The organism is Ramlibacter monticola (genome assembly GCF_016722785.1).
Classification (GTDB): domain Bacteria; phylum Pseudomonadota; class Gammaproteobacteria; order Burkholderiales; family Burkholderiaceae_C; genus Ramlibacter; species Ramlibacter monticola.
Genome location: NZ_JAEQNE010000003.1, coordinates 1 through 108,390, shown reverse-complemented (window position 1 = coordinate 108,390; position 108,390 = coordinate 1). Strand labels below are relative to the sequence as shown.

At 69.5% G+C, this 108,390-nt stretch carries 116 protein-coding genes and 1 riboswitch (1 of these 117 only partly in view); of the genes, 53 read left to right on the top strand and 63 right to left on the bottom strand.

Going from position 1 to position 108,390, the window contains the following annotated elements; translation table 11 throughout:
* Window positions 1–286, bottom strand: partial view of a TorF family putative porin gene (locus JJ685_RS13925; RefSeq protein WP_201674872.1) — the beginning only. It extends 458 nt beyond the left edge of the window; only the first 286 of its 744 coding nucleotides appear in the window; its start codon is at window positions 284–286; its stop codon lies beyond the left edge, outside the window.
* A 220-nt stretch (window positions 287–506) separates the two neighbouring features.
* Here JJ685_RS13925 and JJ685_RS13920 point away from each other — a divergent pair, with 220 nt between their 5' ends.
* Window positions 507–2,039, top strand: coding sequence for a YifB family Mg chelatase-like AAA ATPase (locus tag JJ685_RS13920; protein ID WP_201674871.1), 1,533 nt, complete (start codon window positions 507–509; stop codon window positions 2,037–2,039).
* On the opposite strand, the gene JJ685_RS13915 is transcribed toward JJ685_RS13920, so the two are convergent.
* The 3 genes from JJ685_RS13915 to JJ685_RS30100 form a co-directional block, all read right to left on the bottom strand.
* On the bottom strand, window positions 2,040–2,204 hold the full coding sequence (locus JJ685_RS13915) for a hypothetical protein (RefSeq protein ID WP_201674870.1): 165 nt from the start codon (window positions 2,202–2,204) through the stop codon (window positions 2,040–2,042). It lies immediately after the preceding gene.
* Between the two features lie 87 nt (window positions 2,205–2,291).
* Window positions 2,292–4,025: a methyl-accepting chemotaxis protein gene (locus JJ685_RS13910; RefSeq protein ID WP_201674869.1), complete on the bottom strand. Its 1,734-nt coding sequence runs from the start codon at window positions 4,023–4,025 to the stop codon at window positions 2,292–2,294.
* 126 nt (window positions 4,026–4,151) lie between these two features.
* A complete protein-coding gene (locus JJ685_RS30100) occupies window positions 4,152–5,840 on the bottom strand; it encodes a methyl-accepting chemotaxis protein (protein ID WP_201674868.1) in 1,689 nt (562 codons plus the stop codon).
* Between the two features lie 192 nt (window positions 5,841–6,032).
* Here JJ685_RS30100 and JJ685_RS13900 point away from each other — a divergent pair, with 192 nt between their 5' ends.
* Window positions 6,033–7,220 (top strand): MFS transporter, encoded by a 1,188-nt coding sequence (locus JJ685_RS13900; RefSeq protein ID WP_201674867.1) that lies wholly within the window; start codon window positions 6,033–6,035, stop codon window positions 7,218–7,220.
* 33 nt (window positions 7,221–7,253) lie between these two features.
* On the opposite strand, the gene JJ685_RS13895 is transcribed toward JJ685_RS13900, so the two are convergent.
* The 5 genes from JJ685_RS13895 to JJ685_RS13875 form a co-directional block, all read right to left on the bottom strand.
* Entirely contained in the window at window positions 7,254–7,724 is a 471-nt protein-coding gene (locus JJ685_RS13895) for a glycine zipper 2TM domain-containing protein (RefSeq protein WP_201674866.1), read from the bottom strand.
* 19 nt (window positions 7,725–7,743) lie between these two features.
* Window positions 7,744–8,229 (bottom strand): glycine zipper 2TM domain-containing protein, encoded by a 486-nt coding sequence (locus tag JJ685_RS13890; protein WP_201674865.1) that lies wholly within the window; start codon window positions 8,227–8,229, stop codon window positions 7,744–7,746.
* Window positions 8,230–8,324: 95 nt separating this feature from the next.
* Window positions 8,325–11,021, bottom strand: coding sequence for a methionine synthase (metH, locus tag JJ685_RS13885; RefSeq protein WP_201674864.1), 2,697 nt, complete (start codon window positions 11,019–11,021; stop codon window positions 8,325–8,327).
* A 40-nt stretch (window positions 11,022–11,061) separates the two neighbouring features.
* A riboswitch (S-adenosyl-L-homocysteine riboswitch) is annotated at window positions 11,062–11,130 on the bottom strand.
* A gap of 9 nt (window positions 11,131–11,139) precedes the next feature.
* On the bottom strand, window positions 11,140–11,589 hold the full coding sequence (locus JJ685_RS13880) for an Lrp/AsnC family transcriptional regulator (RefSeq protein ID WP_201674863.1): 450 nt from the start codon (window positions 11,587–11,589) through the stop codon (window positions 11,140–11,142).
* A gap of 229 nt (window positions 11,590–11,818) precedes the next feature.
* Window positions 11,819–12,865, bottom strand: a complete 1,047-nt coding sequence (locus JJ685_RS13875) for a homocysteine S-methyltransferase family protein (RefSeq protein WP_201674862.1) — start codon at window positions 12,863–12,865, stop codon at window positions 11,819–11,821.
* Between the two features lie 58 nt (window positions 12,866–12,923).
* Here JJ685_RS13875 and recQ point away from each other — a divergent pair, with 58 nt between their 5' ends.
* On the top strand, window positions 12,924–14,783 hold the full coding sequence (gene recQ, locus JJ685_RS13870; RefSeq protein WP_330901765.1) for a DNA helicase RecQ: 1,860 nt from the start codon (window positions 12,924–12,926) through the stop codon (window positions 14,781–14,783).
* Window positions 14,784–14,834: 51 nt separating this feature from the next.
* Here the strand turns inward: recQ and JJ685_RS13865 are convergent, their stop codons facing one another.
* Window positions 14,835–17,135 (bottom strand): ATP-binding protein, encoded by a 2,301-nt coding sequence (locus JJ685_RS13865; protein ID WP_201674860.1) that lies wholly within the window; start codon window positions 17,133–17,135, stop codon window positions 14,835–14,837.
* Window positions 17,136–17,255: 120 nt separating this feature from the next.
* On the opposite strand from JJ685_RS13865, the gene JJ685_RS13860 reads away from it, so the two are divergent.
* The 4 genes from JJ685_RS13860 to JJ685_RS13845 all read left to right on the top strand — a co-directional run bounded on the left by JJ685_RS13860 (window position 17,256) and on the right by JJ685_RS13845 (window position 21,264).
* A complete protein-coding gene (locus tag JJ685_RS13860; RefSeq protein ID WP_201674859.1) occupies window positions 17,256–18,455 on the top strand; it encodes a threonine ammonia-lyase in 1,200 nt (399 codons plus the stop codon).
* Window positions 18,455–18,859, top strand: coding sequence for a PaaI family thioesterase (locus JJ685_RS13855; protein ID WP_201674858.1), 405 nt, complete (start codon window positions 18,455–18,457; stop codon window positions 18,857–18,859). The genes JJ685_RS13860 and JJ685_RS13855 overlap by 1 nt, the downstream gene beginning before the upstream one ends.
* Window positions 18,860–18,959: 100 nt before the next feature.
* Entirely contained in the window at window positions 18,960–19,112 is a 153-nt protein-coding gene (locus JJ685_RS13850; protein ID WP_201674857.1) for a hypothetical protein, read from the top strand.
* A 298-nt stretch (window positions 19,113–19,410) separates the two neighbouring features.
* Entirely contained in the window at window positions 19,411–21,264 is a 1,854-nt protein-coding gene (locus tag JJ685_RS13845) for a phosphoenolpyruvate carboxykinase (GTP) (RefSeq protein WP_201674856.1), read from the top strand.
* A gap of 51 nt (window positions 21,265–21,315) precedes the next feature.
* Here the strand turns inward: JJ685_RS13845 and JJ685_RS13840 are convergent, their stop codons facing one another.
* The gene (locus tag JJ685_RS13840) at window positions 21,316–21,783 is read right to left on the bottom strand and encodes a hypothetical protein (RefSeq protein ID WP_201674855.1); all 468 of its coding nucleotides are present in this window, start codon (window positions 21,781–21,783) and stop codon (window positions 21,316–21,318) included.
* A 171-nt stretch (window positions 21,784–21,954) separates the two neighbouring features.
* Between JJ685_RS13840 and JJ685_RS13835 the strand changes: the two genes are divergently transcribed.
* Window positions 21,955–22,299 carry a hypothetical protein gene (locus JJ685_RS13835; protein ID WP_201674854.1) on the top strand — a complete coding sequence of 115 codons (345 nt, stop codon included), beginning with the start codon at window positions 21,955–21,957 and terminating at the stop codon, window positions 22,297–22,299.
* A 147-nt stretch (window positions 22,300–22,446) separates the two neighbouring features.
* On the opposite strand, the gene JJ685_RS13830 is transcribed toward JJ685_RS13835, so the two are convergent.
* The 3 genes from JJ685_RS13830 to JJ685_RS13825 are packed head-to-tail and all read right to left on the bottom strand — an operon-like array spanning window position 22,447 to window position 23,123.
* Complete coding sequence (locus JJ685_RS13830) at window positions 22,447–22,656, bottom strand: hypothetical protein (protein WP_201674853.1); 210 nt, start codon at window positions 22,654–22,656, stop codon at window positions 22,447–22,449.
* Window positions 22,657–22,669: 13 nt separating this feature from the next.
* Window positions 22,670–22,798 carry a hypothetical protein gene (locus JJ685_RS30095; protein ID WP_269117400.1) on the bottom strand — a complete coding sequence of 43 codons (129 nt, stop codon included), beginning with the start codon at window positions 22,796–22,798 and terminating at the stop codon, window positions 22,670–22,672.
* 10 nt (window positions 22,799–22,808) lie between these two features.
* Window positions 22,809–23,123: a hypothetical protein gene (locus JJ685_RS13825; protein WP_201674852.1), complete on the bottom strand. Its 315-nt coding sequence runs from the start codon at window positions 23,121–23,123 to the stop codon at window positions 22,809–22,811.
* 118 nt (window positions 23,124–23,241) lie between these two features.
* Here JJ685_RS13825 and JJ685_RS13820 point away from each other — a divergent pair, with 118 nt between their 5' ends.
* The 4 genes from JJ685_RS13820 (at window position 23,242) to JJ685_RS13805 (ending at window position 26,433) form a co-directional block, all read left to right on the top strand.
* Complete coding sequence (locus tag JJ685_RS13820; protein WP_201674851.1) at window positions 23,242–24,195, top strand: LysR family transcriptional regulator; 954 nt, start codon at window positions 23,242–23,244, stop codon at window positions 24,193–24,195.
* A gap of 79 nt (window positions 24,196–24,274) precedes the next feature.
* On the top strand, window positions 24,275–25,255 hold the full coding sequence (locus JJ685_RS13815) for a Bug family tripartite tricarboxylate transporter substrate binding protein (RefSeq protein ID WP_201674850.1): 981 nt from the start codon (window positions 24,275–24,277) through the stop codon (window positions 25,253–25,255).
* A 68-nt stretch (window positions 25,256–25,323) separates the two neighbouring features.
* Window positions 25,324–26,172, top strand: coding sequence for a metallophosphoesterase (locus tag JJ685_RS13810; RefSeq protein ID WP_201674849.1), 849 nt, complete (start codon window positions 25,324–25,326; stop codon window positions 26,170–26,172).
* 123 nt (window positions 26,173–26,295) lie between these two features.
* Window positions 26,296–26,433, top strand: a complete 138-nt coding sequence (locus JJ685_RS13805) for a hypothetical protein (protein WP_201674848.1) — start codon at window positions 26,296–26,298, stop codon at window positions 26,431–26,433.
* 9 nt (window positions 26,434–26,442) lie between these two features.
* On the opposite strand, the gene JJ685_RS13800 is transcribed toward JJ685_RS13805, so the two are convergent.
* Window positions 26,443–27,357, bottom strand: coding sequence for a LysR family transcriptional regulator ArgP (locus JJ685_RS13800; protein WP_201674847.1), 915 nt, complete (start codon window positions 27,355–27,357; stop codon window positions 26,443–26,445).
* 78 nt (window positions 27,358–27,435) lie between these two features.
* Here JJ685_RS13800 and JJ685_RS13795 point away from each other — a divergent pair, with 78 nt between their 5' ends.
* Window positions 27,436–28,764 (top strand): D-amino acid dehydrogenase, encoded by a 1,329-nt coding sequence (locus tag JJ685_RS13795; protein ID WP_201674846.1) that lies wholly within the window; start codon window positions 27,436–27,438, stop codon window positions 28,762–28,764.
* Window positions 28,765–28,821: 57 nt separating this feature from the next.
* On the opposite strand, the gene JJ685_RS13790 is transcribed toward JJ685_RS13795, so the two are convergent.
* Genes JJ685_RS13790 through JJ685_RS13780 form a run of 3 tightly spaced genes read right to left on the bottom strand, consistent with a single transcriptional unit; the run spans window position 28,822 to window position 32,558 of the window.
* Window positions 28,822–31,152: a xanthine dehydrogenase family protein molybdopterin-binding subunit gene (locus tag JJ685_RS13790; RefSeq protein WP_201674845.1), complete on the bottom strand. Its 2,331-nt coding sequence runs from the start codon at window positions 31,150–31,152 to the stop codon at window positions 28,822–28,824.
* A 40-nt stretch (window positions 31,153–31,192) separates the two neighbouring features.
* Window positions 31,193–31,753: a M14 family zinc carboxypeptidase gene (locus tag JJ685_RS13785; RefSeq protein WP_330901764.1), complete on the bottom strand. Its 561-nt coding sequence runs from the start codon at window positions 31,751–31,753 to the stop codon at window positions 31,193–31,195.
* Window positions 31,754–31,775: 22 nt separating this feature from the next.
* Window positions 31,776–32,558 (bottom strand): alpha/beta fold hydrolase, encoded by a 783-nt coding sequence (locus JJ685_RS13780; protein ID WP_201674844.1) that lies wholly within the window; start codon window positions 32,556–32,558, stop codon window positions 31,776–31,778.
* A 78-nt stretch (window positions 32,559–32,636) separates the two neighbouring features.
* Between JJ685_RS13780 and JJ685_RS13775 the strand changes: the two genes are divergently transcribed.
* Complete coding sequence (locus JJ685_RS13775; protein WP_201675378.1) at window positions 32,637–33,146, top strand: flavin reductase family protein; 510 nt, start codon at window positions 32,637–32,639, stop codon at window positions 33,144–33,146.
* Window positions 33,147–33,173: 27 nt separating this feature from the next.
* Complete coding sequence (locus JJ685_RS13770; RefSeq protein WP_201674843.1) at window positions 33,174–34,073, top strand: DMT family transporter; 900 nt, start codon at window positions 33,174–33,176, stop codon at window positions 34,071–34,073.
* A gap of 15 nt (window positions 34,074–34,088) precedes the next feature.
* Here the strand turns inward: JJ685_RS13770 and JJ685_RS13765 are convergent, their stop codons facing one another.
* Together JJ685_RS13765 and JJ685_RS13760 are read right to left on the bottom strand one after the other, a co-directional pair.
* Entirely contained in the window at window positions 34,089–35,192 is a 1,104-nt protein-coding gene (locus JJ685_RS13765) for an aromatic ring-hydroxylating dioxygenase subunit alpha (RefSeq protein WP_201674842.1), read from the bottom strand.
* Window positions 35,193–35,205: 13 nt separating this feature from the next.
* On the bottom strand, window positions 35,206–37,209 hold the full coding sequence (locus JJ685_RS13760; RefSeq protein WP_201674841.1) for an acetoacetate--CoA ligase: 2,004 nt from the start codon (window positions 37,207–37,209) through the stop codon (window positions 35,206–35,208).
* Between the two features lie 125 nt (window positions 37,210–37,334).
* Between JJ685_RS13760 and JJ685_RS13755 the strand changes: the two genes are divergently transcribed.
* The 3 genes from JJ685_RS13755 to JJ685_RS13745 all read left to right on the top strand — a co-directional run bounded on the left by JJ685_RS13755 (window position 37,335) and on the right by JJ685_RS13745 (window position 40,470).
* Window positions 37,335–37,937 carry a TetR/AcrR family transcriptional regulator gene (locus JJ685_RS13755; RefSeq protein WP_201674840.1) on the top strand — a complete coding sequence of 201 codons (603 nt, stop codon included), beginning with the start codon at window positions 37,335–37,337 and terminating at the stop codon, window positions 37,935–37,937.
* A 202-nt stretch (window positions 37,938–38,139) separates the two neighbouring features.
* Window positions 38,140–39,033, top strand: a complete 894-nt coding sequence (locus JJ685_RS13750; RefSeq protein ID WP_201674839.1) for an alpha/beta hydrolase — start codon at window positions 38,140–38,142, stop codon at window positions 39,031–39,033.
* 81 nt (window positions 39,034–39,114) lie between these two features.
* Entirely contained in the window at window positions 39,115–40,470 is a 1,356-nt protein-coding gene (locus JJ685_RS13745; protein WP_201674838.1) for a solute carrier family 23 protein, read from the top strand.
* A gap of 44 nt (window positions 40,471–40,514) precedes the next feature.
* Here the strand turns inward: JJ685_RS13745 and JJ685_RS13740 are convergent, their stop codons facing one another.
* Window positions 40,515–41,081 carry a cob(I)yrinic acid a,c-diamide adenosyltransferase gene (locus JJ685_RS13740; protein ID WP_201674837.1) on the bottom strand — a complete coding sequence of 189 codons (567 nt, stop codon included), beginning with the start codon at window positions 41,079–41,081 and terminating at the stop codon, window positions 40,515–40,517.
* Window positions 41,082–41,207: 126 nt separating this feature from the next.
* On the opposite strand from JJ685_RS13740, the gene JJ685_RS13735 reads away from it, so the two are divergent.
* The 4 genes from JJ685_RS13735 (at window position 41,208) to JJ685_RS13720 (ending at window position 45,754) form a co-directional block, all read left to right on the top strand.
* Window positions 41,208–41,843 carry an EF-hand domain-containing protein gene (locus JJ685_RS13735; protein ID WP_201674836.1) on the top strand — a complete coding sequence of 212 codons (636 nt, stop codon included), beginning with the start codon at window positions 41,208–41,210 and terminating at the stop codon, window positions 41,841–41,843.
* Window positions 41,844–41,911: 68 nt separating this feature from the next.
* Entirely contained in the window at window positions 41,912–43,336 is a 1,425-nt protein-coding gene (locus JJ685_RS13730) for an FAD-binding oxidoreductase (RefSeq protein ID WP_201674835.1), read from the top strand.
* 73 nt (window positions 43,337–43,409) lie between these two features.
* Window positions 43,410–44,057 carry a DUF6781 family protein gene (locus tag JJ685_RS13725; RefSeq protein WP_201674834.1) on the top strand — a complete coding sequence of 216 codons (648 nt, stop codon included), beginning with the start codon at window positions 43,410–43,412 and terminating at the stop codon, window positions 44,055–44,057.
* Window positions 44,058–44,065: 8 nt separating this feature from the next.
* Complete coding sequence (locus JJ685_RS13720; protein WP_201674833.1) at window positions 44,066–45,754, top strand: ABC1 kinase family protein; 1,689 nt, start codon at window positions 44,066–44,068, stop codon at window positions 45,752–45,754.
* A 23-nt stretch (window positions 45,755–45,777) separates the two neighbouring features.
* Here JJ685_RS13720 and JJ685_RS13715 read toward each other — a convergent pair whose 3' ends face one another.
* Entirely contained in the window at window positions 45,778–46,611 is an 834-nt protein-coding gene (locus JJ685_RS13715) for a hypothetical protein (protein ID WP_201674832.1), read from the bottom strand.
* 92 nt (window positions 46,612–46,703) lie between these two features.
* On the opposite strand from JJ685_RS13715, the gene JJ685_RS13710 reads away from it, so the two are divergent.
* From JJ685_RS13710 to JJ685_RS13700, 3 genes are read left to right on the top strand one after another with little or no spacing between them, the layout of a single operon-like run.
* Window positions 46,704–47,417, top strand: coding sequence for an FCD domain-containing protein (locus tag JJ685_RS13710; protein WP_201674831.1), 714 nt, complete (start codon window positions 46,704–46,706; stop codon window positions 47,415–47,417).
* 4 nt (window positions 47,418–47,421) lie between these two features.
* On the top strand, window positions 47,422–48,393 hold the full coding sequence (locus JJ685_RS13705; RefSeq protein WP_201674830.1) for a Bug family tripartite tricarboxylate transporter substrate binding protein: 972 nt from the start codon (window positions 47,422–47,424) through the stop codon (window positions 48,391–48,393).
* An 8-nt stretch (window positions 48,394–48,401) separates the two neighbouring features.
* Entirely contained in the window at window positions 48,402–49,772 is a 1,371-nt protein-coding gene (locus JJ685_RS13700; protein WP_201674829.1) for an MmgE/PrpD family protein, read from the top strand.
* A 63-nt stretch (window positions 49,773–49,835) separates the two neighbouring features.
* On the opposite strand, the gene JJ685_RS13695 is transcribed toward JJ685_RS13700, so the two are convergent.
* The 7 genes from JJ685_RS13695 to mnmG form a co-directional block, all read right to left on the bottom strand.
* The gene (locus JJ685_RS13695) at window positions 49,836–50,579 is read right to left on the bottom strand and encodes a c-type cytochrome (protein WP_201674828.1); all 744 of its coding nucleotides are present in this window, start codon (window positions 50,577–50,579) and stop codon (window positions 49,836–49,838) included.
* Between the two features lie 135 nt (window positions 50,580–50,714).
* On the bottom strand, window positions 50,715–51,647 hold the full coding sequence (locus tag JJ685_RS13690; protein WP_201674827.1) for a ParB/RepB/Spo0J family partition protein: 933 nt from the start codon (window positions 51,645–51,647) through the stop codon (window positions 50,715–50,717).
* A gap of 2 nt (window positions 51,648–51,649) precedes the next feature.
* Window positions 51,650–52,189 carry an RBBP9/YdeN family alpha/beta hydrolase gene (locus JJ685_RS13685; RefSeq protein ID WP_201674826.1) on the bottom strand — a complete coding sequence of 180 codons (540 nt, stop codon included), beginning with the start codon at window positions 52,187–52,189 and terminating at the stop codon, window positions 51,650–51,652.
* 26 nt (window positions 52,190–52,215) lie between these two features.
* Window positions 52,216–53,025, bottom strand: a complete 810-nt coding sequence (locus JJ685_RS13680; protein WP_201674825.1) for a ParA family protein — start codon at window positions 53,023–53,025, stop codon at window positions 52,216–52,218.
* Window positions 53,026–53,036: 11 nt separating this feature from the next.
* Window positions 53,037–53,651 (bottom strand): LysE family translocator, encoded by a 615-nt coding sequence (locus JJ685_RS13675; protein ID WP_201674824.1) that lies wholly within the window; start codon window positions 53,649–53,651, stop codon window positions 53,037–53,039.
* Window positions 53,652–53,681: 30 nt separating this feature from the next.
* Window positions 53,682–54,362, bottom strand: coding sequence for a 16S rRNA (guanine(527)-N(7))-methyltransferase RsmG (gene rsmG / locus JJ685_RS13670; protein ID WP_201674823.1), 681 nt, complete (start codon window positions 54,360–54,362; stop codon window positions 53,682–53,684).
* Window positions 54,363–54,486: 124 nt separating this feature from the next.
* Window positions 54,487–56,439 (bottom strand): tRNA uridine-5-carboxymethylaminomethyl(34) synthesis enzyme MnmG, encoded by a 1,953-nt coding sequence (mnmG, locus tag JJ685_RS13665; protein ID WP_201674822.1) that lies wholly within the window; start codon window positions 56,437–56,439, stop codon window positions 54,487–54,489.
* A 269-nt stretch (window positions 56,440–56,708) separates the two neighbouring features.
* On the opposite strand from mnmG, the gene JJ685_RS13660 reads away from it, so the two are divergent.
* Window positions 56,709–57,248 (top strand): hypothetical protein, encoded by a 540-nt coding sequence (locus JJ685_RS13660; RefSeq protein WP_201674821.1) that lies wholly within the window; start codon window positions 56,709–56,711, stop codon window positions 57,246–57,248.
* A 145-nt stretch (window positions 57,249–57,393) separates the two neighbouring features.
* Here JJ685_RS13660 and JJ685_RS13655 read toward each other — a convergent pair whose 3' ends face one another.
* Complete coding sequence (locus JJ685_RS13655; protein ID WP_201674820.1) at window positions 57,394–58,803, bottom strand: amino acid permease; 1,410 nt, start codon at window positions 58,801–58,803, stop codon at window positions 57,394–57,396.
* A 360-nt stretch (window positions 58,804–59,163) separates the two neighbouring features.
* Between JJ685_RS13655 and JJ685_RS13650 the strand changes: the two genes are divergently transcribed.
* Window positions 59,164–59,418 carry a YkgJ family cysteine cluster protein gene (locus tag JJ685_RS13650; protein WP_201674819.1) on the top strand — a complete coding sequence of 85 codons (255 nt, stop codon included), beginning with the start codon at window positions 59,164–59,166 and terminating at the stop codon, window positions 59,416–59,418.
* 6 nt (window positions 59,419–59,424) lie between these two features.
* Here the strand turns inward: JJ685_RS13650 and JJ685_RS13645 are convergent, their stop codons facing one another.
* Both JJ685_RS13645 and JJ685_RS13640 read right to left on the bottom strand, forming a co-directional pair.
* Window positions 59,425–60,285, bottom strand: a complete 861-nt coding sequence (locus tag JJ685_RS13645) for a transglutaminase-like domain-containing protein (protein WP_201674818.1) — start codon at window positions 60,283–60,285, stop codon at window positions 59,425–59,427.
* 130 nt (window positions 60,286–60,415) lie between these two features.
* A complete protein-coding gene (locus JJ685_RS13640; protein ID WP_201674817.1) occupies window positions 60,416–61,687 on the bottom strand; it encodes an AsmA family protein in 1,272 nt (423 codons plus the stop codon).
* 116 nt (window positions 61,688–61,803) lie between these two features.
* Here JJ685_RS13640 and gstA point away from each other — a divergent pair, with 116 nt between their 5' ends.
* Entirely contained in the window at window positions 61,804–62,409 is a 606-nt protein-coding gene (gene gstA / locus JJ685_RS13635; RefSeq protein ID WP_201674816.1) for a glutathione transferase GstA, read from the top strand.
* 6 nt (window positions 62,410–62,415) lie between these two features.
* On the opposite strand, the gene JJ685_RS13630 is transcribed toward gstA, so the two are convergent.
* The gene (locus tag JJ685_RS13630) at window positions 62,416–63,000 is read right to left on the bottom strand and encodes a hemerythrin domain-containing protein (protein WP_201674815.1); all 585 of its coding nucleotides are present in this window, start codon (window positions 62,998–63,000) and stop codon (window positions 62,416–62,418) included.
* Between the two features lie 60 nt (window positions 63,001–63,060).
* On the bottom strand, window positions 63,061–65,250 hold the full coding sequence (locus JJ685_RS13625; protein WP_236598998.1) for a heavy metal translocating P-type ATPase: 2,190 nt from the start codon (window positions 65,248–65,250) through the stop codon (window positions 63,061–63,063).
* Window positions 65,251–65,375: 125 nt separating this feature from the next.
* Between JJ685_RS13625 and JJ685_RS13620 the strand changes: the two genes are divergently transcribed.
* Window positions 65,376–65,573 (top strand): heavy-metal-associated domain-containing protein, encoded by a 198-nt coding sequence (locus JJ685_RS13620; RefSeq protein ID WP_201674814.1) that lies wholly within the window; start codon window positions 65,376–65,378, stop codon window positions 65,571–65,573.
* The gene (gene cueR / locus JJ685_RS13615; protein WP_330901763.1) at window positions 65,570–65,971 is read left to right on the top strand and encodes a Cu(I)-responsive transcriptional regulator; all 402 of its coding nucleotides are present in this window, start codon (window positions 65,570–65,572) and stop codon (window positions 65,969–65,971) included. The genes JJ685_RS13620 and cueR overlap by 4 nt, the downstream gene beginning before the upstream one ends.
* A gap of 6 nt (window positions 65,972–65,977) precedes the next feature.
* Here cueR and JJ685_RS13610 read toward each other — a convergent pair whose 3' ends face one another.
* Window positions 65,978–66,328, bottom strand: a complete 351-nt coding sequence (locus JJ685_RS13610; RefSeq protein ID WP_201674813.1) for a hypothetical protein — start codon at window positions 66,326–66,328, stop codon at window positions 65,978–65,980.
* A gap of 248 nt (window positions 66,329–66,576) precedes the next feature.
* On the opposite strand from JJ685_RS13610, the gene JJ685_RS13605 reads away from it, so the two are divergent.
* Window positions 66,577–67,095: a Spy/CpxP family protein refolding chaperone gene (locus JJ685_RS13605; protein ID WP_201674812.1), complete on the top strand. Its 519-nt coding sequence runs from the start codon at window positions 66,577–66,579 to the stop codon at window positions 67,093–67,095.
* 66 nt (window positions 67,096–67,161) lie between these two features.
* Here the strand turns inward: JJ685_RS13605 and JJ685_RS13600 are convergent, their stop codons facing one another.
* Entirely contained in the window at window positions 67,162–67,746 is a 585-nt protein-coding gene (locus JJ685_RS13600) for a hypothetical protein (RefSeq protein WP_201674811.1), read from the bottom strand.
* A 154-nt stretch (window positions 67,747–67,900) separates the two neighbouring features.
* Window positions 67,901–68,455: an acyloxyacyl hydrolase gene (locus JJ685_RS13595; RefSeq protein ID WP_201674810.1), complete on the bottom strand. Its 555-nt coding sequence runs from the start codon at window positions 68,453–68,455 to the stop codon at window positions 67,901–67,903.
* Window positions 68,456–68,748: 293 nt separating this feature from the next.
* On the opposite strand from JJ685_RS13595, the gene JJ685_RS13590 reads away from it, so the two are divergent.
* From JJ685_RS13590 to JJ685_RS13565, 6 genes are read left to right on the top strand one after another with little or no spacing between them, the layout of a single operon-like run.
* Window positions 68,749–69,522, top strand: coding sequence for an endonuclease/exonuclease/phosphatase family protein (locus JJ685_RS13590; protein ID WP_201675375.1), 774 nt, complete (start codon window positions 68,749–68,751; stop codon window positions 69,520–69,522).
* Between the two features lie 8 nt (window positions 69,523–69,530).
* Window positions 69,531–70,784 (top strand): cardiolipin synthase ClsB, encoded by a 1,254-nt coding sequence (gene clsB, locus JJ685_RS13585; RefSeq protein WP_201674809.1) that lies wholly within the window; start codon window positions 69,531–69,533, stop codon window positions 70,782–70,784.
* Window positions 70,784–71,722: a lysylphosphatidylglycerol synthase domain-containing protein gene (locus JJ685_RS13580; protein WP_201674808.1), complete on the top strand. Its 939-nt coding sequence runs from the start codon at window positions 70,784–70,786 to the stop codon at window positions 71,720–71,722. Before clsB ends, JJ685_RS13580 begins: the two co-directional genes overlap by 1 nt.
* 55 nt (window positions 71,723–71,777) lie before the next feature.
* A complete protein-coding gene (locus tag JJ685_RS13575; RefSeq protein ID WP_201674807.1) occupies window positions 71,778–72,152 on the top strand; it encodes a hypothetical protein in 375 nt (124 codons plus the stop codon).
* 21 nt (window positions 72,153–72,173) lie between these two features.
* Window positions 72,174–72,854, top strand: coding sequence for a DUF4130 domain-containing protein (locus tag JJ685_RS13570; RefSeq protein ID WP_201674806.1), 681 nt, complete (start codon window positions 72,174–72,176; stop codon window positions 72,852–72,854).
* Complete coding sequence (locus JJ685_RS13565) at window positions 72,847–73,458, top strand: UdgX family uracil-DNA binding protein (RefSeq protein ID WP_201674805.1); 612 nt, start codon at window positions 72,847–72,849, stop codon at window positions 73,456–73,458. The genes JJ685_RS13570 and JJ685_RS13565 overlap by 8 nt, the downstream gene beginning before the upstream one ends.
* Here JJ685_RS13565 and JJ685_RS13560 read toward each other — a convergent pair.
* Window positions 73,354–73,761 (bottom strand): hypothetical protein, encoded by a 408-nt coding sequence (locus tag JJ685_RS13560; protein ID WP_201674804.1) that lies wholly within the window; start codon window positions 73,759–73,761, stop codon window positions 73,354–73,356. The two genes, JJ685_RS13565 and JJ685_RS13560, sit on opposite strands and share 105 nt — an antisense overlap.
* Window positions 73,762–73,928: 167 nt before the next feature.
* Here JJ685_RS13560 and minC point away from each other — a divergent pair, with 167 nt between their 5' ends.
* The 5 genes from minC to JJ685_RS13535 all read left to right on the top strand — a co-directional run bounded on the left by minC (window position 73,929) and on the right by JJ685_RS13535 (window position 76,690).
* On the top strand, window positions 73,929–74,663 hold the full coding sequence (gene minC / locus JJ685_RS13555) for a septum site-determining protein MinC (protein ID WP_201674803.1): 735 nt from the start codon (window positions 73,929–73,931) through the stop codon (window positions 74,661–74,663).
* An 11-nt stretch (window positions 74,664–74,674) separates the two neighbouring features.
* Window positions 74,675–75,496: a septum site-determining protein MinD gene (gene minD, locus JJ685_RS13550; RefSeq protein ID WP_201674802.1), complete on the top strand. Its 822-nt coding sequence runs from the start codon at window positions 74,675–74,677 to the stop codon at window positions 75,494–75,496.
* The gene (minE, locus tag JJ685_RS13545) at window positions 75,493–75,759 is read left to right on the top strand and encodes a cell division topological specificity factor MinE (RefSeq protein WP_201674801.1); all 267 of its coding nucleotides are present in this window, start codon (window positions 75,493–75,495) and stop codon (window positions 75,757–75,759) included. Before minD ends, minE begins: the two co-directional genes overlap by 4 nt.
* A gap of 59 nt (window positions 75,760–75,818) precedes the next feature.
* Complete coding sequence (locus JJ685_RS13540; RefSeq protein WP_201674800.1) at window positions 75,819–76,304, top strand: SRPBCC family protein; 486 nt, start codon at window positions 75,819–75,821, stop codon at window positions 76,302–76,304.
* A gap of 137 nt (window positions 76,305–76,441) precedes the next feature.
* Window positions 76,442–76,690 carry a hypothetical protein gene (locus JJ685_RS13535; RefSeq protein WP_201674799.1) on the top strand — a complete coding sequence of 83 codons (249 nt, stop codon included), beginning with the start codon at window positions 76,442–76,444 and terminating at the stop codon, window positions 76,688–76,690.
* 5 nt (window positions 76,691–76,695) lie between these two features.
* On the opposite strand, the gene JJ685_RS13530 is transcribed toward JJ685_RS13535, so the two are convergent.
* The 5 genes from JJ685_RS13530 to JJ685_RS13515 all read right to left on the bottom strand — a co-directional run bounded on the left by JJ685_RS13530 (window position 76,696) and on the right by JJ685_RS13515 (window position 78,999).
* Window positions 76,696–76,935, bottom strand: coding sequence for a hypothetical protein (locus tag JJ685_RS13530; RefSeq protein WP_236598996.1), 240 nt, complete (start codon window positions 76,933–76,935; stop codon window positions 76,696–76,698).
* A gap of 32 nt (window positions 76,936–76,967) precedes the next feature.
* Window positions 76,968–77,567 (bottom strand): SDR family NAD(P)-dependent oxidoreductase, encoded by a 600-nt coding sequence (locus JJ685_RS13525; RefSeq protein WP_330901788.1) that lies wholly within the window; start codon window positions 77,565–77,567, stop codon window positions 76,968–76,970.
* A 6-nt stretch (window positions 77,568–77,573) separates the two neighbouring features.
* Window positions 77,574–77,756: an SDR family oxidoreductase gene (locus tag JJ685_RS30280; RefSeq protein WP_330901762.1), complete on the bottom strand. Its 183-nt coding sequence runs from the start codon at window positions 77,754–77,756 to the stop codon at window positions 77,574–77,576.
* Window positions 77,757–77,970: 214 nt separating this feature from the next.
* Window positions 77,971–78,366 (bottom strand): VOC family protein, encoded by a 396-nt coding sequence (locus JJ685_RS13520; protein WP_201674798.1) that lies wholly within the window; start codon window positions 78,364–78,366, stop codon window positions 77,971–77,973.
* Window positions 78,367–78,414: 48 nt separating this feature from the next.
* Window positions 78,415–78,999 carry an NnrU family protein gene (locus JJ685_RS13515; protein ID WP_201674797.1) on the bottom strand — a complete coding sequence of 195 codons (585 nt, stop codon included), beginning with the start codon at window positions 78,997–78,999 and terminating at the stop codon, window positions 78,415–78,417.
* Window positions 79,000–79,445: 446 nt separating this feature from the next.
* Between JJ685_RS13515 and JJ685_RS13510 the strand changes: the two genes are divergently transcribed.
* Window positions 79,446–79,640 (top strand): hypothetical protein, encoded by a 195-nt coding sequence (locus JJ685_RS13510; protein ID WP_201674796.1) that lies wholly within the window; start codon window positions 79,446–79,448, stop codon window positions 79,638–79,640.
* Window positions 79,641–79,712: 72 nt separating this feature from the next.
* Here the strand turns inward: JJ685_RS13510 and JJ685_RS13505 are convergent, their stop codons facing one another.
* Entirely contained in the window at window positions 79,713–80,912 is a 1,200-nt protein-coding gene (locus JJ685_RS13505) for an MFS transporter (RefSeq protein WP_236598995.1), read from the bottom strand.
* 97 nt (window positions 80,913–81,009) lie between these two features.
* Here JJ685_RS13505 and JJ685_RS13500 point away from each other — a divergent pair, with 97 nt between their 5' ends.
* Entirely contained in the window at window positions 81,010–81,918 is a 909-nt protein-coding gene (locus tag JJ685_RS13500; RefSeq protein ID WP_201674795.1) for a LysR substrate-binding domain-containing protein, read from the top strand.
* Window positions 81,919–81,921: 3 nt separating this feature from the next.
* On the opposite strand, the gene JJ685_RS13495 is transcribed toward JJ685_RS13500, so the two are convergent.
* Together JJ685_RS13495 and JJ685_RS13490 are read right to left on the bottom strand one after the other, a co-directional pair.
* Window positions 81,922–82,950 carry a TerC family protein gene (locus tag JJ685_RS13495; RefSeq protein WP_201674794.1) on the bottom strand — a complete coding sequence of 343 codons (1,029 nt, stop codon included), beginning with the start codon at window positions 82,948–82,950 and terminating at the stop codon, window positions 81,922–81,924.
* 47 nt (window positions 82,951–82,997) lie between these two features.
* Window positions 82,998–83,957 carry a Tim44 domain-containing protein gene (locus tag JJ685_RS13490; protein WP_201674793.1) on the bottom strand — a complete coding sequence of 320 codons (960 nt, stop codon included), beginning with the start codon at window positions 83,955–83,957 and terminating at the stop codon, window positions 82,998–83,000.
* A gap of 177 nt (window positions 83,958–84,134) precedes the next feature.
* On the opposite strand from JJ685_RS13490, the gene JJ685_RS13485 reads away from it, so the two are divergent.
* On the top strand, window positions 84,135–84,698 hold the full coding sequence (locus JJ685_RS13485) for an HD domain-containing protein (RefSeq protein WP_201674792.1): 564 nt from the start codon (window positions 84,135–84,137) through the stop codon (window positions 84,696–84,698).
* Here JJ685_RS13485 and JJ685_RS13480 read toward each other — a convergent pair.
* Entirely contained in the window at window positions 84,695–86,161 is a 1,467-nt protein-coding gene (locus JJ685_RS13480; RefSeq protein ID WP_201674791.1) for a CYTH and CHAD domain-containing protein, read from the bottom strand. The genes JJ685_RS13485 and JJ685_RS13480 overlap by 4 nt on opposite strands.
* A gap of 152 nt (window positions 86,162–86,313) precedes the next feature.
* Between JJ685_RS13480 and ppk1 the strand changes: the two genes are divergently transcribed.
* Window positions 86,314–88,407 (top strand): polyphosphate kinase 1, encoded by a 2,094-nt coding sequence (ppk1, locus tag JJ685_RS13475; protein WP_201674790.1) that lies wholly within the window; start codon window positions 86,314–86,316, stop codon window positions 88,405–88,407.
* Entirely contained in the window at window positions 88,398–88,862 is a 465-nt protein-coding gene (locus JJ685_RS13470) for a SixA phosphatase family protein (RefSeq protein ID WP_201674789.1), read from the top strand. Before ppk1 ends, JJ685_RS13470 begins: the two co-directional genes overlap by 10 nt.
* A 12-nt stretch (window positions 88,863–88,874) precedes the next feature.
* Here the strand turns inward: JJ685_RS13470 and JJ685_RS13465 are convergent, their stop codons facing one another.
* The 6 genes from JJ685_RS13465 to JJ685_RS13440 form a co-directional block, all read right to left on the bottom strand.
* Window positions 88,875–89,237, bottom strand: a complete 363-nt coding sequence (locus tag JJ685_RS13465; RefSeq protein ID WP_330901761.1) for a hypothetical protein — start codon at window positions 89,235–89,237, stop codon at window positions 88,875–88,877.
* Between the two features lie 104 nt (window positions 89,238–89,341).
* The gene (locus JJ685_RS13460) at window positions 89,342–90,826 is read right to left on the bottom strand and encodes a Ppx/GppA phosphatase family protein (RefSeq protein ID WP_201675372.1); all 1,485 of its coding nucleotides are present in this window, start codon (window positions 90,824–90,826) and stop codon (window positions 89,342–89,344) included.
* A 69-nt stretch (window positions 90,827–90,895) separates the two neighbouring features.
* Window positions 90,896–91,441: a phosphatase PAP2 family protein gene (locus tag JJ685_RS30090; protein WP_201674787.1), complete on the bottom strand. Its 546-nt coding sequence runs from the start codon at window positions 91,439–91,441 to the stop codon at window positions 90,896–90,898.
* A 104-nt stretch (window positions 91,442–91,545) separates the two neighbouring features.
* Window positions 91,546–92,406 (bottom strand): PPK2 family polyphosphate kinase, encoded by an 861-nt coding sequence (locus JJ685_RS13450; RefSeq protein ID WP_201674786.1) that lies wholly within the window; start codon window positions 92,404–92,406, stop codon window positions 91,546–91,548.
* 227 nt (window positions 92,407–92,633) lie between these two features.
* Window positions 92,634–92,876: a hypothetical protein gene (locus tag JJ685_RS13445; protein WP_201674785.1), complete on the bottom strand. Its 243-nt coding sequence runs from the start codon at window positions 92,874–92,876 to the stop codon at window positions 92,634–92,636.
* Window positions 92,877–93,029: 153 nt separating this feature from the next.
* A complete protein-coding gene (locus JJ685_RS13440) occupies window positions 93,030–93,863 on the bottom strand; it encodes an IclR family transcriptional regulator (RefSeq protein WP_201674784.1) in 834 nt (277 codons plus the stop codon).
* Window positions 93,864–93,947: 84 nt separating this feature from the next.
* Here JJ685_RS13440 and JJ685_RS13435 point away from each other — a divergent pair, with 84 nt between their 5' ends.
* Both JJ685_RS13435 and JJ685_RS13430 read left to right on the top strand, forming a co-directional pair.
* Window positions 93,948–94,955 (top strand): TRAP transporter substrate-binding protein, encoded by a 1,008-nt coding sequence (locus tag JJ685_RS13435; RefSeq protein ID WP_408015470.1) that lies wholly within the window; start codon window positions 93,948–93,950, stop codon window positions 94,953–94,955.
* A gap of 8 nt (window positions 94,956–94,963) precedes the next feature.
* Window positions 94,964–95,401 carry a type II 3-dehydroquinate dehydratase gene (locus tag JJ685_RS13430; RefSeq protein ID WP_201675371.1) on the top strand — a complete coding sequence of 146 codons (438 nt, stop codon included), beginning with the start codon at window positions 94,964–94,966 and terminating at the stop codon, window positions 95,399–95,401.
* Here JJ685_RS13430 and JJ685_RS13425 read toward each other — a convergent pair.
* A complete protein-coding gene (locus JJ685_RS13425) occupies window positions 95,398–96,519 on the bottom strand; it encodes a PAS domain-containing sensor histidine kinase (RefSeq protein ID WP_201674782.1) in 1,122 nt (373 codons plus the stop codon). The two genes, JJ685_RS13430 and JJ685_RS13425, sit on opposite strands and share 4 nt — an antisense overlap.
* 152 nt (window positions 96,520–96,671) lie before the next feature.
* Here JJ685_RS13425 and JJ685_RS13420 point away from each other — a divergent pair, with 152 nt between their 5' ends.
* Window positions 96,672–97,163, top strand: a complete 492-nt coding sequence (locus JJ685_RS13420; protein WP_201674781.1) for a nuclear transport factor 2 family protein — start codon at window positions 96,672–96,674, stop codon at window positions 97,161–97,163.
* 1 nt (window position 97,164) lies between these two features.
* On the opposite strand, the gene JJ685_RS13415 is transcribed toward JJ685_RS13420, so the two are convergent.
* The gene (locus JJ685_RS13415; RefSeq protein WP_201674780.1) at window positions 97,165–97,851 is read right to left on the bottom strand and encodes a hypothetical protein; all 687 of its coding nucleotides are present in this window, start codon (window positions 97,849–97,851) and stop codon (window positions 97,165–97,167) included.
* 192 nt (window positions 97,852–98,043) lie between these two features.
* Between JJ685_RS13415 and JJ685_RS13410 the strand changes: the two genes are divergently transcribed.
* Together JJ685_RS13410 and JJ685_RS13405 are read left to right on the top strand one after the other, a co-directional pair.
* A complete protein-coding gene (locus tag JJ685_RS13410) occupies window positions 98,044–98,415 on the top strand; it encodes a response regulator (RefSeq protein WP_201674779.1) in 372 nt (123 codons plus the stop codon).
* A 181-nt stretch (window positions 98,416–98,596) separates the two neighbouring features.
* Window positions 98,597–98,896 (top strand): hypothetical protein, encoded by a 300-nt coding sequence (locus tag JJ685_RS13405; protein WP_201674778.1) that lies wholly within the window; start codon window positions 98,597–98,599, stop codon window positions 98,894–98,896.
* A gap of 24 nt (window positions 98,897–98,920) precedes the next feature.
* On the opposite strand, the gene JJ685_RS13400 is transcribed toward JJ685_RS13405, so the two are convergent.
* The 7 genes from JJ685_RS13400 to JJ685_RS13370 form a co-directional block, all read right to left on the bottom strand.
* Entirely contained in the window at window positions 98,921–99,535 is a 615-nt protein-coding gene (locus JJ685_RS13400; RefSeq protein ID WP_201674777.1) for a hemerythrin domain-containing protein, read from the bottom strand.
* A 111-nt stretch (window positions 99,536–99,646) separates the two neighbouring features.
* Window positions 99,647–101,083, bottom strand: coding sequence for an aspartate aminotransferase family protein (locus JJ685_RS13395; protein WP_201674776.1), 1,437 nt, complete (start codon window positions 101,081–101,083; stop codon window positions 99,647–99,649).
* A gap of 13 nt (window positions 101,084–101,096) precedes the next feature.
* On the bottom strand, window positions 101,097–102,464 hold the full coding sequence (locus JJ685_RS13390; protein WP_201674775.1) for a glutamine synthetase family protein: 1,368 nt from the start codon (window positions 102,462–102,464) through the stop codon (window positions 101,097–101,099).
* Window positions 102,465–102,968: 504 nt separating this feature from the next.
* Window positions 102,969–104,033, bottom strand: a complete 1,065-nt coding sequence (locus JJ685_RS13385) for a DoxX family membrane protein (RefSeq protein ID WP_201674774.1) — start codon at window positions 104,031–104,033, stop codon at window positions 102,969–102,971.
* Between the two features lie 446 nt (window positions 104,034–104,479).
* Complete coding sequence (locus JJ685_RS13380; RefSeq protein ID WP_201674773.1) at window positions 104,480–105,094, bottom strand: hemerythrin domain-containing protein; 615 nt, start codon at window positions 105,092–105,094, stop codon at window positions 104,480–104,482.
* Window positions 105,095–105,223: 129 nt separating this feature from the next.
* Window positions 105,224–105,931, bottom strand: coding sequence for a 7-cyano-7-deazaguanine synthase QueC (gene queC, locus JJ685_RS13375; protein ID WP_201674772.1), 708 nt, complete (start codon window positions 105,929–105,931; stop codon window positions 105,224–105,226).
* A gap of 244 nt (window positions 105,932–106,175) precedes the next feature.
* Entirely contained in the window at window positions 106,176–107,360 is a 1,185-nt protein-coding gene (locus tag JJ685_RS13370; protein WP_201674771.1) for an ATP-binding protein, read from the bottom strand.
* Between the two features lie 39 nt (window positions 107,361–107,399).
* On the opposite strand from JJ685_RS13370, the gene JJ685_RS13365 reads away from it, so the two are divergent.
* Window positions 107,400–107,915 (top strand): hypothetical protein, encoded by a 516-nt coding sequence (locus JJ685_RS13365; RefSeq protein WP_201674770.1) that lies wholly within the window; start codon window positions 107,400–107,402, stop codon window positions 107,913–107,915.
* A 19-nt stretch (window positions 107,916–107,934) separates the two neighbouring features.
* On the opposite strand, the gene JJ685_RS29820 is transcribed toward JJ685_RS13365, so the two are convergent.
* The gene (locus tag JJ685_RS29820; protein WP_236598994.1) at window positions 107,935–108,150 is read right to left on the bottom strand and encodes a 7-cyano-7-deazaguanine synthase; all 216 of its coding nucleotides are present in this window, start codon (window positions 108,148–108,150) and stop codon (window positions 107,935–107,937) included.
* Window positions 108,151–108,390: the final 240 nt, after the last annotated feature.

Below are 108,390 nucleotides of genomic sequence, written 5' to 3'. Positions count from 1 at the left end.
CGCCGTAGAGGTCGACCTCGGCGTTGGCGTCGCCGCCCGCATCCTTGATCCACTTGATCGAAGAGGCCCAGGTGCCGATGTAGAAGCCGCTCTTGTGCGCGAAATCCGCGCCGCCCTGGATCGCGGGCTTCAGCCGGCTCTGGGAGATGCCGCGATAACGGTAGTCGGTGACCGCGCCGATGTTGGCCGACAGCGTGTAGTCGGGCTCGGGCGGCTTGGTCGTCTGCGCCATCAGGGCGCCGGAAGCGAACAGCAGGGACAGGAGCGCAGCGAGTTTTGCTTTCATGGAATCGTTCTCCGTTCGTTGTTGGAAGGTTCTCCGAAGGGATTAGCGAAAGGCATGCCATCCCCAACAGGGATGAAATGGGGCGTCGGCGGCTCGTAGGCGCAGTTCGTTACCCTTTGCAGGGCGCCATCGCCGTTCGCGCCGCACCAGAGCGGTGCGATTGGCCACGCGGGCGCGCACCAGACCCTGACATGCACCTGAATCGGGAGGAGCCGTCACCGTGAGCCTTTGTCTGGTGCAGAGCCGCGCCCTCCTGGGGCTCGAGGCCGCCGCCGTCACGGTCGAGGTCCACCTCGCCAATGGCCTGCCCAACTTCATGCTGGTGGGGCTGGCCGATACGGAAGTGAAGGAGGCGCGCGAGCGGGTGCGTTCGGCGCTGCTGAACTCCGGCCTCGAGTTCCCTCATAACAAGAGGATCACCGTCAACCTCGCGCCGGCCGACCTGCCCAAGGACAGCGGCCGCTTCGACCTGCCGATCGCCATCGGCGTGCTCGCCGCCAGCGGCCAGATCGACGGCGCCCGCCTGGCCGGTCACGAGTTCGCGGGCGAACTGTCGCTGTCCGGCGAGCTGCGCCCCGTGCGCGGCGCGCTCGCCACCAGCCTGGCGCTGCAAGCAGCCGGAGTGGCCGCGCGGCTGGTGCTGCCGCCCGGCAGCGCGGAGGAGGCCGCGCTCGTGCCCGGGGCCCACGTCATCCGGGCGCGGCACCTGCTGGACGTGGTGCGGCAGTTCGCGCCCGCCGCCGAGGGACTGCCGGAGCACGACCCGGATGGCTGGACGCGCCTGCGCGAAGGCGCGCCCGCGGCGCCGGCCAGCTACCCCGACCTGGCGGACGTCAAGGGGCAGGCCGGCGCCCGCCGCGCGCTGGAGATCGCCGCGGCCGGCGGCCACAGCCTCTTGTTAGTGGGGCCGCCGGGCGCGGGCAAGTCGATGCTGGCGCAGCGCTTCGCCGGCCTGCTGCCGACCATGAGCGTGGCCGAGGCGCTGGAAAGCGCGGCGGTCGCGAGCCTGGCCGGCCGCTTCGCCCTGGGCCACTGGGCGCAGCGGCCGACCGGGTCGCCGCATCACTCCTGCAGCGCGGTGGCGCTGGTGGGTGGCGGCTCGCCGCCGCGGCCCGGCGAGATTTCGCTGGCGCACCATGGCGTCCTCTTCCTGGACGAGTTGCCCGAGTTCCCGCGCGCCGCCTTGGAGGCCTTGCGCGAGCCGCTGGAGACCGGCCGCATCACCATCGCCCGCGCCGCCCGCCGCAGCGAGTTCCCGGCGCGCTTCCAGCTGGTGGCCGCGATGAATCCCTGTCCCTGCGGCTGGCTCGGCTCGGCCCGGGCCTGCCGCTGCAGCCCGGAGCAGGTCGGGCGCTACCAGGGGCGCCTGAGCGGCCCGCTGCTCGATCGCATCGACCTCCATGTGGAAGTGCCGGCGCTGGCCGCCCCGGAGCTGCTGCAATCGCCGCCCGGCGAAGCGAGCGCCCCGGTCCAGGCGCGCTGCGCCGCCGCGCGCGAGCGGGCGATCCGCCGCCAGGGCAAGGCCAACCACGCGCTGCAGGGCGCCGAGATCGACCTCCATGCGGGGCTCGCGCGCGAGGCTTCGGAGTTCCTGCGCCTTGCGTCCAGCCGCCTCGCCTGGAGCGCGCGCTCCACGCACCGCGTGCTGAAGGTGGCCCGCACCATCGCGGACCTGGCCGCGGCGCCGCACGTGGACGTGGCGCACGTGGCGGAGGCCGTGCAGTACCGGCGGGTGCTGCCGGCGGGGCTCTGATCAGTAGCGGTGCAGGCCGGCCTCGCAGGGGTATGACACCTCACCCCAGTGGCAGATCGAGGGCGCGGAGGAGGCTGCGGACCCCGGTGGCGGCGGCTGCGTGGCCGGCATCCCGGAGCAGCCGGCCAGCAGCAGGAGCACGGCGACGATGCAGGCCTTGTCCATGGCAGCTCCTCCACGGGCGCCGGTGGCGCCACGGCTGGATGCAATGTACGGCAAGGCGGGCGGCGCGCCTTAGGGAGTTCCGCCGGCTCAGAACTCCTTCCAGTCGCCGTGGGCGGGCGTGCCCGGCGCCGCGGCGACGCGCGGCCTTTCCCTGGCGGGCGCGCTGCCGGCGGGCTGGAAGCGGATCGGCGCCACGGCGGCTTTGGGGGCCGGCCGTGCAGGTTCCGCCGGCGCCGGCATCTGCACCGGCATCGCCACAGGCGCCGCGGCGGCCTCGCCGATCCGGAAGCGGCTGACGGCGCGCAGCAGCGCGGCAGCCTGCTCCTTCATCGATTCGGTGGCGGCGGTCCCCTCCTCCACCAGGGCCGCGTTCTGCTGCACGACCGAGTCCATCTGCGTGATGGCGGTCGTGACCTGGGCGATGCCCTGGCTCTGCTCCTGGCTGGCCGACGCGATCTCGGCGATCAGCGTGCTCACCTTCTTCACCGCGGCGACGATCTCCTGCATCGTGGCGCCGGCGTCGTCGACGAGGTGGCTGCCGGCATCGACCTGGCCGACCGAGTCGCCGATCAGGGCCTTGATCTCCTTGGCCGCTTCCGCGCTGCGCTGCGCGAGGCTGCGCACTTCGGCGGCGACGACGGCGAAGCCGCGCCCCTGCTCGCCGGCCCGCGCCGCCTCCACCGCGGCGTTGAGCGCCAGGATGTTGGTCTGGAACGCGATGCCGTCGATCACGCCGATGATGTCGGCGATCCGGCGCGAGGCCTCGGTGATGCCCGTCATCGTGCGCACCACCGCGCCCACCATTTCGCCCCCCTTCACGGCCACGTCGGACGCCCCGGCGGCCAGCTCGTTGGCATGCCGCGCGTGCTCCGCGTTCTGGTTGACCGTGGCGGTCAGCTCCTCCATCGAGCCCGCGGTCTCCTCCAGCGTGCTCGCCTGTTCCTCGGTGCGCTGCGACAGGTCGACGTTGCCCTGGGCAATCTGCCCGCTGGAGTCGGCCACGGCGCGGGCGGTGCCCGCGACTTCGCCGACCAGGTCCTTCAGGCTGGCCTGCATGGTGGCCAGCGCCGCGAGCAGCTGGCCGACCTCGTCGTTCGACGCCGCCGCGATCGGGCGGGTGAGGTCGCCGCGGGCGACCGCCTGCACCGCGTCCAGGGCCTGGCGCAGGGGCACGGTGATGGAGCGCGCCAGCATCCAGGCCACGGCGAGGGCGGCGGCGAGCGCCAGCGCGCCGAGGGTGTGCAGGGCCACGGCTTCGCCCTTCTGGTCCTGCAGGAAGGCGGCCTCGGCCTCGTCCACCAGCTTGTCCTGCAGGGCGATCAGCTTGGCGAGCGCCGCATTCGTCGCTCCGCCGGCGGGGGTGAGCACCTCGGCGCGGAACTTCACCGCCTCCTCGCCCTTGCCGCCGTTCACCAGCTCGAACCAGCGCAGGCGCGCCTCCGAGTACTGCACGAAGGCCGCCACCAGCTCCTTGCGCAGGGCATCCTCCTCGCGCGTCAGCTCGCCGAACTTGACCTTGTCGTAGACCGCCATCGCCTCCTCGAACTGCGTGCGGGTGGCGGCGGCGCGGCCGACGATCTGCTGGCGGGCGGCGGCATCCGTGAGGGCAACGAACTGCGCCACGTCCCAGCGCAGCGACCAGACCGCGGAGTTCGCCCGTGCCAGCGCTGCCGTGCGCTCGTGGCGCTCGCCGCCCACGCGCATCTGCTCCGAGGTGTGCTCGACGTTCAGCGCCGACAGCGTCCAGATCGCGACGAGCGCGAGCAGGACCAGGGCAAAGCCCACGCCCAGGCGCGGACCGATCTTGAGTTTCTTGAGCATGGTTTCGTTCTTCCCTTCCTTGCCTGCAGGATGAACGAGGTAACCATTTGCTTCTTGCCTTGGGTCAAGCACGAAGCGCCGTCCCGCTCCGCTCATCGCCGACGGGCGCGGTGTGTGCGGAGCGGCTCAGAACTCCTGCCACTCGCCGTTGGCGCGCCGTGGCGCCGGCGCAGCGGCGGCGACGGCGAGCGGCGCCTGGACCTGCGCCTGGACGACGGCGGCCGGCGCGGCGCGCACCGGCGATTGCACCGCGGCCTGCGGCCGCGGAGCTTCCTCCCCGATGCGGAAGCGCCGCACGGCGCGCAGCAGCGCCGCCGCCTCGTCCTTCATCGATTCGGTGGCCGCCGTGGCTTCCTCCACCAGCGTGGCGTTCTGCTGCACCACCTGGTCCATCTGCGTCACGGCCGCCGTGACCTGCGCGATGCCCTGGCTCTGCTCCTGGCTGGCGGACGCGATCTCCGCCACCAGCGCGGTCACCTTCTGCACCGAGCTGACGATGTCCTGCATGGTCTCGCCGGCGTCGTGCACGAGCCTGGTGCCCGCTTCCACCTGGCCGACCGAGTCGCCGATCAGGGTCTTGATCTCCTTGGCGGCGGTGGCGCTGCGCTGCGCCAGGCTGCGCACTTCCGCGGCCACCACGGCGAAGCCGCGTCCCTGTTCGCCCGCGCGCGCCGCTTCCACGGCCGCATTGAGCGCCAGGATGTTGGTCTGGAACGCGATGCCGTCGATCACGCCGATGATGTCGGCGATCCGGCGGGAAGACTCCGAGATGCCGGTCATCGTGCGCACGACGTTGCCGACCACGGTGCCGCCGCGCGCCGCGACGCCCGAGGCGTCCGCCGTGAGCTGATTGGCCTCGCGGGCGTGCTCGGCATTCTGGTTCACGGTGGCCGTGAGTTCCTCCATCGAGCTCGCGGTTTCCTCCAGCGTGCTGGCCTGTTCCTCGGTGCGCTGCGACAGGTCGAGGTTGCCCTGCGCGATCTGCGCGCTGGACTCCGCCACCAGGTTCGCCCCGTGGACCACCTCGCCGATGAGGCGCTTCAGGCTGTCCTGCATGGTCTGCAGCGCCCCGAGCAGCTGCCCCGTCTCGTCGCCCGAAGTGGCGGCGATCGAGCGCGTGAGATCGCCGCGCGCCACCGCCTCCACCGAGGCCACGGCGGCACGCAGCGGCACCGTGATCGAGCGGGTGAGCAGCACGATGATCACCGCGGCGACGGCGAGCGCCGCGACGCCGACGATGTGGACGAACCACTCCGAGCGCCGCAGCTCCAGCCCGTAGTGGTCGTCGGCCTGCTGGACTTCCTTGTCCTTCAGGACCTCCAGCTTCTCCAGGGCGGCCAGCGCCTGCGCGGTGGCGGGCTGCAGGGTTTCGGCACCGAGCTTCGCCGCCTCCTCGTTGCTGCCGGAGGCCAGCAGCTCGAACATCCGTCCCCGCGCCTCGTCCAGGCGCCCGAAGGCGCCCGCGAGCTCGCGGACCAGCGCGTCTTCCGCCGGGGCGAGGTCGGCCGCCTGCTTGTAGTTGAACAGCGACGCATCGAACTTCTTGCGCGTGGCCGCCGCCTGTTCCGCGAGCTGCTGCCGCGCGGCAGGGTCGGGCGTCGCGAGCGCCTGCGCGAGGTGGGCCCGCAGGGCCCACACGGCGCCGTGCACCTGCGCGAGCGCGCCGGTCTGGTCGTGCCGCATCGTGACTTCGTGGCTGAGATCCCGCGCGTGCTGGATGTTGACGCCCGCCAGCAGCCAGAGCGCGACGAAGGCGGCGAGCACGGCCGAGAACCCCAGCCCGAGCCGGGGACCGATCTTCAGTGTGGAAAGCATGGTGGGCCTTTCGCCGGAGGGGATGAGCATTCCGGTCCGGATGAAGGGAGGATGGCACTCGTAACCAATTGTTGGCGTGCGCTGGATCAAGCCGACGCGCCGGCGGCGAATTGGCGGTGGCCCGAGGGCGACGGGCGGTCGGCGGGTCCCTGCGCCACAATGCCGCTCCATGCTGTCGCCGCGCCGCCCTGCATGAGCCCGGCCCCCGGCCACGACCGCCGCCTCGTGGTGTGGCTCTCGCTCGCCCAGCTGGTGACCTGGGGGAGCGTCTTCTACACCTTCGCGCTGCTGCTGGAGCCGGTGGAACGCGAACTGGGGCTCACCCGGGCGCAGTCCTCCCTGGCCTTCAGCCTGGCACTGCTGGCCGAGGGCGTGTGCTCCTATCCCGTGGGCCGCTGGATCGACCGCGGCCACGAGCGCGCGGTGATGACCGGCGGCTCGGTGCTCGTGATCGCGGGCCTGTTGCTGCACTCCCAGGTCCGCTCCGCCACGGGTTTCTACCTTGCGTGGCTGCTGCTCGGCGCGGCGCTCGCGGGGACCCTGTACACGCCGGTCTTCGCAGTGGTCACGCGCCGCTTCCCGCAGGATTTCCGCCGCGCGATCATCACCCTGACCTTCCTGGGCGGGCTGGCCAGCAGCGTGTTCATCCCGCTGTCGGCGGGGCTCATCGCGGGCCTGGGCTGGCGCCCTGCCCTGCTCGCGCTGGCCGCGATCCACCTCCTGGTGTGCGTGCCGGTGCACTTCCTCTGCCTGCGCGGCGCCCCGCCGCCGGCGAGCGCGCACGCGGCCGGCGGCCACTCGCCCGCCACGCTGCTGCGCAGCGCGCCCTTCCTGCTGATCGGCGTGTTCGTGGTCGGCATGATGGGGATCACGGCGGCCATCCCGCCGCATCTCATCACGCTGCTGCGCGAAAGCCGGCTGCCCGAGGCCTGGGTGATCGCGATCCCGGCCACCATCGGCGTGGTGCAGGTGCTGGGGCGCCTGCTGCTGTTCTTCTTCGAGCACCGGTTCGACCTGCACCTGGCCAACCGGCTCATCCCGCTGCTGATCCCGCTCGCGCTGGCGGCGCTGATCGCAGGCGCGGGCTCGCCGCTGGGCGGGCTGCTGTTCGTGCTGCTCTATGGGCTGGGCAACGGCATGCTCACCATCGTGAAGGGCACGGCCATCGCGCAGTACGTGAACCGCCAGCACGTGGCGGCGCTCAATGGCGCGCTGGGGCTGCCGCAGGCCGTGGCGCGCGCGATCGCACCGCTGGCGCTGGGCCTGCTGTGGAACCCGCAGGCGGGCTACCGCTGGGGGCTCGGGCTGCTGCTGGCGATGGGGATGGTGGCGGCGCTGGCGCTCGTGCTGGCGCAGCGCCGCTCCCTCCTGCCCCGCTGAGGGGCGGCCCCGCGCGGGCGGGGCCGGGGGGCGTCAGTTGTGGACGACGAGGACGATGCTGTTGTTCGCGCCGAGGCGCACCTGCTGGCCCGACTTCCACGCCGGCTGCTTCTCGTGCTCGAAGTTGCGGACGCTGCCGTCCTTCATCTTCACCTGCGTGACCCAGACCTCCCGGGCGCTCACGCGCTTCTGGACCTCGTTGCCCACGAAGCCGCCGCCGACGGCACCGGCCACGGTCATCGCGGTCTTGCCGTCGCCCTTGCCGAACTGGTTGCCGATCAGGCCGCCCGCGGCCGCGCCGGCGACGATGCCGACCGCGCCGCCCTCGCCCTTGCGCTTCTCGAAGCGCACGTTGACGACGGTGCCGCAGTCGTGGCACTGGTCGGCCTCGTGGTGGCCGTGATGGTGCTTCTTGGCCTGGCCCGGGGGCATGCCGTGCGGGTTGTCGGCGATCGCGGCCACGGCCGCCAGCGCCAGCATCGAGGTGATGGCAAGTTTCTTCATTCGGTTCCTCCGTCGGATCTCAGTGGTTGTTGACGAGCGCGACGCTGTTGTTCGCGCCGACGCGCACCTGCTGGCCCGACTTCCAGGCCGGCTGCTTCTCGTGCTCGAAGTTGCGGACGCTGCCGTCGCCCATCTTCACCTGGGTGATCCACACCTCCTTGGCGGTCACGTGCTTCTGCACCTCGTTGCCCGCGAAGCCGCCGCCGATGGCGCCGGCCACCGTCATCGCCTTCTTGCCGTCGCCCTTGCCGAACTGGTTGCCGATCAGGCCGCCCGCGGCCGCGCCGGCGATGATGCCGACCGCGCCGCCCTCGCCCTTGCGTTGTTCGGCGCGCACCGCCACAACCGTGCCGCAGTCGCGGCAGCTCTCGGCGCGCGGCTGTTCCTTGCGCTGGGGGTGCTCCTGCTTCTTCGCGATGGGCGCGGGCGGCGGCTGCTCGGGTTGATCGCTGTTGCAACCGGCGACGGCCAGCGCCATCAGCGTGATGACAGCAAGTTTCTTCATTGCGTGGGGACTCCTTCCTTGCCGGAATTCAACGCGAAGCCGGCAGGGCTCGCGCACGCACGGCTCATCCATTCGTGCAATGCTTCACGCGGGCTTCAGAGATTTGGTGCAAGCAAACGTTGCAACTCGGCCATCGTGGCGCCGCGACGACGCGCCTGGTCCTGCACCTGGTCGTCGCCGATGCGTCCCACGCTGAAGTACTTGCTTTCCGGGTGGGCCAGGTAGAAGCCGCTCACGCTCGCCGCCGGCGCCATCGCCATGCTGTCGGTCAGCTCCATCCCGATCTCCTGCGGCTGCAGCAGCGCGAACATGTCGCGCTTGACGCTGTGGTCCGGGCACGCCGGGTAGCCGGGCGCCGGGCGGATGCCGCGGTACTTCTCGGCGATCAGTTCCTCGTTGGCGAGCGTCTCGTCTGGCGCGTAGCCCCACAGGTCGCGGCGCACGCGGGCGTGCAGAGCCTCCGCCAGCGCCTCGGCGAGGCGGTCGGCCAGCGCCTTCAGCGTGATGGCGGAGTAGTCGTCGTGGTCGTCGAGGAAGTACTGCACCTTCTTGTCGACGCCGATGCCCGCCGTGACCGCGAAGGCGCCGACGTAGTCCGGCGCCACGCCCTTCGGAGCGACGAAGTCGGCCAGGCAGCGGCTCGGGCGCATCACGCCGTCGATCTCCTGCTTCTCCGCCTGCTGGCGCAGGCCGTACCAGGTGAGGACCGGCTGCGTGCGGCTCTCGTCGGCATAGAGCTGGATGTCGTCGTCGTTGACCGTGTTGGCGGGCCAGAGGCCCAGCACCGCGTTGGCGGTGAGCCAGCGGCCCTCGATCAGGCGCTTGAGCATGCGCTGGCCGTCGGAGTAGACGCGCACGGCCTCGGCGCCCACGACCTCGTCCTTGAGGATGTCGGGGAAGCGGCCGGCCAGGTCCCAGGTCTGGAAGAAGGGACCCCAGTCGATGTAGCCCGCGAGCTCCGCCAGGTCGTAGTTCCGGAACACGCGGCGGCCGATGAACTTGGGCCGGGTCGGCCTGTAGTTCGACCAGTCCACCGGCGTCTTGTTGGCGCGCGCCTTCGCCAGCGGCCACAGCGGCGCCTGCTTCTTGCTGGCGTGCAGCTGGCGGACCTTGTCGTAGTCGGCGTTGATCTCCGCGATGTACCTCGCCGCCTGGTCGGACAGCAGCGACTGCGCCACGCCCACGCTGCGCGAGGCGTCGGGCACGTAGACGACCGGGCCTTCGTAGTGCGGCGCGATCTTCACCGCGGTGTGCACGCGGCTGCAGGTGGCGCCGCCGATCAGCAGCGGGATCTTCTTCACGCGGAAGTGCTCGTCCTTCTGCATCTCGCTGGCGACGTACTGCATCTCCTCCAGCGAGGGGGTGATCAGGCCCGAGAGGCCGACGATGTCCGCGCCCTCGACCCTGGCCCGGGCCAGGATCTCGTGGCACGGGACCATCACGCCCATGTTCACGACCTCGAAGTTGTTGCACTGGAGCACGACGGTGACGATGTTCTTGCCGATGTCGTGCACGTCGCCCTTCACGGTGGCGATGACGATCTTGCCCTTGGCGCGCACGTCCTCGCCGGCGGCTTCCTGCTGCTTCTTCTCTTCCTCGATGTAGGGGATCAGGTGCGCCACCGCCTGCTTCATCACGCGGGCCGACTTCACCACCTGCGGCAGGAACATCTTGCCGGCGCCGAACAGGTCGCCGACGACGTTCATGCCGTCCATCAGAGGACCTTCGATCACGTGCAGCGGGCGGCCGCCCCTGGCCAGCACGTTGCGGTAGGCCTGTTCCGTGTCCTCGACGATGTGGTCGGTGATGCCGTGCACCAGCGCGTGGGCCAGCCGCTGCTCCACCGGCAGCGCGCGCCACTCGTTCTTCTTCCCCTCGTCCTTCGCCGCGCCCTTCGCCTGTTCGGCGATCTCCACCAGGCGCTCGCCGGCATCGGGGCGCCGATTGAGCACCACGTCCTCCACGCGCTCGCGCAGCATGGGCTCGACCTCGTCGTACACGCCCACCATGCCGGCGTTGACGATGCCCATGTCCATGCCCGCCTGGATGGCGTGGTACAGGAACACGGTGTGGATCGCCTCGCGCACCGGGTCGTTGCCGCGGAAGGAGAAGCTCACGTTGGAGACGCCGCCGCTCACCTTCGCGCCCGGCAGGTTCTGCTTGATCCAGCGCGTGGCCTCGATGAAGTCGACCGCGTAGTTGTTGTGCTCCTCGATGCCGGTGGCGATCGCGAAGATGTTGGGGTCGAAGATGATGTCCTCGGGCGGGAAGCCGACCTCGTCGACCAGGACGCGGTAGGCGCGCTGGCAGATCCCGATCTTGCGCTGGAAGGTATCGGCCTGGCCCTGCTCGTCGAAGGCCATCACCACGGCGGCGGCGCCGTAGCGGCGGACCAGCGTGGCCTGGCGCTTGAACTCGGCCTCGCCTTCCTTCAGCGAGATCGAGTTCACGATGCCCTTGCCCTGGATGCAGCGCAGGCCCGCCTCGATCACTTCCCACTTGGAGGAGTCGACCATGATCGGCACGCGGGCGATGTCGGGCTCGCTGGCGATCAGGTTGAGGAAGCGCACCATGGCGGCCTTGCTGTCCAGCATGGCTTCGTCCATGTTGATGTCGATGACCTGGGCGCCGTTCTCGACCTGCTGGCGCGCGACCGCGAGCGCCTGTTCGAACTGGCCGGCCAGGATCATGCGCGCGAACGCCTTGGAGCCGGTGACGTTGGTGCGTTCGCCGATGTTGACGAACAGGGTACCGCGGCCGATGGAGACGGGCTCCAGGCCGGACAACTTCATGGGGGGGACTTCGGGCTGCATTCCTTCTCACCTCGCAGGGGCCGGGTGAGCGCGGTTGGAATCCATCTCAAGCCTGACGGCGAAAGCCGCTGCAGCGCTCCTTGAGCAGGGAACGATTTTACAGCGGCAGGTCCGCTTTCTTCAGCGTGCGCAGCACGAAGGACGACTTGCTGTGCCGGATCCCCTTGATCTTGTACAGCTTCTCCCGCAGCAGCCGCTCGTAGTCGCGCGTGTCCTTCACCGCCACGCGCAGCAGGTAGTCGTATTCTCCGGACACCAAGTAGGCCTCCACCACCTCCGGGATCGCCGCCAGCGTCTCGCCGAACTTCTCCAGCGTGTTGTCGGTGTGGCTGTCGAGCGTGACCTGCACCAGCACCGTGTCGTTCAGGCCCAGGCCCTGCGCATTGAGCCGCACCGTGTAGCCCTCGATCACGCCGGCCTGCTCCATCTTCCTGATCCGCTCCCAGCACGGAGAACTGCTCAGCCCCACGGCCTGCCCGATCTGCTGCAGGCTGGTCCGCGCGTCCTGCTGCAGGACCTTGAGGATCTTCCGGTCGATGGCGTCCATGCCGAAATGCTATCTCCCGGAAACCGCATGCGCCAGAGATTTTCCCGATCCGGCGGAAAATTCCAGCAAGTGCGGCAAGACTTTCTCCGCCTGCGCCGGGACAATTCCTGCAACGGGCCCCGGCTTACCGGCCGGTCGTCCGGAGCGAGGCGCCAGCGGATCACCGCCCGCTGGCCGTCCCGGCAGGTGTCCTCACGAGGGACCGCGTTGGAAAGGGAAGGGGCCGCGCCTACGCGGCTTCCTTGTAGAAGAACGCGCGCTGCTTGGCGCGCGCCGGCAGCGGCCGCACCGCGTCGCCGATGGCCGCGATGTGCTCCGGCGTGGTGCCGCAGCAGCCGCCCACGATGTTCACCAGGCCCTCGGCCGCGAATTCGCGCAGCAGGCGCGAGGTGACTTCCGGCGTCTCGTCGAAGCCCGTCTCGCTCATCGGGTTGGGCAGGCCCGCGTTGGGATAGCAGCTGATGAAGGTATCGGGGGCGACCCGGTTCAGCTCCTGGATGTAGGGCCGCATCAGCGCCGCGCCGAGCGCGCAGTTGAGGCCGATGGCCAGCGGCTGCGCATGCCGCACGCTGTGCCAGAAGGCCGGCACGGTCTGGCCGCTCAGGATGCGGCCGGAGGCGTCCGTCACGGTGCCGCTGACGATCACCGGCAGCCGCCGGCCGGTGTCGGCGAAGTATTCGTCGATCGCGAACAGCGCCGCCTTGGCGTTGAGGGTGTCGAAGATGGTCTCGACCAGCAGCAGGTCGACGCCGCCTTCGACGAGGCCTTCCACCTGCTCGTAGTACGACGCGCGCAGCTGCTCGAAATCCACGTTGCGCGCGCCGGGGTCGTTCACGTCCGGGCTGATGCTGGCCGTGCGCGGCGTGGGGCCGAGCGCGCCCGCAACGAAGCGCGGCTTGTCCGGGGTGGAGAACTTGTCGGCGGCTTCGCGCGCCAGCTTCGCCGCGGCGACGTTCATCTCGCGCGCCACGTGCGCCAGGCCGTAGTCGTCCTGCGCCAACGCGTTGGCGCCGAAGGTGTTGGTCTCGATGATGTCGGCGCCGGCCGCGAGGTAGCCCTCGTGGATGTCGCGGATCACGTCGGGGCGCGTCAGCACCAGCAGGTCGCTGTCGTTCTTCAGGTCCCTGGGGTGCTCGCGGAAGCGCTCGCCCCGGAAGTCCGCCTCCGTCAGCCGGAAGCGCTGGATCATGGTGCCCATGGCGCCGTCCAGCACGAGGATGCGCTGGTCCAGCAGGTCCGGCAGGGCCTGGCCACGGGTATAGATCACAGGTTTCATGGTCGGCCAATTCTACGGAACCGGCGTTGAACAGCGGCGCTCAGGGACAATCCACCGCTTGGCCAACGCACTCGCTTTCCTCAAGAACGTCTTCGGCTACGCTGCCTTCCGCGGGCAGCAGGCCGAGGTCGTCGACCACGTCATCGCCGGCGGCGATGCGCTGGTCCTCATGCCCACCGGCGGCGGCAAATCGCTGTGCTACCAGGTCCCGGCACTGGCGCGCCAGCAGGCGGGGCACGGCACCGCCATCGTGGTGTCGCCCCTCATCGCGCTGATGCACGACCAGGTCGGCGCCCTGCTCGAGGCCGGCGTGCAGGCCGCGTTCCTGAACTCCTCGCTCTCGATGGAAGAGGCGAACGCGGTCGAGCGCAGGCTGGCGCGCGGCGAGCTGACCCTGCTCTACGCGGCGCCGGAGCGCGTCACCACGCCCCGCTTCCTGTCCCTGCTGGACAACCTGCACCGTGAGGGCCGGCTGTCGCTGTTCGCCATCGACGAAGCGCATTGCGTGAGCCAGTGGGGCCACGACTTCCGGCCGGAGTACCGGGCGCTCGCCCTCCTGCACACGCGCTACGCGGGCGTGCCGCGCATCGCGCTCACGGCCACGGCCGACGGGGTGACGCGGGAAGACATCGTCGCCCACCTGCAGCTCGAACGCGCCCGCCAGTTCGTCAGCAGCTTCGACCGCCCCAACATCCGCTACACCATCGCGGAGAAGAAGGATCCCACGCTGCAGCTGCTGCGCTTCATCGAAGGCGAGCACCAGGGCGAGTCGGGCATCGTCTACTGCCAGTCGCGCAAGCGCGTGGAGGAGATCGCGGCGATCCTCTGCCGCGAAGGGCTGGACGCCCTGCCCTATCACGCCGGCCTCGATGCCGAGGTGCGCCAGCGCCACCAGGACCGCTTCCTGCGCGAAGACGGCGTGGTGATGACGGCCACCATCGCCTTCGGCATGGGCATCGACAAGCCCGACGTGCGCTTCGTCGCCCACCTCGACCTGCCGAAGAACATCGAGGGCTACTACCAGGAGACCGGCCGCGCCGGTCGCGACGGCCTGCCCTCCGACGCCTGGATGGCCTACGGCCTGCAGGACGTGGTGAACCAGCGCCGCATGATCGACGAAAGCCCGGCAGCGGAGGAATTCAAGCAGGTCCAGCGCGGCAAGCTCGATGCCCTGTTGGCGCTGGCGGAGGCGACGGACTGCCGCCGCGTGCGCCTGCTGGCGTACTTCGGCGAGGCCTCCGGGCCCTGCGGCAACTGCGACAACTGCCTGCACCCGCCAGCGGTATGGGATGGCACCGAGGCCGCTCGCATGCTGCTGTCCACGATCTACCGGGTGAAGCAGGCCAGCGACCTGAACTTCGGCGCCGGCCACGTGATGGACATCCTGCGCGGCAAGGAAACGGAGAAGGTCCTGCAGTTCGCGCACCAGAGGCTCTCCACCTTCGGCATCGGAGCGCAGTTTTCGGAGCAGCAGCTGCGCGGCGTGCTGCGCCAGCTGATCGCCACCGGCGCACTGGCCGTGGACGCCTCGGCCTTCAACACGCTGCACCTCACGACCGGCTCGCGGGCGGTGCTGAAGGGCGAGCAGCAGGTGCTGCTGCGCGAGTCCGTGGGGCAGCCGGCCGGGCGCACGAAGACGCGCCAGCGCGGCGCGGGCAAGTCCACGCCGCCGGCCGCGGCGGCCGCCCTCACGGAAGGCGGGCAACAGCGCTTCGCCGCGCTGAAGGACTGGCGCAGCCGCGTCGCCCGCGAGCACAACCTGCCGGCGTACGTGATCTTCCACGACGCGACACTGGCGGCGATCGCGGCACTGGATCCGCGCTCGCTGGGCGACCTGGAGGGCGTCAGCGGAATCGGCGCGAAGAAGCTGCAGACGTACGGGCCGGGGGTGCTGGACGTGCTGCAGGCCCTGGGTTAGTCGTCATCCTCGCGCACGCGCGCCGGCGCGCAAGCGCGGATGACGCGCGGCTCAGTGCACGAACCCGATGTTCCGCGCTTCCCGCACTTCCGGCTTGATCCGGTGCTCCGCCTCCAGCTGCTCGAGGAACTCCTCCGCCGTCAGCTGCGCGGCCAGGATCTCCACCTGCCGCTTCACCGCCGCGAAGTCGCCGGGGCACAGCTGCTCCAGCTTCGCCAGCCGCGCCACGGCGTCGGGCGTGAGCTGGGCCGCGTCGCTGCCCAGCGCCTCGGTCACGAACATCCTCTCGCGCTGGGGCGCCGTGAGCGGCTTGAAGCGGATCTTGAAGGCGAAGCGCCGCAGCGCCGCCTGGTCGATCCGCTCCATCAGGTTGGTGGTGCAGACGAAGATGCCGGGGAAGCGCTCCATGCCCTGCAGCATCTCGTTGACCTCGGTGACCTCGTAGGTGCGCTGCGCGCCACGGCGGTCCTGCAGGAAGCTGTCGGCCTCGTCCAGCAGCAGGATCGCCTTTTCGCTCTCCGCCTCGCGGAACATGCCCGCCATGTTCTGCTCGGTCTCGCCGACGAACTTGCTCATGAGGTCGCTGGCCTGCTTGATCAGCAGCGGCTTGTCGAGGCTGCGCGCGATGTGTTCCGCCAGCGCCGTCTTGCCGGTGCCGGGCGCGCCGTAGAAGCACAGCGTGCCGTGGCCGCGCGCGCGCAGCGCCTCGACGATGCGCGGCACGCCGAAGCGCGACTCCACGTTCAGCATCTCGAGGTCGTAGGTGGTGACGCTGCGGCGCATGCCGCCCTCGGCGCTGCGCGTGCCCAGGGCGCGGTCCGCATTGCGCAGTTGCCGCTCGATCAGTTCCTCCATGCCCACGGATTCGGCCGAGGCCAGCCCGGCAAAGCGCACCGCGGTGCGGATCTGCGCCGGCGTCAGCCCCTTGCGCTCGGTCAGCTTGGCGACGAAGGCCTCCGACACCTCGACGCCTTCCAGCGTCTTGCGCACCAGCCCTTCGCGGGCGCCGGGCGGCGGTGACTTCAGCTCCAGGTGGTAGGCGAAGCGGCGCCGGAAGGCCGGGTCGATCTGCTCGATGCGGTTGGTGACCCAGATGGTGGGCACCGGGTTGGACTCGAGGATCTGGTTGACCCAGGCCTTGCCGCTCACGCTGCCCGAAGGCGGCGCCACCACCTGTTCGGCCCGCGCCATCATCTGCGCGGCCTCGCTGGAGATCGGCGGGAACACGTCCTCCACCTCGTCGAACAGCAGCGCCGCCTGGGCGCTGCCCTTGAGGAACACCTGGGCGATCTGCAGCGAACGGTAGCGGTCGCGCCCGGACAGCGAGTTGCCGTCGCGGTCGGCGTACTCCACCTCGAACAGCTCCAGCCCGGCGGCCTGCGCCACGACCTTGGCCAGCTCGGTCTTGCCGGTACCGGGCGGCCCATAGAGCAGCACGTTGATGCCCGGCTCCTTGCATTCCACCGCGCGGCGCAGCAGGTTGCGCAGCACCGACGCGTCCTCCGCGACGAAGGAGAAGTCGTCCGGCGTCAGCGTGCTCTTGGCCGAGGGGCGCGTGAACACGGCCATCAGTTCGCTCTGGTCGCGGTACTCGCGCATCAGCACCGGCGGCAGCTTCTCGCTGACCTTCATCAGGTCCGCCAGGTCGGTGATGTTGTGCTCGGAGATCAGGTTCTCCACCAGGCCGATGCGCTCCAGTCGCGAGCCGGCGCGCAGCGCCTCGCCCACGTCGGCGGCGCTGACGCCGGCGACCTCCGCGATCGCTGCATACGCTTCGGGCGCGTTGTTCACCTTGAATTCGACCAGCAGGCTGCGCAGGTCGCGCTGGTAGCGCGCCAGCGTTCCGTACAGCAGCAGGGCCCGTTCGGCCTTGTTCAACTGCAGCAGGCTGGCCAGCGCGTCGATGTTCTTCTCCACCAGCGTGGAGTGCTTCTTCAGCGCGTTCGTCAGCCACTCGCCCGTGACCGTGAGCACCGACAGCAGGTCCTTGGGCTGGTCCTTGGCGTATTCGTCGAGGTAGAAGAACAGCGTGCCTTCCTCGTAGGGGCCGCGCCAGACGCCGTGCCGGTCCAGGAACTCGCGCGTGGAGAGCTGCTCGAGGCCGCGCCAGAACTCGTTGTCCTTGCAGCGGCGGGCCAGGAACTCGCGCAGGCGCTCCAGCGACGAGGGCGGCCACACCAGGTGGCGCCCGGCCAGCGACAGCAGGCCGTTGAGGTCGCGCCGGACGTTGAACTTGGCTCCCTGCTTGGCCGCGAGCGTCAGCACGAAGTGCGAACACATCAGGTCCAGCACCGGGGCCTCCTTGAGGCCGGGCGAGGGCAGCACTTGCAGATCCAGCGAACGCTTGGCCAAACGACCTCCGTCAGAAGGCAGGGGGAGAGCGCGCCAACGATAGCGCGACTTGATGCTACATGGAAGGAATAGCCCCGGCTCCGGACGCCCGGCGGCCGGGCGGCAGTCCACAATGCGCCCATGACCGGCCTCCCTGAGATCCGTGCCGCCGCCGCCCGCCTGCAGGGCCAGGTGCTCACCACGCCCTGCGTGGAATCGCGCACCCTGTCGCAGATGGCCGGCTGCCAGGTGTTCCTGAAGTTCGAGAACCTGCAGTTCACCGCCTCCTTCAAGGAAAGGGGGGCCTGCAACAAGCTGGTGCAACTCAGCAACGAAGAGCGCCAGCGCGGCGTGATCGCGATGAGCGCCGGCAACCACGCCCAGGGCGTGGCCTACCACGCACAGCGGCTGGGCTTGCGGGCGGTGATCGTCATGCCCCGCTTCACGCCCATGGTGAAGGTGGAACGCACGCGCCTGTTCGGCGCCGAGGTGGTGCTGCATGGCGACACCCTGGAGGAATCCCGCGTCCACGCCGTGGAACTGGCGCAGCGCGAGCAACTGACGCTGGTCCACCCCTACGACGACCCTGCCATCATCGCCGGCCAGGGCACCGTGGCCCTGGAGATGCTGGAGGCGGTGCCGCAGCTCGATACCCTGATCGTGGCGGTGGGCGGGGGCGGCCTGATCGGCGGCATGGCGGCCGCGGCCAAGGGCCTCAAGCCCGGCATCCGGGTGATCGGGGTGCAGACGCTGCGCTTTCCCCACATGTACAACGCGATCAAGCACGCGCACGTGCCGCCGGGCGGCCCCACCATCGCCGAGGGCATCGCGGTCGGCGCGCCCGGGCAGCTGACGCAGAAGCTGGTGCAGCGTTACGTCGACGACCTGGTGCTGGTGGACGAAGGCGACATCGAGCAGGCCATCGTGACGCTGCTGGATTTCGAGAAGACGCTGGTCGAAGGCGCCGGCGCCGCGCCGCTGGCCGCCCTGATGAAGGACGCCGCCGCCCATGCGGGCCGCAAGGTCGGACTGGTGCTGGGCGGGGGCAACCTCGATCCGATGCTGCTGGCGGCCATCGTGCAGCGCGGCATGGTGCGCGCCGGGCGGCTGGCGCGGCTGAAGGTCTGCGCGCGGGACGTCCCCGGGTCGCTGGCCCGGATCACCAAGGTCGTGAGCGAAGCCGGCGCCAACATCGACGAAGTGCACCACCAGCGCGCCTTCACGCTGCTGGCGGCGCAGAACGTGGAGATCGAACTGGTGGTCCAGACCCGCGGCCGCGAGCACGTGCAGTCCCTGCTGGGGGCGTTGCGGGCGGCCGGTTTCCAGGCCGAGGAGGAGTGATGGAGAGGGAGACCCTGCAGAGCGCCCTGCCCGAGTACTTCGCGCCCTGGGTGCAGGCGCTGGCGTTGCGGGTGGAGGCGTTCGATGCCGACAGCGTCACCCTGCGCCTGCCGCAGGACCCGCAACTGTCCCGGGTGGGCGGCATGCTGTGCGGCCAGGCCATGATGGCCGCGGCCGACACCGCCATGGTGCTGGCGCTGATCAACCAGTTCGGCGCCTTTCGCCCTTGCACCACGGTGCAGATGAACACCAGCTTCCTCAAGCCCCTGGCGGGCCAGGACGCCCTGGTGCAGGCGCGGGTGCTGCGGGCCGGCAAGACGCTGGCCTTCGGCGAGATCGACATCCGGGGGGCGGAGGACGGCCGGAGCGCCTGCAGGGCCACGACGACCTATGCCCTCCTGTAAGCGACGGTAGAATGGGCTGATCGAGCGCTGCCCCCGGCGGCGCGTAGTCTCAAGCGGAGGCCTGGCCGAGCTTGAGGAACCCAGAAAACGAGGAAGACAAATGAGCAGCCCGAACGAGCCCCGTCACCACGGCCACGATTTCGAGCCCCAGGACGCCGTCGAGTCCGTCGTCCCGGCCATGCCGATCGTCCTGCCGATGGTCGGCGCGGCACTGATGTTCCTGCTGGCTTTCATCGCCGTCTATCTGGCCTGAGTCCCAGCTCTTCCTCCCGAAGGCCCCGTGCAGCGATGCCGGGGCCTTTTTGTTCGCCGCGCCCGACGAGCGGTCGCATAAACCTATGCATCTTTTGCATGGAATCGCGACTGAACGACAGGAACCGGTGAGTTCCGCTTCCTAAAATAGGCACCCCTCTCGCCGACCCAGCGGTGGCCCGGCCCCCCGCTTGCCGCCGACGGAGTCAAAGCCTGTTTTGAAAGGGCGCGCACGTGGCTGCCGAGACACAGCCTTCGAGCTCCTTTTGAAAACACGCTTTAACTTAGGAGCCTCGAGGATGAACTCTCCCGTCATGCAGGGTCTGAATCTCCAGACCCCCGCGTATGTGAAGAACGCGCGCCTGATCGCCTGGGTGGCCGACATGGTCGCCCTGTGCAAGCCGGACCAGGTCTACTGGTGCGACGGCAGCCAGGAAGAATACGAACGCCTCTGCCAGCAGCTGGTCGACAAGGGCACGTTCAAGAAGCTCGATCCCGCCAAGCGTCCCGGCTCCTACCTGGCCTGGTCCGATCCGAGCGACGTCGCCCGCGTCGAAGACCGCACCTTCATCTGCTCGCAGCGCAAGGAAGACGCCGGCCCCACCAACAACTGGGTCGCCCCGGCCGAAATGCGCTCCACCCTGCAGCCCCTGTTCGACGGCTGCATGCGCGGGCGCACGATGTACGTGGTGCCCTTCTCCATGGGGCCGCTCGGCTCGCCCATCGCCCACATCGGCATCGAGCTGTCCGACAGCCCGTACGTGGCCGTCAACATGCGGATCATGACCCGCATGGGCAAGGCGGTCTACGAGGTCCTCGGCGTCAACGGCGAGTTCGTGCCCTGCCTGCATACCGTGGGCGCGCCGCTCGAGGCCGGCCAGCAGGACGTCGCCTGGCCCTGCAACAAGACCAAGTACATCGTGCACTACCCCGAGACGCGCGAAATCTGGTCCTACGGCTCCGGCTACGGCGGCAACGCGCTGCTGGGCAAGAAGTGCTTCGCGCTGCGCATCGCGTCGAACATGGCCCGCGACCAGGGCTGGCTGGCCGAGCACATGCTCATCCTGGGCGTGACCAACCCGGAAGGCAAGAAGTACCACGTGGCCGCCGCCTTCCCGTCGGCCTGCGGCAAGACCAACTTCGCCATGTTGATCCCGCCCCAGGGCCTGTCGGGCTGGAAGGTGACCACCATCGGCGACGACATCGCCTGGATCAAGCCGGGCGCCGACGGCCGCCTGTACGCGATCAACCCGGAAGCCGGCTACTTCGGCGTGGCCCCCGGAACCAACACGCTGACCAATCCGAACTGCATGGCCAGCCTGGACAAGGACGTGATCTTCACCAACGTCGCGCTGACCGACGACGGCGACGTGTGGTGGGAAGGCATGACCGAGCAGGCGCCCGCGCACCTGGTCGACTGGCAGGGCAAGAACTGGACGCCGCAGATCGCCAAGGAGACGGGCGCCAAGGCCTCGCACCCGAACGCGCGCTTCACCGTCGCCGCCACCAACAACCCGGCCCTGGACGCCGCCTGGGACGATCCGGCCGGCGTGCCGATCGACGCCTTCATCTTCGGCGGCCGCCGCTCCACCACCGTGCCGCTGGTGACCGAAGCCCAGAGCTGGGGCGAGGGCGTCTACATGGCCGCGACCATGGGCTCCGAGACCACCGCCGCCATCGTCGGCCAGGTCGGCGTGGTGCGCCGCGACCCGTTCGCGATGCTGCCCTTCACCGGCTACAACATGAGCGACTACTTCCAGCACTGGCTCGACCTGGGCAAGAAGCTGGAAGCCAAGGGCGCGAAGCTGCCGCGCATCTTCACCACCAACTGGTTCCGCAAGGGCGAGGACGGCAAGTTCGTCTGGCCCGGCTACGGCGAGAACATGCGCGTGCTGAAGTGGATGATCGACCGCATCGAGGGCAAGGCGCAGGGGGCGAAGAACGCCTTCGGCATCAGCCCGAAGTACGAGGAACTGAACTGGCAGGGCCTGGCCTTCACGCCGGAGCAGTTCGCCAAGGTGATCGGCATCGACCGCGACGCCTGGGTGAAGGAGCTGCAACTGCACGAGGAGCTGTTCCAGCAGCTGGCCTACCACCTGCCGGCTGAACTGAAGGCGACCAAGGCGCAGATCGAGCAGCGGCTGGCCGCCTGAGCGTTTCTCCCGCCATGAAGAAGGCCACCTCGCGGTGGCCTTTTTTCTGGCTCAGCCCAGGGTGGAGGGCCGGGTCAGCGGGGAGCTGCTCGGCCAGCGGGAGGGCTTGCTGCTGTGGCCGAAGCGGATCTCGACGCAGCGGTCCGCCGCGGCCCGGCGCGCCACGGCGCGGTCCACCTCCGAGCGCAGGTCGACCATCCGCCGGTGGTCGTCGTGCAGCAGCAACAGGGTCGTGAGCAGCGCTTCGGCCTCCTGCTGCCCCAGCGCCTTGCCTTGCTCGAGGGCTTGGTCGGCGCGCTCGCGGTTCTCGCGGCAGCGTTGCCGGAACACCATGAAGGCAGGTGCTTCGGGGTCCGTCTCCAGGTCGGATTCGATCGTGCCGCCCACCGCCACGATCCCCGCGGCCAGGCGCGCGATGTGGCGGAGGGTATCTTCGCCCCTGCGGCGGTGCCAGACGAAGGCCACGACGCCGCCGAGACAGGCGGCACCGGCTGCGATCCCGATCGTCAGAGAAAGCATGGCGAACCTTCGCCGCTCCAGGCGGCCAAGTTGTACACGGCCTGATGCTAGGAGGCGCCTCCGCCACCAACCTTACGGCCACCGGCCGTGATGACGGGCGGTACCTCCCGGAAGACCCGACGGTGACGGCCGGGCTGTAATCTGCATCGCAACATCGATACACTTTGCGACATGTTCCGCGTCACGTCCTGGAGTTGGTGGCCCGAGCTGCGCGACGACCGCGAGCTGGTTCGTCTCGACGTCGTGGGACTGGCTGCCGAGGTGGCGACCGTCACCCGTCACATCGAGGAAGCCCTTCCTCCGTCAGGCAACTATCGCGCGGCCGACCAGATCCGCGCGAAGTGCCATTCCTACCTGCACATGGCGCAGCTGGTGCTCTCGGGCGACACCTCCTTCGACAAGGTCGGCGGGGCCGACCTGCTGGAGGCGCTGGACGTGTTCCGCGACCTGCAGCGCAAGGTGGTGCGGCTGCGGGAAGAGGCCGAGCGCCTCGGCGACAGCCTGATGCCGGTCTAGCGGCGCGCTCGCTTCGCGAGGGAGGCGCCGAACCGCGGCGCCGGAAATGGAATCGCCCGGGGGACGCCTCAGGGGCGCCGCTCCGGGCGAGGACGGGGCTTTTGGGGGGCCCCGAGTGCGCGGCGAGAAGGCCGCGTAAGCTGCGCCTCAATCCCTCCAGGGCTTGAGGTGATACACCGTGTTCGCCGGCGCCGCGGCGGCGGCCTTGCGCTTCTGCCACCGTTGCTGGCGCTTCAGGGCGCGGCGGCGGGCGACCCGCTGCGACCAGGCGTCCAGCGCGCCGAGCACCGGCGCCGGCAGGCTGCGGATCACCTGGTGGGCCAGGAGGATCAACGAGTTGTGCAAGCTGGCGGTCATGTCTTGTTCTTTCCTACAGGTACCGGCTGCCGTCCCTCAGGGCGTCGCTGCTCATGGAGCGGGTCAGTTCGGCCACGCTGGGCAGCTTGTTCCATGCCCGCGTGATCATGTCGAAGAGGGCGGAGCCCAGGACGGCGGCCATTGCGGGATCCTCAGAAGTACGGGCGGGCGTCGTTGCGCAGGGCTTCCTGGCTCATCGCCCGGCTGAGGTCGGCCATGACGCGGGCATCGGTCAGCGCCAGGTTCCAGAGCTTGCGGTCTTCTTCGCGCTGCTTGCGCTCCACGCGCCAGGCGGCCATGCCGGCGCGGGCACGGGCGGCGAGGCGGGTGGCCGGCGAGCCCAGGAAGGCGAGGCCGTGGAGGACGGCGCGGGTGGCGCTGAATCCACCGATGAACTTGATCGCCTCTTCGACGCGGGCGACGCCGGCGTGCTGGCTGGGGTAGTGAACGCGGATGAAGCTGGCCATTTTGTGATCCCCTTGGTTCGGCGCTTGTGGCGGTATTGCCAAGTGCTTGAGTGAATCCTAGGGTTCTCCCTGATATTTGGCTACTTTTGATTAGTGATTTATATCATTCACGATTCATATGAAAGCCCCGAACTTCCGGACACTGGACCTGAACCTGCTGAGGGTCTTCGACCAGATCATGGCCGAGCGCAACCTGACGCGCGCGGCCCGAAACCTGGCCATGACCCAGCCGGCCGTGAGCAACGCCCTGAACCGGCTGCGCGAGGCGCTGGACGACCGGCTGGTGGTGCGCAGCGGCTACGGCGTGGAGCCGACCCCCCGCGCGCTGGCGCTGTGGCCGTCGGTCAGCGACGCGCTGCGCCGGCTGGAGCTGACCCTGGTGCCGGGCCAGTTCGTCGCGTCGCAGGCCAGCAACACCTTCACCCTCGCCATGGCCGACGCCACGGCGGCCGAGGTGATGCCGGGGCTGGTGGAGATCATGGAACGCGAGGCCCCCGGCATCACGGTGCGCACCCTGCCCCTGACGACCCGCGACCCGCGGCGGATGCTCGAGGAGGGCGTGATCGACCTGGCGGTCGGCTTTTTCCCGGCCGTGCTGGCGGACCTGACGGCGCAGGAGCAGTCCAGCGGCATGGGTGCCTATGAGTACGAGCGCATCTACGACGGCCAGTACGTCTGCGTGATGCGCAGCGGCCATCCGCTGGCGGCCGAGCCCCTGACGCTGGAGCGCTTCTGCGGGGCGCGCCACATGCTGGTGAGCTTCTCGGGCCGGCCTTTCGGCTTCATCGACGAAGCGCTCGCGGCGCTGGGCGAGAGCCGCCGCGTGGTGCTGACGGTCAACCAGTTCTTCACGGCGGGCCTGGTGGTCGAGACCTCGGACCTGCTGACGGTGCTGCCGCGGCATTTCATCCGCTCCACCGGCCGGGCCGACGCCCTGGCGCAGCGCGAACTGCCCTTCCACGTGCCACCCGTCCACGTGGACGCCCTGTGGCACCGGCGCCAGGGGCAGCGCAGCGACCACGCCTGGCTGCGGCTCGCGGTCGCAACTGCCGCTGGCAAGGCCTTCCAGTAAGGTTTACGCTGCGCCCTGGTCGGAGCGGCATGCAGGTTGCATGCGCGCGCCCCGGTGTCTCGCCGTGAAGGACTCGCGCATGAACCTGACTCCCGCCTCCACCCGCCGCCGCTTCCTGCGGGCGGTTTCCGCCGGCGCCGCCAGCGTCGCCCTGCCGGCCTTCGCCGCCTGGCCCGACAAGCCGATCCGCATCGTCGTGACCTTCCCGGCCGGCGGCGCGAGCGACATCGTGGCGCGCACCCTCGCGGAGCAGCTCGGCACCCGACTGGGGCAGGCGGTGGTGGTGGACAACCGCCCCGGAGCGGGCGGCAGCGTGGGCGGGCTGGCCGTCACGCAGTCGGCGCCGGACGGCTACACGCTGATGCTGTCCAACTCCACGCCGATCTCGATCGGCCCCTTCGCGCTGGAGAAACAGCCCTACGACCCGGTGGAAGGCTTCACCCACATCGCGCTGATCGGCACCGCGCCCTGCGTCGTGATGGCCAATCCGAAGGCGGGGCTGAAGACGATCCCCGAGCTGGAAGCCTCGGCGAAGAAGAGCGGCCGCCTGGACTTCGGCTCCGGCGGGCCGGCCTCCATCGGCCACATCTACGGCGAGCTGATGAAGAAGGAGCTCGGGGTCAACATGGTGCACGTGCCGTACCGCGGTGGTGCGCCGATGACGACCGACCTGATCGCCGGCGTGGTGCCGGTGGGCATCGACGTGATCACCGCCTTCGTGCCCTACTTCAAGAGCGGGCAGATCGTCCCGCTGGCCGTGACCTCGGCGAACCGCTCGCCGCTGGCGCCCGACGTGCCCAGCGTCGTCGAGAGCGGCCACCGCAAGCTGGTGCTGGACAACTTCTTCGGGCTCTCGGGGCCGGCGAAGATGCCGCCCGACGTGGTCGCGCGGCTGAACACCATCGTCAACGAGATCCTGGGCAACGCGGAGGTCCGCAGGAAGATGGTGGACCTGGGCATCACCGCCTCGCCGGTGAGCCAGGCTGCGTTCGCCGGCTTCGTCAAGGAACAGGTGAGTCAGCTCGCCCCGACAGTCAAGGGCGCGGGCGTGAAGCTGTAAACGTCCGACAGCCACAAGGCCGGCCGCCCGGCCTGCTTCGTACGCGCGACCCTGCACAATGGTGCGGGATGAAGATCCAGCTGATGTCCGACCTCCACCTGGAGGGGCACCCTTCGTACCGGCCCTCCCCGGCGCCGGCGGCCGAGCTGCTGGTCCTCGCGGGCGACATCGGCTCCTACCAGCGCGGCTCGAAACTGGAGGACGCCGACTTCGGCCTCGCGCGCTTCTCGCCGCGGCTCGGGGCATGGCCGGTGCCGGTGCTGTACGTGCCCGGCAACCACGAGTACGACAACCTCGATTTCGACGAGACCCACGCGCGCCTGCGCGAGACCTGCGAGCGGCTGGGCATCACCTGGCTGGAACGCGAGGTGCACGTGATCGGCGACGTGCGCTTCGTCGGCACCACGCTGTGGGCCGACTTCGACGCGCTGGCGCAGCGCCCCGGCCAGGGCGAACCCACGCTGCAGGACGCGCTGAAGCAGCGCCACAAGGCCTTCCGAGCCGCCAACTTCTACCTGCAGAAGGCGGCGGCGATGCGGCACGGCGAGAGGATGCTGGCCGAGGGCTGGCGCGAGCAGGCGCTGGTGTGCATTGCGTGGCTGCGGGAAGCGCTCGCGCGTCCCTTCGAGGGCACCACCGTGGTGGTCACGCATTCCGCGCCCAGCCTGCGCAGCCACGACCCGCGCTATGGCATCACGCCCGCTGCCGCGGGCTTCTGCAACTCGCTGGAGGACCTGCTGGCGCAGGCGCAGTTCTGGCTGCATGGCCACTTGCATTGCCAGCAGGACTACGTCGAACGAGGATGCCGCGTGGTGGCCAACACCCTGGGCTATGCGACCAAGGGCGAGCAGGAGGGCTTCCGCGAGCGCTTCGTGTTGGACCTCGCTGCCTGCGAGATCGAAGCTGCCGCCGCTTAAGCAGCCAGCGTAAGCACGTGCGATTGGGAACAACTTTCCCGCGGCCTTTACATGCCCGAAGCGTGCATGTCGCAATCGCAAGTGCACACTTGCCCGCAGAACAACTCCTGTGCGGAGGCCGTGATGAAGCCGCTCTGGACGCCGACCCTCACCTGGATTGCCGCGGCGGTCGCCGCCGTCCTGCTCGCGATCGCGTCCCCGGGTGGGCTCGACCTGCTGTTCGACCTCGAAGCCCCGCACGGCGCGTTCGCGCCGCGTTGAAGCGTCTCCTCAGGCGGCGGCCAGCGACTCGCGTGCCGCCTGCGCCAGCGCCGCCGTAAGCTGGTCCAGCACGACGGACTCCAGGTTCCAGCAATGCCAATAGAGCTGCACCGGCACGCGCGCCTGGGGCGCCACGTTCACCAGTTCGCCCTGCGCGATCAATCCCTGCACCAGCAGCTCCGGCACCACGCTCACGCCCCACCCCGCCAGCACGGCGCGCACCTGGCCTTCCGAACTCGGGACGAACAACTGGTGCAGTGACACGCGCTTCAGCCCGAACGCGCGGCCCACGTATTCCCCCTGCATGTCGTCCTTGCGGTTGAAGGCCACGAAGGGCGTGTCGCGGAAGTTGTGCGGCGTCAGGCCCTGCGGCAGGCGCTCGCGCGCATAGGCCGCCTGCGCGACCCCGATGTAGTGCATCGCCCCCAGCGCCTGCACCTTGCAACCGCGCAACGCCTGCTTCACGGTGGTGACGCATCCCAGCACCTGGCCTTCGCGCAGCCACTCGTGCGTGAAGTCCTGGTCGTCGGTGATGATCTCCAGCGGCAGGCCCTGGCGCGCCAGCGCGTCCAGCGCCGGCAGCGCCCAGGTCGCGATGCTGTCGGCGTTCACCGCCAGCGAGATCCTCTCCTCCTCGCGGGCGCCGCCGGTGGAGCTGGGAGCCAGCTCGCCCAGGTCGCGCTCCAGGTCGGCGCGCAGCAACCTCATCTGGCGGGTGTGCTTCAGCAGCAGCTGGCCGGCCGCCGTGGGGCGGACGGGCCGGCTGCGCACCACCAGCACCGTTCCCACCTGGGCTTCCAGGGCTCGCAAGCGCTGCGAGACGGCCGACTGCGTGATGCTCAGCCGCTGGGCAGCGCGGTCGAAGCCGCCCTCCTCCACGATGGCGGCGAGGCATTCCAGCGCGGTGGGGTCGAAGCTTTGCAAGATTAGATTTTCTGATGATCCCGCAGACAGTTTAATTTGGCTTTTGAAAATCGGGAGGTGGCCTCAAACTTTGGACGTATGAAAAAACTCGTCCTCGGCGCCGGCATCATCGGCATCAGCACCGCTTGGCACCTGGCCCAGCGCGGCCACGAAGTCATCGTCGTCGACCGCCAGCCGGATGCAGCCCTGGAGACCAGTTTTGCCAACGCGGCGCAGATCTCGGTCAGCTACTGCGAGCCCTGGGCCAACCGGCAGGCGCCCGCGAAGCTGCTGAAGTGGATGTTCCGCAACGACGCGCCCCTGCTGTTCCGCCCGCGGCTGGACTGGCAGCAATGGCGTTGGGGCCTCGAATTCCTGAGCCAGTGCAACGACGCGGCCTTCGAGCGCAACGTGCAGCAGCTGGTCGCGCTGGGCGCGTACAGCCACGCCGCGCTGAAGGACGTGGTGGCCGCCACCGGCATCGAATACAGCCGGCTGGAGAAGGGCATCGCCCACTTCTACACCGACGCGAAGGCCTTCGAGGACGCCGCCACCGCGGCCGGACTGATGCAGAAGTACGGCGTCGACCGCAAGGTGGTGAGCCGCGATGAGCTGTTCGCGATCGAGCCCGCCTTCCGCAACTTCGACGGCATCGTGGGCGGCACCTACACCTCCACCGACGAGAGTGGCGACGCGCGCGTGTTCACGCAGCAGCTGGCGCGGCTGTGCGCCGCCCGCGGCGTGCAGTTCCTGTTCAACCAGGACATCGAACGGCTGGAGACCGCCGGCGGCGCGATCGCCTCCGTGCGCATCCGCGACCGCGCGACGGGCGCGGTGCAGCGCCTCGCCGCCGACGACGTGGTGGTGGCCTGCGGCTCCTACACCGCGCCGCTGCTGCGCCAGGTGGGCGTGGACCTGCCGATCTACCCCGGCAAGGGCTACAGCGCCACCTTCAAGCTGAAGAAGCCGGCCGATGCGCCCTTCGTCAGCAGCATCGACGACGAAGTGAAGGTGGCGATGAGCCGCCTGGGCGACGAGCTGCGCGTGGCCGGCACCATCGAGGTGTCGGGCTACGACGCGACGCTGGACTCGAAGGTGGCGCAGGACCGCTGCCGCATGCTGGCCGAACGCATCGATAAGGTGCTGCCGGGCGTGTGCGACACGCGACTGCCCGAGCAAGGCGGCGATCCGCAGTTCTGGACCGGCCTGCGTCCGGCGACGCCCACCAACATCCCCTACATCGGCCGCACGCGCGTGGCCGGCCTGTGGGTCAACGCCGGCCACGGCACGCTGGGCTGGACGCATGGCGCCGGTTCCGGCAAGGCGATGGCGGAGCTGATCGATGGCCGCAGGCCGCGCATGAACTTCAACTTCTACGGCTTCGGGCAGCAGAAGGCGGAGCTGGAGCTCTCGCTCGACCCGCAGTAAGGAGACCAGCGGCCCCGGACTTTCAGCCGGAGACCGGGTGCCCCCTCTTCCTTCCTTTCAGCGCCGCTGGAGCGCCTCCCAGAGTTTCATCGGGCTCAGCGGCATCTGGAGCTGCGACGCCGCTTCCTTCCTGCCGGAGCGCGCCAGCGCGTCGGCCACCGCATTCACGATGCTGGGGGTGGCACCGATCGTGCCCAGCTCGCCCACGCCCTTGGTCCCGAGCGGATTGGTGGTGCAGGGCACCGTCTGGTTCATCTCGGTGACGAATTCGCAGGCGACGATGTCCGCCCGCGGCGCCGCGTAATCCATCAGGCTGCCGCTCACCGGCTGGGCGGTCGCAGGCTCGTACACCATGTGCTCGCACAAGGCCTGCCCGATGCCCTGCACGGCACCGCCATCGAGCTGGCCGCGCACGATCATCGGGTTCACCACCCGCCCGATGTCGTTCACCGACGCATAGCGCACCACCTGCACGGCGCCGGTCTGCGGGTCGATCTCCACCTCGCTCACGTGGCAGCCGTTGGGCCAGCTGGGCCCCTGCACGGCGCTGGTGTGGTCGGTGAAGATGTGCCCGCCCGGCTGCTTCGCCGCCAGCTCGAACAGGCCGATGCCGAGGTCCGTGCCCTTCACGTGGAAGCGCCCCTCCAGGTACTCGAGGTCCGAGGCCGACGCCTCCAGCGACTGCGCCGCGAGCGCGCGCGCGGTGTCCAGCGTCTTGACCGAACCGAGGTGCAGCGCCGATCCGCCCGTGAAGAGCGAGCGCGACCCCGCGCTGCCGAAGCCGTCGCCGCGGTCGGTGTCGCCCAGCACCACGCGCACCCGGTCGATCGGCACCTTGAACACGTCGACCACCAGCTGGGCCAGCGTGGTCGCGATGCCCTGCCCCATCTGGTTGACGGCGGAGAAGACCTCGATCACGCCGTCGGCCCGGACCTCCACCGTCACGCGTTCCTCGAAAGCCATTCCGCTGGTCCACTCGAGGAAGGTGGAGATGCCCAGGCCGCGCAGCCGGCCGCGCGCCTTGCTCTCCGCCGCGCGGGCCTCGAAGCCGCTCCAGTCGGCGAGGTCCAGGCCCTCCTCCATGATCATCTCGAACTTGCCGACGTCGTACACCTGCCCCATCGCATTCGTGTAGGGCATCTGCTCGGGCCGCACGAAGTTGCGCCGGCGCAGCGCAATGCGGTCGATGCCGGTCTGGCGCGCCGCTTCGTCCATCAGGCGCTCGATGATGAAGATCGCCTCGGGCCGGCCCGCGCCGCGGTAGGCCGCGGTGCAGGCCGTGTTGGTCATCACGCAGCGGATGTGGAAGTCGATCAGCGGCACGTCGTACACGCTGGTCTGCACCCAGGGGCCCACCACCATCGGGATGACCATGCCGGTGGCCGTGGCGTAGGCGCCGACGTTGGCCAGCGTGCGCAGGCGCAGGGCAAGGATGCGGCCGTCGGCCGCCAGCGCGAGCTCGGCCTGCGCCTGCTGGTCGCGGCCGTGGAAGGAAGACAGGAATTCCTCGCTGCGCTCGGCGATCCACTTCACCGGCCTCTTCAGCGTCCACGCGGCCCAGGCCACCGCGGCGTCCTCCGGGTAGATGCCGGTCTTCATGCCGAAGCCGCCGCCGACGTCGCCCACCGTCACGCGCACCTTGTCGCGCCCGATGCCCAGGATGTCGTTGGCCAGCGAGTTGCGCACGCCGGAAGGCATCTGGCTGCTCATGCGCAGCGTGAGCCGGCCGTCCTCGGCCACCCAGGCCAGCACCGAGCGCGGCTCGATCGAGAGCGCGGCGACGCGCTGGTTGACCACCTTCAGCTGCACCACGTGCGCGGCCCCCTCGAAGGCAGCCGCCGTCTTCGCCGCGTCGCCGAAGCGCATCTCCGCCGCCACGTTGTCGGGCGCCTGCTCGCACAGCGCCGGGGCGCCGGGCGTGGTCGCCTCCTCCAGGTCGACCACGTGGGGCAGTTCCTCGTACTCCACGACCACCGCCTCGGCGGCGTCGCGGGCCTCCTGCAGCGACCAGGCCACGACGATCGCCACCGGCTCGCCGACGTAGCGCACGCGCTCGTGGGCCAACGCGCGGCGCGGGGCCGTGGCGGCGGGGGAGCCGTCGGCGCGCCGGAAGTCGGGATTGGTGGGGATGGGCTGCACGCCCGCCTCGACCAGCTCGGCACCGGTGGCGACCTTCACCACGCCGGGCATGCCGGCCGCGGTCGCGGTGTCGATGGAGACGATGCGCGCATGCGGGTACGGCGAGCGCAGGAACACCGCGCGCAGCTGCCCGGGCGGCGTGATGTCGTCGGTGTACTGCCCCAGGCCCTTGAGCAGCCCCTCGTCCTCGATGCGCCGGACGTCCCGGCCGCTGCCGAAACGCGTCACGATGTCGGTGTCGGTGGTCATGGGGCTGGAGTCTGCCCAAAAACCACCCGGGATGCACCCGCTATCGGCTCTCCCCCGGCACCTTCTCGGCCATCCAGCGCAGCAGGTCCAGCCACATCTGCCGCATTTCGGCGTCGAGCGGGGTGCGCATGGCGTTGGGCAGCTCGATGGTCACCACCGGCACGCCCTTGTGCACGCCGCCGTAGTTGCCGAGCGAGCCGGGGAAGATGCCCACCTGGTCCAGGTACAGGCGGCCCAGGCGCGAGGGGGGCACCGAGGGTCCGTCGAAGTCCAGCACGCCGTAAGGGGCGTGGATGGCAACGATCAGGTGCGGCCGGAAGCTCTGCATCTGGTCGTGCAGGAAGCGCGACTCGGGCTCGGACAGCGGCTGCGGGCCCGGCCAGCGGCGCGGGTCCCGGTTGGTGCGCTTCTGCCAGTACGCGGCCGCGTCGCGCTCCCAGTCGGGCGTGGGGAAGTTGCGGTTCAGGTCCACCCCGTGCGCGTTGGTGCGGCTGGGCGGCTGCGAGAACACCCCGTCGGGGTTGAGCACCGGCACGAATCGCCAGTGCACCGGCTGCGGCGCCAGCAACAGCGCGGCGGACAGCGCCCACGACTTCTTCACGCGTCCGTCTCTCCCCCCGGATTCAATGCAGCAAGCGGTTCGGCAGCGCCAGGAAGTTCAGCACCAGGCCGTCGAAGTCGTCGGGCGCCTCCAGGTTTTGCAAGTGCCCGATGCCCTGCATCTCGAAGTAGGTGCTGCATGGAATCTCCTCGGCCATCTCCTTCATCGTCGCGGGGGGCGTGTTGCGGTCATGTTCGCCCGCGAGCAGCAGCGTGGGCACGTGGATGTTTCCCAGGTTGCCGCGGCGGTCGAAGGTGACGATGCATTCCAGGGCCCGGCGGTAGGTGGCGGCCGGCACCCGCCCCATGCAGTGCGTGGCGAGCCGCACGCCCTCCGGCAGCGAAGCGGGGCCGACCATCTGCGGCACCAGCGTCTCGGCCAGTTCGGCCATCGAGCGGCCCGCCGCCAATGGTGCGGTGCGCTCGGCGATGTAGTCCTCGCCGTCGGGGCGGCCGAAGGCGGGCGAGGTGCCGCAGAGGATCAGGCGGCTCACGATCTCGGGCCGGCGCGCCACCACCTCCTGCGCCACCATGCCGCCCATGCTGTGCCCCAGCAGCACCACGTGGCCGCACTTGAGCGTTTCGATCAGGTGGATGCAGCTTTGCGCCAGGCCCTTGAAGGTATAGGGCTCGATCGGCGCGCTGTGGCCGTAGCCCGGCATGTCCCAGGCCACGGCGCGGTAGCCGGCGGAGGCGAAGGACTCGACCTGCGGCGCGAAGGCGAGGTGGCCGCCGACGATGCCGTGCAGCATCAGGATGGTGGTGGAACCGGCACCGAGGGTGGTGAAGGCGGGTACCGGAGTCATGGATGGGTTCTGCAGCCTGCCGTCGCGTGCCCGGGTCGTGGGCCATACTACATGAAAGTCGCTGCAATCGAGCCCCTGATGACCCCCCCGCGGCAAGCCACTCCGCCCACTTTTTCCGCCCACGAGTTCCGCCTCGCGCTGGGCATGTTCGCCACCGGCGTGACCATCGTGACGGCGCGCACGGCCGAGGGCCAGTTGATCGGCCTGACGGCCAATTCCTTCAACTCGGTGTCGCTGACGCCGCCCCTGGTCCTGTGGAGCCTCTCGCGCGTCGCGGCGTCGATGGCGCTGTTCAGTGCCGGTTCGCACTATGCGATCAACGTGCTGGCAGCCGACCAGAAGCCGCTGGCGGAACGCTTCGCCACGCGCGGGGTGGACCGCTGGAGCGGCGTCGGCTTCGACGAGGGCGCGGGCGGCGCCCCGCTGCTGCACGGCGTCGCGGCCACCTTCGAATGCTTCAACCGCAGCCGCTACGAGGAAGGCGACCACGTGATCTTCGTCGGCGAGGTGGAGCGCTGCACGCACCGCGCGGGCGCCTCGCCCCTGCTGTTCCACGGCGGGCGTTACTACACCGAGCTTCCGCTCTGAGCCAGCGCGCATCGCTACCATCGCGCGATGCGCGAACGAAAAGAACACCTCGACGCCCTCGCCGTCTCGCTGCTGCTGGCCTGCTGCCTGTTCTGGGGCCTGCAGCAGATCCTGATCAAGACCACCGTGCCCGAGGTGCCGCCGCTGTGGCAGGCGGCGCTGCGCTTCGTCGGCGCCACCGCGCTGCTGTGGGGTTGGTGCGCCTGGCGCGGCATCCCGCTGTTCGCGTCCGACGGCACCCTGGGCGGCGGCCTGCTGGCGGGCCTGCTGTTCGCCAGCGAGTTCACCTGCATCTACCTGGGGCTGCGCGACACGGCGGCGTCGCGCCTGACCGTGTTCCTCTACACCTCGCCCTTCGTGGTGGCGCTGCTGCTGCCGCGCGTGACGCCCTCCGAGCGGCTGCGGCCGCTGCAGTGGATCGGGCTGGGCATCGCCTTCGCCGCGGTGGCGGTGGCGTTCAGCGAAGGCTTCGCGGGGCACAGCACTCCGCGCCAGCTACGCGGCGACGCGCTGGCGCTGGCGGCCGGGGTGCTATGGGGCCTGACCACGATCGTGATCCGCGGCTCGAAGCTGGCCACCGCGAGCGCGGAGAAGACGCTGTTCTACCAGGTGGCCGTCACGGCGGCGGTGGCGCCGCTGCTCTCCCTGGCCCTGGGCGAGACCTGGTCGCTGCACTACTCGGCGTACGCCTGGGTCTCCATCGCGCTGCAGACGGCGATCGGAGCCTTCGCCAGCTATCTCGCGTGGATGTGGATGCTGCGCCACTACCCGGCGACGCAGCTGTCCTCGTTCACCTTCCTGGCGCCGCTGTTCGCGCTGCTGTTCGGGGTGGCGCTGCTCGGCGAGAAGCTGACGCCGCAGTTGCTGACGGCACTGGTCGCGGTGGCGGCCGGGATCGTGCTGGTGAACCGGAAGAAGGCGCGGTGAGGCGCGCTTCCGGCCTCAGGCCTTGAGGCCGATCTCATGCGGCTTCACGGGCTTGCCCGCGGCCGCCTGCACGATCCCGCGCTCCGCCTCCTCCTGCGCCACCAGCTTCGCGAAGGTCATGCGGAAGTGCGACAGCGCCGCATCGGAGGCGATGGCCTGCAGCTCGAAAGTGGGATCGGTGTCGATCACGACCTGCTGCGCCTCGATCAGGTGCTTGTCCTCGAGGAAGCCTTCGATCAGGCTCTGGTGCAGCGAACGCGAGATGTTGGGGTCCTCGCCTTCCCAGTCGTTCAGGTAGGTCCAGAAGAAGTGCGTGGTGCGCCGGGTCTCGGGCGTCATGAACTGGCAGTTGCGGTATTCGCGCGTGCCCTCGCGCCTGCCCTGTTCCGAGCCGCTGCCGGCCGGCGAGAACATCGATTCGAGGAAGAAGATGCCGGGGATGTGCATGTGGCCGATGTTGCGACGGTCCACGTTGCGGGCCTTTTCCGCCGCCGGCAGCACCTTGGCGTGGAAGGGCGGCGGCGGCGCGTCCATGTGCCAGCGCTCCACGCGAAAGCCCCGCGGCAGGCGCTCGATCGCCACCGGCTTGGTCTTGTACGCGTACTCCTCGGAGCCGCCCAGCGTCTTCGTGTGCACGAACGCCAGGTGCGCGAAGTCCGACAGGTTGTCCACGATCAGCAGCCAGTTGGCCTTGTAGTGCATGTAGTCGGGGATGCCTTTCCAGCGCGGCTCCCGCAGGTAGGGGAAGTCGATGATCTCCGCCGGATCCGCCTTCGACGGGTCACCCATCCAGATCCAGACCAGGTGGTCCTTCTCCACCACGGGATAGCTTCGCACCCCCAGCTTGGGCGGGATGAGCTCCTGGCCCGGGATCTGGATGCACTTGCCCGAGGGATCGAACTTCAGGCCGTGGTACATGCAGCGCACGCAGTCGCCTTCGCGCCGGCCCAGGTGCAGCGGCACGCCGCGGTGGCAGCAGCGGTCCTGCAAGGCCACGACGCGGCCGGTCTCGGACTTGTACAGCAGCACGGCCTCCTCGAGGAGCGTGCGGGCCAGCAGCTTGCCGTCGATGAGCTCGTGGTCCCAGGCGGCGACGTACCAGCAGTTCTTCAGGAACATGGATGGACTCCCTTCATGACGATTCGCCGCGCGAGCGGGCGAAAGCAACGTAAGCCTCCAGGCAGCCCGGGTTCGCCATGGCGTCCCGGTTCACCACCTTCTCGATCGGCTGCCCCAGCATCAGTTTCTTGATCGGCAGCTCCTGCTTCTTGCCCGTCAGCGTGCGCGGGATCTCCGCCACCTGCACGATCTCGTCGGGCACGAAGCGGGGACTCAGCGCCGTGCGGATCGCGTTGGCGATCCGGGCTTTCATCGCCTCGTCGAGCACGACGCCCGGACGCAGCACCACGAACAGCGGCATGTAGCTCGCGCGGCCCAGGTACTCCAGGTCCACCACCATCGAGTCCAGCACCTCGGGGATGCCTTCGACGGCGCTGTAGATCTCCGCCGTCCCCATGCGCAGTCCGTGGCGGTTGATGGTCGCGTCGCTGCGGCCGTAGATCACGCAGCCGCCCTCGGGCGTGATGCGCAGCCAGTCGCCGTGGCGCCAGATGCCCGGGTACATGTCGAAGTAGCTGGAGAGGTAGCGCTGGTTGCCCGGGTCGTTCCAGAAATGAAGCGGCATCGACGGGATCGGCCGCGTGCACACCAGCTCGCCGACTTCGCCGATCACCGGCTGCCCCTGCTCGTTCCACGCCTCCACCGCGCAACCGAGCATGCGGCACTGCATCTCGCCGGGCACCTGCGGCAGCTCGCGGTTGCCGCCGATGAAGGCGCCGGCGAAATCGGTGCCGCCGGAGATGTTGCACCACCAGATTTCCGGCACGCCGAGGCGGCGGAACTGCGCGACGCCCCAGCGCTGCACGTCCTCGGGCAGCGGCGAGCCGGTGGTGCCCAGCGCGCGCACCGATTTCAGCCCGGGCCACTGCGCCAGGTCCAGCCCCGCCTTCATGCAGTTGGCGAAGTACGCCGCGCCGGCGCCGAAGAAGGTGACGCCCACGTCGGCGGCGAAGCGCCACAGCACGCCCCAGTCCGGCTTGTCCTTGCTGCCCGCGGGATTGCCGTCGTAGATGCAGCAGGTCGTGCCATTGAGCAGGCCCGCCATCTGCGCGTTCCACATGACCCAGCCCGTAGAGCTGTACCAGAGGTAGCGCTCGCCGCGGCTGTTCGCGTCGTAGCTGCAGCCGATGTCGTTGTGCAGCACGCACATCATCAGCATCACCAGCAGGATGCCGCCGTGGCCGTGCACGATCGGCTTCGGCAGCCCGGTGGTGCCGCTGGAATAGACGATCCAGACCGGGTGGTCGAAGGGCAGCCATAGCGGCTCGAAAGCGTCCACCTCGGGGCCTTGGCGGCGCATCGCGGCGCTGAGGTCCGCATGGGGCGGAAGCTGCCCGCTGTCGAGGCCGAGGTTGCGCAGCACCAGCACGTGCTTCACGGTCGGCAGCGCCGCCTCCAGTTCCGCGATGATGGGCCGGCGGTCGTGGTCGCGCCCGCCGTAGCTCACCCCGTCGCAGGCGATGAGCACCTTGGGATCGATCTGCTTGAAGCGATCGAGCACCGCGTTCGTGCCCATGTCCGGCGCGCAGATGCTCCAGATGCCGCCCAGGCTGACCACCGCCAGGAAGGCCACCATCGCTTCCGGGATGTTGGGCAGGTAGGCGGCGACGCGGTCGCCGGGCTGCAAGCCTTGCTCCTTCAGGTGCAGGGCCACCGAGGCGACCTGGCGGCGCAACTCCGGCCAGGAGAGTTCGCGCTGTTGTCCCTTCTCGTTGCGGCTGACGAGCGCCGGCAGGCCCGCGGCGTGCGCGGCGTCGACGTGGCGCAGCACCTGGCGCGCGTAGTTCACCCGGGCGCCCTCGAACCAGCGCGCGCCGGGCATCTTCTCCTCGACCAGTACGCCCGCGTGCGGCGTCGGCGATTCCAGCCCCAGGTAGTCCCAGATGCTTTGCCAGAAGCCCTCCAGGTCCCGCACCGACCATTCCCACAGCGCCTGGTAGTTCTCGAAGGCGAGGCCGCGCTCGGTGCGCAGCCAGTCCTGGTAGCGGCGGATCTGGGGAACGTAGGGGACGGACATGGCATGCAGGTTAGCGCCGCAATCGGCCTCGTCCGGCTCAGGGTTTGTACGAGCCCGGGTCGGCGTCTTGCCCGCACCGGTCGAAGGGGGTTGTCATTTCGCACGATCGTGCTAATCTTTCTCCCATGGACGCCAGGACCTCCAAGAGCGAACTGACCCGCGCCGCCATCCTCGGCGCGGCGCTGGACCTCGCGGCCGAGGAAGGGCTGGAGTCCCTCACGCTGCAGGCCGTGGCGGACCGCATCGGCCTGTCCAAGAGCGGCGTCTTCTCCCGCGTCGGCTCGCGCGAGGCGCTGCAGAAGGCCGTGGTCGAGGAATTCGGCCGCCGCTTCATCGCCGACGTGTTCGTGCCGGCCATGCAGCAGCCCAAGGGCCTGCCGCGGCTGAACGACATCGTGCGCCGCTGGATCCTGCGCACGCACGACGTGGAGGCGCACACGGGCTGCATCTTCACGGCGGGCGCGTTCGAACTGGACGACCGTGACGGGCCCCTGCGCGATCACCTGCTGGACGAAGTCACGCGCTGGCGCGCCGCCCTGCGTCGCACCGTGGCGCAGGCCGTGGCCTGCGGCCACCTGAAGCCGGACACCGATCCGGAGCAGCTGGTCGCCGAGCTGAGCGCCCTCATCATGGGCCTGCTGCACGACGCCCGCTTCCTGCGCGACCCGCGCGCCGCCGAACGCGCCCAGGCCACCTGGGCGCGCCTGTTGAACACCTACCAGAGCTGAAGTCCCCGGCCGGATCCATCGACGGAGTCGTACACCCCAATTTCGCACAACCGTGCGAGAAAGGTATTCCCCATGCTTTCCCTGCTGATCCTCCTGGCCCTGTTCGGCGGCTGGCGCGCCGGCCGCATCGTTGCGGACACCCTGCACCAGCTCCCGCGCAGCAACGACGACCTGGTCTTCCACTGAGCGAGGAGCCGCACCCATGGATTCCCCCAGCAGCGCCGTCGGCCTCAACGCCGGCTTCTATGGCGAGAGCCTTGGCATCCGCCTGTCCCGCCTCGCCCTCCGGTCCTCGCAGAAGCTGTGGCCGGGGCTCGCAGTGCGCGCCGCCGTGCGCCTGTTCACGACGCCCGTTCCGCCCAAGTGGCTGCAGCGTCCACCCTGGCCCGCCGCCTGGCGCGTGGAACGGTGGCCCTTCGAACGCGCCGGCCTCACGCTCTACGCGCCGGCCGATGCGCCACCTGATGCGCCGGTGGCGCTGCTGGTGCACGGCTGGGGCGGGCACGCGCGCCAGCTGCTGCCGCTGGGGGAAGCCCTCGCGCAGCAGGGCTGGCGGCCCGTGCTGCTGGAGCTTCCGGCGCACGGCCGCAGCGCCGGCAGCACCAGCAGCCTGCCCCAGTTCGCCCGCGCCATCGAGTACGTGGCGCAGCGGCTGCAGGCGCAGGGACAGGCCGTGCGCCTGCTGGCCGGCCACTCGCTCGGCGCCAACGCGGCCGCGCATGCCGCCAGCGGCGGACTGCCGCTGGAGCGGCTGCTGCTGCTGGCGCCGCCCGCCTCGCCGCGCGCCTACACGCGCTACTTCGCCCAGGTCTTCGGCCTGCACGAGGGCACGCGTGCCGCCTTGCAGGAACGCATCGAGCAGCGCGAAGGCAAGCTGATGCGCCAGTTCGAGCCGCAGGCCGTGGGGCCGCGCGTCGCGGCGGCGACACTGGTCGTGCACGATCGCGGCGACCGCGTCAACGGCTTCGCCGACGGCGAGGCCTTCGCCCGCGCGATCCCCGGCGCCCGCCTGCTGGCCACCGACGGCCTGGGCCATCGGAAGTTGCTACGCGACCCCCACGTGCTCGAGGCACTGGTGCGGTTTGCAGGACCTTGACGCCCGCGCCTCCGCGCCTTGCACGGCCCGCTCAATGCTCCTAGCATCGACCGGTTTGCCATGAAGGAAGGAGAACGACGAATGGCCTTGTTCCACTGGACGGAGAAGCCCGCAGCCGTGCTGCACCAGGGCGGGGTGATCGCCCCCGACGAACGCCTGCCCTGGCCGCAGACCGCGGCGATGGGCGTGCAGCACGTGATCGCGATGTTCGGGGCCACGGTGCTGGCCCCGATCCTCATGGGCTTCGATCCGAACATCGCCATCCTCATGAGCGGAGTCGGCACGCTGCTGTTCTTCCTGGTCACCGGCGGCCGCGTGCCCAGCTACCTCGGTTCCAGCTTCGCCTTCATCGGCGTGGTGATCGCGGCCAGCGCCTATGCCGGCAAGGGCCCGAACGGCAACATCGGCGTCGCGCTGGGCGGCATCATCGCCTGCGGCGTCGTGTACGCCATCATCGGCGCCGTCGTGCACACGGTGGGCACCCACTGGATCGAACGCTTCATGCCCCCGGTGGTGACGGGTGCCGTCGTCGCCGTGATCGGCCTGAACCTGGCCGGCATCCCGGTGAAGAACATGGCCGCCAACAACTTCGAGAGCTGGATGCAGGCCGTGACCTTCGTCTGCGTCGGCCTGGTGGCAGTGCTCACCAAGGGCATGGTGCAGCGGCTGCTGATCCTGGTGGGCCTGGTGATCGCCAGCGTGATCTACGGCATCTTCACGAACGGGATGGGCCTGGGCAAGCCGATCGACTTCAGCGGCATCGCGAACGCGGCCTGGATCGGCGCGCCGGCCTTCTCCGCGCCCGTGTTCAGCGGTCCCGCGATGCTGCTGATCGCGCCCGTGGCCATCATCCTGGTGGCCGAGAACCTGGGTCACATCAAGGCCGTGACCGCCATGACCGGCCGCAACCTCGACCAGTACATGGGCCGCGCCTTCCTCGGCGACGGCGTCGCCACGGTGGTGAGTGGCTTCGCCGGCGGCACGGGGGTGACGACCTATGCCGAGAACATCGGCGTCATGGCCGCCACCAAGATCTATTCGACCGCCGTGTTCCTGTTCGCCGCGCTGATCGCCGTGGTGCTCGGCTTCTCGCCCAAGTTCGGCGCCGTGATCCAGGCGATCCCGCTGCCGGTGATGGGGGGCGTGAGCATCGTGGTGTTCGGCCTCATCGCCGTGGCCGGCGCCAAGATCTGGGTCGACAACCGCGTCGACTTCTCGCAGAACAAGAACCTGATCGTCGCGGCGATCACGCTGGTGCTGGGCACGGGCGACTTCACGCTGAAGTTCGGCGGCTTCGCGCTGGGCGGGATCGGGACCGCGACTTTCGGCGCGATCCTGATCTACGCGCTGCTCAATCGCAATACGTCCACCGGGGTCTCGGTGGCGGACGCGCCCACGGTGGAGACGAGTACCGCGCAGCCGCCCACCGGCCGCTGACGTCGTCCCCCCGCGAAGGCGGGGGAGTTTCGAAGGCGGGGGAGTTATTCCTCCGCCGCGCGCTTCAGCCGCTCGCTCTTCCAGTACACGTCGTCCCCGCCATTCATGCGGTTGAACACCCGCGCCAGCACGAACATCAGATCCGACAGCCGATTGAGGTACTGCCGCGGCGTCTCGCGCAGCGGCCCCTGCGCGCCCAGCGCCACCACCGCGCGCTCCGCCCGCCGGGCCACCGTGCGGCAGACGTGCGCCTGCGCCGCGGCACGGTTGCCCGCCGGCAGGATGAACTCCTCGAGCTTGGGCAACTGCGCGTTGTGATGCGCCAGCGCCGCGTCGAGCGCGGCCACCGCGTCCGCCTGCAGCAGCTCGAATCCCGGGATCGACAGCTCGCCGCCGAGATTGAACAACTGGTGCTGGACGTCGATCAGCAGCTCGCGCGCATCGGCCGGCAGCTGCTCGCACAGCAGCAGGCCGATGTGCGAATTGAGTTCGTCCACGTCGCCCATGGCGTGCACCCGCAGGTGGTCCTTGGACACGCGCGTGTTGTCCCCGAGGCCGGTGGTTCCGTCGTCCCCCGTGCGCGTCGCGATCTGGGTCAGCCGTTTTCCCATTCTTTCTCCTGTGTGCGGCCATTGTGCGCGATGCGCCAAACCGGTCCTACAGGGACTGCCGGCCTGCGCGGCTGGGCCGTTGGCCGCGCCGGCGCGAGCATGGAGGCCAAAGCCACAGGAGCCGCCATGCCCGCCTTCTCCCGCCTCGCCGCCGTGCTGTTCGCCTGCGTCGCTGCCTCTGCCGCCCAGGCCCAGCTGCAGCGCGCCCCCGCCAAGGTGCAGGCGGTCCCCAATCCGAAGCCCTCGGCGGCGGCGCGCGTCGCGCAGACGGCGCCCAACCCGACCGGCCTGATGTCCCGCTTCCCCGCCGGCATCTCCTCCGGCAGCGGCGCCGCGGTTTCCACGGATCCCGTGGCCGCCAGCACCACCCCCATCCCCGCCACCGGCAGCAGCATCGCCAGCACGACGCTGATCCCGACCGAGCTGCCGCCCGCGGAACTTCTCCCCACCACCCCGCTGCCCGGCACCACCATCGTGACGCCGGGCGTGACGACGCCGACGACCCAGGCCGTCGCCACCAACGTGCTCGGCGCCGGCGCGGGCGCCACCGTGCGCGGACCGGGCCAGGCAGTCGGCGGCGCCGGCGGCTTCAGCGCCACCGACCAGGCGCGCTCCTGGTTCTTCGCCGATGCCAACCACGACGGCGACCTCACCCGCGCCGAGTTCATGCGGCTGAGCATCGCCACCATGAGCTTCGAGGAGATGGACCGCAACTACGACGGCGTGGTCTCCCGCTTCGAGTACGAAGACTCGCTGCGCTGAGGGATTCCCTGCGGGCGCGTCCCCGGGGGTGGCCGACTACACTGCGGGCTGCCTTCCGGAGTACCCACATGAACGCACCCGCCGCCCTGACGCACCTGGTCCCCGAGGTCCAGCAGCGCGAAGTCCCGCCCGCCCTGATCGCGGCGCTGAAACAGCGCTTCGGCGAGCGATGCTCCACCGCGCTGGCCGTGCGCGAACAGCACGGCCGCGACGAATCCTCCTTCGAGGTGCCGCCGCCGGCGGCGGTGGTGTTCGCGGAGAGCACGCAGGACGTGACCGACGCGGTGCGCCTGGCCAGCCAGCACGATACGCCGGTGATCCCCTTCGGCGTCGGCTCCTCCCTCGAGGGGCACCTGCTGGCCGTGCAGGGCGGCATCAGCATCGACGTGGCGCGCATGAACAAGGTGCTGGCGGTGAATCCCGAGGACCTCCTCGTCACCGTGCAGCCGGGCGTCACGCGCAAGCAGCTCAACGAGGAGATTCGCGGGACCGGCCTGTTCTTCCCGATCGACCCGGGCGCGGACGCCTCCATCGGCGGCATGGCGGCCACCCGTGCCTCCGGTACCAACGCCGTCCGGTACGGGACCATGCGCGAGAACGTGCTGGCACTGGAGGTGGTGACCGCCTCCGGCGAGATCATCCGAACCGGCACCCGGGCTCGCAAGTCCTCGGCCGGCTACGATCTCACGCGCCTGTTCGTCGGCAGCGAGGGCACGCTGGGCGTGATCACGGAAGTCACGCTGCGGATCTATCCCGTTCCCGAAGCCATCTCCGCCGCGATCTGCTCCTTCCCCAGCATCGAGGCGGCGGTGCGCACGGTGATCCAGACCATCCAGCTCGGCGTGCCGATCGCCCGCGTGGAGCTGATCGACGTGAACACCGTGCGCATGGTCAACACCTACGCGAAGTTGAACCTGCGCGAGGAGCCCCTGCTGCTGATGGAGTTCCACGGATCGCCCGCCGGCGTGCAGGAGCAGGCCGAGGCGGTGCAGGGGATCGCCTCCGAGCACGGCGGCAACTCGTTCGAGTGGGCGACCACGCCGGAGGAGCGCACGCGCCTCTGGACGGCGCGGCACAACGCCTACTTCGCCGCGATCCAGTCGCGTCCGGGCTGCCGCGCGATCTCCACCGATACCTGCGTGCCGATCTCGCGCCTGGCGGACTGCCTGCTGGACTCTGTGGCGGAAGCCGATGCGAGCGGCATCCCCTACTTCCTGGTCGGCCACGTGGGCGACGGCAACTTCCATTTCGGCTACCTGCTCGACCCGAACCAGCCGCAGGAGCGCGTGGTGGCGGAGGATCTGAACCAGAAACTGGTCGCCCGCGCGCTGCGCCTGGGCGGCACCTGCACCGGCGAGCACGGCGTGGGCCTGCACAAGATGGGCTTCCTGGTCGAGGAGGCCGGCGGCGGCGCGGTGGAGGCCATGCGCACCATCAAGCGCGCGCTCGATCCGAAGAACATCATGAATCCGGGGAAGATCTTTTCGGTCTAGGAGGGCCCCCGCGGGCTGTCCAGCAGCAGCGAATCGGCGTATCCTGCCCCGCTTCACACACGGGAGTCGTGCGATGACCGATCCGACAGCGCCGCTGGGGAATGCAGATTCCCCGACGCCGGCCGACGAGCAGGCGATCCGCGAACGGGTGCGGGAGCTGACCGCCCAACTGCTCGCGGGCGGGAAGCTCGATACCGAAGGCCTCAAGGAAGTCGTGCGCGCAATGAGCGGCGGCGCCGGCAAGCCGCCGCTGGACAGCGTACAGGCGCGCGCGGCCTTCGCCGAGACCTTGCGCGGCCTCGACCTGGCGCTGCAGGCCTCGTCGCAAGCAGCGCACGAGGCGCTGACGGAGCTCGTCGCCCGCAGCAGCGACTTCTCCGACAACGACGTGAAGAACGCCTTCGCAGCGCTGCAGCGCCTGCAGGCCGACTTCGTCGCCGCCGCCAACCACGTCGCCGATGCCAGCTCCGGGAACATCCGGCGCGAACTCGGCGAGCTGGCACTGCACGCGCAGCGGGTCGGCGCCGACGCGAGCGTCCGCATCGCGCAGATGATGAGCGAGTTCGCCAACCGGATGAACGAGTCGTACCACACGCGCACGGCCCCCGGCTTCGAGAAGGTGCGCGAATACGGCGCGAACGTGTCGCTGTTCACCAGCGGGCTACTGGCCGGCGTCGCGGACGCGCTGCGCCAGCAGGCGGACTCCCGGAAAGCGAAATAGGCCGGCCCGTGCGCAAGGCGGCCGCGGGCGTGGTGCGGGACCTGCCGCGCCTGCACGAGATCACGGTCGTGCTCATGCGGCACGGCCTCGGCGATCTCCTGCGCCGGCTCGGAATCGGCTCCTTCCTGGAGCGCGCAGGCGCCATGTTGCGCCCGGGTGAGGCCGCCCAGAGCACCCGGCTCGCGCCGCAGAAGCGCCTGCGACAGGCCTTCGAGGAACTCGGCCCCAGCTTCATCAAGCTCGGGCAGATGCTGTCCACGCGGGAGGACCTGCTGCCGCCCGAGTGGACGGAAGAACTGACGCGCCTGCACACCGACGTGGCGCCGGTGCCCTTCGAAGCGCTCCTCGCGGTCGTCGAAGACGCGCTCGGCCAGCCGGCCTCCGAGGTCTTCGTCGACCTCCAGCGCGAACCCATCGGGTCCGCATCGATCGCGCAGGTGCACCGGGCCCGGCTGCACGACGGCCGCGGGGTCGTGCTGAAGGTCCGCCGTCCCGGCATCCAGGCCACGATCGAGGCCGACATGCGCCTGCTCGGGCACCTGGCGCGGGTGATCGAGAACGAAATGCCCGAGGCGCGCCGCTACCACCCGACCCGCGTGGTGGAGGAGTTTCGCCGCTCCCTGATGCGCGAACTCGATCTCGCGAACGAGGGTCGCAACATCGAGCGTTTCGCGCGCAACTTCCGCGACGAGCCCCACGTCCTGATCCCGCAGGTCTTCATGGAGTGGACCAGCAGCGCGATGAACGTGCAGGAGCACATCGACGGCTTCGGCGGCGAGGACCACGCGGCCCTCGCGCGTGCGGGGCTCGATCCGAAGCTGCTGGCGCACCGGGGCGCCGAAGCCGTGCTCAAGATGATCCTGGTGGACGGCTTCTTCCAGGCCGACCCGCACCCGGGCAACGTGATCTACCTGCCCGGCAACCGGCTCGCCATCATCGACCTGGGGATGACGGGCCGGCTGTCGACCACCCGCCGGAACCAGGTCATCGACGTGGTGTCCGGCATCGCGCGCCGCGACCACGAGCCCATTCTCGAGGTGCTGCTCGACTGGGCCGGCGGGGATCCGGTCGACGAGGAGCGGCTCGCCGCCGATGTCGACGAACTCGTGACCGATTTCGCCGACCTGCCGCTGAAGGAGATCCGGGTCGGTGCCCTGCTCGGGCGCGTCACCGGGATCGTGCGCGACCACGGCATCGTGCTGCCGACCGACCTGACGCTGATGTTCAAGGCGCTGATCACCCTCGAAGGATCGGCGCGCAAGTACGACCCGGAGTTCCGGCTGGTGGACCGGCTCAAGCCCTTCGTGGACCGAGCGCTCGCGGAACGCTACTCGCCGGCCGAGGTAGGGCGCCGCGGGAGCGCGGGCCTGGCCCACCTCGTCGCCATGCTCGCCTCCATGCCGCGCGGCTTGACGCGGCTGGTGAAGGATGCGCGCCGCAACGGCCTGCGCATCGATCTCGACCTGAAGCGGCTCGACAACTTCGGCCGCAGGCTCGACAGGACCATCGACCGCATCACGCTCGGCATCATGACCGCCTCGGTCGTGATCGGTTCTTCGATCGTGATGACGGTCACCTCCGGTCCGCAACTGTTCGGGATTCCGATCTTCACGGTGCTGGGAGGGCTCGGCTTCCTGATGGCGTTCGTCAACAGCGTCTGGATCATCGTCTCGATCTGGCGCTCGAGCCGGCACTGAGCCGACGGAAGACGCGCCCGACATCACGAGTCCGGGGAAGACCTTCTCGGCGTGACCGGCAGGTTGCCGCGCGGCAAAAGCTCGCGGATCTTCCATTCCTCGTTGACGTTGGTGAAGGCGATCGCGTCCACGCGGTCGCCGTGCAGCACCAGCCCCTCGCGCGTGTAGTCGTCGCCCCACTGCACCTTGAGGGCGCGGATGTTGGCGGCCATGCGGCGCAGGTCGGCATCGCCCAGCCGCTCCAGCCGCTCCCGCATCGCGCGCGCGATCGGTCCGGTGACGCAGGCCATGACGGCCGCCCGGTCCGCGGCCTGCAGGCCGCGCACGAAGAGCTCCCAGGTCTTCTCGGCGCTGCCATAGCGCGGGTCCGGCAGGCGGGCCAGCGGCTCCAGCTCGCGCAGCCAGTCGTCGCTGCAGGAGGCGGCGTCGCCGCGCGGGAAGGCGCGCACCTTCATGCCGAGGAAACGGCTGTGGCCGGACAAGGTGGCGGCATGACGGGCGCGCCAGGCCCGCGCCAGCTCGTTGGACTTCTCGGCGAAGCCGGGAACGTCGGCCCGGCAGCGCTCCAGCCGGGCGGTGAGGTCCAGCACCTCGCGCTGGCGCCGGGTGAGCAGGGCGAAGGGTTCGTCGGCGTTGCGCGTCGCTGCCGGCGGTCCGGCCGGCGACGGTGCCGGCCTGGGCGCGGGTTCAGCCCGGGACGGCGGCGCCGGGAAGTCCGGCACCGCGCAGGGCGTCTGCTGGTAGCTCACCACGCGATCGGCCAGCTGGCAGCGGAAAGTCTCCGCGCGCGCAGGGTGGGTCATCGCTCCGAGGGCCAGCACCACGGCCAGCCCGCCTTCGTACAGCTGCATGTTCATCCGGTCTCCCCGGTCAAGCACACGAGCTCATCCTAGGCAGGGCTTCCGACCTTGATCTGAAGCAAAGCGTAATCGTATACAATATTTCGGATATGCTGCCGTGGGACCCCCCTTCCGAACCCGACCAGGCCCTGGCCGCCCAGGTCCGCGCCACCTCTCTCGGCAAGCTGGTGCGCGACGACGTGCTGGGCATGATCCTGCGCGGCGAGCTGAAGGCCGGCCAGCGCATCAACGAGCCGGATGTCGCCAGCCGGCTGGGCGTGTCGCGCGTCCCGGTGCGCGAGGCGCTGCGCGAGCTGGAGAGCTCCGGGCTGGTGGAGGCGCGCAAGCATTCCGGCGTCTTCGTGCGCAAGCTCGGCGCCGAGGAAGTGCGCGGCTTGTACGAGCTGCGGGCCGTGCTCGACGGCTTCGCCGGGCGCCGCGCCGCGCAGCTGGCCGCGGAGGATCGCGCAGGCCTGGCGGATGCCCTGGACAGCTCCGTTGGTCGGATGGAAGACGCCGCTCACTCCCACAACGTGAGCGCCTACTACAGCGAGAACCTGCGCTTCCACTGGATCATGGTGGAAGCCACGGGCAACGCCGCGATCGCGGAGACCTATCGCAACCTCGTCCAGAAGCTGCATTTGTCGCGCTTAACCAACTTGGCGCACGGCATGGGCATGGCCGCGTCGGTGGCGGACCACCGCGCCATCGCGGCAGCGGTGCGCGCCGGCGATGCCGTCCGGTCCGAGCAGCTGGTGGCCGACCACGTGGAGCGGGCCCACCAGCGCCTGGCTGCCGCGCAAGAGATCCAACAAGGAGACTGAAGTAGTGAAACGCCGTTCCCTCCTCCAAGCCGCGCCCCTGCTCGCGCTGGCGCCTTGGACCGCCGCCCGCGCCCAGGGCTTCCCCGACAAGCCGATCCGCTACATCGTTCCCGTCGCCGCCGGCGGCGGCAGCGACCTGGTCGGCCGCACCGTTTGCGACCGCTGGGCCAAGGCCCTCGCCACGACCTTCATCGTCGACAACCAAAGCGGCGGCGGCGGCGTGGTGGCGGCCCAGCAGACGACGCGCGCCGCGCCCGACGGCTATACGCTGATGCAGGGCTACGTGGCCACCCACGGCACCAGCCCGGCCACGCGCAAGCTGCCTTACGACCCCGTCAAGGACTTCACCCCGATCGGCATGATCGGCGCCACGCCCAACGTGCTGGTGGTCGACGCCAACCTGCCGGTGAAGAACTTCAAGGAGTTCGTGGCCTGGCTGAACGCCAACAAGGGCAAGGTGAGCTACGGCTCCGCCGGTCCGGGCTCGCTGACGCACCTGACCATGGAGCTGCTCAAGCAGCAGCTGAAGGTGCCGATGGTGCACATTCCCTACCGCGGCATCGCGCCGGCCATCACCGACGTGATCGGCGGCCAGACGCAGGCCATGTTCCCGGGCCTCGCGGCGGCGCTCCAGCACATCCGCTCGGGCCGGCTGCGTCCGCTGGCGCTCACCGGCAAGCGGCGCGCCGAGCAGATCAAGGACGTGCCGACCCTGGAGGAACTGGGCCTCAAGAACTTCGACGCCGTGCAGTGGTACGGCGTCGTCGGTCCGGCCGGCATGCCGCACGAGGTGGTGAGCCGGCTCAACATCAGCCTGGCCCAGGTGCTGTCGGCACCGGACCTGCGCGAGAAGCTCGCCGGCGAGGCGGTGGAACCGCAGGCCATGAGCCCCGAAGCGTTCGGCAAGTACATCCAGGCCGACATCGCGCGCTGGACCGCCCTGGTCAAGGCGCAGAACCTCCACATCGAAGGATAAGAAAGAACATGGCCCGCAACACCCAGGTCCCGGCCGACCACAACGCGCCTCCCATCACGAAGATCCTCGCCGAGTACGTTGCCTCGCATCCCTCGCGCGGGTGGAACGACACGGTCGACCACGAAGCGCACCGCACCTTCCTCAACTGGCTCGGTTGCGCCGTGGGCGCGGCGAAGCACGAAGCGGCCGACGCGGCCCTGGCCGCCGTCGCCGAACTGCAGCCCGCGCCGCAGGCGACGGTCGCGGGCCGCAGCGAGAAGGTCGACATGGCGAGCGCCGCGCTGGTCAACGGCATCACCTCGCACACCTTCGACTTCGACGACACGCACCTGAAGACGATCATCCATCCCGCGGGGCCCGTCGCCTCCGCCCTGCTGGCGCTCGCCGAGCACAAGGGCATGAGCGGCCGCGAGGTGACCGACGCGCTGGTGCTGGGCATCGACGTGGCCTGCCGCCTCGGCAACCTGGTCTATCCCGAGCACTACGACCGCGGCTGGCACATCACCGGCACCACCGGCATGCTGGGTGCCGCGGCCGGCTGCGCCCGCCTGCTGAAGCTGGATGCGCAGCAGACGCAGATGGCGCTGGGCATCGCGGCCTCGCAGCCGATCGGCCTGCGCGAGCAGTTCGGCACCATGACCAAGCCCTTCCACCCGGGCGGTGCCGCGCGGGCGGGCCTCACTTCCGCGCTGCTGGCCGCCAAGGGTTTCACCGCGAGCCCGCGCGCGCTGGAAGCGCCCCGCGGCTGGGCGCAGGTGGTGTCCACCAAGACCGCGTGGAACGAAGCGACCGACGAACTGGGCCAGCGCTTCGAGATCTCTTTCAACAGCTACAAGCCCTTCGCCTGCGGCATCGTGATCCATCCGAGCATCGATGCCTGCGTGCAGCTGCGCGAGCAGGGCGTGCGCGCGGAGCAGGTCGAGCGCATCGAGCTGCGCGTGCACTCGCTGGTGCTGGAACTCACGGGCAAGAAGGAACCGGCCGACGGCCTGCAGGGCAAGTTCAGCGTGTACCACGGCTGCGCCGCGGGCCTGATCTTCGGCCGCGCGGGCGAGTCGGAATACGACGACGCGATCGTGAACCGCCCCGACATGGTGGCCCTGCGCCGCAAGGTGGTCGCCACGGTGGACAACAGCATCGACGAGGCCAGCGCCGACGTCACCGCGCACCTCACGGACGGCCGCAAGGTCCACGTGTTCGTGGAACATGCGATCGGCTCGCTGCAGCGCCCGATGACCGACAAGATGCTGGAGGCGAAGTTCGCGCAGCTGTCCGAGCCGGTGATCGGCGCGGCGAAGACGCAGCAGCTGATCGAGGCGTGCTGGGGGCTGGGGCAGGCGCAGGACGTGCGCGCGCTGGCCGCGCTGGCGCGTCCCTGACCGACGCCCCAAAAAGAAACCGCGCCGAAGCGCGGTTTCACCCTTCCCCCCATTCACCCCCCGCTAAGGCGCCCTGAACTCGAAGTTCGTCACGATGGGCCGCTGCGCCCCGGGTCGCGTCACTTCGGCCTGGATGTTGTAGGCGCCGCCGCTCGTCAGCTTGAAGAACTCGCCGTAGCTCACCGCGTTGTTCGCCCTCACCGGCGACAGCGCGCTGGTCTGCACCGACATGCCGTCGGACACGCGCAGCGTCACCTTCGCATCGTTCACCTGTGCACCCGTGCGCTGGTCCGCCAGCGAAATGTTCAGGTGGTAGTAGCCCTTGCCGGAAGGCACGCTCGCCTTCGTCGCGGCGTTCGCGCGCAGCGACTCGGCCGGCATCGCGCCGAAGTAGATGTCGGTGCCCGCAACCATCTTGTGCCGCGGATCGGCCTTGGCGACCTCCGGCGGCGGGGCCACCGGCGGCAGGCCGTAATTGAACATGTAGAGGACGGCGGAGCGCAGTTCCTCGCGCTCCAGCTGCGACACGCCTCCGCGCGAGGGCATGCCCCCGTGGCCGTTCACCGCCGCATCGACCAGCACGTCGAGACCCTTGGCGAGGCGCGGCGTCCACGCCACGCGGTCGCCGATCCTGGGCGCGCCGTCCTTGCCTTCCGCGTGGCAGGCCGCGCAGACCGTGTCGACCACCTGCTTGCCTTCGCGCATGTTCTGCGCGCCCATCGCGGGCGTGCCGAACGCGAAGGCTGAAAGCACCAGGATCGCGGGCACGCCGGCCCGCATGGCGGATGTTGCTGTTGTCGTGGCCATCACTGCTCCTTGTCGCACCAAGGGAAGCCCCCCAGGTAGTGAATCTAGGCAGTGCGTGGCAAAAGAGAAATGACGTGCGTCAACGTTCGTTGCGCGCCCTCCCCCTCCCCTCCTCCCGCAGAGGAGTCAGGAGGGTCAGGCGCGCAGGCGGTCGATCAGCCCGTTGAGCTCGTCGAGCGAACCGAAGGAGATCGAGATCTCACCCATCTCCTCGATGCGGCCGTGCCGCTTCACGCGTTTCTTCACGCGCACTTCCACCTCGGCCGTAAGCAGGTCGGAGAGCTCCTCCTCGACGCGCCGCAGGTCGCGCGACTTCTCCTTCTTCGGCTTGGGCGAGACCAGGCTGAACTCGGCGCCGATCCTCTTGACCAGGCTCTCGGCCTCGCGCACCGACAGCTTGCGCTGCGCGATCTGGTTGGCCGCGGTGATCTGCGCCGCGCGTTCCAGCGCGAGCAGTGCGCGCGCGTGGCCCATGTCGATATCGCCCGCCATCAGCATCGTCTGCACCGGGTCGGCCAGGTTGAGCAGGCGCAGCAGGTTGGACGCGGCGCTGCGCGAACGACCTACGGCCTGGGCCGCCTGTTCGTGCGTGAGGCCGAAGTCCTTGATCAGGCGCTGCAGGCCCTGCGCCTCCTCCAGCGGGTTGAGGTCCTCGCGCTGGATGTTCTCGATCAGCGCCATCGCCGCGGCGGCCTCGTTGGGCACGTCGCGCACCAGCACCGGCACGCTGTCCAGCCCGGCGAGCCGCGCCGCGCGGAAGCGGCGCTCGCCGGCGATGATCTCGTACCTGCCGGTGTTTTCGCCGTCGGTGAGCCGGCGCACGAGGATCGGCTGCATGATGCCCTGCGCCTTGATCGACTCGGCGAGCTCGTACAAGGCGCCCTCGTCCATGCGCGTGCGCGGCTGGTACATGCCGGGCACCATGTCCTCGAGCCGCATCGACATCGGCGTGCCGACGTTGCTGCCGGTCGTGTCGCCGCCGGGAGGCGTCGCGCCCTCTTCCGCCACCTTGGGCCCGAGCAGCGCCTCGAGGCCGCGGCCGAGGCCCTTGGGTTTCTTCGTCACCATCTTCAGTCTTTCATCAGGTCCTGCAGCAGGACGTGTCCTTCGGGCCAGCTCGCCAGCCCCGAGTCCGCGTTGATGTGCCCGCAGTCGCCGTAGTCCATGAACTGCGCGTTCCACGCGTGCGCGAACAGGCGCGCGCGCTCGAAGGCGCAGTAGGGATCGTCGCGGCTGGCGAGCAGCACGCTGGGGAACGGAAGCGCGCGCAGCTCGATGGGCGACCACGAGGGCAGCAGCTCGCGCACCTCGGTGCGCTCGACGTCGCCGGGCGCCACCAGCAGCGCCCCCTTCACGCGATGCGTGTTGCGCGAATGCGCGGCCCAGGCCGCCACCAGGATGCAGCCCAGGCTGTGCGCCACCAGCACCGCGGGTTCGCCGCAGGACAGGACCACGTCCTCCAGCCGCGCGACCCAGTCGCCGCGCAGCGGCCGCAGCCAGTCGTGCTGCTCGACGCGCCGGTAGCCATGGCGCTCTTCCCACAGGGTCTGCCAGTGCCTGGGGCCGCTTCCTTCCCAGCCGGGCAGCACCAGGACGTTGCGCGCCTTCACGTGCTATCTATTCCAGAGCAGATTGTTCAAGCAACATGCGGCACCGCGGGCCTCATGCCGCCGAGGCGCGTGACCATTTCGTGGGCGAAGTCGACGAAGGCGTGGCTGCCGCGCGCGGAGGGATCGAAGGCCACGCCGGGCAGCCCGTAGCTGGGGGCCTCCGCCAGGCGCACGTTGCGCGGGATCACCGTGTCGAACACCTTCTCGCCGAAATGCGCCTTGAGCTGGTCGCTCACCTGCTGCTGCAAGGTGATGCGCGGGTCGAACATCACGCGCAGCAGGCCGATGATCTCCAGGTCCTTGTTCAGGTTGGCGTGCACCTGCTTGATCGTGTTGACCAGGTCGGACAGGCCCTCCAGCGCGAAGTACTCGCACTGCATCGGCACGATCACGCCGTGCGCGGCGCACAGGCCGTTGAGGGTGAGCATCGACAGCGACGGCGGGCAGTCGATCAGCACGAAGTCGTAGTCGCCCGTGACGCTGGCCAGGGCTTCCTTGAGCCGGCGCTCGCGCCGCTCCTGGTTGACCAGTTCCACCTCGGCGCCGGCGAGGTCGCGGTTGGCGCCGAGGACGTCGTAGGCGCAGCCCGCCGCGACGAGGCGCTCGCTGCGCACCTTCGCCTCGGCGATGGAGGCGGACTCCAGCAGCACGTCGTAGACCGAGAGCTCCAGCCGGCGCTTGTCGACACCCGAGCCCATCGTGGCATTGCCCTGCGGGTCCAGGTCCACCATCAGCACGCGCTGGCCCACCTTGGCCAGGCCTGCCGATAGATTCACCGTCGTGGTCGTCTTGCCAACCCCGCCCTTCTGGTTGGCGACGCAAAAGATCTTGGCCATCGTTCTTGTATTCAGCGAGACACCGCCAGCTTCACCCCGAAGCCGATCAGACAGCAACCGGCAAACTTCTCCAGCACGCGCCCGATCGCCGGGTTGGCGCGCATGCGCTCGGCCAAGAAGTGCGTGAGCAGCACCGCACCCAGGCCGTACGCGAAGGTCAGCACCGCGATGGTCGCGGCCATCACGCCGAAGGTCAGCAGGCCCTGGTGACGCGCCGGGTCGACGAACAGCGGGAAGAAGGCCATGTAGAAGACGATGGCCTTGGGATTCAAGAGGGTGATGAAGGCCGCCTGCCGGAAATAGTGGCGCGGCTCGATGTTCAGGATGGGCTTGGCGCCGGGCTTGGCGATGAGCATGCGCAGGCCCAGCCAGGCGAGGTAGGCGGCGCCCGCCCACTGGACAATACCAAAGGCGGCGGGCGAAGCCAGCAGCAGCGCGGCCACGCCAGCGACGGCAGCCCACATGAGCACCTGGTCGCCGACGATGATGCCGAGCGTGGCGCCCAGGCCGCCGGCGATTCCGCCTTTGCTGGTCGAAGTGATCAGCGCGAGGTTTCCCGGGCCGGGGATGGCCAGGAAAACCAGGATCGCGGCGACGAACGCGCCGTAGTCTGCAACGCCGAGCATGGCCCCTCCAGAAGAGCGATGAGTGTAACGTCAGGCCCCGGTGGGACCTGTAGTGCTTTCCTCACGCGGACGCTTGCGCATCCACACGATGCAGCGCTCCGCGGCGAGTTCGGGAACCTGCAACTGTTCCACGTGGAACACTTCCGCCCCAGGCGGGAGCTCCGCGGCTTCGGCATCCGGGCGCTTGCCCTTCATCGCCATCCAGACCCCCTTCTGCGTCAGCGCGTGCTCGGACCACGCGACGAAATCCGGCAGCGAAGCGAAGGCGCGGGAACTGATCACGTCGTACTGGCCGGACAGGTGCTCGACCCGGTCGTGCACGCCGCGAAGGTTGGGCAACTGCAGTTGGGCGGCCGCCTGCTGGATGAAGGCGGCCTTCTTGCCGACCGTGTCCACGCATTCCACCTGGATCTCCGGGCAGCAGACCGCGATCACGACACCCGGCAATCCGGCACCCGAGCCGACATCGAGCAGGCGCACCGGCCTGCCCTGCGTCTGGGCGCGCAGCGGCTGGAGCACGGCCAGACTGTCGAAGAGGTGCTGCACCAGCATTTCGTCCGCGTCGCGCACGGCCGTGAGGTTGTAGACCTTGTTCCACTTGGCCAGCAGGTCGAGGTAGGTGAGGAGCTTGGCTTGTCGGGCCGCGTCCACCTGGAGAGCTAGGGCCTCCACGGCAGAGCGCAGCCGACCTTCCTGTTGCGATGTGCTCATGGTTTGACCCCCTCCCCTTCCCGGGAGAGGGCTGGAGTGAGGCAGGCACCGCGATCGGTCGAGGCGGGGAGCGTGCCCGCCCCGACCCTTCCCCTCAAGGGGGAGGGAGACGGAAAGGGAGTCCTCATGCGGCCGCCTGCCCGGCTTGGTTCGCGGCGTCCACGAAGCCCTTGAATTTGTTCTTCTTCAGGTGAACCAGCAGCAGCGAGATCGCCGCCGGCGTCACGCCCGAGATTCGCGAGGCCAGCCCCAGCGTTTCCGGCCGGTGCTTGCTCAGCTTCTGCCGCACCTCGATGCTCAGCGCGGCCACCTGCATGTAATCCAGGTCGGCCGGCAGCTTGAGGTTCTCGTAGTACGCCGCCCGCTCGACTTCGTCCTTCTGCCGCTCGATGTAGCCGGCGTACTTGGCGCCGATCTCGATCTGCTCCACCACCGGCGCATAGAGCTCGCCCAGTGTTTCACGTGAAACAGCATCGCCGCTCCAACGGCCGCCCTCCATGCCCATCAGCGCTTCGTAGCCCACGTCGGGCCGACGCAGCAAATCCCCCAGGTTGTACTCGTGGTCGATCCCCGTCCCCAGCACGCGCTGCGCCTCGGCGGCCGACAGGATCCGGGGGTTCACCCAGGTCGACTTCAGCCGCTCTGTTTCACGTGAAACAGCATCGCGCTTGCGGCAGAACGCGTCCCATTGGGCATCACCCACCAGGCCCATCCGCCGGCCGTCCTCGGTCAGCCGCAGATCGGCGTTGTCCTCCCGGAGCTGCAGCCGGTACTCCGCCCGGCTGGTGAACATCCGATACGGCTCGGTCACGCCCTTGGTGATGAGATCGTCCACCAGCACGCCGAGGTAGGCCTGGTCACGCGACGGCACCCAGGCGCCCTCGCCCTTGACCTGCAGCGCGGCGTTGATCCCGGCGAACAGGCCTTGCGCTGCCGCCTCCTCATAGCCGGTGGTGCCGTTGATCTGCCCGGCGAAGAAGAGGCCGGCGATGGCGCGAGTCTCGAACGAGGACTTCAGGCCGCGCGGATCGAAGTAGTCGTACTCGATGGCGTAGCCGGGTCGCAGGATGTGCGCGTTCTCCAGGCCCGGCAGCGTGCGCACCAGCCCGAGCTGGATGTCGAACGGCAGGCTGGTCGAGATCCCGTTGGGATAGAACTCGTTGGTCGTCAGGCCCTCCGGCTCCAGGAAGACCTGGTGGCTGTCCTTGTCCTTGAACCGGTTGATCTTGTCCTCGACGCTGGGGCAGTAGCGCGGGCCGACGCCCTCGATCCGCCCGGTGAACATCGGACTGCGGTCGAAGCCGGAACGGATGATCGCGTGGGTGCGCTCGTTGGTGTGGGTGATCCAGCAGGGCACCTGGCGGGGATGCATAGCGGCCCGGCCCATGAAGCTGAACACCGGCACCGGATCCAGGTCGCCCGGCTGCTCCTCGCAACGGCTGAAGTCGATCGACCGACCGTCGATCCGCGGCGGGGTTCCGGTCTTCAGGCGGCCCTGCGGCAGCTTCAGCTCCTTGAGGCGCGCGGACAGCGACACGGCCGGCGGATCCCCTGCCCGGCCGGCAGCGTAGTTCTCCAGCCCGACGTGGATCTTTCCGTCCAGGAAGGTGCCTGCGGTCAGCACCACGGCGCGGCCGCGGAAGCGGATCCCGATCTGCGTCACCGCCCCCACCACGCGATCGCCTTCCACCATCAGGTCGTCGACGGCCTGCTGGAACAGCGTCAGGTTCGGCTGGTTCTCCAGCCGGCCGCGGATCGCCGCCTTGTACAGGACGCGGTCGGCCTGGGCCCGGGTCGCGCGCACGGCCGGGCCCTTGCTCGAGTTGAGGATGCGGAACTGGATGCCCGCCTCGTCGGTGGCGATCGCCATCGCGCCGCCCAGTGCGTCGACTTCCTTGACCAGGTGGCCCTTGCCGATCCCGCCGATCGACGGGTTGCAGCTCATGTGGCCGAGCGTCTCGATGTTGTGGGTGAGCAGCAGGGTCCTGCAGCCCATGCGCGCGGAGGCGAGGGCCGCTTCGGTGCCGGCGTGACCGCCACCGACGACGGTGACGTCGAATTCTTCGGGGTAAAGCATGGGAGGGGCGCCGATCCGGGCGCAGGGGCACGAGGGCCAATGGAGGAAGGGGGAGATTTTACGGGCGGCGGGGAGGCAGCGCCGCGGGCGGGCGAAATGAGCCCGGGACGGCGGGTGCGCATGCCTGGGCTTGTCGGACAAGTAAGTACACGCCCTCATTCGAAGGGCCTGCCGGCAGGCCGTCGGAGCGGAGGTAGTGTGGTGCGGTCGCTCCGGTCGGCGCAGCCCTGCCCGCGCCGGGCGCGCAACCCAGCATGGAGAGCGTGACGATGACTGCAGCACCTGGCGGCAAGCGCCGAATGATCACGGGCCTGTTCGATACCGGCGAACGCGCGGCACGCGCCTACCAGGCGTGCGTGGAACGCGGCTACGAGATCGGCGACGTGAACGCCGTCATGTCCGAAGCCACGCGCCAGCGCTGCTTCGCCGACGACAGCGACATCACCACGCTGCTGGCCCAGAGGAAGGCCGAGGGCGGAGAGCTGGGCGGCCCGACCGGCGGCCGGGTCGAAATCCTGGTCACGGTCGCAGCCGCGGTAACGGCGGCCCTGGTCGTGCCGGCCCTGGGATTCGTCGCCGCCGGCCCGCTCGCCGCCGCGTTGGGAGCCGCAGGCGCCGCCGGCCTGGCGTCCGGGCTGGTCGGCGCGCTGGCCGACTGGGGCATTCCCGAGAAGCGGGTTCGCCAGTACGAATCCGGCATCCGCGAAGGCGGGATCCTGATGATGGTGGAACCCCGCTCGGAAGAGGACGCCCGTGCCATCGAGATGCAGTGGAAGGCGCTCGGCGGGCGCGACGTGTCCGGCGGCTAGCCGCCGGCGGCATCCGCGCTGCCGCGCGAGCCCGCCCGCGACGGCGGGGCGGTCCCGCTGGACCTGCAGCGGTCAGTGCCGTCCTGCCGCGAGCTTCGCCGCCCCCGGAGACCTTCGCCGCCCCCGGAGACCGTCTGGCAACCACTCAGTCCGATGCTTCGCCGCCGGAGTTATGCAGCACGGCATTGCGCCGCGAATAGAGGAAGTAGATCGCCAAGCCCATCGCCAGCCAGATCGCGAAGGCGAGCCAGGTCGTCCGCTTGAGGTTCGCCATCAGGAACAAGCAGAACGCGGCGGAGAGCAGCGGCAGCACCGGCACGCCGGGACAGCGGAAGGCGCGCGGCAGGTCGGGGCGCGTGCGACGCAGCACCGGCACCGCGACGGAGATGAGCGCGAAGGCCGCCAGCGTGCCGATGTTGATCAACTCGGCAAGGACGCTCAAGGGCACGAAACCCGCGATGGCGGCGAACACGAGGCCCACGGTCCAGGTCGCCACATGGGGCGTGGCGTGCCGGGGGTGCACGCTGGACAGCCACGCGGGCAGCAAACCGTCGCGCGACATGGCGAAGACGATGCGTGTCTGGCCGAAGGTCAGCACGAGGATCACCGTGGTGATGCCGAGGATGGCGCCGAGATCGACGAAGCCGGCCACCCAGTTCTGCCCCGCCACCTGAAGGGCCAGCGACACCGGATGGTCCACGCCCGCGAACTGGGCGTACGGCACGATGCCGGTCATGATCGCGGCGACGGTCACGTACAGCACGGTGCAGATCGCCAGCGAACCGATGATGCCGATCGGCAGATCACGGCGCGGATTGCGCACTTCCTCGGCCGCCGAGGTCACCGCGTCGAAGCCGATGAAGGCAAAGAAGACCAGTGCGGCGGCATTGAAGATGCCTGCAGCGCCGAAGGGGGCGAAGGGTTGCCAGTTGGCCGGCTTCACATGCCAGGCGCCAACGCCAATGAAGAGCAGCACCACGGCGGTCTTGATGAACACCAACAGGTTGTTGACGCGCGCCGACTCGCGAACGCCGTACGAAACCAGCCACGTGATGAGCAGCAGGATCACCATGGCCGGCAGGTTCAGGACGGAAGCCACGCCCGGCACCGAGCCCGGCGCAGCGGTCAGCGCTGCCGGCAGGCTCCAGCCGAAGCCGGCCAGCAGCGATTGGGAGTAGGCCGACCAGCCCACCGAGACGGCCGACATGCCGAGCCCGTACTCGAGGATCAGATCCCAGCCGATCATCCAGGCCACGATCTCCCCCAAGGTCGCGTAGCTATAGGTGTAGATCGATCCGGACACCGGTATCGCAGACGCGAACTCCGCGTAGCAAAGTGCAGCGAGCCCGCAAGCCACGGCGGAAATGACGAAGGACAAGGTCAGCGCCGGCCCCGCCGTCAGCGCCCCAGTGCCGGTGAGCACGAAAATGCCGGTGCCGATGATGGCGCCAATGCCCATCAACACGAGGTCCACGGGGCCCAGCACCTTCTTCAGGCCGTCCTCGCGCGCCACGGCGAGCATGGCGTCGATGTTCTTGGTGCGCAAAAGGCTCATCGATGCAGTTCCCCATGAGAGCATGACTGCCCCCGCTCTCTTGAGCCACTCGCGCCTCAAGGCTGGCTGGGTTTGGAGGGAGCCGATCTTGCTGCCTGAACTGCAAGGGGGTCAAGTGACATCCATGCGGGCGCCCGGCCGACGAAGCCCGAAGCCGGTCTCGAAGGGGAAGAAGAACGCCAGCTTGCTCGAGTTCAAGCCCGCCAGGAACACCGGGCTGGAAAAGAACCTCCCCAAGCAAGTCACAATCCAAGGTCGGAAAACGCGTCACCTTGCCGGAAGGCAGCGCGCACCGGAGCGTGATCCTCTCGTCCCACGGAAGCTCCCGATTCCCGACTTGCACTAGATCCTCCGCCGACCATGAAGTGCAGATCCGAGTGCGGCGCCTGCTGCATCGCACCGTCCATCACCAGCCCCCTGCCAGGGATGCCCGAAGGCAAGCCGGCCGGAGTGCGCTGCGTGCAGCTCGACCCGTCCAACCGCTGCCGGCTCTTCGGCCGCCCGGAGCGGCCCGCGTTCTGCGGCGGGCTCCAGCCCTCGGCAGAGATGTGCGGCAGCTCCCGCGAGCACGCCCTGCTCTGGCTGACGCGGCTCGAGCAAGCCACTCGCCCGTGACGGCCGCTACGCGGGAAGGATGACCCCTGCCGCCGGCGCCTGAGTGACGGGCGACAGCACCCGCACGGGCCGCGGGTCGTGCTCGAGCACCATCACTTCCTTGCGCGTCATCCGGACCTGCCCGAACAGGGTCGCGAAAGCCACGTCCTTGGCGTCGCGCCCGGTGCCGATGCGCACCAGGCGGTCCACCGGCGCCATGCCGGTCGGGTCGAACAGCACCCAACGGCCATCGAGCCACGCCTCGAACACCGCATGAAAGTCCTGCGGCGGCTCGTCGAACCAGACGTAGCCCACCACGATGCGCGCCGGGATGTTCAGCGCGCGGCAGAAGGTGATGCCCAGGTGCGCGAAGTCGCGGCAGACGCCGGCGCGCTGCTCGAAGGCCTCGTGGGCCGTGGTGGTGGACTGCGTGCTGCCCGGCTGGTAGCGGATGTGGGCACGGATCCAGTCGACAATCGCCTGCACCCGGCCGATGCCGGGCGGCAGCGCGCCGAACATGCGCCCTACCTCTGCGCACAGCACGTCCGACTCGCAGTAGCGCGTGGCCAGCAGGTAGGGAAAGATCTGGTCGGGCACTTCGCCCACCGGCGTTTCATGCAGGCCCGCGCCCGATTCGGGCGTGTCCACTTCCACCTCCACTTCGGCCTTGTAGTTCACCTTCAGCGGCCCCGGCTGGGCATCGAAGCGGATGTAGCGGTTGCCGCTGGCGCGGTCGACGGAGCTGCGGAGCGCGCTGCCGGCGGAGATGGCGAGGCGCTCGCTCACGATCTTCTGCGTCGGCCAGTGGGCCGCCTCGATGTTGAAGCAGAAGTGCGTGGGCGAAAGGACGTGGTATTCGAGGACCGTTTCGACCGTGGACAGGTGCATGCGGTGGGCCGGGACGAGCTGTGGTCCTTGATGCTAAAGACCGCGGCGCCCGCAATGGATCGGCTGCGGGCGGGGCGTGGTGTAGGACGCAGCGCCCCAGCGGAAGCTTGGCGTTACGATCCGCCGCCGCCTACTTGAAGAGACCCTTCAGCGTTTCGCCGATCTTGTCGCCGGCGGTCGCGCCCGCGGCGGTGCCCGCGCCGGGCACGACCAGGGTCCCCAGGGCCGCGCCCACCAGCGCCGCGCGCGTGACCATCACGCTGGGCTCGTCCACCGTGCCGCCGACCGCCAGCGGCACGCCGATGGTGCCGCCGGTGCTCGCCAGATCCACGTTCACGTGCCCGCTCAGCGCCTTGCTCGGGGCGATGGAGACGTTGCCGCTGGCGCTCAGGACGCCCGAGTTTGCCACCAGGTTGCTCAGGTGCACCGCCTTGCCCTGCGTGGTGACCTGCCCAGCCAGCGTGTCCAGCTGCGTGATTCCCCCGCGGCTGAGGCCCACGGTCTGCACCGCCTTCGCCAGGTCGATGCCCTCCACCACCGCGTCGCGCACGGTGAAGCGGGTATCGGTCGTCATCCGGTCGGCTACGGTGCCGAGCTCGCGGAATTCGGAGCGCAGGCTGGTCTGCGCCTGCAGCTTGCCCGTCAGCACCCGGGTGGGCGCGGTGAGCGCCGAGACTTCCACGTTGTCGGTGTTGAAGTGGCCCTGCAGCACCTGCGCGCCTGACTTGCCCGCCGTGAGCTGCAGCTTGCCGACGATGCGGCCGCCGCCGATGTCCACCTGCAGCGGCCAGTGGTCGGGCTTGCGCTCGATCGCGCCCTGCGTGCCGGCGAAGCGCCCCTGCACGATCTGGAAGGAGGCGCGCTCCAGCAGGCCGTCGCCGCCGAGGTCGGCCTCGGCGTGCAGGGTCAGGCGCTGGCCCTTCTCGTCGATCCAGGTGATGTCGTCCAGCACGGCGCTGCGCGGCATCACCACCACCGAGCCTTCGGCCGGCTCGCTCCGCACCGGCCTGGGCCCCGCCTTGTCCCTCTTCTGCATGGCGGCGCCGAGCGCCGCGATGCCCGCCTGCGGCAGCACGGCCTTGCGCACCACCAGGGTGGCGATCTCCAGCCGCCGGCGCAGCAGCAGCGCGCTCCAGACCGGGCGGGCCTCGATGCGGCCGACGCTCAGCGCCGGTCGGGTTTGCAGCTGCACGTTGTCGGCGGCCACCGCGGGGAGCGGCCACAGGTCGATAGACAGCCGGCCCAGCCGCAGCGGCACGCCCAGCGCGGCGCTGGCCTGCTGCTCCACGCGCTGGCGGAAGTCGTCGGTGCGGAGCCACTGCTGCAGCGCGATGGCGACACCGATCACCAGCAGGGCGAAGGCGGCGCCCAGGATCGCCGCCCATTTCAGGAACTTGCTCATCCGCGAATTGTGGCCATGCCGGCGCCCGGCCCCAAGGCGTGCAGGTGTTCCCCATTCTGGCTAGGATGAAATTCTTCACGAATCGTCATCCCCTCGAGGAAAGGAAGAAACGCGACATGAAGCTCTACTACTCCCCCGGCGCCTGCTCCCTGTCCCCCCACATTGTGCTGCGCGAGGCGGGCCTCGCCTTCGAGCCCGTGCTGGCTTCGACCAAGACGCACAAGCTGCAGGACGGCACCGACTACTACGGCATCAATCCCCTGGGTTACGTCCCGATGCTGGAGCTGGACGACGGCACCCGCCTGCGCGAAGGCCCGGCGATCGTGCAGTACGTGGCCGACCAGGTCCCGAACAAGAACCTCGCGCCGGCCAACGGCACCCTGCCCCGCTACCGCCTGCAGGAGTGGCTGACTTTCATCGGCACCGAGATCCACAAGACCTTCTCGCCGCTGTTCAACCCCGCCACGCCCGAGGACGCCAAGAACCAGTTCCGCGACAAGCTGGCCAGCCGCTTCGAGTTCGTCGACAAGCAGCTCGAAGGCAGGGAATACGTGATGGGCGAGCACTTCAGCGTGGCCGATGCCTACCTGTACGTGGTCACGCGCTGGACCAAGCCGATGAACATCGACATCTCGCGCTTCAAGAACCTCACGGCGCACAACGCGCGCATCGATGCGCGCCCGGCGGTGCAGGAGGCACTGAAGGTCGAGAAGCTGGTGTAACCGAGCCTAGAAGGAGGGGCCGACGCCGATGGGCGCCGGCGTCTTCATCACGATGCGCGTGAACAGGCGGTCGTAGACCGGGTCGTGGCTGCCCGTGACCAGCGGGTCCTGGTGCTGCAGGAAGGCCGCATCCAGCTCCGCCCAGTCCGCGTCCGACAGGGTCTTGATCGCCAGCGGAATGATCTCCGTCTCCTCGGTGCGCATGTGGGACAGGTAGAACTCCACGTACCCGCGCACCGCCTTCTGGAAGGCTTCTCGGCGGCTGTCGCCCAGCAGCTCCCACGCGAGCAGCAGGTGCTGCAGTTCGCGCACGCGCGCCTCCCCCTGCAGGTGGTCGTCCTCCAGCCGGCGGATCACGGGCATCAGTTGCGGAGCCGTGCGCGCGACCTTGGGGAACAGCAGATCCGATTCCTTCGGGTGGTGGTGCCGTTCCGGGAATTCGTCGATGTAGAACAGCATCGCACGCATCACGTCGAAGAAGCGTTCCGGCTCGTCGTCCGGCACGCACTCGATCATCTGCAGCAGCGAACGCAGGACGGCCGAGACGGCAGCGTGCTCGTCGCGGATGATTTGAAGGGCCGGTCGGGACATGGGCGCAAACTCTCCTGCGGTCAGGTTCGCATGGGGGGTACGGGAGTCCGTTGATCCACGTCAATCCGCCCGCTGCCGCCAGCGTTTGAGCAGCAGCGCGTTAGAGAGCACGCTTACGCTGGAGAGCGCCATCGCCGCACCCGCCACCACCGGGCTCAGGTAGCCGAGCGCGGCCAGGGGGATTCCGGCGACGTTGTAGGCAAACGCCCAGAACAGGTTCTGGCGGATCTTGCGCACCGTGCGGTGCGAGATGTCCAGCGCGCCGGCCACCAGGCCGACGTCGCCGCGCATCAGCGTCACGCCGGCGGCATGCATGGCCACGTCGGTGCCCGTGCCCATGGCCACCCCCACATCGGCCGCGGCCAGCGCGGGTGCATCGTTGACGCCGTCGCCGACCATGGCCACGACGTGCCCGCCCGCGCGCAGCGCCACCACCCGCGCCGCCTTGTCGCCCGGCAGCACTTCGGCCTGGACTTCGTCCTCGCGCAGGCCGAGCCGGCGCGCCATCGCCAGGGCCGCGGCGCGGTTGTCGCCGGAGATCATCGCCAGGCGCAGGCCCCGCCGGCGCAGGGCTTCCAGCGCTTCGGCCGCATGCGGCTTGGGTTCGTCGGCGAAGGCCATCAGGGCGCGCAGGGTCAGGCCCTCCCCGCTGCGCTCCACCAGGGCCGACAGCGTCGCGCCCTCGCCCTGCAGCCGGCGCGCCTCGGCGTCCAGCGCGCCCAGGGGCACCTGCAGTTCCTCCAGCCAGCGCAGGCTGCCGATCAGGAAGCTGCGGCCCGCGACCTCGCCTTCGGTGCCGCGGCCGGCCACGGCGCGCACCGCGTCGGGCGCCTGCGGGGCCAGCCCGCGCTCGCGCGCTGCCGCCACCACCGCGCGCGCCAGCGGATGCTCGCTGCCGCCTTGCAGGCTGGCGGCGGCCTCCAGTTGCCGCGCCTCGTCGGCCCCAGGCGCCGCCACGAAGGCGACCAGCCGCGGCCTGCCGAGCGTCAGGGTGCCGGTCTTGTCGAAGGCCACCGTGTCGACCCGGTGCGCCAGCTCCAGCGCCTGCGCGTCCTTGATCAGGATGCCCTGGCGCGCGGCGACCCCGGTGCCGGCCATGATGGCCGCCGGCGTGGCCAGCCCCAGCGCACAGGGGCAGGCGATCACCAGCACCGCCACCGCGTGGATCAGCGCCTGCTCCATGCTGCCGCCGGCCAGCAGCCAGCCCGCCAGCGTCACGCCGGCGATCAGCAGCACCACCGGCACGAAGACGGCCGAGACGCGGTCCACCATGCGCTGGATCGGCGCCTTGCCGGCCTGCGCATCCTCGACCAGCCGGATGATGTGGGCCAGCACGCTTTCGCTGCCGACCGCCGTCGCGCGCATCACGAAACGGCCCTCGCCGTTGATGCTGCCGCCGGTCACCCGCTCGCCCACGGCCTTGGCCACCGGCAGCGGCTCGCCGGTCAGCATGGATTCGTCGACCTGGGTCTCGCCCTGCTCCAGCACGCCGTCGGCCGGCACGCGCTCGCCGGGGCGCACCACCAGCCGGTCGCCGGCCATGACTTCGGCCAGCGGCAGTTCGGCTTCGCTGCCGCCCTTCACGAGCACGTGCGCGGTCTCGGGGCGCAACGCCTGCAAGGCGCGGATGGCGGCGGTGGTCTGGCGCTTGGCGCGCGCCTCGAGCCATTTCCCGAGCAGCACCAGCGTCACCACGACGGCGGAGGCCTCGAAGTAGAGGTGCTCCTGCCCCCGCACCAGCCACAGCCACGTCGACAGGCCCCAGCCGGCGCTCGTGCCGATCGCCACCAGCAGGTCCATGTTGCCGGAGCCGGCCTTCAGGGCGTGCCAGCCGGCGCGGTAGAAGCGCGCCCCCAGCACGAACTGCACGGGCGTGGCCAGCATGAACTGCAGCCAGGCCGGCAGCATCCAGTGCGCTCCGGCCAGTTCCGTCGCCATCGGCAGCACGAGGGGCAGGGACAGCAGCAGGCCGAGCGCCACCGGTGCGAATCCGGCCCAGGGCGACAGGTCCTCGGCCTCCTGCTCCGCCAGCGCCCGGGGCTCGTAGCCGGCGTTGCGCACGGCACGGCGGATCTGCGCCTCCATCTGCTCGGAAGGCGCGTAGGTGACGCGGGCGGATTCGGTGGCGAGGTTGACGCTGGCGTCGGTGACGCCCGGCACCTTCTTGAGGGCGCGCTCGACCCGCGCCACGCAGGAGGCGCAGGTCATGCCGGCGACGCCGAGGTCCAGGGTGGAGGTGGAACTGTCCATGGAGAGAGCATGGACCTTGCCATGATGGGAAGGTCAAGCCTTGACGCCGGTCAAGCCGGCCGCGGGCCAGGGATTGACCTTACCATGGTGGCAAGGTGCAATCTCCCGCCCACGAAAGGAAAACCATGAACCAGACATTCCAGGTCCAAGGCATGAGCTGCAGCCACTGCGTCGGCGCCGTCACGGAGGCGGTGAAGTCCGTCGATCCGCAGGCCGAGGTCCAGATCGACCTCACCACCGGCAAGGTGGAAGTCCAGTCCGGCGGGGACCGCGCCGCCATCGCCCGTGCCATCGAGGAAGAGGGCTACAAGGTCGCAGCGTGAAGCTTTGGCCGGTGAACATCGGCGAGGCCGCCCGCTTGTCGGGCGTGTCGGCCAAGATGGTGCGGCACTACGAAGGCCTGGGGCTGCTGCCGCGCGTGGCCCGCACCGACAGCGGCTACCGGCAGTACGGCGAGACCGACGTGCACACGCTGCGCTTCATCAAGCGGGCGCGCGACCTCGGCTTCTCCATGGAGGAGATCGGGGAACTCGTGGGCCTGTGGCAGAACCGGCGCCGCGCGAGCGCCAGCGTGCGGCGCATCGCGCAGAAGCACGCGGAGGAGCTGGCGCAGCGCATCGCGCAGATGCAGGAGATGCAGCAGACGCTGCAGCACCTGATCCACTGCTGCCACGGGGACGAGAGGCCGGAGTGCCCGATCCTGGAGGAATTGGCGAAGTAGCCGCCGCTACTTCGGCGTGGCCAGGTCCCGCCGCAGCGCCTCGTCCAGCGCGCGTTGCAGTTCGAGGTCTTCCCGCGTCTGCACGTCACGGACGATGCGCGCCGGGCCGGCGCCGAGGGCGCGCGTGTCGACGGGCGAGCGCTCCTGCGCGGCGAGCATCGCTTCGCGCTGCGCCAGCACCGGCTGGTCCATCATGATCACCGCGCCCGAGCTGGCCCGTTCCGCCGCGGGGAGCGGTGCGGCATCGGTCATCACCTGCGGTTGCGGCTGCATCGTCTGCGCCAGCACCGCGCCGGTGCCGAGAAGAGCGGTAGCCAGCATTCCGGCCACCGTTCGCACGAAAGCCTGGTACTTCATGCTGTTACTCCTTTGAAAGCGAATCGGGTTGCAGTGACTGTCAACGTGCCCGGCCATTGCTGGCGTCACTGAGTGCGGACGCTTCCCGTAGGACCGGTTCGACCCTGCCTGTACACGCCAGATTCCGCCAGCATGGACCGGTCTTTACACAGCCGCAACCCCGGCGCGATGGCAGGGTTACATCCACTGCTCAGACTGCAGGGCATCGGGCCACCGGGCCCGGCACCGATGAACGAAAGGACCCCTTCATGAAATCCCTGCACCGACACCTGCTGACCGCCGGCCTGCTGGCCAGCCTCGGCCTGGCTGCCGTCGCGCAGACGCAAACCCCGCCCGCCCCGCCCGTGGCACCGGCGGCCCCGCGCGCGATGCACGGCGACCATGGCCAAATGGACCCCGCCCGCATGGAAAGCATTCGCGCCCGGATGGAAGAGCGCATCGCCCGCCGCCTGGGCGAACTGAAGCAGAAGCTGCAGATCGCGCGCGGCCAGGAAGGCGCCTGGGAGAGCTGGACCGCCGCGCTCAAGCCCGCTCCGTTCCAGCGTCCGGACCGCGCCGCCTTCGAGCGCATGAACACGCCCGAGCGGATCGACCGCATGAAGGCCGTGCGCGCCCAGCGCAACGCCGAAATGGACAAGCGCCTCGACGCCACCAAGACCTTCTACGCCCAGCTCAACGGCGAGCAGCAGAAGGTCTTCGACCAGGAAGGCCTGCGCTTCGCGCGCGGCTTCGGCAAGCGGGGCCACGGCCATCACCACCACGGCTGATCCGCGACCTCCGCGCACAAGGAAAAGCCCGGCCGAGGCCGGGCTTTTTCATGGGCCGCGTCGGCCTCAGTCAGGCAGGTACGTGCAAGGCATGCTGGTACCGCAGGTGCCCGCATCGGCATTGCCGCTCAAGAAACTCGGGCCGGCGCCGAGGCTGGTCGTTTCGGGGATCACCACCGCGGGCGGGATGATCGCCACGGACGTCTCGGGGATCAGCACCGGGGGCGGCAGCGACGCCACGCTCTCGTTGGTCGTCACCAGGTTGGGCGCCCCGCTCGTCATGGTGCTCGCTTCACCCGCGCGGCTCGGCACGTCGAAGGTCGCCGCCGCGGTGCGGTCCATCTCGAGCGAACGCACGCTCGACATCATCGGGTGCGGGGACGACAGCACCGTGGCGCGGTCCCAGTTGATGTTCGGGAACACGTACACCGGGGTGGTGGTCGTGACCGTCGTGTAGGTGGTGCGCGGGGCCGGGCCGGCGCCCAGCACGGTGGTGTCCATCGTGTCGTCGCTCGAGAGGACCAGGTTGCTGCCGCCCAGTTCCACGTGCGTGCCGTCCGGATAGAAGATCGCGTCCGCCTGCGCCATGCCGCCCGCAACGGCCATCACGCCGGCGACGAACAGGGCTCGCGTCAGAGAGGTCTTTTTCATTGAAATGCTCCGTACTGATCAGTGAGTGAATGCCCGGCATGGCGCCGGGTGCGTGAGAAACAGTTTGGAGCGGCCCCACCCCGGCCGTATCGGACCGGCGTGACAGCGGTCGTAGGACGTGCCGCGCCGACCGTTGGACGGGCGGAACGAAGTCTCAGAAGCGACGCACGTAGCGCAGTTGCAGGAAATCCTGGCCCGGGTTGGGGTTCTCGATCCCGGCATTGGAGATGTGGGTCCAGCGCAGCGCGAGCTCGTGCTGCTCGCTCCCGCCGTTGAACGTCCGGCCGAAGCCCAGCACGTCGTAGAAATTCCAGCGCGTGCTGAAGACCTTGCGCGGAGTCTCGAAGGTCTTGTCCATCCAGCTCGCACCGATCCCCAGCTCGATGAACCAGGGCGAGCGGCCGCGCTCCAGCCGCATGCGCAGGGACGGCAGCACCACGAACTGCGTGAGCTCGTCGTTGCCGCCGCCCACGGCGTCGAAGCGCCACCGGTTCACCAGCACTTCGGTGTGGGCGGTCAGCTCCGCCTTGCGCCGCATGCGTTCGAAGTCCCAGTCCCAGACCAGGCCCACGCCCGCCATGTAGGTGCCCCGGGTGCCGAATCCCGCTTCCACGGAGGCACCGTCGGGCCCGAAGTCGATCGCGCGTGCCGCTCCGGCGCTGGCCAGCAGGACCGCACCCAGGGTCAGCATCGTTGTAATTGTTTGCATGGCCGCAGTTTCATCCGCCGCGCGCGCGAAGGGCGCGTGGCTCTGCCGCACGGCCGCGCGAGCGCATGAAAAAGTGGAATCGTCCGACCGCGGCGTGCGTCGCCGGCCGGCACGCGCCTGGGCAGCGTTCCTACACGCTGGACCCGGAAAGTCGCCGGCCTCCTGCATCGGCCGCGCGCCACACGCCGAGCCGCCAGTCGCCACAAAGACTTGGCCTTCCGTCCTACGACTGCGCTCCAGCTGGGCACTTACAAAAGTCTCTCCACAACAAGACCCAACGAGCCCCCATGGACATGAGCGACCTGCCGCAGGAGCCGAGGCCTCCGCAGTTGACCGTGATGACCGTCAACATCCACAAGGGCTTCACCACCTTCAACCGCAAATTCATCCTGCCGGAGCTGCGCGACGCCATCCGCAAGGTCGGCGCCGACGTGGTGTTCATGCAGGAGGTGCTGGGCACGCACGAGGACCACAGCCGGCGGATCGCCGAGTGGCCGGAAGCGCCGCCCTACGAATTCCTCGCCGACGAGATCTGGCCGCAGCACGCCTACGGCCGCAACATGGTCTATCCCAAGGGCCACCACGGCAACGCGGTGATGTCCAAGTTCCCGATCGTGCACTACCAGAACCACGACGTCTCGATCGCCGGACCCGAGAAGCGCGGCCTGCTGCACTGCGTGCTGCAGGTACCCGGCTACGAGAAACAGGTGCACGTGATCTGCGTGCACCTGGGCCTGGCGGAGGCGCATCGCCAGCAGCAGCTGGACCTCCTGTGCCAGATCACGCACACCGAGATGCCAGCCGACGCGCCACTGATCGTGGCCGGCGACTTCAACGACTGGCGCCGGCGCGCCAACGACATCCTGTGGACCGAGGCCGGGCTGCGGGAGATCTTCGTCAACGCCTACGGCGAGCCGGCCAAGACCTTCCCGGCCATCTTCCCGGTGCTGGCCCTGGACCGCATCTACGTGCGCAACTGCTCGGTGCACTTGCCCGTGGTGCTGCCGCGCCGGCCCTGGGCGCACCTCTCGGACCACGCTCCCCTGGTGGCCGAGATCCACCTGTGAAGGACACCATGGAACGCCGCTGGATCCCGGGCAACCACTTCTCGCTGCTGGAGAACGGCGAGGAGTTCTTCCCGCGCGTGTTCGCCTGCATCGCGAACGCGCGGCGGGAGGTGATCGTCGAGACCTTCATCCTGTTCGAGGACAAGGTGGGCCTGCAGCTGCAGGAGGCGCTGATCGCCGCCGCCCGGCGCGGCGCGCAGGTGGACATCACGATCGACGACTGGGGCTCGCCGGACCTGTCGGCGCAGTATCTCGCCGCGCTGCGCGAGGCGGGCGTGCGGATCCACTCCTTCAACCCGGGACCGCGACCCTTCGGCTGGCGGCCGCACCTGCTGCGCCGCATGCACCGCAAGATCGTGGTGGTGGACCGCGAAGTGGCCTTCGTCGGCGGCATCAACTACTCGGCGGACCACCTTCTGGACTTCGGCCCCGAGGCCAAGCAGGATTACGCGGTGGAGATCCACGGCCCGCTGGTGGCCGAGATCCACCGCTTCTGCCACACGGCCCTCGCCGAAGGCCTGCGCCACCAGCGCAGGCGTCGCCAGTGGTGGCGCTGGCGCAAGCAGATGCGCGTGCCGCCGGAGCAGCTGCCGCCCGCCGGCACGGCCGACGCGATGTTCGTGGTGCGCGACAACCGCCTCCACATGGACGACATCGAGCGGCACTACCGCATCGCGATCCGCGCCGCGAAGAAGCGCATCGTGATCGCCAATGCCTACTTCTTCCCCGGCTACCGTTTCATCCGCGAACTCAAGCGGGCGGCGCGGCGCGGCGTGGACGTGCGGCTGATCCTGCAGGGCGAACCCGACATGCCGTGGGTGAAGACGGCCTCCAGCATGCTGTACCACTACCTGCTGCGCGCCGGCGTGCGCATCTACGAATACTGCGAGCGGCCGCTGCACGGCAAGGTGGCGGTGATGGACGACGAGTGGTGCACCGTGGGCTCCAGCAACCTCGACCCGATGAGCCTCCTGTTCAACCTGGAGGCCAACGTGATCATTCGCGACCACGATTTCACGCAGGTGCTCTCGGCCAACCTCGACAAGCTGATGTGCCACGCGTGCAACGAGATCACCACGAAGAGCCTGGGCAAGCTGGAGGGTTGGTCGCTGGTGCAGAGCTTCCTCGCCTACCACTTCGCCCGGCGCTACTCGCGCTGGGCCTCGTGGCTGCCCCGGCACGTCCCGCGCCTGCTGCCCACGGCCCCCACCCAGGGCAAGCCGCTGGCGCCCGCCTTCGTCGGACTCAAGGAGAAGGGCTGATGCGCCACCACTGGTCCTGGCCCTGGGTCAAGCGCGCGCTCGGGGTGGGCTTCCTCGCCGTCGTCGCCTTCCTGCTGGTGCGCTACGCGCGCACCGTGGACTGGGACCAGGTCCGTGCCAGTGTCCAGGAGCTGCCGCGCGACGTGCTGCTGAAGGCCCTGGGCCTCGCGGCCATCAGCCACCTGGTCTACAGCCTGATGGACCTGGTCGGCCGGCACTACACCGGCCATCGCATGGCCAAGCGCAAGGTCATGCAGGTGAGTTTCATCTGCTACGCCTTCAACCTGAACCTCGGCTCGCTCGTCGGCGGCATCGGCCTGCGCTACCGGCTCTATTCGCGCCTCGGGCTGCGCTACGGCAACATCACGCGCATCATCACGCTGTCGATGATCACCAACTGGATCGGCTACATCCTGCTGGCCGGCCTGGTGTTCACGATGTTCCCGCTGCAGCTGCCGCCCGCGTGGGGCATCGACGGCGAGGAGTTGCGGCTGCTGGGCGTGGGGCTGCTCGCCTTCGCGATCGCATACCTGGGGCTGTGCGCGTTCTCGCGCGTGCGCTGCTGGACGGTCCGCGGGCAGGACATCGACCTGCCCACATTCCGCATGGCGGTCGCGCAGCTGGGTATCTCCTGCACCCACTGGATGACCATGGCAGCGGTGCCGTGGATGCTCCTGCAAGGGCAGGTGGACTATCCGACGGCGCTGGCCGTGCTGCTGATCGCGGCGATCGCGGGCGTGCTGCTGCACGTCCCGGCGGGCCTGGGCGTGACCGAAGCGGTCTTCATCGCCCTGCTGTCGCACCGGATCCCGGAGCACCAGCTGCTGGGCGCCCTGCTCGCCTACCGCGCGATCTTCTACCTGACACCGCTGCTCGCGGGCGCCCTGCTGTACCTGAAGGTGGAGATGCGCACCCGCAAACGGGAGGTCCACGCATGAAGCAATTGCATACCTTGAGAACCCGAGTAACCAGGAGGTACCGAGAATGGCCGCAATGACACGCATCGACAGCTTCGGCTGGCTGAATCCGCTGGGCAACTGGGAAGCCGCGGCCCGCTGGAACGCCATGGCGTTCGAATGGATGACCCGTGGCTGGCAACAATGGCTGGAACTGGCGACGGTGTGGCCGGGGCTGGAGAGCCCAGCCGCGGCGGTCAACGAGGTGGCGCGTTCGGTCGATGCCATCGATGTCCCCGCCTCCGTCATCCTCGCGCCGGCGGGGACCCCGAAGGCGCGCGACGCGCGCGAGCTGGGAACCCAGGCGTCCCGGCGCCGCACGAATGACGAAGGGGAGGCCCGCCCGCGCGCCGCGGACGCCCGCAAGCCAAGGCGCCGCGCGCCCGCGAAGAAGTCGCGAACGCGGGGCTGATCCATGCACACGACTGCGGAGATGCAGATCAAACTGGCCGGGCAGACGGACCTCGCGGGCTTCCGCTCCGAGGCGAGGCAACTGCTTGCCCATCAGGTGCCGCCCGAGGAGGTCGAGTGGGGGATGGAGGCGTCGGCCGACCCCTTCGCGGATCCCGGCCCCGCACAGGCCAGCCGGCCGAAAAACGTGGCCCGCGCCGCCACCGCCATCGTGCCCGCCTCGTTCACGCGCCTGTGCGAGTTCGTGGTGCTGCACCGCGATCCCGAGCGCTTCTCGCTGCTGTACCGGCTGCTCTGGCGCCTGGTCCACGAGCCCAACCTGCGCAACGACCCGCTCGACGCCGACATGCTGCAGGCGCAGCACATGGCGCATGCGGTGCGCCGCGACATCCACAAGATGAAGGCCAACCTGCGCCGGCACGCGCTGCGCGACGCCCAAGGCGAGGCGCTGGAGGTCGGCGGCTACGAGCCGGCCCACCACGTGGTGGAGGCGATCGCGCCCTGGTTCGCCAAGCGGATCGAGGCGCCGCGCTGGGCCATCTTCACCCCCGAGCGCAGCGTGCGCTGCGAGGGCGGCCGGCTGCACTTCGGCCCGGGTGTTCCCGTGGCCGAACTGCCCGGCAACGACGGCACGGAGTCGCAATGGCTGGCCTGCTACGAGCGCGTGTTCGCACCGCACGACAAGTCCGCCGCCGATGCCTGAGCGCCCCGACCCGCGGATCCAGTCGCTCGAGCAGCTCAAGACCGCCACCATGGCGTGCCGCGAGTGCCCGATCGGCGAGATCGCCAGCCAGTCGGTGATCGGAGAAGGCAAGCTCAAGGCCCGGCTGATGCTGGTGGGCGAGCAGCCCGGCGACCAGGAAGACCTGCAGGGCCACCCCTTCGTCGGCCCCGCCGGCAAGCTGCTGGCGCGCGCGCTGGAAACGGCGGGCATCCCGCGCGAGCAGACCTTCGTCTCCAACGCCGTCAAGCACTTCAAGTTCGAGTTGCGCGGCAAGCGGCGCATCCACAAGAGCCCGACGCAGAAGGAGATCGGAGCCTGCCACCACTGGCTGGAAGACGAGATCGCGCTGGTGCGACCGGGCGCGCTGGTGGCCCTGGGCGCGAGCGCGGCGCGCTCGCTGCTGGGGCGCGCCGTGCCGGTGCTCGCGAACCGCGGGCAGTGGCTGCCTCGGCCCGACGGGCTGGAGGTGCTGGTGACCCTACATCCGTCCGCGCTGCTCCGCGGAGATCCCGAGGAGCGCGAGCCGGCGTTCGAAGCGTTCGTCGCGGATCTGCGGCAGGCACAGAGGCTGTTCCGTCGCTGACTCGCGCGGCAGGTCGGCGCAGGCCACCGGTGGCAGCGGGTTCATCTGCTGCTCGATCACGTGCGGCCGCCGCAGGTTCAGCCCGGCGCCGTCGGAGCCCTGCAGGCCCATGCCGCCTTGCGGCGGCCCGGCCTGGGCGCCCAGTCCGGCCTGCGCACCCGCCATGGCCGGACGGCCCTGGAAGACCGCACCCGCGTTCGGACTCAACTCGTGGTTGGGCGGCTGGCCATAGGCTTCGAAGGCCAGCAGGGCCAGCAGCAGGATGGCGGCGACGCCGAGCCAGTGGTGATGGTGCGATTGCATGGGAGCTCCTTCCGAGAGCGGACGGCTCCAGTGTGGGCCTCTCGTGCCGCCGCTTCGACCCGAGCCAGGCACCAGCCTGCGTAGGACGGAACGCACGCTCGTCGATTGGCAGAGGCACAGTCACCGCTCGCTGCTAAACTGCGCGCGCATTTCCCCCGCCGTATCGAATGACTGTTGCCCTCGCAGGACGCACTCCTGCCACGTTCGAGATCAAGAGCGCGAACCTTCCCCTCGTCGCGCTGCTGCTGAAGTCTTCCGACCTCCAATCGCTGGAACAGGAACTGGAAGGCCGGTTCGGGGAGATCCCGGAGTTCTTCGACAACGATCCGATGGTGATCGACCTGGCGCCCGTGGGCGAGGGGGAGATCGACTTCGGGCGGCTGATTGCGCTGCTGAGGCGCTATCGCGTCGTGCCGGTGGCGGTGAAAGGGGGGACGCAGGCGCAGATGGAGGCCGCGCTGCAAGCCGGTCTGGCCGGTGCGCAGGATGCTGCCCTCACCCCGGCCCCCTCCCAGAGGGAGGAACAGCCGGTGGCCCCCGTGCCCGTCGCGGCGCCGCAAGTCCCCACGAGTGCACTCATCATCGACAAACCCCTGCGCTCCGGCCAGCAGGTCTACGCCCGCGGGCGCGACGTCGTGGTGCTCGCAATGGTCAATCCCGGCGCGGAGGTCATCGCCGATGGCCACATCCACGTCTATGCACCGCTGCGCGGCAAAGCCATTGCCGGCGCACGCGGCGATGCGGAAGCCCGCATCCTGACGCTGTGCCTGGAGCCCGAGCTGGTCTCCATCGCCGGCGTGTACCGCACCAGCGAACACCCGCTGCCCGACACACTGCGCGGCAAGCCGGCCCAGATCCGCCTCGAGGGCGAGAAGCTGGTCATGCAGCCGCTGAACCCGTAAAGGACTCCCCAATGGCAAAGATCATCGTCGTCACATCCGGCAAGGGTGGGGTCGGCAAGACCACCACCAGCGCCAGCTTCGCCAGCGGCCTGGCCCTGCGCGGCCACAAGACCGCCGTCATCGACTTCGACGTCGGCCTGCGCAACCTGGACCTGATCATGGGCTGCGAGCGGCGCGTGGTCTACGACTTCGTCAACGTGATCCACGGCGAGGCCACCCTCAACCAGGCCCTGATCAAGGACAAGCACAACGACAACCTCTCGGTGCTGGCCGCCAGCCAGACCCGCGACAAGGAAGCCCTGACCCGCGAAGGCGTCGAGAAGGTGCTGCACGACCTGGGCGGCATGGGCTTCGAGTACATCGTCTGCGACTCGCCCGCCGGCATCGAGACCGGTGCCCTGATGGCCATGCACTTCGCCGACGAGGCCTTGGTGGTGACCAACCCCGAGGTCTCCTCGGTGCGCGACTCCGACCGCATCCTCGGCATGCTGGCCAGCAAGACCCGCCGCGCGATCGAGGGCAAGGAGCCGGTCAAGGAACACCTGCTGATCACCCGCTACAACCCGAACCGCGTGGACGCCGGCCACATGCTGTCGCTGGAGGACATCCAGGACATCCTGCGCATCCCGCTCATCGGCGTGATCCCGGAATCCGAATCGGTGCTGCAGGCCAGCAACCAGGGCACCCCGGCCGTCCACCTGAAGGGCACGGACGTCAGCGAGGCCTACCTCGACGTCGTCGCCCGCTTCCAGGGCGAGGACCGGCCGCTGCGCTTCGTCGACCCCGAGAAGGCGGGCTTCCTGAAGCGCCTGTTCGGCGGGAGGAAGGCATGAGCCTGCTGTCCTTCCTGCTCGGGGAGAAGAAGCGCTCGGCCAGCGTCGCCAAGGAGCGCCTGCAGATCATCCTGGCGCACGAGCGCAGCGGCCGCAATCCGGGGGGCTCCCCCGACTACCTGCCGGCCCTGCAGCGCGATCTGGTCGCGGTGATCAGCAAGTACGTGAAGATCGACCCCAACCACCTCAAGGTCAACGTGGAACGCACGGACAACCTCGAGGTGCTGGAGGTGAAGATCGAGCTGCCGGAAGTCACACGCTGACACTCCTGTCATGATTGACAGGCTTGACAGCGAGACGCCTGTCAAGAGATAAAGAACGGATGAGCAGTCCGGTCGTCGTCAGCGTCACACATCGCTATTGCGCCCCTGCCGAAAGGGTGTTCGATGCGTGGCTCACGCCCTGGCAGGCTTCCCGATTCCTGTTCCGCAGCCGGGCGGGCATCGTCATGCAGTGCGAGCTGCAGCCCGAGGTGGGCGGCGCCTTCACGGTGGTCGAGCGGCGCAACGCCGCCGAAGGCGACGAAAGCGTCTTCAACGTGGTCCACAGCGGCCGCTACGTGGAGATCACCCGCCCCAGCCGCCTGGTCTTCGATGTCGGCGTGCTGTCCTTCCCGGACGAAAACACCCGCGTCACGGTGGACATCGTTGCCAGCACGGCGCAGACCTGTGAAGTAGTGGTGAAGCACGAACTGGGAGACAGTCGCCACGCCTTCGCCCTCCAGGATTCGACCCGCAGGGAGTGGACGGGCATGCTGAAGATGCTGGAACGCGAGCTGTTCCCGCGCCGCATCGGCGTGCAGCTCTGAGCGGCGGCGGCAGCGATGCCGCACGCCAGGCTTGCAAGGCCCTGACTCCGTCTTTACCTCACGAAAACGTTGCGTGGGGGCACCACTGTCAACTATCAGGCTTCGCATTCGTTGAGGCAGTGAGGAGAATCCTCGTCATGCCCTCTGCGATTGCCACGGACACCTTCACCACCGGCAGCGTCGTCGCCGCGAAGCTCGCGCGCGAAACGCTGGAAGCTTTCGATCCGGTGCTGCGTCCCCTGCTCGCCGGGCAGCAGTTCTTCGTGAAGCTGGCGGACGGCCGCTGGCATCCTCAGGGTTGCCAGCTCGGTCTGTGCCAGTGTTTCGAGTTCAGTGAACTGCTGGCCCCCGTCGCGCGGGGCCTGGCCCGCGCGGCCAACGACTAGGGCACTCAGCCCCGCCGGCCGCTCTTCGGCGGCGACGAGGCGTTGCTCCCCTGCGGCGAGCCGCCCCGCATCTTGCCCTGGTTGTTCCCGATGTGGTCTTCCCGGTCGTGCCGGCTCTGCGGCGTCCGGCGGCCTTCGTTGGTCTGGCTCGCCTGCCCCTTGCCCTGCTTGTTGCGGTCGTTTTCGACCTTGCCGGACGCCCCGGCCTGCTTGTCCTGCTCGGGACGCATGTACTTGTGGGTCATTGCGCTGCTCCTTTGGAAATTCCTGCCGGGGCTCACTTCTGGCCCCGCGGCTCGGCCAGCCGCCGGTGCCTCTGCGCCACGGCCTGCGACGGCATCACCTTGCTGAGCGCCACCTCCAGCTTGTTCTTCAGGCCGGCGACGACGTCGGCTTCGCCCTTCAGCATCGCCTCGAAGCCGATCCGGGCCACGTCGGCCGGATCCGCCTTCGGGGCCTGGCCGACGCGCGTGGCCACCATGTCGGCCCGCTCGAAGAAGTCGGTCTCCGTGGGGCCCGGCATCAGGCAGCTGATGGTCACGTCCGTGCCCTTCAGCTCGTTGCGCAGGGCGATGGAGAATGAATCGATGAAGGCCTTGGTGCCGTTGTAGACCGCCTGGAAGCTGCCCGGGATGAAACCGGCCACCGATCCCGTGACGAGGATCCGGCCCCGCGCCCGGGCCACCATGCCGCGGGCGACGTGCTGGACGAGATGGACCGTCCCCACGATGTTGGTGTTGATCACGTGCAGGATCTCGTCGAAGTCCTGCGCCAGGAACGAGCCGCCGAGTCCATGCCCCGCGTTGGCCATGAGCGCATCGACTTCGCGCTCGCCGATGGCCTGGATCAGGTGCAGCACGCCTTCGACGCTGGCCAGGTCGGCCTACACGGCTTGCACGTCCGCCCCGAGCGATTCGAAATCGTGCACGGCGTCGGCCAGGGGCGTGTCGGCCGCGACGATGAGGTCGTAACCGTGCTGCGCCGCGCAGCGTGCGAGGTGGTAGCCGATTCCCGACGAAGCTCCCGTCACCACGGCCAGCGGCCGTGGCGCCCTTGGTTCATCCATGCGTTCATCCTCCGTGGATGAACCCATTCTGGGAACGGCCGGGCGTCCTCCATGTCGGACAGGTCCGGCGCCCGGCGTGCTTGTTTCTAGGGGATGCCGGGGTGCCTCGGCCGTGCGGGGTCACTGGGTGCCTCCCCCAGGCTCCGCACTGCGTGCTCCGCCTCCCCCCTCCGCAGGCGGAGGGGGCGAGCGCCTTCGGGCGGCCGTGCGGCGCTCACTCCTCCTTCAGGAAGAACACCGCCTCGATCTTGTTGCCATCGAGATCGCGCACGAAAGCCGCGTAGTAGTTGTCCGCGTACTCCCGGCGCAGGCCCGGCTTGCCTTCGTCCTGCCCGCCCAGCTCCAGGGCCTTGGCGTGGAAAGCCCGGACCTCTTCCATCGAGTTCGCGTTGAAGCAAACGTGCACGCCGTTGCCCGGCGCGGCCTCGTCGCCGTCGAACGGAAACCCGACCCAGAACTCCGGAAAGCGTCGCCCGTAGCCGGAACCGTCCTCGGCGTCCATCAGGCACTGGATCTGCAGCGTGGCCAGCACGGCGTCGTAGAAGGCCTTGGCGCGCGGGAAATCGTTGGTGCCGATGGAGACGTGGGAAAGGGCGGGCTGCTGCTGCATGGGTCGATGTCGGGGGCGATAGGCCCCGGGGACTGGATTATGCGCCGCTCAAACCCCCATCGGACTCACCCCGATCAGCACCCGGTGCGCCCAGAACGCGAACGCCGCCCACGCCACGACGCCTGCCACCACCGTGAGCGCGGTGCGGGACGCCGTCCCCGGCGGATAGACTGTGCCCCGCTGGCGATCGCGCTGGCGCGCCGCCCGGTAGTCCAGCACCGCCCACGCGAGGAAGGATCCGAACAGCACCAGGTCGGCGAGCATGTTGTTGGCCAGCAGGTGCGCCAGCGCCCAGGCCTTCACGCCGAGGATCATCGGGTGGTGCAGCTTCGCCTTCAGCTGATTGCCGGGAAGGTAGGCGGCCACCACCAGCACGAACGCGACCAGCGTCAGCAGCGAAGCCAGGTGCCGCAGCCCCACGGGCGGCGGGCTCCACAGGACGACCGGTTGCTGGCGGGCCAGCCCGTAGCCGACGACCAGCAGCACGAAGCCGGCGAGCGAGACCAGCGAGTACACGCCCTTCCAGGGTTTCTCGCCCACCCTGGCAATGGTCGACGTACGCCAGCCGTCCGCGAACACGCGCACCGAATGGGCGCCGAGAAACAGCACCAATCCCGCAACCAGCGTGAGCATCGACCACCCCTCCGTCCAACGTGAAGGGGCGGACTCTACGCCATGCGGGCAAGGACTCAAGCCCCCCGGTCGCCGGTACTGCCTTGCGGTTCCCCCGGACTTCTATTGAATCCATTGCTCAAAGGTAGTCGTAGTAGATAAGGCCCCCGCCCCGCTGTGGACAACCGTCTTTTTCCCTTTCTCCGACAAGGACCTGCGAACGGGAGAGGACTGTGGGCACCCCTGCTTCCGACCTGTACCGCGAACTTGGACAACCTGCCGGTTCGGTCCGCCGGTGTGGATAACGCTGAGGTTGTGCCGGATCGGTCCACAGGCTTTTCGGCCCAAAAAAAATTTTCCTGCGCCCTTTCGTGTGGCGGCGAGACGACGCGGCGAGGCCCCGCACTTGCATTCCGGGCGTGCCGCCTCCCCATAATCCGCCCCAAGGAAGTCGAGGGAGGGCAGGCATGAAGGACGCAGGCGAAGACCAGGAAGACCGCACGCGCGGTTTCGTGCCGCCGGAGCCGCGGGGCCTCGGGGCCCGGTGGATCGCGCTGGCCCTGGCGGCGGTGATCGGGGTCGTGTTCGTGCTCGCCAAGGTCGTGCCGGCAGCCGATGCGAAGAAGCCGGTCGCGGCGCTGCAGCAGGCGCCGGTCAAGTGACGGCCCGCGGCGACCGCCGGCCGACGTAACACTTCGAAAGAGAGTCCCTGCGCGACCGCCCGGTTCGCGCGGCTAGTCCTGGCGCAGGATGGTCCAGGCGACGAGCGCGGCACCGAGCGCGCCGACGGCACCGCCGAGGAACACGGCATCCAGCCCCGCGACCTTGGCCAGCATGCCGTTGAGCGGCGGCGCCAGCCCCATGGTCACGTCCTGGAACATCACGTAGGCCCCCATGGCCGCGCCGCGGCTCTGCGGGGGCGAACGCTTCACCGCTTCGACCCCGAAGCCCTGGAAGCCGATGCCGTAGCCCGCGCCGGTGAGCGCCGCGCCCAGCCACGCGATCGCCGGATGCGGAGCGGCCCAGATCAGGGCCAGGCCGAGGGCCTCCGCCAGCACGCAGTACAAGGCCACGCGGGCGCCGCCGACCAGGTCCGGCAGGTGGCCCACCAGCAGCCGCGCCAGGATGAAGCCCGATCCCATGCTGGTGAGCGCCAGCGCGCCGCCTTCCCATCCGCGCTGCACGAACAGCAGCACGGCGAAGGTGTTGATCATCGCGTAGCCCACGCAGCACAGCGTGAGGCCGAGCCCCGGCAGCTTCAACGCGTTCACGACGTCGAAGAAGGGCAGCCGCGCGTGAAGGCTGGGCGGGGCGCCGACGATGAAGCTCGTGCCCACCAGTCCGATCGTGCCCGCGAGCAGCACGGCGCAGCCCACGCCCGCGAAACCGAACGCCGCCTGCAAGGCCGTGCCGAGCGGCGCCCCGGCGGCGAGCCCGCCGAACAGGGCCACCCCGATCCAGCCGAACACCTTGCCGGCATGCGCCGTGCTAACGCGCGACAGCGCCCAGGCCATGGTGCCCGTGATCAGGAAGCTCTCCGCGATGCCGGTGAGCAGGCGGCCGGCCATCACGAGGCCCAGCGAGAGGGAGGGCGAGGATTCCAGGAACGACGCCGACGCGAGATAGAGCCCCCCGACGCCGCAGGCGGCTGCCAGCCCCAGCAGCGCGGCCCGGCGCGGCCCGCGCGCATCCGACAGCCCGCCGGCCCACATCCGCCCGAAGATCGAGGACAGGTACTGGCAGCCCATCACGACGCCGATCATCACGGTGCCCTGCCCCAGCGCGTCGTGCAGGTGCCGGGGCACCACCGGCAGCGCCATGCCCATGGCCAGGAAGCCGTCGAACACCGACAGCATGAAGGGCAGCAGGGGAAGGAAGACGGACCAGAGCGAATTGCCGCGCGGGGCTGCGGGGAAATGGGTCGACCGGGCCATGCAGTGGACAGCATAGCGGCGAGTCGGCTGCCGGCCTGTCCCGGACTCGCCACGGGGATCCCGTGGGCCGGTTGCCGGTGGAGGCACACTCGCGCCCATGTCCACGCCGTTGAACTACCGCCACCTGTACTACTTCTGGGTCGTCGCCAAGGAAGGCGGCATGGCGCGCGCCGCCGAGCGCCTCGACATGGCGGTGCAGACGGTCAGCGCGCAGGTGCGCGCGCTGGAGCAGTCGCTGGGGTATGCGCTGTTCAAGCCGGCCGGACGCGGGATCGCGCTCACCGATGCCGGCGTGGCCGCGATGACGCAGGCCGACCAGATCTTCCAGATCGGCGAGCAGTTGCCGGCCGCAGTGCGCGACGCGGCGACGGGCCAGGGGCTGCGGCTCGCCGTGGGCATGTCGGACGGCCTGCCCAAGCTGGTGGTGAAGCACCTGCTGCAGCCCGTGCTGCACGATCCGCGGGTGCGCCTGCTATGCCACGAGGACGAATTCGACCGGCTGCTGGCGGACCTGGCACTGCACAAGCTCGATGCGGTCCTGTCCGACCGCCCCGCCCCGCCCAATCCCAACCTGCGGCTCTACGGGCACGCGCTGGGCGAGGCCTCCATGGCGTGGTTCGCGCCGGCCGACGTGGCGCGCAAGTGCAAGCTGCCTTTCCCGGCCTGCCTGGGCGAACTGCCGCTGCTGCTGCCCACGCACCATGCCGCCGTGCGCGCGCGGCTGGACCAGTGGTTCGAGCGCCAGGGCCTGCGCCCGCGCATCGCCGGCGAATTCGAGGACAGCGCCCTGCTCGCCGCCTTCGGCCGCAGCGGCATGGGCGCCTTTCCCGCCTCGCGCTGGTCGCACGAGGAACTGCTGCAGGACCGGCGCATGCGCCTCCTCGGCGACACGCCCGAGGTGCTGGAGCACTTCCACCTCATCTCCGCCGAGCGTCGCATCCACCACCCGCTGGTGCAGCAACTCCTCTCCTCTGCCCGCGGCGCGCCGGCCTCGCCCGCCAAGTGAGGCTCACCCGCGGGTGACCACCGGCTTCGGTTTCTCCCTGCGCTTGGCCGCGAACGGATAGGCGCCCTGCGGCGCCTCCTTGCGCGGCGGGATCTTCAGCGACAGGAAGATGGTGGCCGCCAGCACCGCGAAGGTCGCGCCCAGGGACCATCCCACCGGCACCTTGACCACGTCCGCCAGCAGCATCTTGGCTCCGACCAGCACCAGTACGATGGCCAGTCCGTAGGACAGCAGGTGGAAGCGCTCGTGCATGCCCGCGAGCAGGAAGTACATCGCCCGCAGGCCGAGGATGGCGAACACGTTCGAGGTCAGCACGATGAACGGGTCGGTCGTGATCGCGAAGATGGCGGGGATGGAGTCGACGGCGAAGATCACGTCCACCACGCCGATCAGCAGCACCACCACCAGCAGCGGCGTCGCCATCCTCACGCCGTCCACGTGCGTGAACAGGCGCTCGCCGTCGAAGCCGGGCGCGACCTTCAGGTGCTGCTTGACCCAGCGCAGCAGCGGGTTGGCGTCGAGGTCGGGCTCCTGCCCTGCCGCCCACCACATCTTGAGGCCGGTGAAGACGAGGAAGGCGCCGAAGAGGTACAGCACCCAGTGGAACTGCTCGATCAGCCAGGTGCCGAGGAAGATCATGGCCGCGCGCAACACCAGCGCGCCGAGGATGCCGATCATCAGCACGCGCTTCTGGTAGGCCGGCGGCACGCTGAAGTAGGTGAACAGCATCAGGAAGACGAAGATGTTGTCCACCGCCAGCGCCTTCTCCACCAGGTAGCCGGTGATGAATTCGAAGGACTTGTCGGCGGCCAGCTCCTGGCGGGCGGCGTCGCCCGAGGTGCCACCGAGGTACCACCACAGCCAGCCGACGAAGACGAGCGACACCAGCACCCACACCGCGGACCAGGTTGCGGCCTCGCGCATCGACACCTCGTGCGCGCCCTGCCGCGAGAGCGTCAGGAAGTCGACCACGAGTGCCGCAACGACGAACGCGGCAAAGAGCGCCCACATGGTGGGAGTGGCGGTCATCATGGAATTTCTCCTCGTGCGTCGCCCCTCCCCCCATTTTCGGCCGTTTCCTACGCGGCCTGCTGGATCCCCGCGATCATCCAGCCGCCGAAGCCCGCCTTCGGCTTCGTCAGGTGCCAGACCTCGTCGAGATCCTCGGGCACCGCGCCGGCCTGCTCGCGCACGCTGCCGGTGAAGCGCACGCTGACCACGTAGCGATCGGCGTCCTCCGCCACGTCGAGCACCTGCGCGTTCAGGCCGAACACCTCGGTCTTCTGCGGCGCATCGCCGCGCTCGGCGATCTCGGAGCGCACCACGTCGAACATCTCCGGCGACAGGTAGTCGCGCAGGCGGTCCAGGTCCTTCGCGTCGTTGGCGGCTTGCAGCGCCGTGAACTGGTCACGCGCGGTACGCTCGAACGCCGCGACGTCGAAGCCGGCGGGGATGTTGCCGACGCCCGTCGTCGCAGCCGCCCCGGCGAGGCTGGAGCCGATCAGCGAACCGCCCGGACGCTGCGTCGCCGCCTGGACGTTGCGGTAGGCGACATCCTGGGCCTGCGGCTGCCGGAACACGCCACCGCTGTTGCCGGTCGCGCCGGCGCCGGCGAGGGCCCCGCCCTGGCTGGCCGCGCGCTTGCGCATCACGAACCGGAAGACGAACACCACTGCCATCACCAGCAGCGCAATGGTGAGCATGTTGGCCAGCCCCTCGCCGAAGCCGAAGTGCGAGGCCAGCGCAGCGATGCCGAGGCCGGCCGCGAGACCCGCCACCGGTCCGAGCCAGCTGCGCTTCGCGGTCGCTGCCGCAGCCGCACCGGGCATGGCCGCCGCCGCGGGCGCGCCGGCGACCGGCGCGGCCTGGCCGGGGGCGCCCGGCGTGGTCGCGGGAGTGGCGTTGTTGGCGGGCGCGGTCACGCCTTGCCGCTGCATGCCCGCCGAGCGGCCGCCGCCCAGGCGCTTCGCCTCGGCGTCGAGGGCCAGCGTCATCCCCAGGCTGAGGACGATGGCGAAGAGAGCCAGGGTCTTTCTCATGTGTGTCTCCTTGTGGCAATGAGTCAGGAGGCCCAAGATACGCGCGCGGGACCAAAGAAAAAAGCAGCGTGTTGCTGCAGATCACTCAGGAAAAACCGAAGTTCGCCCGGGCGTGCCCTGCCATCGTCCCGTCACACTCGCGTTGCACCATGGCAGGCAAAGTCCAGGAAGCCTCTCATGCCTCTCACGGTCGACCAGATCATCCGCCTCTACCGCACCGAAGGTGCCGTCCGCGACGGCATCAAGAACATCAGCCAGGAGCAGCATGCGCTGCAGTGCGCGCAGCTGGCCGAGCAGGCAGGCGCCGGGCCGCAACTCGTGGCGGCGGCGCTATTGCACGATCTCGGCCACCTGCTGCAGCCGGCTGCCCGGGACGAGGCTGCCTTCGACGACCTGCACGAATTCCGGGTGCAGCCGTTCCTGCGCAACGTGTTCCCGCGGGCCGTGCTCGATCCGATCCTGCTGCACGTGAGGGCCAAGCGCTACCTGTGCGCCCTCAGCGCGAGCTACTGGGACCGGCTTTCATCGGCCTCGAAGCGCAGCCTCGAACTGCAGGGCGGGCCGCTGCGGACGCGCGAGATCGAGCTGTTCCTGCGCGAGCCGCATGCGATGGACGCGGTGGCGCTGCGGCAATGGGACGACCAGGCCAGGAGCCCGACGCGGCGCACGCCGGGATGGGACCACTACCGGCGGGTGCTGCAGCGCGTGGCGGTGTACGAACCCGAAGTGCTGGCCGCCTAGTCCCAGAACACGTCCACCTTCTTCAGGCGGCGGCAGGCCCGCGCGCACTGCTTCGCGAGCAGGGGCTCGCGCCCCGCGAGCCAGCCGACCGCGAACCACGCGGCCGGCTCCTCGGCCGCGTGCTCGCGCATCAGCTCGCCGCCGACGACTTCGTCCTGGTAGAGCCCCAACGCATCCTGCAGCGCCTTGAGCTCGCCCACGAAAGAGTCGACGGCACGATCGGGGAACAGCGCCTGCGACAGCTCGGCGAGGTAACGCAGCCGCTTGAGGCGCTTGCGGACCGAGTGCCGCGCGGGCTCGTCCAGCGTCTCGAAGCGGACGCCCTCCTGCAGCACGCGCGCGTGCAGCTTGCGCAGGCGCTTGCGCACCAGCCGGCGCGTGGTCGCGAGCGGCGGGGCGCCCTCTTGCGGCGCCTGTTCGAGGCGGTGCGCCGCCGCCAGCAGCTGCAGCCAGGCCGCCTGCACCGGCGCGGCCCGCACCGCGGCCCCGAGGTCGGGCAGCGCGGGCCGCCAGGCGAGCGGCGGACCGCCCGCGGCCAGCACTTCGCGCTCCAGCGCGGGCACCAGCGTCGCGCGGTCGCGATGCTGCCCCAGCACCTGGAATAGCGCGTCGAGCGCCGGACCCACCTGTTCCTGCACGCTCGCCAGGTCGCCGAGTGCGTCGAGCTCGCGCAGCACCGTGCGCACCCGGCGCAGGCCCACGCGCAACTGGTGGACGTGCTCGTCGGACCCGGCGCCGGCGCCGAACTCGCGCGCGTTGCCCAGCGCCTGCTGCAAGCCGGCGCGCAACAGCGCGCCGGCGAAGCCGGTTCCCGTGCGCTGCTGCAACTTCGGCGGTTCCGGGCGGACCGCAGGCGGCTGCGTCTCGCCTTGCGCCAGCCGCCGCCCCGCGTCGGACTTGGACAGGGGATCCAGCCACAGGCCGTGCTTCTCGCACCAGCGCCCGGCGAGTTCCACCAGGGCGGCTGCGCTGCCCTCCTTCAGCTCGAACTCGATCTCCTGCACCCGCTGCACGCGGCCATGCGCGCGCAGCTCGCCCCGGTCCAGCGCGATCTCGACCGAGCTGCCCCCCGCGGTGACAGTCCGCGACAGGCGCGTGATGTCGGTTTCGAGATAGCACTCGAGCACGGCCGGGTCGTCCCCCAGCGCTTCGCGCAGGCAGTCGCCCACCGGCTCGCCCGCGTGGCGCGCGAGATCGAGCTGCGGCGCCGCGCCGGTCGGAAGCGGGACTTCGTGTTCCAGCCGTTCGAAGGCGTGCGCGCCGGGCGCCTTCGCGGTCTGCACCCACCGCCGGCCTTCCTTGCGCAGGCGCAAGGCGATGCGCTTCGCGGCCAGCGCCTGCTCGCCGGTGTCGAAATAGCGCGCCTGCAGGCGCTGCTCTTCCACGGCGCCGCGCCGGACGGCGGCGGCGACCGCATCGACACGCCCGGAGGGCACCTGGAACTTCAACTCGAATTCCGGCATGCGCGCATTTCCGCGATGGGGGCCCGCAGCTTAAGCCAGGGAGCCAGGCGCTGCACGGCTCCTGCGCCCAGCCGTTCGGCGGGCCCGTCACGCCATTGTCACAAGAGTCCCCGACACTGCCACGCTCGCGTCATCATTCCGACATCGAAACCATGTGCGACGCCGCCGCCGACGTGACGGAACTCCGTTTCCTCGACCGTGACCACAGCATCCTGGCCTTCAACGAGCGGGTGCTGGACTGGGCCCAGCGCAGCTCCGTGCCGCTGCTGGAGCGCCTGCGCTTTCTCACCATCGTTTCCTCCAACCTCGACGAGTTCTTCGAGGTGCGCGTGGCCGAGCACGTGAGCGCGGCGCTCGCCGGCGAGCACGAGGGCCTCTACACGGCGCGCAGCTTCGAACAGATCTCGCTCGCCGCGCACCGCCTGGTGGAGCGCCAGTACGCCCTCTACAACGACGACCTGATGCCCGCCTTCGCCCGCGAAGGCATCGAGATCGTGTCCCACGGCGACCGCAACGCGGCGCAGAAGGAGTGGGTGCACGAGTACTTCGAGCGCGAGGTGCGGCCACTGCTGGTGCCGGTGGGGCTGGACCCGGCGCATCCCTTCCCGCAGGTCGCCAACAAGTCGCTCAACTTCATCGTTCGCCTGGGCGGGCAGGACGCCTTCGGGCGCGAGAACGAGATCGGCATCGTCAAGGTGCCGCGCGTGCTGCCCCGCCTGATCCCGATGCCGGCCAAGGTGGCGGGCAAGCGCAGGCTGCTGGTGTCGCTGTCGAGCGTGATCCGGGCCCATCTCGACCTGCTCTTTCCCGGCCGCGAGGTGGGTCAGTTCTCCCAGTTCCGCGTGACGCGGCACTCGGACCTCGCCGTCGGAGAGGAGGAAGTGCGCAACCTGCGCACCTCGCTGCGCCTCGGCCTGCAGCAGCGGCATTACGGCCAGGCCGTGCGGCTGGAGGTCTCGGCCGGGTGCTCGGAATACCTCTCGAACTTCCTGGTCAAGCAGTTCGGCCTGCCGGAGCAGGCGCTGTACCGCGTGCACGGCCCGGTGAACCTGGTGCGCCTGCAGCAGATGATCGACCTGGTCGATGCGCCGCAGCTGCTGTTCCCGGCCTACCGGCCCTCCTACCCGCGCCAGCTGGTCCCCGGCCGCCCGGTCTTCGAGCAGTTGCAGAAGCAGGACGTCCTGATCCACCAGCCCTTCGAGAGCTTCGACGGCGTGCTCGACTTCCTGCGCGCGAGCGTGCTCGACCCGCAGGTGCTGGCCATCAAGCAGACCATGTACCGCACCGGCGCCGACGACGAGATGCTGGACCTGCTGCGCGAAGCGGTGCGGCGCGGCAAGGAAGTCACGGCCGTGGTGGAGCTCAAGGCGCGCTTCGACGAGGAGGCCAACATCAACTGGGCGGAGGGGCTGGAGGCGGTCGGCGCCCAGGTGGTGTACGGCGTGGTCGGCCTGAAGACGCACGCCAAGATGCTGCTGGTCACCCGGCGCGAGAACGGCGCGCTGGTCCGCTATGCGCACCTGTCCACGGGCAACTACAACCCGCGCACGGCGCGCGTGTACACGGACCTGAGCCACCTGACGGCCGATCCCCTGCTGACCTCGGATGTGGAGCAGGTGTTCGTCCACCTCGCGGCGCAGAGCAAGCTGCCGAAGCTGAACCACGTCTGGCTGGCGCCCTTCCAGCTGCAGAAGAAGCTGGTCGAGCAGGTGGAGACCGTCGCGGCCGCCGCGGGTGCGGGGCTGCCCGCACGCATCCAGCTGAAGATGAACGCGCTGACCGACGAGCCGCTGATCGGCGCGCTGGTGAAGGCCGGCCGGCGGGGCGCGAAGATCGACCTCATCGTGCGAGGCGCCTGCATGCTGCCGGCGCAGGTGCCGGGCCTGACGGACAACATCCGCGTGCGCTCCGTCGTCGGCCGCTTCCTCGAGCACTCGCGCGTGTTCTACTTCCGCGCCGGCGACGAGGAGGAGCTGTATCTCTCCAGCGCCGACTGGATGAACCGCAACATGCTGCGGCGGGTCGAGCTCGCCTGGCCCGTGAAGGACCCGGCGCTGCGCAAGCGCATCGTGGAGGAGTGTCTCGAGATCTACCTCGAGGACCACCGCGATGCCTGGGACCTGCAGCCGGATGGAAGCTACCGGCGAGTCAAGGGCGCCGAGGATCCGAAACTTCGCGGCGCCCAGGCCGTGCTCATGGAGCGCTTCGGTGCGGTGAACGAACAGGAGGTGCGCACATGGACCTGATCCTCTGGCGGCACGCCGAAGCCGAAGACGAACGCGACGGCCTGCCGGACCTGAAGCGCGCACTGACGAAGCGCGGCGAGAAGCAGGCGGCGAAGGTCGGCGCCTGCCTGAAGCGCGAGCTGCCGGATGACACGCTGGTCCTGTCCAGCCCCGCGGTGCGCTGCGTGCAGACCGCGGACGCCCTGGGCCGCAAGTACCAGGTCCGCGAGGCGCTGCAGCCCGGTGCGAAGGCGCAGGACCTGCTGGACGCCGCGCAGTGGCCGTCGGCGAAGCAGCCGGTGATGATCGTCGGGCACCAGCCGGTGCTGGGGCAGGTCGTCGCGCGGCTGCTGCGCATGGAAAGCGGCGAGTGCGCGCTGCGCAAGGCAGGCGTGTGGTGGCTGCGCGCGCGCGAGCGCGAGGACGGGCAGGAGATCGTGGTGTGGGCGATGCTTCCGCCCGAGCTCGCCTCCTAGGAGCCCAGGCTCCTAAGCCTTCGCCGGCCTGCCGGTCTTCATCCGCGGCACGGCCGACAGGCTGGCGAGCAGCGCTTCATCCTTCATCGCCGCGAGCGCCATGATGCCCGCGCGCAGGACTTCGCTCTTCTTCGCCGGCTGCCCCAGCTTCTCGGAGCGCAGCTTCAGTTCGTCGAGCGCCGCGTATTCCGCCTTCGGAATGGTGAAGCTGTCGCGAACGAGCTTGAGCTTCTTCGGCTTCTCGGACTTCCCGGGCCTTGCGGGCTTCGCCGCTTCCGGCACCTTCGCCGTCGCGATCGCCTCGGCGGCGGGCGCGGTTTTCGCCGCCGGAGCCTTGGGTGCACGGGCGACAGGCGCGGCCGCGCGCTTCGCCACCACCCGCTTGAAGGCGGCCTTCTTCGCTGCTGGCATGGACGAGACCCTCCGTGGACAGGGAATCAGTTTAAACAGCGCATACCGTTTCCGGCAAGGGCCCGGGCTCACGCCAGCGTGAAGCTCCAGTCCGTCTTCTGCCAGGCCGCCTCTTCCTCGCGCAGCAGCCAGGTCGATTGCGGAAAGGCCGCGGCCCAGGCCCGCGGCACTTCGAGGCGGAAGCCGCGGCCGCGCGCCGTCAGCCGCAGTCCATCGAGCTGCGGGTCGCGGCGCGCGTGGCAGAGGATCACCGCCAGCCGCAGGCAGAGGAGGTGCTGCACCAGCTGCCCGTCGCCCAGCTCGGACTCGAGCTTGCGCAGCTTGCCGCGCTGCCCCAGCACCATCACGCCCAGTCGGTGCAGTTCGGGCTCGGCGAAGCCGGGCGCATCCGCGTTGTCGATGATGTAGGCGCCGTGCTTGTGGTAGTCGCTGTGCGAGATCGCGGTGCCGATCTCGTGCAGCCGCGCCGCCCATTCGAGCTTGGCCACGTGCCGCTCCAGCAGCTTGGGCGGCTCCCCGCCGCACAGCTGCCGCAGGAAGTGCGTCGCCGCACCCGCCACGCGCTGGGCCTGCGCCGCGTCCACGCCGAGCTTCAGCGCGAGCCGCTGCACGGTGGCGTTGCGCACGTCGGTGGCGAGGTGCTCGCGATCGAGCATGTCGTACAGCACGCCGTGACGCAGCGCGCCGCGCGAGCGCTCCATGCGATCGATGCGCAGCAGGTCGAACACGGCGTTCAGCACGCTGAGCCCGCCCCCGATCACCGGGCGCCGGTCCTCCTTCAGGCCGGGCAGCCGCACGCGGTCGGCGCTGCGCGCGTCCAGCATCTGCTCCTTGAGCCACTGCAGGCCGCGGCGCGTGAGCACGCCGGGCGGGTGGCCGCTGGCCTCGAGGATGTCGCACACCGCCCCGATCGTTCCGGAGGAGCCGTAGGCCACGTCCCAGTTGCCCGGTGCGTAGGGGACGAGCGCCTCTTCCAGCACCGCCTGCGCGGCGATCTCCGCGCGGTCGAAGGCGGAGGCGGTGAACTGGCCTTCGGGGAAGTACAGCGCGGACCAGGCGACGCTGCCCACGCGGTAGCTTTCCATCACCTGGCCCTCGAAGTGGCGGCCGAGGATCATCTCGGTGGAGCGGCCGCCGATGTCGATCACCAGCCGGCGTTCGTCCGAGTGCGGCAGCAGGTGCACCACGCCCTGGTAGATCAGGCGCGCTTCCTCGCGGCCCGCGATCACGTCGATGGGAAAGCCCAGGAGGGTGCGGGCGCGCAGCAGGAATTCGTTGCGGTTGCGGGCTTCACGCAGGGTCTGCGTGGCGACGGCGCGCACGTGCCGCGGGCGGAAGCCGGCGAGCCGCTCGGCGAAGCGGGCCAGGCACTGCCAGCCCCGTTCCATCGCCGCGGGCGTGAGCTTGCCGTCCTCGTCCAGGCCGTTGCCCTGGCGCACGGTCTCCTTCAGGTACTCGACGCGCTGGATCTGCCCGTGCTCGAGGCGGCCGATCTCCAGCCGATAGCTGTTGGAGCCCAGGTCGATGGAGGCTAGCAGGGTCCCGTTGTCCATGGGCGAGGCGATGACGACGCGGTGCAGCATAGCACCCGCGCTGCTCGGCCTGGGGCGCCGGCGCCCGGTTCACCAGGGGTGCGAGTAGGAGATCCGGAGCCCGTCCTTGCGGATGCGCACGGCCACCGCGTCCTGCGGAGCCAGCGGGCTGGTGAACGAGAAGGACGACCCCAGCCCGATGGCGGCGCCGCCGATCACGTCCTTCGTGAAATGATGATCGTGGTGCACGCGCTCCCACGCCGTGACCGTGGCGAGCACGTAGAAGGGAACGGCCTGGCCGAGCCCGTAGCGCTCGTGCATGAAGCCGGCGGACGTGAAGGCGGCGGAGGTGTGCCCGGAAGGAAAGCCCTGCCCGGTGCCGTCGGGGCGGGGCGAGTTCACCGCATGCTTCAGGACGGTCGTCGTGCCCTGCGCCACGACCAGCGACAGCGCCATCTGCTTGACGCCTTCCATGTCGTCGCGGTAGGCGGCGATGCCCAGTGCGCCGAGCGGCAGCAGGTAGCGCAGCGCGTCGCCCACCGGATCCGGGGTGGCGGTGACCTGCGCCGGGACGGGCAAGGCGAGAAGCGCCAGCCCCCAGCCGCACGCTGCCGCCCTGATCGACGCGATCGACACCGGCACGCTCCCTTGCCCTGAACGAGAGGGAAGTCTCCGGCCGCAAGCTTATGCACGGCTTAACGACAGCGCGGCCATGGCGACCACCGGTCGGGAGCCGGCCTTCAGTCCACCTTCACGTCGCGCAGCGTCGGATCCGGGTCGGGATAGCGCAGGTCGAGCGCGCGCAGCGCATCGCGCACCGCCAGCGCGATCATCAGGCTGCGGTGCGTCTTGGAATCGGACGGCACGATGGTCCAGGGCGCCCACGGCGTGGCCGTCGCGGCGATCGCGCGTCCGTAGGCGTCCTGGTAGGCGTCCCACTGCTTGCGCACCTCGAGGTCGCCACGCTGGAATTTCCAGCGCTTCTCGGGATCGTCGATGCGCTGCTGCAGCCGCTTGCGCTGCTCGTCGCGCGAGATGTGCAGCAGGAACTTCAGCACCACCGTGCCGGTTTCGGCCAGCAGGCGCTCGAAGGCGTTGATGTGGGCGTAGCGGCGGCCGGTCTCTTCCGCGGTGATGGCGCCGTTGGCCACCGGCACCAGCACGTCCTCGTAGTGGCTGCGGTTGAAGCAGACGATCTCGCCGGCCGCGGGCACCTGCCAGTGGATGCGCCACAGGAAGTCGCGGGCGAGTTCCGATTCGCTCGGTGCGCGCCAGGCGACCGTGCGCAGGCCGATCGGGCTCATGCGGCCGAACACGGCGCGCAGGGTGCCATCCTTGCCGCTGGTGTCGATGCCCTGCAGCACGACCAGCAGCTTGTAGCGGCGGTCGGCGTAGAACAGGTTCTGCAGGGCGTCGAGTTCCAGCGCCAGCGCATCCACGCGGGCGCGGTCGGCGGCCTTGTCGCCGCCGGAAAAGGGCTTCTCGCCCGGGTCCAGCGAAGCGAGCGTGAACGAAGGGTCCGGTGCGGCCAGCCGCCAGCGGTGCCAGGCATCCTGCCCGGAGCCCTTGGCTTCCCGTCCGCGCTTGTCCTTGTTTGCCACAGGCCCAGTGTAGGGCCGCGGAGGCGGGAAAAACCGCCGTGCCACGGGAGTGGCACGGCGCGAATCAGTCCGTGAGGACTGAGGAGACAACCCTTGGAGGGCCCGTGGAACGGGCGCGGCTGCGTGGTCGCAAATGTCGCACGCTGCGCTGTCAGTTGGCTGTCCTGCCGGGCCGGCCTGCGTTCAAGGCGCGCAAAGGCGCTCCGCAGGCTTCTCCGACGTGCGCGTCAGTGCCAGCCGCAGTGGCCGGCGCAGCGGCCCTTCTGTACGCAGTCGACCGGCGTCAGGCAGGGCTCGTCCTCCTTGTGGGAGCCGAAGAAGCGGGCGGCGAAGCTGGCAGGTGCGGTGCCCTGGCCCGGGGCGCGCGCGGGAAGCAGCGGTTCGAACGCGAACCCGGCGGGCAGGGGGAGTTTCCATGCCAGGAAGAACAGCAGGAACATGACGCCGGCGAAGAGCACGAGGAAGTACATGACGTTTTTCCCTACGAAGCGATGCAATGCAGTCTGCGGCGGCGAAGCCCCCGCAGCACTTGACGAGCGTCACGTGCGCCGGAATGTGGCGCTGGCGGGCGCGGAACGTTGAGTTGGGTCATGGATGCGTACCGCCCGCGTTGCATGAATCAGTCAGGTGGCCGCGGCGGTGGCGAATCCGGGCTGGTGCAGCGCCCGCCGCGCAAAGAAAGGCAGCGTGGCGCCGACCATCTCCAGTTCGGCCGCCGCGGCGCGCAGGCTGTCGCCGAGTTCCTGCATGCGCTGGGGCGTCAGCCGCATCAGGGGGCCGGCCACGGTGATGACCCCGATGGTTTCTCCGCCCCGGCGCCGCACCGGCGCCGCTATCGCCGCCATGCCCGGCGCGTACTGCTCCACGATCATGGAGAAGCCGCGCCGGCGGTCCTCCTCCAGCAGGCTCATCAGCGCCTTGAAGGTCGTGGGCGCATTGGGACCGAATTCGCGCGTCGATCCGAAGCCCTGCCTGGCCACCAGCTCCGTCGCGCGCTCCTCGGAGACGGTCATCAGCCAGGCGTGGCCGCCCGCGCTGCAGGACAGGCGGACGTCGATCCCCATGTCGGGGTCGTAGCGCAGGCCCGCGCGCGCGCCCTGCGCCTTCGCGACGAAGGTGAGGCGATCGCCGTCCACCAGCGCGAGCCGCACCAGTTCGCCCGAGACCTCGGCCAGGCGCTCGATGACCGGGGTGGCGATGTCGACGATGCCCGTGCCGCCGAAGAAGCTGAGCCCCAGCGCGGGCAGCTTGGTCGTCAGCGCGTAGTCGCCGCGCTCGCCCAGCTGGCGGACATAGCCGCAGCGCTGCAGGTCGGCGAGCAGGCGGTGGCAGCCGCTGCGCGGAAGTTCCAGCTCCGCGGACAACTCCGCGAGCGACATCCCCTCCGGTTGCTCGGCGAGGGTCTCGATCACGCGCATGACGCGTTCGGCGGTGCTGGCGGGGAGGGCGTTCGACATGGTGAAACGGAATTCCGGGCCGGAACGGGGTTCCTGCGGGTCCCCGATCATGCCGCACCCATTCGAAGTGCAGGAGACATGCCCTTGAAATCATCCTTCCGCGCCCTCTTCGGCGTCCTTTTGGCCTGTTCGGCGTGGCTCGCGGCCGCGCAGGACATCCAGGAGCGGACCCTCAAGTTCGGCCACTTGAACAATGCCGACCATCCGGTGAGCTTCGGCGTCAAGCGCTTCGCGGAACTCGTCGCCGCGAAGAGCGGCGGCAAGCTCAAGGTGCAGGAATTCCCGGCTTCGCAACTGGGCAACGAACTGCAGCAGCAGTCGGCCCTGCAGGGCGGCGTGCAGGAACTGAGCGCACCGGCCACGACCTCGCTGGCCGGCATCGTGAAGGAGTTCGGCCTGGTCGACTTCCCGTTCTCGGTGGCCAGCTTCGCGCAGGCCGATGCGCTGCTGGACGGGCCCTTCGGCCAGGCACTGCTGGCGAAGCTGCCGGAGAAGGGGCTGGTCTCGCTCGGCTACTGGGACCTCGGTTTCCGCAACGTCACCAACAGCAAGCGCCCGATCACGCAGTCCGGGGACCTCGAGGGCCTCAAGCTGCGCGTGATCCCGAATCCCGTGTTCCTGGAAACCTTCAAGGCCTTCAAGGCCAACCCGGTGCCGATGCCCTTCGCCGAGCTGTATGGCGCGCTGGAGTCCAAGGCGGTGGACGGCCAGGAAAACCCCTTCGCGGTGATCCTCTCGAACAAGTTCTACGAGGTGAACAGCTTCGTGAGCGCCACCAACCACGTCTACGCCGCGAACATCATCCTGGTGTCGAAGAAGTTCTGGGACCGCCTCTCCCCCACCGAGCAGAAGATCCTGCGCGAGGCCGCCGACGAGGCCCGCAACTACCAGCGGACCGTGAGCCGGGCCGCGGCGCAGAAGGCCGTGGGCGACCTGCAGGCCCGGGGCATGAAGTACAACGAACTCAAGCCCGGGGAACAGGCCCGCATGCGCGAGATCGTGAAGCCCGTGCTGGCGAAGTTCGCCGCCAGCTACGACCCGGCGATCGTGAAGCTGTACGAAACCGAACTCGCGAAGGCGCGCAAGCAATGAGCCGGGACCTGAAGATCCTGGTGCTGCACGGGCCGAACCTCAACCTGTTCGGCCGGCGCGAACCGCACATCTACGGCACGACCACGCTCGCGCAGATCGACGAGCGGCTGGGCCTGCTGGCCGCGGAACTGGGCGTGCAGCTCGAGACCTTCCAGTCGAACCACGAGGGCGCGCTGGTGGACAAGTTCCACGAGAACATCGACATCGCCGCCGGCGCGCTGCTGAACCCCGCGGGGCTCACGCAGCACGGCGTCTCCCTGCACGACGCCATCAAGGCGATGCCTTTCCCGGTGATCGAGGTGCACATGTCCAACATCGCCGCGCGCGAGGAGTGGCGCACGCATTCGATCATCTCGCCGGCGGTGAAGGCCACGGTGCAGGGCCTGGGCTGGCGCTCGTACACGGCGGCCCTGCGGGCACTGGTGGAGATCGTTCGGGAAGGCTAGGCCCTGCGGCCGGGGTCGCCGGTCGCAGGGGGCGGCGCCACCGCGGTAATGCGCGGCAGGACCATGCGGAAGGTCGTGCGCCCCTCCGCGGTAGCGGCTTCGAGCCCGCCGCCGTGCGCCACGGCGATCGCCTTGGCGATGAACAGCCCCAGTCCGAGCCCTTCGCCGCGGCGGCCGTGGTGCCGCCCGGAGCGGAAGGGTTCGAAGATCCGCGGCAGGACCTCCCCGGGAATGGCGCCTTCGTTGTGCACCTCGACCGCGACGCGCTGCGCATCGCCGGTCAGGCGCAGGCGCACCGGCGAGCCGGGCGTGCCGTGCTGGACGGCGTTGGACGTGAGGTTGGAGATCGCCTGCAGGAGGCGATGCTCGTCCCAGGCGCCGTTGCCGTCGGCTTCGCAGTCGAAGGTGATCTGCCGGTCCGTGGCGATGGACCGGACTTCCTCGATGATGTGCTGGCACATCGCGCGCAGGTCGATCGGCTTCGGGTCGACGGCGATGCCCGCACCCTCGCGCTCGCGCGACAGGTCGAGCAGGTCCCCGACGATGTGCTGGATGCGGCCCACGGCCCGCGTGACCACGTCCGCCTGCTTCCTGGCGGGCGAGGCCGGCTCGGACGTCCGGGCCAGCACGTGGGCGGCCAGCTGGATCGCGTTCAGGGGATCGCGGATGTCGTGGCTCACGATCGCCAGGATCCACTTCTCGAAGTCGCGTGCCAGCGCCAGCTGCTCCCGGGTGTGCTCCTGCTGCGCGTCCTCGGCGGTCCGGCGCTCGTCGATGTCGATGCAGCTGCCGATGAAGCCGGCGAACGCGCCGCCGTCGTCCGTGTAGGGCACGCCGCGGTCGAAGATCCAGCGGAACACGCCGTCGCCGCGGCGCAGCCGGTACTCCATCTCGAACGCCTCGCGGCGCCGGAAGTGATCGAGGTAGTGCTTCACGCAGCGCTCGAAGTCTTCCGGGTGGACGCCCTCGGCCCAGCCGTCGCCCATCTCCTGCGCCATGGTGCGCCCGGTGAACGCGAGCCAGGTCTCGTTGAAGTAGTCGCACTTGGCGTCGAGTCCCGCGCGCCAGATCATTACCGGGGAGTGCTCGACGAGCAGCCGGTATTCTCTGGACGTCATCGATCGGTCCATCCGGGCACTATGCCACTTCGGCATGGGCTTGGCACCGCAGCGCATCGTCCGACTTGTAAAGGCCGCCGTGCACACGGAAGAGCTGGCTGCGCTTGCCCTTGCCCGCGCCAATCCGCATCATTCGTCCCCCGGAGGTCCCCATGTCGACGCCCCAGCCCAGCTCCGATGCGACCCGCCCGCCGGTGCCGCCGTTCACGCGGGAAACCGCCACGCAGAAGGTCCGCATGGCGGAGGATGCCTGGAACACGCGCGACCCGGACCGCGTCGTGCAGGTCTACACGCCCGACACGCAGTGGCGCAACCGCGCCGAGTTCCCCGTGGGCCGCGACCAGGTGCGCGCGTTCCTGCAGCGCAAGTGGGCGCGCGAGCTGGACTACCGGCTGATCAAGGAACTGTGGGCCTTCGCGGGCGAGCGCCTGGCCGTGCGCTTCGCGTACGAGTGGCACGACGACTCGGGGCAGTGGTTCCGCAGCTATGGCAACGAGAACTGGGAGTTCACCGCGCAGGGCTTGATGCAGAGGCGGTTCGCGAGCATCAACGACCTGCCGATCCGGGAGGCGGAGCGGCTGTTCCGGTGGCCGCTGGGGCGGCGCCCGGACGAACATCCGGGCCTGAGCGACCTGAAGCTGTGAGCTAGCTCGCGGCGCCTGGCGCGGCAGCGAGTTCGAGCACCAGCGTGCCGTCGCTCTCCCGCCGCAGCGGCACCCCTTCGCGGGCTGCGAGTGCGAGCAGGTCGCCCCACGCGAGCGGCGCCTGCCCCGGACGGAGGAAATCCGTCGCCACGGCGCCGGTGGCGGGTCGGCGGGAGACACGCACCTCGCAAAGACCTTCGCGGTGCTTCAGTTGCATGACGATCCGTTCCGGCCCCTCGGCGTGGTCGCCCGCATGCGCGAGCACGGCACAGAGCATCGTGCGCCCCGGGTCCCGGCCCAGCGCCAGTGCCTCCCCTTCGCATTCGAGCTCGATGCGCAGTCCGCACAGCTCGAACTCCGGCCGCAGCAGGGCGGCGCATTCCGCGGCGAGTTGCGCGGACGGCGTGCTCGCGCCGGGCAGGGGGAGCAACCATTCGGCCGCCGCGGCACAGGCCTTCATCGCGCCCTGCACCGCGGGCCGGATCCATTCCGTGTACTTTGGCAGGGCCTGCGCATCCAGGTCCGGCCTCGCGAGCGTGACGCGCAGCAGTTCGTCCAGCAGCAGCATCGGCTGCAGGTGACTCTGCAGGTCGTCCGCGACCGGGCCTCCCACGCGCTGCAGCAGCATGAGCTTCGCCGTGTCGCCGACGTGCACCGTCGCGGAAGGCAGGGTCTCGGACGGCGTCATTCCAACTCCTCCACGCCCGTCGGAGGACCGGGAAGGCACGGGGGTTCCCGCCGGACGCAAGAACTCACCCGGTCCGCGAAGGACTACACACCTGTGTAGGCGATGTGCGCAAATGGAATGGCTGGGGCAGCGTGGCCGGGGTAATGGATTGCACAAGGAGTTCGCACCAATGTTGCGACCTGGAGACGGAGCATGGAAGTGCGGCTGTTTCTCGTCGAGGACCGGCTGTCGATGCAGAAGTTGCTGGAGGATGTCTTCGTGGCGCTCGGCGGCTTCGAACTGGTGGGCGAGGCGGACACGGAAGCGGAAGCCAAGCTCTGGCTGCTGGAGCACCCCAACCAGTGGGACATCGCGATCGTCGATCTCGTGCTCGAACAGGGCTCGGGGATGGGGGTGGTGCGCCGCGCCCGGGAACTGCACCTGCAGGGAAAGGTGGTCGTGTTCAGCGCCTATGCGAGTCCGGCGGTGGCGCGGCATTGCCTCGGCCTGGGCGCGGACGTGGTGTTCAACAAGTCGGAGACGGGCGAGTTCCTCCGCTGGCTGTCGGACCAGGGCGCTCATTGACCCGCCGCCGGGCGGGAGAGGTCGCGCCGCTCCCCACCATCAATGGGGCTCCTTCCCCAAACTCCGCGTGGCACTCCCCACGTTTTGTCCGAAAAGCAGGCAGGAACGACAGCAAACCCCCGGTTCCGGGCAGGCCCGAGCCTTGCATTCCCCTTCAGGACAGACAAGGAGCGAGCTGATTATGTGGCGCAGCGAGATGACGGAGCCGGCGGCCAGCGCCGGCGGGATCCGCGGGATGGCACCGATGGTCGACGCCTACGACGGCTGGAAGGACGCGGACGCCGCGGCCCGTGCCATCGAGCGGGAGGTGAAGGAAACCTGGCGCCGGTATGAACGCGGGGTCGGCGCTGCCCCGTCGAAGGAGCTCCTGCGCGAAGCGGCGTGCCTGCGCCATGCCGCGCGGGAGAAACTGATGGACGTGCTCGGCCTGCTGCATGCCGTCGGACGGATGCAGCCGGCCTTGCGTGCCGTCACTGCCTAGAACCAGGCGCGCCTGCGCGCCGCCTCAGGTGCCGTCGGGCCGCCAGCTCAGTCCGCGCAGGGCCGCCGGCGAACACTGGAGCGTGCGCGGTGCGGACCCCGACTCGGACGCGATCCTCCGTCGCAGGTTCCTGAACCGCCCGCCCGCTCCCTCCTCGGCCAGCGGATTCCCGTGCGACGGCGCCGCGGCGCGGGCCGCGCTCCAGTCCACGTCGGTCAACTCCCGCGCCGCGACGGGAAGGATCTCGTTCTCCTCGGTCGCGATGTGCCCCCGGTAGTAGACGATGTAGGTCGAGGCAGCCGCCTCGATCTCCGCGCGTGGCACCACCGCGTCGGCAGCCGCTTCCTCCACCAGTTCGCGCAGGCGGTCCCCGGCCTGGCCGATCACGCGGTGCTCCTGCTGCAGGCGGGCGATGACGGGCTTCAGCTCCGGGCTGAGGCGCCCCAGCCGCCGGAAGGCTTCGTCCTCGCGCGGATGGTGCACCTGGTCGCTGTAGTCGCGCAGGTAGGCGACGATGTCGAGCAGGAGCTCGTAGTTGGGCACCTGCCCCGTGTACAGCGTGTCGACCTCCTCCTGGAGCAGGTTCAGCAGCCGGTTGAAGTAGGCGTGCTCCTCATGCCATGCCTTGACGGGATCCATGCGGCCTCCTCGGGCGAGAGAAATCCCAGCATGCGCCCTCCGCCCGGGAGAGGGTTTGACAGCGCTCAAGGAATACGGGACTGCGCCCTTCCCGCCGTCGGCCCACCTGCGCTACCGCGCCAACCAACCCGCGGCGTGGGCCTCCGCGTGCGTGCGATCCAGCGCCTGCCGCACCAGGCCGAACATCTCGTCGATCTGCGCGCGGGTGATCACCAGCGGCGGCGCGACGATCATCCGGTCGCCCACGGCCCGCATCACCAGGCCGTTGTCGAAGCAGTGCTTGCGGCACACCATGCCGATGGCGATCTCCGGGGCGAAGGCCTCGCGCAGCGGCACGTTGCGGCACAGCTGCACGGCCGCCATCAGCCCGCAGCTCTGGACCTCGCCGACCATCGGGTGCTCCATCAGCTGCGCGAGCTGCTGCGCCAGGTAGGGCCCGGTGTCCTCGCGCACGCGCGTGACCAGGTCCTGCCGTTCGATCACGTCCAGGTTGGCGAGCCCGACGGCGCAGGCCACGGGATGGCCCGAATACGTGTAGCCGTGCTCGAACTCGCCGCCCTGCTCGATCAGCACGCGCGCCATGCGCTCGCCCACCATCACGCCGCCCAGCGGCACGTACCCGCTGGTCACGCCCTTGGCGAAGGTGATCAGATCCGGCTTCGAGCCGAAGGCCTCGCAGCCCCACCACCGGCCCGTGCGCCCGAAGCCGCAGACGACCTCGTCGCTCACCAGCAGGATGCCGTGACGGTCGCAGATGCGCTGGATCTCCGGCCAGTAGGTGGAGGGCGGCACGATCACCCCGCCCGCGCCCTGCACCGGCTCGCCGATGAAGGCGGCGACCTTGTCGGCGCCGATGGCGAGGATCTTCTCCTCCAGCCAATGGGCGGCGAGCAGGCCGAACTCCTCGCGTCCCAAGTCCTTGGCCGCGCCCTCGCGATGCGCCCAGTAATGCGGCTGGTCGATGTGGACGATGCCGGGAATGGGCAGGTCGCCCTGGGCGTGCATGGCGGCCATGCCGCCGAGCGAGGCCGCTGCCATCGTCGAGCCGTGGTACGCGTTCAGCCGGGAGACGATCACCTTGCGCTGCGCCTGGCCCATCACGTCCCAGTAGCGGCGCACCAGGCGGATCACGGTGTCGTTGGCTTCGGAGCCGGAACCGCAGAAGAACACGTGGCGGAACTGCGCCGGCGTGCGCGCGGCGAGCCGCTCCGCCAGGGCGGTGGCCGCCGGCGTCGTGGTCTGGAAGAAGGCGTTGTAGTAGGGCAGCGTGCGCATCTGCTGCGTGGCCGCCTCGATCAGGGCTTCCTGCCCGTAGCCCACGTTGACGCACCACAGGCCCGACATCGCGTCCAGGATGCGCTGGCCGTCGCTGTCCCACACGTACACGCCCTCGCCGCGCGTGATCACGCGCACGCCTTTGGTGGCCAGCGCCTGGTGGTCGGTGAACGGATGGAGGAAATGGGCTGCGTCGGCGGCCTGCCACTCCTTGGTGGTGCGCCCGGTGAACGGCGGCTGCTCGGTGCGCAGTGGGGGCGAGTCGGCGCTCATGATGAGTCTTCCGTCAGACGTGCAGCAGCAGGTGCTCGCGTTCCCAGGGCGAGATCACCCGCATGAATTCCTCGTGCTCGAGGTCCTTGATCTCCGCGTACACGGTCAGGAATTCCTTGCCCAGGACCTCGGCCAGGTCCGGTTCGCCGCGCAGCAGCTGCACGGCCTCGCCGAGGCCGCGCGGGAGCTCGAACGCGCTGTGGTACGCGTTGCCCTTGCATTCCTGCGTGGGCTCGATGCGCTGCTCGATCCCCAGGTAGCCGCAGGCCAGCGTGGCCGCCAGCGCGACGTAGGGGTTGGCGTCGGCGCCGATCACCCGGTTCTCCACCCGGCGCGCCTGCGGCGTGGACACCGGCGAGCGGATGCCCACCGTGCGGTTGTCGACGCCCCACTGGATGTTGATGGGCGCGGCGGTGAAGCGCGCCAGGCGCCGGTAGCTGTTCACGTAGGGCGCGAACAGCGCCATGGCGGCGGGGATGTACTTCTGCAAGCCGCCGATGTACCAGTAGAACTCCCGGCTGGGCGTGCCGTCCTCGTTGCTGAACAGGTTGTGTTCGCCTTCGCGGCTGACGAGGCTCTGGTGCACGTGCATGGCGCTGCCCGGCTCGCCCGCGACCGGCTTGGCCATGAAGGTGGCGTACATGTCGTGCCTCAGCGCGGCCTCGCGCACGGTGCGCTTGAAGAGGAAGACCTCGTCGGCCAGCGCCAGCGGCGCGGCGTGGAAGAAGTTGATCTCCATCTGCCCGGCGCCCACCTCGTGGATCAGCGTGTCGACGTTCAGCTCCATCTTCTCGCAGTAGTCGTACACGTCCTCGAACAGCGGATCGAATTCGTTGACGGCGTCGATGGAGTAGGCCTGGCGGGAGGTTTCGGCGCGGCCGCTGCGCCCGATGGGCGCCTTCAGCGGCTGGTCCGGGTCGGTGTTGCGCGCCACCAGGTAGAACTCCAGCTCGGGCGCGACCACCGGGACCCAGCCCTTGCGGTCGAACAGCTCGCAGACGCGGCGGAGCACGGCGCGCGGGGCGAACGGCACGAGCTGGCCGTGGCGGTCGTAGCAGTCGTGGATCACCTGCGCCGTCGGGTCGGCGGCCCAGGGGACGATCCGCACCGTGGTGGGATCGGCCACGAGGTGCATGTCGGTGTCGGTGCGGCTCACCACGTCGAAGTAGGGGCCCTCCTCCGGGTACTCGCCCGTGACGCTCATGGCCACGACGACTTCGGGCAGCCGCATTCCACGGTCTTCGGTGAACTTCTCGCGCGGCAGGATCTTGCCGCGGGCCACGCCGGTGAGGTCGGGGACGAGGCACTCGACTTCGGTGACACGGTTCTGGTTGAGCCAGTTGTCGAGCTCGGCGAACTGGAATTGCCGGCGGTCTTGCATGGTGCGTTCGTTCGATGGGGTCGGAGAGCGGGCAGGTGTGGCGGTGGCGGACGGCAAGGCGTGCCGCCACGCGACGGAATTCGCTGGGGCGGGGGGCGTTCGGTAGCGGCGGCGGGAGCGTTTCTCGCGCCGCGGCGGATCAAGGTCGCTGGCGGCCACAGAGCCATCCTAGGCCGGGCGCAGGCGCTCAGGTTGCGGGAAAACGCGTCTCGACGAGGGGCAGGAACCGGAGGAAGCTGAGCGGTGTTGCGGCGCCGCCCGGAACTCCCTGCCGGGTTCAGGATGAGCGCAACCGCAATCGCGGGCCGATCCGCAGCCAGGCCCCTCGGCGGCGGACTCGGACCTCCCGAAATGGCGATTCCATCGCGCAGGGACTGGAAACCCGTCCCCGCTCGCCGCCCTACTGCCCTCCGCGGAAACGCTGGTCAGCCCCGCCGGAGGTGACGCGCTCGTGCGAGAAGCTGTGGCGGAAGTGATCAACGGGCGGATCTGCGAAGGGGTGCACTACCGGACCTCGCGGACGGTGGGCGCGCCCCGGTTGCGCAGGATCGTCCGCGCCACCCAGGCGGCCAGCGCGCTGCTCGCCAGCGCGGCCAGCAGGGCGTCCGGCCAGACCTCCGCGAGCCGCGCGTTCGTCGCCGGGGCGAACTCGTGCACCAGGTAGTAGAGGCCGGTGAGCCCCGTCGACGCGAGCAGGAACACGCTGCACAGGTTCGCCGGCTGCCACGTCGCATGCTCGCGCAGGCGGCGCGGCAGCCGGTTGCGCGTGGTCGCCAGTACGAACAGCGCGAACAGCATCGGCAGGTGGCCGATCGCGTCCACCAGGCCCACCAGCGGGATCGCGGCGCCCATCAGCGCCAGCAGGAGGAGTGCCGCCACTTGCGACGACGCACCGCCGAACAGCATCAGGAATGCGAGTGCCACCTCGACGTAGCCGGCCGCCATGGTCCAGAAGTCCGGATCCAGACCCATGGTCAGGACCGGCAGCTGGTGCTCCAGGATGTCGCAAGTCCATTCGGCGTAGAGCCACTTCTCGATACCGACCCACAGGAAGCTGGTGGACACCAGCAGCCGCAGCACCAGCAGCCCCGTGGCCGCGCCTTGCCGCTCCGAGAAACGGTCCAGCGCCAGGAATACGCAGACGCCGAAGAACAGGTGGTAGTCCAGCATGTGCACGGCCCCGTACAGGTGGACGGAGTAGAGAAACAGCAGCACCATGCCTGCGCACGCCGGGACCACCCCCGCACGAAAGAGCAGGCCGCCGGCGATCGCCAGCTGCAGCGGCACCACCCAGGCTGCCGGCGATTTCAGCTCCGGGGTCAGCGTGATCGGCTCGTTCCTGAAATAGAGCGCGACCGAGGCGAAGAACAGCGCGAGGCCGTAGCGCAGGACCGGCGCGGCGAACTGCGTCATGCGCCTGTCGATGCGCCGCTGCAGGTGCATGATCTCCCGGTTGTTCCCGGCGAGGCGCGCGTCGACCCGGCACACCCAGCCGATCACCGCCAGCGCCAGCAGCAGCAGGATGACGAACACCGGCGTGGCCATCAGCGCGGTGAGCGACTCCGGCATCGCGCTGTCTTCGGCGGCGTGGGTGAACCAGCGGACATGCGCATTCGCCAGTCCGGGCAGCGCAGCCAGCAGGAGGGAACAGGTGAGTACCGCGGGGCGCGCTGAACGGCATCGTCGCGGACGGCTCCGGCTCGCGGATTCGAACCCGCACGCGTGCCCACAACCAGCGTCAGTTGCCTGGACCATGATCCCTCTTCTCCTCGGCGCTCCTCAGCGCCACCCGATGCTGTCCCCGGGTCCGTGTCGGCCCGGGTGTGAGGAGGCTCGCTGCAAGGGCTGGGCCAGGGATGGGGGGCCGCTGCGCGGCTGGCTGTGGGCCAACGCGCTCGGCAATTGTCGGGCGGAGCGCGGGTGACGGACTCGCGGGCGGGCCGGCCCGGCGAGGGGCCCCAGGTTCGGTGGGGGCGGACCCAGGCTTGGGTGAGGGAGCTCGGTGGGAGAAGCCCTCAGGAGCCGTCAGGCCGCCAGCTCAGTCCGCGCGACGTGGCCGGGGAACCCTGGTGCGTCCGCGGCACCGACACCGCCTCAGCCGCGATCCTCCTGCGCAAATTCCTGAACCGCTCGTTCGCACTCTCCCCGACCAGCGGATTCCCGAGCGAAGGCGCTGCGTTCCTCGCGGCGGCCCAGTCCTCCTCGCTCAACTCGCGCGCGGCCGCGGGGAGGACCTCGTTCTCCTCTGTCGCGATGTGATTGCGGTAGTAGACGACGAAGGTGGCCGCGGCCGACTGGATGGCTGCACGCGGCATCACCGCGCCGGCCGCCGCTTCCTCCACCCGTTCGCGCAGGCGCTCGCCGGACTCGGCGATCACGCGGTGCTCCTGGTGCAGGCGCGCGAGCGTCGGGCGCAATTCAGGGCTGTGGGACGCCAGCCGCCTGAAGGCCTCGTCTTCGCGCGGGTGGTGCACCTGGTCGCTGTAGTCGCGCAGGTACGAGATGACGTCGAGCAACAGCTCGTAGCTGGGCATGTCCCCTGCGTTCAGGGCGTCGGCCTCCTCCAGCAGCACGGTCAGCAGGCGGTCGAAATAGGCGTGCTCCTCGAGCCATGCCTTGATGGGGTTCATGGGGCCTCCTGGGCGCGGGACAAGGGCCAGCATGCGCCCCGAGAAGGATGGGAGGCTTGATGGTGCTCAAGAAAGATAGAGGGCAGTGGAAACCGGCTGCGGCCGCGTACCGGGTCCTGACCGTCAGGATCAGGCCATCCCGAAACGAAGGTAGAGGGGATCCTTGACGCCGGCCTCGGCGAACCCCTTCGCGCGCAGCAGACAGGAGTCGCACTCCCCGCAAGGCCGGCCGTCGGGGCCGGGGTCATAACAACTGCTGGTGAGAGAGTAGTCGACTCCCAGCTCGAGCCCTTGCTGGATGATCTGCGCCTTGGTCAGGCTGATCAGCGGCGTGTGGATCTTGAGCTTCTGCGTGCCCTCCACGCCGGCCTTGGTGGCAAGGTTGGCCATGGCCTCGTAAGCGGCGATGTACTCCGGACGGCAGTCGGGGTAGCCGGAGTAGTCAAGTGCGTTGACACCGATGAAGATGTCGGACGAGCCGAGCGTCTCGGCCCAGGCCAGGGCAAAGCTCAGGAAAACCGTGTTGCGGGCTGGAACGTAGGTGACCGGGATGCCCTGTGACATGTGAGCCGTCGAGCGCCCCTTGGGTACCTCGATGTCGGCCGTCAGCGCCGATCCACCGAACTCGCGCAGGTCGATCTGAGCGACGACATGCTTTGCGACCGCGAGCTGGCGAGCGATGGACTCGGCGGCAACCAGCTCATGGACGTGGCGTTGGCCATAGCGAAAGCTGAGGGCGAATATCTCGAACCCATGCGCCTGCGCAATGGCGAGGGCGGTGGTGGAGTCGAGGCCTCCGCTTAGCAGGACAACGGCGGCGGGCTTGGAAGGGGTCATTGGAGTTTCTTCGCGAGGATCTGGATGGGGGCGATGTGGAGCCGATTGACATCCCAATTCGAGGTTGCCACTTCTTCGATTTGATAGCAACGGCGATGGATGGCTCACCACTGAGGCATACCCGCGCCTTTCGCTTCCCTTTCTGCACTCGGCACAGGAAAGCCAATCTTCTCGACGTACGCGAACGTCAGCTACCGCGTTCCTGCCGTCGAGTGCAGTGTGGAAACTGCCGCCGTGGTCGATGTCAACGAGGTCGTGCGACCGGCCGGTCATCAGCGACCGGCAGCAAGGCCCACAACGGTACGGCCTCGACGCCCCCCGCCATCTGGAATCGCTGCGCACCGGGGTACACGACATAGAGGGAGTCCAGTTTCAGGTCGTCGATCGCGATGCGCATCGACGGCGTCACCCTGGGCGCATCCGCGCGCTTGAACTCCACGCCGATGCGGCGGCTGCCCCGCAGCATCAGCAGGTCCAGCTCGGCGCCCTGGTGCGTGGCCCAGAACCAGGCCTGGTCGGGCTTGGCCAGCCGCAGCACCTGTTCGAGCGCGAAGCCTTCCCAGCTGGCGCCCGCACGTGGGTGCGTCAGCAGCTGCGGCAGCGTGCGCACGTCCATCAGCGCGTGCAGCAGGCCCGTGTCGCGGAAATAGATTTTCGGGGACTTCACCTGCCGCTTGCCGAGGTTCTCGTGCCAGGGCTGCAGCTGCCGCACCATCATGGTCTGCGTCAGGATGTCCAGGTAGCGCCGGATCGTCGGTTCCGACACGGCCATCGAGCGGGCGGGATCCGCTGCCGACCAGACCTGGCCATGGCAGTGCGCCAGCATGGTCCAGAAGCGCAGCATGGCCGGAGCCGGGACGCCCAACCCGAACTGGGGCAGATCGGCCTGAACGTGCTGCGCGATCGCGCCGTGCCGCCAGGCGTAGCTGTCCTCGTCGGTGTCGGCGAGCCAGGAGCGGGGAAAGCCGCCGCGCAGCCAGAGTCGGTCAACGGCAGCGTCGTCCCATGGGCCACCGGCGGGATGCACCTCCTGCACGTCGAATCCTGCGACCTCGACCACCTCGACCCGACCCAGCAGCGACTCACCTGCCTGCCTCGCCAGGTTCGGCGACGCGCTTCCGAGCAGGAGGTACTGGCCCGGCGCGTCGGACCGGTCCATCAACACGCGCAGCAGGGGAAACAGGTCCGGACGGCGCTGCACCTCGTCGATGACGACCAGCCCCTGCAGGCGCTCGAGCACCTGCGCGGGCTCGGAGAGCCGCTGCGCGTGGGGCGGGTACTCCAGGTCGAAGTAGTGAAAGGAATCGCGGGGGACGAACCGCTGGGCGAGGGTGCTCTTGCCCGATTGCCTGGGGCCGGCAAGCACGACGCCCCTGGAGCGCGCGAGGGCGCGGCGCACGGAGCTCTCCAGGGCGGTACGAGGGAGCATGCGTACATCATAGCCCAGGCGCCATGAAATTCGAAAGTGATGGTTTCGAATTTCATGGGGACTGGGCCAGCGCCGCCAGATGCCTGCCCGCGCCTGGGCGCCCAGCCCAACCATCCGCTTGGCCTTTCGGATGCGTTGCGGTCAGTCGCCTGCTCCGCCGCCGCAGCGGACAATCGCGTCCTGAAGCACTTCCCCAAGGAATCCCCCTTAGCCCGCTCCGCCCCCTGGCCCGACAAGATCATCGCGCTCCTGCGCGCCCGCAATCCCGCCGCGGCCATCGCCCAGATCCGGGCCGCGAGCGTGCGTGACCTGCGCGCGCTCGAGAAGGCGCTCGCTGCGGTGCAACTGGCCGGGTGGTGGAAACTTGACGCGATGGCTCGCCAGCCGCAATTCAGAGAATGCAGGGCTCGATCCGTGCGCAACATCACGCGGCCCGTGATCGGCAATTCGCCGTCCGCTGCTAAGAGCGCCCAGGCGTCCGATGGCATGTTGAAGGGTCGATTGGGCGGGATAACCACGCGGCGTGCAGATTCGAAACCGGTCGCAGCCGCGTAGAGGGGCTTGACTGTCCTGATCAGACCATCTCGAACCGAACATAGAGGGGATCCTTGACGCCAGCCTCGGCGAACCCCTTCGCGCGCAGCAGATAGGAGTCGCACTCCCCGTAAGGACGACCCTCGGGGTCGGGGTCATAACAACTGCTGGTGAGAGCGTAGTCGACTCCCAACTGGAGGCCTTGCCGGATGATCTGCGCCTTGGTCAGGCGGATCAGCGGCGTGTGGATCTTCAACTTCTGCGTACCCTCCACGCCGGCCTTTGGCCAGGTTGGCCACACGTTCCTGATGCCGCCAGTGGCGGAATGAATTTGTTGTGCCGAAGCAGGACGACGGAGAATGTTGACCTGACATCCCGGATGGCCACCCAAAATCCCCCACCCGTGGCCACCTCAAACTCCTCCACCTGAATTGATCGGGAGAGGGTAGTAGGCCGGCGCCGCCGGCCCCCTTTGGACAGGACGTGAACTGACCTC

Coding starts and splice junctions, on each gene's coding strand:
- JJ685_RS13690 (WP_201674827.1), bottom strand. CDS start 51,647: ATGGTGACGAAGAAACCCAAGGGCCTCGGCCGCGGCCTCGAGGCGCTG.
- gstA (WP_201674816.1), top strand. CDS start 61,804: ATGAAGCTCTACTACTCCCCCGGCGCCTGCTCCCTGTCCCCCCACATT.
- JJ685_RS13910 (WP_201674869.1), bottom strand. CDS start 4,025: ATGCTCAAGAAACTCAAGATCGGTCCGCGCCTGGGCGTGGGCTTTGCC.
- JJ685_RS13655 (WP_201674820.1), bottom strand. CDS start 58,803: ATGAGCCTTTTGCGCACCAAGAACATCGACGCCATGCTCGCCGTGGCG.
- JJ685_RS13810 (WP_201674849.1), top strand. CDS start 25,324: ATGAAGATCCAGCTGATGTCCGACCTCCACCTGGAGGGGCACCCTTCG.
- JJ685_RS13480 (WP_201674791.1), bottom strand. CDS start 86,161: ATGCCGGAATTCGAGTTGAAGTTCCAGGTGCCCTCCGGGCGTGTCGAT.
- JJ685_RS13385 (WP_201674774.1), bottom strand. CDS start 104,033: ATGCCGGAGTCGCTCACCGCGCTGATGGCCACGCCGGTGTTCGTCATC.
- JJ685_RS30280 (WP_330901762.1), bottom strand. CDS start 77,756: ATGGATGAACCAAGGGCGCCACGGCCGCTGGCCGTGGTGACGGGAGCT.
- JJ685_RS13515 (WP_201674797.1), bottom strand. CDS start 78,999: ATGCTCACGCTGGTTGCGGGATTGGTGCTGTTTCTCGGCGCCCATTCG.
- JJ685_RS13575 (WP_201674807.1), top strand. CDS start 71,778: ATGACACGCATCGACAGCTTCGGCTGGCTGAATCCGCTGGGCAACTGG.
- ppk1 (WP_201674790.1), top strand. CDS start 86,314: ATGTGCGACGCCGCCGCCGACGTGACGGAACTCCGTTTCCTCGACCGT.
- JJ685_RS30100 (WP_201674868.1), bottom strand. CDS start 5,840: ATGCTTTCCACACTGAAGATCGGTCCCCGGCTCGGGCTGGGGTTCTCG.
- JJ685_RS13390 (WP_201674775.1), bottom strand. CDS start 102,464: ATGCAAGACCGCCGGCAATTCCAGTTCGCCGAGCTCGACAACTGGCTC.
- JJ685_RS13570 (WP_201674806.1), top strand. CDS start 72,174: ATGCAGATCAAACTGGCCGGGCAGACGGACCTCGCGGGCTTCCGCTCC.
- metH (WP_201674864.1), bottom strand. CDS start 11,021: ATGAAGTTGTCCGGCCTGGAGCCCGTCTCCATCGGCCGCGGTACCCTG.
- minE (WP_201674801.1), top strand. CDS start 75,493: ATGAGCCTGCTGTCCTTCCTGCTCGGGGAGAAGAAGCGCTCGGCCAGC.
- JJ685_RS13755 (WP_201674840.1), top strand. CDS start 37,335: ATGGACGCCAGGACCTCCAAGAGCGAACTGACCCGCGCCGCCATCCTC.
- minD (WP_201674802.1), top strand. CDS start 74,675: ATGGCAAAGATCATCGTCGTCACATCCGGCAAGGGTGGGGTCGGCAAG.
- JJ685_RS13650 (WP_201674819.1), top strand. CDS start 59,164: ATGAAGTGCAGATCCGAGTGCGGCGCCTGCTGCATCGCACCGTCCATC.
- JJ685_RS13520 (WP_201674798.1), bottom strand. CDS start 78,366: ATGCAGCAGCAGCCCGCCCTTTCCCACGTCTCCATCGGCACCAACGAT.
- JJ685_RS13735 (WP_201674836.1), top strand. CDS start 41,208: ATGCCCGCCTTCTCCCGCCTCGCCGCCGTGCTGTTCGCCTGCGTCGCT.
- JJ685_RS13630 (WP_201674815.1), bottom strand. CDS start 63,000: ATGTCCCGACCGGCCCTTCAAATCATCCGCGACGAGCACGCTGCCGTC.
- JJ685_RS13500 (WP_201674795.1), top strand. CDS start 81,010: ATGTCCACGCCGTTGAACTACCGCCACCTGTACTACTTCTGGGTCGTC.
- JJ685_RS13595 (WP_201674810.1), bottom strand. CDS start 68,455: ATGCAAACAATTACAACGATGCTGACCCTGGGTGCGGTCCTGCTGGCC.
- JJ685_RS13675 (WP_201674824.1), bottom strand. CDS start 53,651: ATGCTCGGCGTTGCAGACTACGGCGCGTTCGTCGCCGCGATCCTGGTT.
- JJ685_RS13835 (WP_201674854.1), top strand. CDS start 21,955: ATGTTCCGCGTCACGTCCTGGAGTTGGTGGCCCGAGCTGCGCGACGAC.
- clsB (WP_201674809.1), top strand. CDS start 69,531: ATGGAACGCCGCTGGATCCCGGGCAACCACTTCTCGCTGCTGGAGAAC.
- JJ685_RS13445 (WP_201674785.1), bottom strand. CDS start 92,876: ATGTACTTCCTCGTGCTCTTCGCCGGCGTCATGTTCCTGCTGTTCTTC.
- JJ685_RS13425 (WP_201674782.1), bottom strand. CDS start 96,519: ATGACGTCCAGAGAATACCGGCTGCTCGTCGAGCACTCCCCGGTAATG.
- JJ685_RS13780 (WP_201674844.1), bottom strand. CDS start 32,558: ATGACTCCGGTACCCGCCTTCACCACCCTCGGTGCCGGTTCCACCACC.
- JJ685_RS13825 (WP_201674852.1), bottom strand. CDS start 23,123: ATGGCCAGCTTCATCCGCGTTCACTACCCCAGCCAGCACGCCGGCGTC.
- JJ685_RS13725 (WP_201674834.1), top strand. CDS start 43,410: ATGACCGATCCGACAGCGCCGCTGGGGAATGCAGATTCCCCGACGCCG.
- JJ685_RS13895 (WP_201674866.1), bottom strand. CDS start 7,724: ATGAAGAAACTTGCCATCACCTCGATGCTGGCGCTGGCGGCCGTGGCC.
- JJ685_RS13765 (WP_201674842.1), bottom strand. CDS start 35,192: ATGTTCCTGAAGAACTGCTGGTACGTCGCCGCCTGGGACCACGAGCTC.
- JJ685_RS13530 (WP_236598996.1), bottom strand. CDS start 76,935: ATGACCCACAAGTACATGCGTCCCGAGCAGGACAAGCAGGCCGGGGCG.
- JJ685_RS13395 (WP_201674776.1), bottom strand. CDS start 101,083: ATGAGCGCCGACTCGCCCCCACTGCGCACCGAGCAGCCGCCGTTCACC.
- JJ685_RS13605 (WP_201674812.1), top strand. CDS start 66,577: ATGAAATCCCTGCACCGACACCTGCTGACCGCCGGCCTGCTGGCCAGC.
- JJ685_RS13710 (WP_201674831.1), top strand. CDS start 46,704: ATGCTGCCGTGGGACCCCCCTTCCGAACCCGACCAGGCCCTGGCCGCC.
- JJ685_RS13830 (WP_201674853.1), bottom strand. CDS start 22,656: ATGACCGCCAGCTTGCACAACTCGTTGATCCTCCTGGCCCACCAGGTG.
- JJ685_RS13855 (WP_201674858.1), top strand. CDS start 18,455: ATGGAGAGGGAGACCCTGCAGAGCGCCCTGCCCGAGTACTTCGCGCCC.
- mnmG (WP_201674822.1), bottom strand. CDS start 56,439: ATGCTTTACCCCGAAGAATTCGACGTCACCGTCGTCGGTGGCGGTCAC.
- JJ685_RS13695 (WP_201674828.1), bottom strand. CDS start 50,579: ATGGCCACGACAACAGCAACATCCGCCATGCGGGCCGGCGTGCCCGCG.
- JJ685_RS13900 (WP_201674867.1), top strand. CDS start 6,033: ATGAGCCCGGCCCCCGGCCACGACCGCCGCCTCGTGGTGTGGCTCTCG.
- rsmG (WP_201674823.1), bottom strand. CDS start 54,362: ATGAGCACATCGCAACAGGAAGGTCGGCTGCGCTCTGCCGTGGAGGCC.
- JJ685_RS13580 (WP_201674808.1), top strand. CDS start 70,784: ATGCGCCACCACTGGTCCTGGCCCTGGGTCAAGCGCGCGCTCGGGGTG.
- JJ685_RS13495 (WP_201674794.1), bottom strand. CDS start 82,950: ATGATGACCGCCACTCCCACCATGTGGGCGCTCTTTGCCGCGTTCGTC.
- JJ685_RS13795 (WP_201674846.1), top strand. CDS start 27,436: ATGAAAAAACTCGTCCTCGGCGCCGGCATCATCGGCATCAGCACCGCT.
- JJ685_RS13915 (WP_201674870.1), bottom strand. CDS start 2,204: ATGGACAAGGCCTGCATCGTCGCCGTGCTCCTGCTGCTGGCCGGCTGC.
- JJ685_RS13845 (WP_201674856.1), top strand. CDS start 19,411: ATGAACTCTCCCGTCATGCAGGGTCTGAATCTCCAGACCCCCGCGTAT.
- JJ685_RS13460 (WP_201675372.1), bottom strand. CDS start 90,826: ATGGACAACGGGACCCTGCTAGCCTCCATCGACCTGGGCTCCAACAGC.
- JJ685_RS13400 (WP_201674777.1), bottom strand. CDS start 99,535: ATGGATCCCGTCAAGGCATGGCATGAGGAGCACGCCTACTTCAACCGG.
- JJ685_RS13840 (WP_201674855.1), bottom strand. CDS start 21,783: ATGCTTTCTCTGACGATCGGGATCGCAGCCGGTGCCGCCTGTCTCGGC.
- JJ685_RS13415 (WP_201674780.1), bottom strand. CDS start 97,851: ATGACGCCGTCCGAGACCCTGCCTTCCGCGACGGTGCACGTCGGCGAC.
- JJ685_RS13620 (WP_201674814.1), top strand. CDS start 65,376: ATGAACCAGACATTCCAGGTCCAAGGCATGAGCTGCAGCCACTGCGTC.
- JJ685_RS13510 (WP_201674796.1), top strand. CDS start 79,446: ATGAAGGACGCAGGCGAAGACCAGGAAGACCGCACGCGCGGTTTCGTG.
- JJ685_RS13645 (WP_201674818.1), bottom strand. CDS start 60,285: ATGCACCTGTCCACGGTCGAAACGGTCCTCGAATACCACGTCCTTTCG.
- JJ685_RS13740 (WP_201674837.1), bottom strand. CDS start 41,081: ATGGGAAAACGGCTGACCCAGATCGCGACGCGCACGGGGGACGACGGA.
- JJ685_RS13420 (WP_201674781.1), top strand. CDS start 96,672: ATGTCGACGCCCCAGCCCAGCTCCGATGCGACCCGCCCGCCGGTGCCG.
- JJ685_RS13560 (WP_201674804.1), bottom strand. CDS start 73,761: ATGCAATCGCACCATCACCACTGGCTCGGCGTCGCCGCCATCCTGCTG.
- JJ685_RS13860 (WP_201674859.1), top strand. CDS start 17,256: ATGACCGGCCTCCCTGAGATCCGTGCCGCCGCCGCCCGCCTGCAGGGC.
- JJ685_RS13805 (WP_201674848.1), top strand. CDS start 26,296: ATGAAGCCGCTCTGGACGCCGACCCTCACCTGGATTGCCGCGGCGGTC.
- minC (WP_201674803.1), top strand. CDS start 73,929: ATGACTGTTGCCCTCGCAGGACGCACTCCTGCCACGTTCGAGATCAAG.
- JJ685_RS13820 (WP_201674851.1), top strand. CDS start 23,242: ATGAAAGCCCCGAACTTCCGGACACTGGACCTGAACCTGCTGAGGGTC.
- JJ685_RS13875 (WP_201674862.1), bottom strand. CDS start 12,865: ATGAAACCTGTGATCTATACCCGTGGCCAGGCCCTGCCGGACCTGCTG.
- JJ685_RS13410 (WP_201674779.1), top strand. CDS start 98,044: ATGGAAGTGCGGCTGTTTCTCGTCGAGGACCGGCTGTCGATGCAGAAG.
- JJ685_RS13490 (WP_201674793.1), bottom strand. CDS start 83,957: ATGAGAAAGACCCTGGCTCTCTTCGCCATCGTCCTCAGCCTGGGGATG.
- queC (WP_201674772.1), bottom strand. CDS start 105,931: ATGACCCCTTCCAAGCCCGCCGCCGTTGTCCTGCTAAGCGGAGGCCTC.
- JJ685_RS13640 (WP_201674817.1), bottom strand. CDS start 61,687: ATGAGCAAGTTCCTGAAATGGGCGGCGATCCTGGGCGCCGCCTTCGCC.
- JJ685_RS13730 (WP_201674835.1), top strand. CDS start 41,912: ATGAACGCACCCGCCGCCCTGACGCACCTGGTCCCCGAGGTCCAGCAG.
- JJ685_RS13775 (WP_201675378.1), top strand. CDS start 32,637: ATGACCCCCCCGCGGCAAGCCACTCCGCCCACTTTTTCCGCCCACGAG.
- JJ685_RS13590 (WP_201675375.1), top strand. CDS start 68,749: ATGAGCGACCTGCCGCAGGAGCCGAGGCCTCCGCAGTTGACCGTGATG.
- JJ685_RS13850 (WP_201674857.1), top strand. CDS start 18,960: ATGAGCAGCCCGAACGAGCCCCGTCACCACGGCCACGATTTCGAGCCC.
- JJ685_RS13610 (WP_201674813.1), bottom strand. CDS start 66,328: ATGAAGTACCAGGCTTTCGTGCGAACGGTGGCCGGAATGCTGGCTACC.
- JJ685_RS30095 (WP_269117400.1), bottom strand. CDS start 22,798: ATGGCCGCCGTCCTGGGCTCCGCCCTCTTCGACATGATCACGCGGGCA.
- JJ685_RS13470 (WP_201674789.1), top strand. CDS start 88,398: ATGGACCTGATCCTCTGGCGGCACGCCGAAGCCGAAGACGAACGCGAC.
- JJ685_RS13365 (WP_201674770.1), top strand. CDS start 107,400: ATGGTTTCGAATTTCATGGGGACTGGGCCAGCGCCGCCAGATGCCTGC.
- JJ685_RS13440 (WP_201674784.1), bottom strand. CDS start 93,863: ATGTCGAACGCCCTCCCCGCCAGCACCGCCGAACGCGTCATGCGCGTG.
- JJ685_RS13715 (WP_201674832.1), bottom strand. CDS start 46,611: ATGAACATGCAGCTGTACGAAGGCGGGCTGGCCGTGGTGCTGGCCCTC.
- JJ685_RS13790 (WP_201674845.1), bottom strand. CDS start 31,152: ATGACCACCGACACCGACATCGTGACGCGTTTCGGCAGCGGCCGGGAC.
- JJ685_RS13505 (WP_236598995.1), bottom strand. CDS start 80,912: ATGGCCCGGTCGACCCATTTCCCCGCAGCCCCGCGCGGCAATTCGCTC.
- JJ685_RS13405 (WP_201674778.1), top strand. CDS start 98,597: ATGTGGCGCAGCGAGATGACGGAGCCGGCGGCCAGCGCCGGCGGGATC.
- JJ685_RS13760 (WP_201674841.1), bottom strand. CDS start 37,209: ATGTCCGTCCCCTACGTTCCCCAGATCCGCCGCTACCAGGACTGGCTG.
- JJ685_RS13680 (WP_201674825.1), bottom strand. CDS start 53,025: ATGGCCAAGATCTTTTGCGTCGCCAACCAGAAGGGCGGGGTTGGCAAG.
- JJ685_RS13745 (WP_201674838.1), top strand. CDS start 39,115: ATGGCCTTGTTCCACTGGACGGAGAAGCCCGCAGCCGTGCTGCACCAG.
- JJ685_RS13380 (WP_201674773.1), bottom strand. CDS start 105,094: ATGAACCCCATCAAGGCATGGCTCGAGGAGCACGCCTATTTCGACCGC.
- JJ685_RS13625 (WP_236598998.1), bottom strand. CDS start 65,250: ATGGACAGTTCCACCTCCACCCTGGACCTCGGCGTCGCCGGCATGACC.
- JJ685_RS13700 (WP_201674829.1), top strand. CDS start 48,402: ATGGCCCGCAACACCCAGGTCCCGGCCGACCACAACGCGCCTCCCATC.
- JJ685_RS13535 (WP_201674799.1), top strand. CDS start 76,442: ATGCCCTCTGCGATTGCCACGGACACCTTCACCACCGGCAGCGTCGTC.
- JJ685_RS13890 (WP_201674865.1), bottom strand. CDS start 8,229: ATGAAGAAACTTGCTGTCATCACGCTGATGGCGCTGGCCGTCGCCGGT.
- JJ685_RS13880 (WP_201674863.1), bottom strand. CDS start 11,589: ATGGACGCCATCGACCGGAAGATCCTCAAGGTCCTGCAGCAGGACGCG.
- JJ685_RS13770 (WP_201674843.1), top strand. CDS start 33,174: ATGCGCGAACGAAAAGAACACCTCGACGCCCTCGCCGTCTCGCTGCTG.
- JJ685_RS13540 (WP_201674800.1), top strand. CDS start 75,819: ATGAGCAGTCCGGTCGTCGTCAGCGTCACACATCGCTATTGCGCCCCT.
- JJ685_RS13600 (WP_201674811.1), bottom strand. CDS start 67,746: ATGAAAAAGACCTCTCTGACGCGAGCCCTGTTCGTCGCCGGCGTGATG.
- JJ685_RS13370 (WP_201674771.1), bottom strand. CDS start 107,360: ATGCTCCCTCGTACCGCCCTGGAGAGCTCCGTGCGCCGCGCCCTCGCG.
- JJ685_RS13485 (WP_201674792.1), top strand. CDS start 84,135: ATGCCTCTCACGGTCGACCAGATCATCCGCCTCTACCGCACCGAAGGT.
- JJ685_RS13815 (WP_201674850.1), top strand. CDS start 24,275: ATGAACCTGACTCCCGCCTCCACCCGCCGCCGCTTCCTGCGGGCGGTT.
- JJ685_RS13750 (WP_201674839.1), top strand. CDS start 38,140: ATGGATTCCCCCAGCAGCGCCGTCGGCCTCAACGCCGGCTTCTATGGC.
- JJ685_RS13565 (WP_201674805.1), top strand. CDS start 72,847: ATGCCTGAGCGCCCCGACCCGCGGATCCAGTCGCTCGAGCAGCTCAAG.
- JJ685_RS13660 (WP_201674821.1), top strand. CDS start 56,709: ATGACTGCAGCACCTGGCGGCAAGCGCCGAATGATCACGGGCCTGTTC.